Raw genomic sequence first — 115343 nt, forward strand, 5'->3', positions numbered from 1 at the left:
ACGGTTGCGGCGTAGATCTGTGACGCAGAGCGTCACCCACTGCATTCCCACGCTGGAGCGTGAGGAACGATAGTCGCCCGTAAGAACACCATCGTACCCATGCTCCGCGTGGGTATGCCGTTCTGGACGCTCTGCGTCCGGTCTTCTTTGTTGCAGCCGGGTATCAGGACTGAATCGCGGGTTTTTCCGATGCGGCCGGCGTAGAAGGCTTGGCCGCAGGTTTGGCGGCTGGCTTTCTTACCGCTGGTTTTTTCGCTGCGGCAGGCTTTTTGGCAGCCTCGACGGGCTTGGCCGTTACTTTCTTGACGGCTGGCTTGGCCGCTACACTCTTGTCCGCCACTTTGGCGACAGGTTTGGCAGCAGCGACCAACGGTTTTGCCGCGCTCTTCGCCGCTGCCGGTTTGGCCGCCACAGTGCGCGAGGCAGCCGGTTTGGCTTTCGCGCCCACCAATAGCTCGATCTGTCGGCTCAGCTGGTCGACCTTGCTGTGCAGCGCCTGCACCTCAGTGCGACTCGGCACACCCAAGCGTGAAATCGCGCCATTCAGACGCTTGTCGAAAGCCTCTTCCAGCTCGTTCCACTTGCCAACCGCAAGGTCTTTCACGTCGTCCACACGGGACTTGGCCGACTTGCTGGTGCTCTTGACGTCATCGAGCTGCTTCTGCGCTTCGGCCTTGGTCAGCTTCTCGGCTTTTTCGCCGTCCTTCACCAGGGTCTCGAAAAGCTTGCTGCCGTCATTGCTGATCTTGGAATACGCGCCCAAACCAGCCAGCCAGATCTGACGAGAGTACTTCTCAACCTCGCCCATCCAGGAGCTGCCATCTTTGTCGGTTTTTTTCTTGCCAGCCATCCTGTTCTCCTTATCGTCCAGACTTGGAACACCCGAGTCGTTTCGGCACGCAGCGTTCGAGCTTTTATCGGCCCGACACGCTCGAGCAATGCCGTCAGCTCATCGAGCCTGGCAAAGAGCGTGTCTACATCATGTTTAGACGGGATACCGACCCGGTTCAAGGCCTTTGCGACTCTAAGGTCGAAAGCACGCTCGATTCTGTCGATTTGCGCTCACAAAAGAGCGCATGGGCATACGGCGGCGAAGAAAAAAATGGGCTGCGTACAACGCTCAGGCAGCGAGCGCCTTGTCCAGAACGCGCTCGACTTCTGTCTTGATCGAACCGCTCATGGCCGACAGGATGAAGTTCAGCTCGATGTTGACGCGGATCAAAGCCTCTTCGACCTCGACCTCACCCTTGGCTCCCTTGCCCTCCAGTTTTACGGTATCGCCAGCCCATTCGTGAGCCAGTCCGTATCGGGTGGACAGCTTCTCGACCAGTTGCTCGGCCTTTTCGCGAGCCTTCTCAAGGCCCAGGGCGTGCGGGCGTTCAACGGTTATCTTGGCCATCGGAGGCTTCCTTGATCGTCATATGAAATGCGGCGCAACTATATACACCCGCCCGCATCCAAGAAAGCGTTGCAGGTGAGCCTTGTCAAGACAAAGCCGGCCTTGGCGATTAGAATGACCCGCACTCTATTCCGGTGAAGCGATATGAACGATCAGCGCAAAGGCAGCGATGCCGAACCTACGACTCACTTCGGTTACAAAAATGTACCGGAAAGCCAGAAGGCAGAAAAAGTCGCTGAGGTTTTCCATTCGGTAGCGGCCAAGTACGACCTGATGAACGACCTGCTGTCCGGCGGCATGCATCGCCTGTGGAAGCGTTTCGCAATCGAGCTGTCCGGCGTCCGCACCGGCAACCGCGTGCTGGATATTGCTGGCGGTACGGGCGACCTGACCCGCAAATTCTCCAACCTGGTCGGTCCGACCGGCCAGGTGGTACTGGCTGATATCAACGCCTCCATGCTCAAGGTCGGCCGTGACCGCCTGCTGGATCTGGGTGTGTCGGGCAACGTCGAGTTCGTCCAGGCAGACGCCGAAAAGCTGCCATTCCCGGACAACCATTTCGACTGCGTGACCATCGCGTTCGGCCTGCGCAACGTGACGCACAAGGAAGACGCCCTGCGTTCCATGCTGCGCGTGCTCAAGCCGGGTGGTCGTCTGCTGGTACTGGAGTTTTCCAAGCCGACCAACAAGCTGATGTCCAAGGCCTACGACGCCTACTCGTTCGCGTTCATGCCGTTGATGGGCAAGCTGGTCACCAATGACTCGGAAAGCTACCGTTATCTGGCCGAATCGATCCGCATGCACCCCAACCAGGAAACCCTCAAGTCGATGATGGTAGAAGCCGGTTTTGACCGCGTGACCTATCACAACATGACTGCCGGCGTCGTGGCCCTGCATCGCGGTATCAAACCCTGATGTTGCTCCGGGGGCTGCTCGCCAGCATCGAGCACGGCATCAATCGGGTGCTGCGCCTGGACAGCACCGCGCTGCCACGCATGGCGCGTCTGTCCGGACGTGTCATAGCGGTGGACTGTCGCGATCCGTCCCTGAAGCTGTTCATCCTGCCCAGCGACGAAGGCTTGCTGCTCGCCGCTGACTGGGCTGCCGAGGCTGACTGCACCCTGCGCGCGCCGGCTTCCAGCCTGGTGCGCCTGGCCTTGAGCAAAGACAAAACCGCTGTGTTGCACGGCCCGGATGTAGAACTCGACGGTGACAGCGGCGCGCTGCTGGAACTGGTCGGCATTCTTCAGGACCTGGAGCTGGACTGGGAACACGAACTGTCCAACTGGATCGGCCCGGTGGCCAGCCAGTTGTTCAGCAGCCACCTGCGCAACAGTGGGCGCTGGACGCGGGAAAGCTTCAACAGCCTCAGCCAGAACGTTGCCGACTACCTCAGCGAAGAATCGCGCACGCTGGTGGGCAAACACGAAGCCGAAGCACGATTCGCCGAACTCGACCAGATCAAGCTCGATCTGGAACGCCTTGAGGCGCGCTTTGCCCGCCTTGCCCACTCCCTCAATACCAGCGATAACGCATGAAGCTGCTTGCCGTCCGCCGTCTGTTTCGCATTCAACGTGTCGTTATCCGCTATCGCCTCGATGACCTGTTGTTCGCCCTGCCCCTGCCGTGGTGGATGCTCGCGCTGCGTTTCGTGCTGCCCTGGCGCTGGCTGCCACGGCGCAAATCCGAGCTGAGCCGGGGCGTACGCTTTCGTCTGGCGCTGCAAGATCTGGGGCCTATTTTCATCAAGTTCGGGCAATTGCTGTCCACCCGGCGCGACCTGTTGCCCGAGGACATCGCCGACGAACTGATGCTGCTGCAGGACCGCGTGCCGCCGTTCGATCAGCAACTGGCGATCAAGCTGATCGAAGAACAGCTCGGCGCGCGCATCTGTGACGTGTTCAGCCGCTTTGACGAGAAGCCTTTGGCATCCGCTTCGGTCGCTCAGGTGCATGCCGCCTGCCTGAAGACCGGCGAAGAAGTCGTGGTCAAGGTGGTACGCCCCGGCCTCAAGCCGATCATCGGCCAGGATCTGGCGTGGCTGTTCATTCTCGCCCGCACCGCCGAGCGCGTCTCCGCCGATGCCCGCCTGCTGCACCCGGTGCAGGTGGTGATGGATTATGAAAAGACCATCTACGACGAACTCGACCTGCTGCGTGAAGCGGCCAACGCCAGCCAGTTGCGACGCAATTTCGAAGGCTCCGACCTGCTTTACGTGCCACAAGTCTACTGGGACTGGTGCCGCCCGAAAGTACTGGTCATGGAGCGCATCTACGGGCTTCAGGTAACCGATCTGGCCGCGCTGGCCGATCAGCGCACCGACATGAAACTGCTCGCCGAGCGCGGTGTGGAGATTTTCTTCACGCAGATATTTCGCGACAGTTTCTTCCACGCCGACATGCACCCTGGCAACATTTTCGTCAGCACGGTCAACCCGTGGGCGCCGAAGTACATTGCCATCGACTGCGGTATCGTCGGCAGTCTGACCCCGGAAGATCAGGATTATCTGGCGCGTAACCTGTTTGCCTTTTTCAAACGAGATTATCGTCGCGTTGCGCAACTGCACATCGATTCGGGCTGGGTGCCGGCAGAGACCAAGCTCAATGAATTCGAAGCGGCCATCCGCACGGTCTGCGAGCCGATTTTCGAGAAGCCGCTCAAGGATATTTCCTTCGGCCAGGTGCTGATGCGTCTGTTCCAGACCGCGCGCCGCTTCAATATGGAAGTCCAGCCGCAACTGGTTCTGCTGCAAAAGACCCTGCTCAACATCGAAGGCTTGGGTCGTCAGTTGTACCCTGATCTGGACCTGTGGAGCACCGCGCAGCCTTATCTGGAGCGCTGGATGCGCGAACGGGTCAGCCCGAAGACCCTGCTGGGCAATCTGCAATCACAGGTCGAGCAACTGCCGCACATCGCGGGCATGACCCGTGACCTGCTGGAGCGCATGTCCCGCCCGCACGCCTCGGATCCGCCGCGCCCGTGGCACGATCGCAAGGACGAGCCGGTCCTGCGGCTGATCGGCGCGGCATTGCTGGTCGGCGGCGCGATACAGGGCTGGGTGATGAGCGAGGCCGCTACCCAGTTGCTGACGCTCACCGCGTGGCCGGCGGCGATCATGCTCATCGCCGGGCTGTATCTGATCGTTCGCCGATAGCCAGCAGCGGATGGCGCTGGCACACTGTTCAATCCGCCGGGCATGAACGCCGGCTGCCGGAGTAGATATGAAAGACTGGCTGGACGAGATTCACTGGAACAGCGACGGTCTGGTGCCTGCAATTGCTCAGGATCACAAGACCGGCCGGGTATTGATGATGGCATGGATGAACCGCGAGGCCCTGAGCCTGACGGCGTCCGAGAACCGTGCCATCTATTGGTCGCGTTCGCGTGGCAAACTCTGGCGCAAAGGTGAAGAATCGGGTCATGTGCAAAAGCTGCATGAACTGCGCCTGGACTGTGACGCCGACGTCATTATCCTGATGGTCGAGCAGATCGGTGGCATCGCTTGCCATACCGGCCGCGAAAGTTGCTTCTACCGAGTGTATGAAAATTCAGGCTGGAAGACCGTAGACCCGGTTCTGAAAGATCCTGATGCTATTTACCAGGCAGGCCATTGAACATGACTGATACGTTGTCCCGTCTGGCCGAAGTGCTGGAATCACGCAAGGACGCCGCTGCCGACAGCTCCTATGTCGCAAGCCTGTATCACAAGGGCCTGAACAAGATTCTGGAAAAGCTCGGCGAAGAGTCGATCGAGACCATCATCGCTGCCAAGGACGCTGCGGTCAGCGGTGATTGCAGTGACGTGATTTATGAAACCGCTGACCTGTGGTTCCACAGCATGGTGATGCTCGCCGCGCTGGGTCAGCACCCGCAGGCCGTGCTCGATGAACTGGACCGCCGATTCGGCTTGTCCGGCCACGCGGAAAAAGCCGCTCGCACGGTAGAGTAACGCTCTCCCCTTTCAAGCTTGAAATCTTTTACGAGGACTGTTTCATGGGTATTTTTGACTGGAAACACTGGATCGTCATCCTGATCGTCGTTGTACTGGTTTTCGGGACCAAGAAACTCAAGGGCCTGGGCAGCGACGTCGGCGAATCGATCAAGGGCTTTCGCAAGGCGATGAATGACGACGACAAGCCAGCCGAACAGCCTGCACCTCAACCCCAGCAGGCCCAGCCAGCGCCACAGGGCTCGCCGCTGAATCAGCCACACACTATTGACGCTCAGGCGCACAAAGTCGACGAGCCGATCCGCAAAGACCAGGTTTAAGCCCATGTTCGGTATCAGCTTCTCTGAACTGCTGCTCGTTGGCCTGGTTGCCTTGCTGGTACTGGGTCCCGAGCGCCTGCCGGGTGCTGCACGCACCGCAGGCTTATGGATCGGTCGGTTGAAGCGCAGCTTCAATGCGATCAAACAGGAAGTTGAACGTGAAATCGGGGCTGACGAGATTCGTCGGCAGTTGCACAACGAGCACATTCTTTCGCTGGAAGACGAAGCGCGCAAAATGTTCGCGCCCAATCAGCCGCCCGAGAACGGCTCCGAGCCGGTAAGCCCGTCGCCCGCACCGGCAGCAGCCGAAGCGGCAAGCCCCGCGCACGATGAAGCCGCACACCACGAAATCGGCCCGGCACAACCTGCGGCGCCGAAGACCGAGCTGTCGCTGGAGAAAACCGCGAAACCGGCTGACGCCGGCACACCGGTCCCGACGCCTCCCGCCCACGATTCGTCATTGCCACCGCGAGCACCATGAGCGCTGATATCCCGGAAAACGATCAGCAAATGCCGCTGATCTCGCACCTCACCGAGTTGCGTACACGTCTGTTGCGTTGTGTTGCGGCAGTGTTCCTGATTTTTGCCGGCCTGTTCTACTTCACGCAGAAGATCTACACACTGGTCTCGGCACCGCTGCGAGTCTATCTGCCTGAAGGCGCAACGATGATCGCCACCGATGTGGCCTCGCCGTTCATCACGCCGTTCAAGCTGACCATGATGGTCGCGCTGTTTCTGTCCATGCCGGTCATCCTGCATCAGATCTGGGGCTTTATCGCGCCAGGCCTGTACAAGCACGAGAAGCGCGTCGCGGTGCCCCTGCTGGTGTCGAGTATCATCCTGTTCTACGCAGGCATGGCGTTTGCCTACTTTCTGGTCTTCCCACTGATTTTCCACTTCTTCGCCAGCGTGACGCCGGAAGGCGTTTCGATGATGACCGACATCGCCAGTTACCTGGACTTCGTGATGACGTTGTTCTTCGCCTTTGGCGTGGCCTTCGAAATCCCGGTGGCCGTGGTGTTGCTGGTGTGGATCGGCATCGTCGACGTCAAATACCTGAAGAAGATCCGCCCTTACGTGATCATCGGCTGCTTCGTGGTCGGCATGATCCTGACGCCGCCGGACATCTTCTCGCAGACGCTGCTGGCGGTGCCAATGTGGCTGCTCTTCGAGCTGGGCGTACTGTGCAGCACGATGATCAAGAAGCGTGGCGAACATCCGGACGATGAGACCGAGGACGCTGACAAGCAGGACCAGCCGCCCGCGACCACACCGTGAACCTGCTGCTGCTTGAGGAAGCCGATTTCATTGCGGCTGACCGGGTGGTCCTGCGTGATCGCCGCCTGAAGCACATGCAGGAGGTGCACCGCGCAGAGGTCGGCGACACTGTGCGGGTGGGCCGCGTCAACGGCCTGCTGGGCAATGCCGAACTGCTGCGCCTTGAACCCCATGAGGCAGAGCTGCGTGTCGAACTGCAGAGTGCTCCGCCGGCAAAACTGCCGCTCACCCTGCTGCTGGCGTTGCCACGTCCCAAGATGTTACGCCGGGTGTTTCAGACCGTCGCGACCATGGGCGTGCCGAAAGTCATCCTGCTGAACAGCTACAGGGTGGAAAAAAGCTTCTGGCAGACGCCGTTTCTAGAGCCTGAAGCCATCCGCGAGCAACTGATTCTGGGCCTGGAACAGGCGCGCGATTCGGTGCTGCCTGAGATTGTGATCGAAAAGCGCTTCAAGCCTTTCGTTGAAGATCGCTTGCCGCAGATCGCGCTCGACACACTGGGCCTGGTTGGCCATCCCGGTGATTTCCCCGCCTGCCCTCGTGCGGTCACAGAGCAAGTCACGCTGGCCATCGGCCCTGAAGGGGGCTGGATACCCTACGAAATCGATCTGTTGCGTCAGTCGGGTTTGCAGCCCGTGCAATTGGGCGAACGTATCCTGCGCGTCGAAACCGCTGTAACGGCCCTTCTCGCCCGCTTGTTCTAAGCTGTCAGTGTCGACTCAATCGCTTCAGTTAACCGATAACTGGCCGATGCAATTGCATACTTAGAGCAAAAGACGTCAAGGAGTGATCATGTCTCGTGGGTTATCCAAAAGCCTCGCCAATGCGAGTGTCAGCCTGAAATTGGCGATCGGCTTTGGCCTGGTGCTGTTGATGACGCTGATGATTTCGGCCACCGGCTGGTTCAGCAATCAGGCTCTGATCGATCGAGGGGACCGTGTTACTGCGATTGCGCAGATCAATGAGCTGACCCTTCAGTTGCGCATCAACCGTATGAGCTACGAGGCGCTGTACAACGCAGAGACCGCAGCGAAGGTCAGAAGTACACTCGATCAGCTGGACGCCGCGCTGCAAAGCGCCAGGAACCTGCTGCGATCCCCCGAGAACCTGCAGTTGCTGGATGCCCAGATTCAGGCCACCCGCGACTATCGCCAGTCGTTTGAGGACATGAGCAAGGCGATCGAAACCCGCGAAGCGAGCCGCAGCCAGATGGGCGAAAACGCCGACAAAGCGGTGGATCAGGCCGACAGGATCGAAGCCGAACTGCTCAAGGAAGATAACATCCTGGCATTCAATGGTATCGTCGGCGTCAGCAAGCTGATTCAGCAGGCGCGTTTTCAGGTACGTGGTTACACCTACAGCGGCCGTCCCGATTTCGAAAAAGACGCCAATAAGGCCATCGATGACGCGGTGACCGGGATCAACACGCTGGCTGGCGACATTTCTTCCACTTATTCGCCCATGCTGCAACAGGCCATCGCCGGGCTCAATGGCTACCGCGCGGCTGTGGGCCGCTACCGCGATGCCCAGGCCGCCTCCAAGGCCGCACTGGATAAAATGACCACGTTGGGCGTCAGCATGCTCGACACCAGCAACGACCTGATCATCCGGCAGAACAAGAGCCGTGACGCAGACAGCGCCAAGTCGGTCACGATGATCGCTGCCGCTACGGCGTTGGCGCTGGTGCTGAGCATTCTCGCGGCGTGGGTCATCACTCGCCAGATCACCACCCCGTTGCAGGAGACCCTCGAAGTAGTGGAGCGGGTGGCCTCGGGCGACCTGAGTCGCAACCTCAAGGTTGATCGCAAGGACGAACTGGGCAAACTGCAGGCCACGATTCAACGTATGACGGTGAGCCTGCGTGAGCTGGTCGGCGGGATTCGCGATGGCGTCACCCAGATCGCCAGCGCGGCGGAAGAGCTGTCAGCGGTCACCGAGCAGACCAGCGCCGGAGTCAACAGCCAGAAGGTCGAAACCGATCAGGTCGCCACCGCCATGCATGAAATGACGGCAACGGTTCAGGAGGTTGCGCGCAACGCCGAGGAAGCCTCGGAAGCAGCAGTGGCGGCAGACCGTCAGGCCCGTGATGGCGAACGAGTGGTCAACGAGGCCATTGCGCAAATCGAACGTCTTGCCTCCGCGGTGGGCAACTCCAGCGAAGCGATGGGCGCGCTGAAACAGGAAAGCGACAAGATCGGCAGCGTGCTGGACGTCATCAAATCGGTCGCCGAACAGACCAACCTGCTGGCCTTGAACGCCGCTATCGAGGCAGCCCGCGCCGGTGAGGCCGGTCGGGGCTTTGCTGTGGTTGCCGATGAGGTGCGCAGTCTGGCGCAGCGCACGCAGAAATCCACCGAAGAGATCGAAGCACTGATTGCCGGCCTGCAAAGCGGCACACAGCAGGCCACAACGGTCATGGACAGCAGTCGCGAGCTGAGCACCAGCAGCGTGGAACTGACACGTCGGGCCGGAGGATCGCTGGAAAGCATCACCAAAACCGTCTCGGCGATCCAGGCGATGAATCAGCAGATCGCCGCCGCCGCCGAAGAACAGAGCGCCACCGCCGAAGAGATCAACCGCAGCATCATCAACGTCCGCGACGTGTCCGAGCAGACATCGGCGGCCAGTGAAGAAACCGCAGCTTCCAGCGTAGAACTCGCAAGACTGGGCAACCACCTTCAGGTGCTGGTGAGCCGCTTCACCGTCTGACCTGTCAGCACACAGCCCGCGCCCGCACTCGGCGCGGGCCATTTTCCCCAACTAAATGTGACAGCGTTCACCCCTCCTTCGTACTCGGAAATCTCCTACGACCTTCTCAGGTCACGCAATGAGTCACCACGCCGATGCGCTCACAACGCACGTCCCGACGGGTTCGGAACGTGCTTTTGTTCGCTCATTGCAGGAGATTCCAATGTTCCGACTGATCAATCAAGCGCTCGGCAACATGAACGTCAGATTCAAGCTGTCCCTGGGTTTCGGCCTGGTGCTGCTATTGACGCTGATCATCACACTGACCGGCTGGCATGGCCTGTACACCATGATCGACCGCTCGGAGTCGCTCTCGGACATCGCCCAGCTCAACGGTCTGACCAAAGACCTGCGCGCCGAGCGAATCACCGACCGCGTCGAAAAAACGCCGGAGAGCACCGCGCTGGTCACAGAAAAGCTCAATGAAATGAAAGCCCAACTCACCCTGCTGCACACACAGAGTGAGGAGGAGGCAACCATCAAGCTGCTAAACGGCCAGTTCGAGATGCTGAACAGGCTGGAAAAGACCTTCGCGGACGTTCGCACCAACCGACAAACCCGCAACCAGATACGCGCGCGCCTGGAGCAGACGTCCGAACAGGCCTTGCAGGCCATCGCGCAGGTTGAGGTAGAGGTACTCAAAAGCGTCAGCCAGGAACAGGACAGCAGCGAGCGGATGGAGGAGTTCACCAACATTTCCCAACTGAGGCAGCAGGTGCAGACCGCTCGTTATCAGGTGCAGGCGTATACCTTCACCACCCGCGACGCGGATGAGCACGCGGCCATTGCGGCCATCGACGAAGCGCTCAAGGAGATCGGGCAGATCGCTCAGGATCAGGGCAATGAAAGCCTTCAGGGCCTGACCCCGGCGACCGCCGCCTTGCAGAGTTATCGGGAACGGCTTGGCGAGTTCAAGCAGATACAGACCAAGGCCGAAGCGGATCAGGAAATTATGGAAGGTCTTGGCGAAACGCTGCTGGACTCCGTCGCGGCGCTGAACCGCCTGCAGACTGCCCAGCGTGACAGCGAGGCGGCCAACTCCAGCGCCATGCTGAGCAGTGTTGCAGGCCTGGCATTGCTGATCGGATTGCTTGCCGCCTGGATCATGACCCGGCAGATCACCGTGCCGTTGCAGCAGACTCTGGGGGCCGCAGCACGCATCGCCCAGGGCGACCTGAGTCGGGACATATCGGTCACACGCCGTGACGAAATGGGTCAGTTGCAACGCAGCATGCAGACCATGACCATCAGCCTGCGCGAACTGGTTGGCGGCATCAGCGAGGGCGTATCGCAGATCGCCAGCGCGGCCGAGCAATTGTCAGCAGTGACCAGGCAGACCTGCATCGGGGTCACCAGTCAGAAAGACGAAACCGATCAGGTGGCCACGGCCATGAATGAAATGGCCGCAACCGTGCAGGAAGTCGCGCGCAATGCGCAGGAAGCGTCGCAGGCGGCCGCTCAGGCGGATCAACAGGCGCGCAGTGGCGATGAAGTGGTCGGGCAGGCAATCAGTCAGATCGAGCAACTGGCTCTTGAGGTGCTGAACTCCACGCAGTCGATGAGCGCGCTCAAGCAGGAAAGCAACAAGATCGTTGGCGTTCTGGATGTGATCAAGTCTGTTTCACAGCAGACCAACCTGTTGGCCCTCAATGCGGCCATCGAGGCAGCCCGCGCGGGAGAGGCCGGGCGCGGCTTCGCGGTGGTTGCCGATGAAGTCCGTGGTCTGGCGCAACGCACGCAAAAGTCCACCGAGGAAATCGAAGAGCTGATCGCCGCCCTGCAAACCGGCACCCAACAAGTCGCAACCACCCTGGATAACAGCCGCACCCTGACCGACAACACGGTTGAGCTGAGCCGTCGCGCGGGTGGCGCACTGGAGCAGATCACCCGCACCGTGGCGACGATCCAGCACATGAACGAACAGATCGCTACCGCCAGCGAGGAACAGAGCGTAGTCGCCGAACAGATCAACCGTAACGTCATCAGCGTACGCGACATCTCCGAACAGACCGCTGCAGCCAGCGAGCAAACCGCAACCTCCAGCGTCGAACTCGCCAGACTGGGAACGCACCTGCAGACACTGGTGGGGCGATTCAGGGTGGGTTGAACCCATGCCATCACGCCAGTAGACGTCCGGACAACGCCATCGTGCCCGCAGGCATACCGGAGAACATCATCGTGCCCACGCTGGAGCGTGAGGAACGATCGTCGTCAGGAATAACACTATCGTACCCATGCTCCGCGTGGGTATGCCGGTCTGGACGCTCCACGTCCTCTTGCGACGCAGAGCGTCGTGAACTGCATTCCCACGCTGGAGCGTGAGGAACGATCGTCGGCAGGAATAACACTATCGTACCCATGCTCCGCGTGGGTATGCCGGTCTGGACGCTCCGCGTCCTCTTGCGACGCAGAGCGTCGTGAACTGCATTCCCACGCTGGAGCGTGAGGAACGATAGTCGGCAGGGATAACACCATCGTGCCCAGGCTCCAGCGTGGGCATGCCGGTCTGGACGCTCTGCGTCCTCTTGCGACGCAGAGCGTCGTGAACTGCATTCCCACGCTGGGGCGTGAGGAACGATCGGGGTTCTGGAGAACCCGTCTTGACCATGTCCTGTGCATGTATGTGCCACAAGGCCCAATAAAAAAGCCCCCGACGCGCTAGGCGTCAGGGGCTCTTTTCGTAGCCGGGCGGTTTTAGACCGGGACCGGCTCCGATGCTTTACCTACAGGCTGCAAAGGCAGCAAAGGCGCATGCGGATCGGCTTCGATGGAAGCTCTCCACGCGGCCAGCCACTCTTCGTGACCTTCGCTCCAGACGCGCTCGTGCAAGCGGCCAAGGGCGACCGGGTCGCTCAGCAGCATCAGACGTTCCTGATTGCCGAGTTTTGCCGGGCCGACCTTGAGTGCCTGATCAACACGTTCCATACGCACCACTTCAATCGGCTGAGCCTGACGGTGACGCGACGTCGCCAGGGCGCAAGCCAAAGCGTTCTGACGCGGGTCGACCACAGCCCGAATGAAGCCCTGCTTCAGCGCATGCCAGCGGTTCTCGTAGGTGTACTGATCCGTCGAGATCAGCTCTTGCGGCGGCTCGAACTCTTCAGGAATCAGGAAGAACTTCTCGTCACGCGCCTTGACGCCCAGATTGGTACGGCTGGAAATCACCGACACCGGAATCGACAGCATCAACGACACCACGATCGGCGCAAGCCACCACAGGAAGCTTGGGTTCAACCAGAACACCAGCAAGGCCCAGCACGCGCCCAACAGGGTTTGCGGACCGTGGCGCTTCACAGCCTCGATCCACGGCGTGGAGTCATCGTCGCGTTGCGGCGAGTTCCAGGTCGCGGCCCAGCCCAGGAAAGCGGCCAGTACGAAGCGGGTGTGGAACAGCATGCGCACCGGAGCCAACAGCACCGAGAAGAGCATTTCCAGCAGCATCGAAACAGTGACCTTGAACTTGCCACCAAAGCCTTTCGCGCCCTTGGCCCAGATCAGAATGACGCTGAGCAGTTTAGGCAGGAACAGCAGGACGATGGTCGTCGAGAACAACGCGACGGCTTTTTCCGGGTGCCATTGTGGCCACAGCGGATACAGCTGACGCGGTTCAAGGAAGTAGGTCGGCTCCATCAGCGTGTTCACCGCCAGCAGGGCCGTGGACAGTACGAGGAAGAAGAACCACAACGGTGCCGACAGATAAGACATCACACCGGTCAGGAACACCGCACGGTGAACCGGGTGCATGCCCTTGACCAGGAACAGCCTGAAGTTCATCAGGTTGCCGTGGCACCAGCGACGGTCACGCTTGAGTTCGTCCAGCAGGTTGGGCGGCAACTCTTCGTAACTGCCTGGAAGGTCGTAAGCAATCCACACGCCCCAGCCGGCACGGCGCATCAGCGCAGCTTCGACGAAGTCGTGGGAGAGGATCGCACCGGCGAACGCGCCCTTGCCGGGCAACGGCGCCAGGGCGCAGTGCTCGATGAAGGGTTTCATGCGGATGATCGCGTTGTGACCCCAATAGTGGGATTCACCCAACTGCCAGAAGTGCAGACCGGCGGTGAACAGCGGGCCATAGACCCGGGTAGCGAACTGCTGCATGCGTGCATACAGCGTGTCCATACCCGACGCACGTGGCGCGGTCTGGATAATACCGGCGTCCGGCGTGGCTTCCATCAGGCGAACCAGACTGGTCAGACACTCACCGCTCATGACGCTATCGGCGTCCAGCACGACCATGTAGCGGTATTCACCGCCCCAGCGACGGCAGAAGTCGTCGAGGTTGCCGCTTTTGCGTTTTACGCGGCGGCGACGGCGACGATAGAAGATCTTGCCGAAACCTTTGGTCTCGCGGCACACGTCCAGCCACGCCTGTTGCTCGGCAACGGCGATGTCGGTTTCGTTGGTGTCGCTGAGCACGAAGAAATCGAAACGATCCAGGTCACCCGTGGCAGCTACCGACTCGAACGTAGCGCGCAGACCGGCGAAAACCCGAGGCACGTCCTCGTTGCAGATCGGCATGACCAGCGCAGTACGTGCGCCCTTTTCGATCGGCTCGTTGCCAGCACTGGCACCCGAGATGCGATATTTGTCGCGACCGGTGAGCAGCTCAAGGAAACCCATCAGCGCGGTCCAGAAACCGGCCGATACCCAGCAGAACAAAATCCCGAACAGCAACAGGATACTGGTCTGCAAGGCATAAGGCATGACCTGCAAGGCGGTCTGCACGAAGGTCTGACGGGTGATTTCGTCGAGCGAAACCAGCGACCAGCCCTGATACGGCAGGATGCCCTTCATGTACCAGCCAGCCACGATCGTCTGGCCCAGCATGAGGATCAGCAGGATGTAGCGACGGATCGAACCGACGGTGCGCCAGCGCGCCTTCGGCAGATCCCGCGGCAGATCATCATGCGCGGGCTTGGGCGGGTTGGTCTTGCCGGTCAGGCGACGCCAGCCGCGCACCAGAATGTTGGTGCGCCATGGCTCTGGCACGACCTTGGTCCGGCGAATCGGCGGTGTCGCCTTGAGGCACAGGCGACCGCTGGCATCGACGCCGAGCATCTCAGCGTCCTCCAACTGATCTGCAGTGGTCAGCGTCAGACGGCGACCCACCGAAGCCTGAGCGGCCTCGGCAGGGTCAGTGACCGGCTGCGCGGAAAGTCGCTCATGCAATTCGGCGAAGGTCGTGCAGCTGGCAAGTTCTGCCCGCTGCTCGTCGCTCATCGGTAAATGCGCCAGGTACTCGTTCAGAGACATTGGCACCGGTAGAGAATTACTCATCGCTCGGCAACTGATAGCTCCAGGTCTCGGTCATGACTTGCAACGTCTTGGCCGGTTCCGGATGGGTGGGCGCTGCCTCGGTTTCAGGCTGCTGAATTTCTTTACCGTCTTTATCCTTGGCTACTTCAGCCTTGGATGCGTCGGCTTTGCTTGCGTCGGCCTTGGCGACTTCGCCTTTGCCTTTGGCTGCGTCAGCTTTTGCTGCGTCAGCCTTGCCAGCTTCAGACTTGGCAGTCTCAGGCTTGGCAGCTTCGGCCTTCGGCGCATCGGCCTTGGCGATTTCTACCTGGTCGTTGGCGGACTCCTTGGCGACTGCCGGCTTGGCAGCTTCCTTGGCGGCAGCCTTCTTCTCTTCGGCCTTGTCAGCCACGAGCAGCGCAGGCTCCTTGCCTGGCTCGGCAGGGATTTCACGCAACAGGTAGGCGCGCATTTCGGTCGGCTTGCTGGAGTCCTTGACCTTCACCCGCAGGGTCAGGCGGTAGCCTTTGGTGACCGGGTTGTAGCGCAGGTTGTTTTCCACCAGTTCGACGTTGTCGTCAGTGGTCACCTGGCTGCGAATGGTCTTGTCTTCCGGCAGTGCGGCGAGAACCGGGCCCACGAAGTCGACCAGGAAGGCAAGGCTGCCGTCCGGCTGACGGATCAGGTTGGACTGACGCACGTCACCGATGGAGCGTTGGGTCTGCTTGACCCAGCCCAGATCCGGCGAGTGGATCGAGTTTTCCTGCATGGTCCAGTGCAAACGGTAGTCGAACGCCATTTCCTGGCCAGGTTCTGCCAGAGTTTCAGGCTTCCAGTAGGCCACGATGTTGTCGTTGGTCTCGTCGGCAGTCGGGATTTCGACCAGCTCGACAGTCCCTTTACCCCAATCGCCCTTCGGCTCGATCCAGGCACTTGGGCGCTTGTCGTAGCGGTCATCCAGGTCTTCGTACTGGCTGAAGTCGCGGCCGCGTTGCAGCAGACCAAAACCACGCGGGTTCTCGACCGAGAAGCTGCTGATGGACAGATGTTTAGGGTTGTTCAGCGGACGCCACAGCCACTCACCGTTGGCCGCCTGGATCGACAGACCGCTGGAATCGTGCAGTTCACGACGGTAGTTAGGCACACGCGAAGGCTGGTTGGCGCCGAACAGGAACATACTGGTCAGCGGAGCAACGCCCAGCTTGTTGACCTTGTCACGCAGGAACATGCGCGACTTCACGTCAACCAGGGTGTTGGTACCCGGACGCAGGGTCAGCTGATAGGCGCCAGTGGCACGCGGCGAGTCGAGCAGTGCGAAGATCACCAGATGGTTGTCATCCGGGCCCGGCTTCTCGATCCAGAATTCCTTGAAGCGCGGAAATTCTTCACCGGACGGCGAGGCAGTGTCGATCGCCATGCCGCGCGCGGACAGGCCATAAACCTGACCCTTGCCGATCACGCGGAAGTAGCTCGCGCCCAGCATGGTCATGATTTCGTCCTGCTTGTCATCCTTGTTGATCGGATACAGGACACGGAAACCGGCATAACCCAGTTTCTCGGTGGATTTTGGGTCGATCTTCAGATCGCCGAAGTCAAAACGACTCGGGTCGTATTTGATCTCGTCGACGCTGGTCGCGGTCACTTCGTTGATCTTGACCGGCGTGTCGAAGTGCATGCCCTGGTGGTAGAAAGACACTTTGAACGGAGTCTTTTCGCCCGCCCATTCGGCCTTGTCATCACGGAAGCGGATCTTCTGATAATCGGCGAACTTCATGTCGCGCAGCTCGTTCGGCAGATTGCTCCTCGGAGCCTCGAACTTCTGCCCGGCCATTTCTTTGGCCTTCGCCGCTACATCATCAAGGTTGAACGCCCACAGCTGACCTGCACTGAACAGGCATACAAGGGCCGAGCTTGCCAGAAGTGCACTACGCAACCGCTTGACAGGTGTCTTTGGAGCATCACAGGGACTAACAATCACGAGCAACCCTCGCCGAAAAACAGATGAAAAAACCAACGGCCAGCTATCAATGCCGGGTTGGCGAGCATTGTTCCGACTCCGAATGGGCTTAATGATTCCCCAACCCGGTGTCAGAACCGCTTTTGTCATACCAAATGGACCAACAGTGTCGATCCCCGTAGCGCGCGATTATCCAGTAGCACGCGCCACAACGCATCAGGTATGACAAAGAAATTTATTCCCGCAAGACAGATGAATTCAGGGGGACAAAGTGAAATCGTAGCTTATGTATCAAACAAAAATGTCACGGGGCCATCATTTATCAGGTGCACCTGCATGTCTGCACCAAACTGGCCCGCCGCTACCGTGGGATGCGCGATTCTGGCCTGGCTCAACAGATAGTCGAACAACTCGGCACCCAGCGCTGGAGGCGCGGCTTTCGAGAAGCCCGCGCGCAACCCGCTTTTGGTGTCTGCAGCCAGCGTGAACTGGGAAACCAGCAACAAGCCGCCACTCACCTCGCGCAAAGACAGATTCATCTTGCCCTCGGCATCGCTGAACACTCGATAATTGAGCAACTTGTGCAGCAACTTATCGGCACTGGCGCGGGTGTCTTGAGGCTCTATTCCCACCAACACCAGTAGGCCCTGTTCAATCGCACCCACGACCTCGGTGCCGACTTCGACGCGCGCACTTCGCACGCGCTGCAACAAACCTTTCATAGATGCCTTTCCAGACTCAAAACCAATACCGGATCACTGTCACGCTTCTTCGGGCGGCAGGTCGAGCAGGTTGCGCGCAACCTCTGCAGCAGCCCGCACCAGTGCGTCGGCGATACCGGGTTCGGCTGCCGAGTGCCCGGCCTCGCGAATCACCTGCAGCTCGCTGCCAGGCCAGTTCTGGTGCAGCTCCCACGCATTGTCCAGCGGACAGATGACATCGTAACGACCGTGGACAATGATTGCCGGCAGGTGCGCGATCTTCGGCATGTCGCGAATCAGCTGGTTGTCTTCCAGAAAGGCGTTGTTCATGAAGTAGTGGCATTCGATGCGCGCAATGGACAACGCACGGTGCGGCTCGGCGAAGCGATCGACCACTTGCGGATTGGGCCGCAAGGTGGCGCAACGCCCCTCCCAGGTCGACCAGGCCTTGGCGGCATGCATCTGGGCAATCTGATCCGGCCCGGTGAGCCGCTTGTGGAAGGCAGCCAGAATGTTGTCACGCTCGTCCAGCGGAATCGGCGCGACATAATCCTGCCAATAATCCGGGAACAGACGGCTGGCACCTGCCTGATAGAACCAGTCGATTTCCTGCTGACGGGCAAGGAATACGCCACGCAGGATCAGCGCATGCACGCGGTCGGGATGGGTCTGTGCATACGCCAGGGCAAGGGTCGAGCCCCACGAACCGCCGAACAACACCCATTTGTCGATCCCGAGGTGCTCGCGGATCGCTTCAAGGTCTTCCACCAGTTTCCAGGTGGTGTTGTTTTCAAGGCTGGCATGCGGAGTGGAACGACCGCAGCCGCGCTGGTCGAACGTAACGATGCGGTACAGGTTGGGATCGAAATAGCAGCGACTGTGCGCATCGCATCCCGAACCCGGGCCGCCGTGGATGAACACCACCGGCAACCCTTCTGGCGAGCCACTTTCATCGACGTAAAGCACATGCGGTTGTTCCACGGCCAGATCGTGCCGGGCGTAGGGTTTGATCTGCGGGTACAAAGTCTGCATAAGTGCTCCATAAGTCCAATTTAGAGGCTTCTATTATTCTGCCGTGGGGCATCATAAACCCGAAACGAAGAATCAGCATGCTGCACGTCATCGATCAGGATGGAACGAACGATGCAAGCGTTTTGCCAATTTCAACGGTGCGCGAACCAGAGCCGTTGCGCTGGGTCGAAGCGAGAGCTGTGCCGTCAATTATTTCTCTTTTTTTCAGGAAATAATTGACGACACGCCTACAGTCTAAGAATCCCGTTTTCCATTCGTCAGACTACTTGAGGTTTTACCGATGTCTCAGGAACCACTTGTTCGTGACGCTGATGTGGCCGCTTTTCGCGCCGCTGTGCTCGCCAAACTCACCTACTCGGTGGGCAAGGACCCCGACCATGCGTTTGAGCATGACTGGTTTGAAGCTGTTGCCCTTGCCGCCCGCGACCACATGGTCGAACACTGGATGGACCACACGCGGCAGATCTATCGCAAGGTTCAGAAACGCGTTTACTACCTGTCTCTCGAATTCCTGATAGGCAGGCTGCTGTACGACAGCCTCAGTAACCTCGGCCTGCTCGAAGTCGCTCGCGAGGCGCTGACCGAACTGGGTGTGGACATCGAGCGCATCCGCCTGCTTGAACCGGATGCGGCACTGGGTAACGGCGGCCTGGGTCGTCTGGCGGCGTGCTTCATGGAAAGCATGTCGACCCTGGGTATCGCGGGTCATGGTTACGGCATTCGTTACGAGCACGGCCTGTTTCGTCAGGGCATCGTCGATGGCTGGCAGCAGGAACAAACCGAGAACTGGCTGGACTTCGGTAACCCATGGGAATTCGAACGCCCTGAGGTGGTTTACTCCATTGGCTTCGGCGGCAGCGTCGACACGGTCCCGACCGAAGCAGGCGACTCGCGTCAGGTATGGCGTCCGGGCGAGACCGTTCGGGCCATCGCCTATGACACCCCGGTGGTAGGCTGGCGTGGCAAGAGCGTCAACACGCTGCGCTTGTGGCGCGCCCGTGCAGTAGAAGACCTGCACCTGGAACGCTTCAACGCCGGCGATCACTTCGGCGCGGTTGCCGAAGTGGTGCGCGCCGAAAGCATTTCCCGCGTGCTTTACCCGAACGATGCAACCGAAGCGGGTCAGGAACTGCGTCTGCGTCAGGAATACTTTTTCGTCTCCGCGTCGCTGCAGGACTTGCTGCGCCGCCATCTGAACCAACACGCCACGCTGACGGATCTGTCCGAGCACGCGGCGATTCAGATGAACGACACGCACCCCTCGATCGCAGTGGCCGAGCTGATGCGTCAGTTGATCGACAACCACAACATCCCGTGGGACACCGCGTGGAAAATCACCGTCGGCACCCTCGGCTACACCAACCACACCCTGCTGCCTGAAGCGCTGGAAACCTGGTCGGTCGGTCTGATGGAGCGGATGCTGCCGCGCCACATGCAGATCATCTACCTGATCAACGCGCAGCACATTGACACACTGCGCGCCAAAGGCGTCGACGACGTCAACGTACTGCGTGCCGTATCGCTGATCGAAGAAGACAACGGTCGTCGGGTACGCATGGGCAACCTGGCGTTCCTCGGCTCGCACAGCGTCAACGGCGTTTCGGCGCTGCACACCCAGCTGATGCGCAAGACCGTGTTCGCCGAGCTGCACAAGATCTACCCGGAGCGGATCAACAACAAGACCAACGGCATCACCTTCCGCCGCTGGCTGTTCCAGGCCAACCCGAAGCTGACCGAGATGCTTGTCGAGTCACTCGGCGAGGATGTTCTGGACAACGCCGAGACGCGCCTCAAAGAGCTCGAGCCGTTCGCCGAGAAGTCGTCGTTCCGCAAGCAGATGGCCGATCAACGCCTGCACAGCAAGCGTGCGCTGGCCGCGATCATTCACGAGCGCCTGGGCATTGCCGTCAATCCTGCCGCGATGTTTGACGTTCAGGTCAAGCGGATTCACGAATACAAACGCCAGTTGCTGAACCTGTTCCACACGGTTGCTTTGTATCAGGCCATTCGCGCCGAGCCGGGTACCGACTGGGTGCCACGGGTGAAGATCTTCGCTGGCAAGGCGGCGGCCAGTTATCACTCGGCCAAGCTGATCATCAAGCTGACCAACGACATCGCGCGGACCGTGAACAACGATCCGACGGTGCGCGGTCTGCTGAAAGTGGTGTTCATGCCCAACTACAACGTCAGCCTGGCGGAGAGCATCATCCCGGCGGCCGACCTGTCCGAGCAGATTTCCACCGCAGGCCTGGAGGCGTCCGGCACCAGCAACATGAAGTTCGGCCTCAACGGCGCACTGACCATCGGTACGCTGGACGGTGCCAACGTGGAGATGAGCGAGCAGGTCGGGCTGGAGCACATGTTCATCTTCGGCATGTCCTCGCAACAGGTCGAAGCCCGCAAGCGTGCAGGTGAATTCAGCGCGCACGACGATGTGGCCGCCTCCGGACGCTTGAACGATGTCCTGCAGGCGATCCGTGGCGGTGTGTTCTCGCCGGATGATCCGAACCGTTATGTGGGGCTGATCGATCAGTTGCTGGCGTATGACCGCTTCCTGGTCTGCGCTGACTTCGACTCGTACTGGGCGGCCCAGGCCAAGGTCGAAGAGCGCTGGCACGACTCCAAGGAATGGTGGCGCTCGGCGGTCCTCAACACCGCACGCATGGGCTGGTTCTCCTCGGACCGGACCATCCGCGAGTACGCTGGAGACATTTGGAAGGCGCTGGACTGACGTCAGAGCCTGAAAAGACTCACAACCCCAGTGGGAGCGAGCCGGGCGACGCTTCGCTTGCTCGCGAAGAGGCCATTCAGGTCTCCGCAAAGAAGGCGCTCGAAACGACGCCTTCGTGAGCAAGCTCACTCCCACAAGCGCCACGAGGATCTGTCTCAGTCCTGCAGAGACTCTGGTGCCCCCGGCATAAAACATTACAAACGATGTCCGCCCGCCCCTATATACTGCGCTCGATGAACCTTCACACATCGAAAAGGATGTCGTCGCGTGCTTTGGATTTGTCTGGTGTTGGGCGGCGCTGCGCTGGGCTATTCGCTGAGTTATGACGAGTGGGCCGGTGCACTGATTGGTGCAGTCATGGGCTGGGCCGTGTGGGCCGGCATTCGCGTGCGCGTGCTTGGCAGGCAATCGGCTGATCAGCAGCAACAACTGCTCGCAAACCGCAAATCCCTCGACGCCCTTCAACAGCGCCTGAGCGCACTCGAACGTCAGTCCGCGCCTGGCGTACCGCCTGCGCAGGACCCTGCGCCGCTTCCACTCGATGCGATCATTGTCGAAGCACCCGGCGACGGCCCCGAGCTGATCTGGGACCTGCCGGACGAAGCGCCGCAGGTAACAACACCTGTCGAGCCCGCCCCGCCGATACACGAGCCAACCAACACAGCAAAAACCAACCCGCTGGACAGCGCGATCAACGCCGCAAAAGACTGGCTGTTGGGCGGGAATACAGTGCTGCGCGTGGGTGTCGTGGTGCTGTTCCTCGGCCTGGCGTTTTTGCTGCGCTATGCCACTGAGGGCATGGTCGTGCCGCTTGAAGCACGCTACGCCGCAGTCGCCGCCAGTGCGCTGGCCCTGCTCGGTCTGGGCTGGTGGCTGCGCAGGCGCAACGGTCCTTACGCCTTGATGCTGCAAGGCGCAGGCGTTGGGGTGCTGTACCTGACCGTGTTCGCCGCGATGAAACTGCACACCCTGCTGGACCCGACCCTGGGCTTCGCGCTGCTGGTCGCAATCACCAGCTTCTCAGCCATTCTGGCGCTGACGCAAAATTCGCTGGCACTCGCCTGCGCTGGCGCGCTCGGCGGCTTCGCGGCACCGTTGCTGGCCTCGACCGGGCAAGGTAGCCATATCTCGCTGTTCAGTTACTTTGCCCTACTCAATGCGGGCATCATCGCCATCGCATGGTTCAAGGCCTGGCGCACGCTCAACCTGATCGGCTTCTTCGGCACTTTCGGCATCGGCTTCGCCTGGGGCCTGCAGGCTTACACTCCGGCATTGTTCTGGAGCACCGAGCCCTTTCTGATGGTGTTCTTCCTGATGTATCTGGCCATCGGCCTGCTGTTTGCCCGCCGCAAACTGCTCGAACTGGACAGCGCGCCACCTGACCATACTCGCGAAGCCATGCTGCGCTGGGCTGCGCGTCAGGGCGATTACGTCGACGGCACGTTGTTGCTGGGCACGCCGATAGTCGGCTTCGGCCTGCAATATGCGCTCGTCGAGCATTTGGAATTCGGCGCTGCGTTCAGCGCGCTTGGGTTGGGCTTGATCTACATGGCGCTGGCACGCTGGCTGGCAGCACGTGCACCGGGCCAAACCGCCTTGCTGATGGAAACCTGCCTGGCGCTGGGCGTGGTGTTTGCCACGCTGGCGATCCCGTTGGGCCTGGGTTCTCAGTGGACGACGAGCGCGTGGGCTGTGGAAGGCGCGGCGATTTTCTGGCTGGGTTTGCGGCAGCAGCGCAAGCTGGCACAGGCTTTCGGCCTGCTGCTGCAACTGTGCGCCAGCGTGATGTTGATCAATGCGTCAGGCAGCGCCGACTCGGCTGACGACTACTGGACGCCGATGATCCTGGCCATCGGTGCGCTGGTCAGTGCCTGGAGTGCGTACCGCTTCAACACCCTGACCCTTATCGATCAAAAAGTCGCCAGAACCGTACTGACCGTATGGGGTGCGATCTGGTGGTCGGTTTCATTGATCAGCGTCGTGCAGTTGTACGTTCCCATTGGAGTGCAGACGTCTGTGCTGTTGATCGCCGCCGCGCTCAGCGTGGCAATCTGGACAGTGCTGTCCGTGCGCTTGCGCTGGCCAGACCTCGCCGCGCTGTGCAGCACGCTTACGCCCGTCAGCGCAGCATTACTGTCGGGCTCGCTGAGTGAGCATTACCACCCCGCCGCCCACTGGGGCTGGCTGGCCTGGATGGTGGTGTTCGCCGTGCACCTGCTGACTCTGCGCTATCTGGCAGACCGGCAGCCCATCCTCGCACGACGTGTCGCTCACACCGCGGGCTGCCTGCTGATCATCGTCGTGCTGGCCCTGGAACTGCGCTTCGGCCTGCTGCAACTGTCCGAACATTACAACGCCTGGCGCTGGCTGGGCTGGGCGATTCTGCCGAGCCTGTTCCTGCTGGCGATGAGCTCGGCGCGCCAATGGCCGTGGCCGGTAAAAGCCTGCCCCGAAGCCTATCACCTCGGTGCCGCTGCGCCGCTGGCGGTGTTGATGCTGGCGTGGTTCTGGCTGGCGAATACCTTGAGCGACGGCGCAGCGGAACCACTGCCGTATATCCCGCTGTTCAACCCGCTGGAAATCGGTTTGCTATTGTCACTGGCAGGGGTCTGCCTGTGGCTGCGCAAACAGGTCATGCGCCTTGGTAACGCTGCCTTGCTGGTGGCTGGCGCCTCGCTGTTCGCGCTGGTCACGGCAATGGTCATGCGCACGGCGCATCATTGGGCTGATGTGCCATGGAACACCGGGGCGCTGCTCGACTCGATGCGCGTCCAGGCCGGGTTGTCGATAGTCTGGACGCTGATGGCACTGGCCCTGATGATCGGCGGTCACATGCGCTCCAACCGCCAGCTGTGGCTGGGCGGCGCAGCGTTGATCGGGGTGGTGGTGGTCAAGCTGTTCTTCGTCGAGCTGAGCAATCGTGGCGGCATGGAGCGCATCGTCTCGTTCATCGGTGTTGGCATTTTGCTATTGGTGGTGGGATATTTCGCACCATTACCGCCGAAACACTCTGCGACAGAGGCCGGCGAAGAACCCGGCCCAGGCTCGACTGCCGCGCCGGACACGCTATGAGGAAACCGTTCTTGAGTCATCCTGCCATGAAGATCGCCGTGCTTGGCCTGGCCTTGTGCACGGCGATAACCGCCCTCGCTCAGGACAAACCGGCGGACTTTGCCAGCCAGACGCCGCTGAGCCTGAGCGGCGAAGGGCCGTGGTATCGCATCGAGTTGCCGCTGGCCGTCCAGTTGAATGCCCGGCAGACCGATCTGAGCGATGTACGTGTGTTCAATGCCGAGGGCCAGCCGCAGGCTTACTCGATCACGCCGCGCCAACCCGCCCCCGAACAGGAGCCGGTGCCGATTGAGGTCAACTGGTTCGCCCTGTACAGCACACAGGAATCAGCCGACGCCGCGCCGGTCATCCGTATCGAGCGCTCCAGCAACGGCAGCGTGATCGAGGTCCAGCCACAAAGCGATATCGAAGCGGGCGAAGAAGTGCTGCGCGGCTGGTTGCTGGACACCAGCGCAATCAAGGCTCCGCTGGAGCAGTTGGTTATCGACTGGAGCACCGAGCGGGAGGGCTTCCAGAACTTCAGCATTGAAGCCAGTGATGACCTGCAGCACTGGCGCAACTGGGGCGAGGGACAGGTTGCACGGCTGTCGTTTGCCGACGAAGTGGTCGAACAGCGCGAAGTCGGCCTGCCCGGCCAGAGCGCGCGCTATCTGCGCCTGCTGTGGCATTCCCCGCACAGTGCGCCGCTGCTGATCTCTGCGCACCTGCTGAGTGCCAGCAGCGACACTCCAGCCACGCCGCTGACCTGGTCGCCACCGGTCAAGGGCAGCGTCGAAAGCCCCAACGAGTATGTCTGGCAACTGCCCACCGGCTTGCCGATAGGCCGCGTCAGGATCGACATCACCCAGCCCAACAGCCTGGCACCGGCGACGCTCTACGGCCGGCTCGATGCCGGGCAGCCCTGGCAGCCAATCAGCAGCGGCCTGCTGTATCGGTTGTCACAGAACAACAGCGATGTCCTGCAGGACCAGTTGCAATTGTCCGGACGCATCGTTCGGCAGCTCAAGCTGGTGGTGGATGATCGCGGCGGCGGACTGGGCAGTGAAGCGCCGCAGTTGAGTGTGGCCGTGCCTGCCACGGAGGTTGTGTTCCTGGCGCGCGGTAACGGGCCCTTCACCCTGGCAATCGGCAACCCGAGCGTCAAGGCTGCCAACCTGTCGCTGGCCACGCTGATTCCCGACCTGAGCCCGGAGAAGCTCGCGACTCTCGGCACAGCAAGCCCGGCCACGGCTACCGTGGCCAACATGGCCGCTGCGCCGATCGCCGTGCAACAAACTACTGACTTCAAACGCCTGGGGCTTTGGGCCCTTCTGCTGCTTGGCGTGGTGTTCCTTGGCTGGATGGCATTCAGCACGCTGCGCGCTGCAAAACGCTAAAACGGGCGGCCTGTCAGGTGCGGTTCGCCTGACATCTGAACTGAAACAGTCTTAAGCCAGTCTCATAGCAGTATTACGTCGCCACTCGCGTTAAACTGCGCGGGTTTTCATACCCCCTATTTTCGGAGCTATCCATGTCCCGCGTTACACTAAGTCGTTACTTGATTGAGCAGACTCGCAGCAACAACACCCCTGCCGATCTGCGCTTCCTGATCGAAGTTGTGGCGCGCGCATGCAAGGAAATCAGCCACGCCGTCTCCAAGGGCGCGCTGGGTGGCGTACTGGGCAGCATGGGCACCGAAAACGTGCAGGGCGAAGTGCAGAAAAAGCTCGATGTGATCTCCAACGAGATTCTGCTCGAAGCCAACGAATGGGGCGGTCACCTGGCCGGCATGGCTTCCGAAGAAATGGACAACGCCTACCAGATCCCGGGCAAATACCCGAAGGGTGCCTACCTGCTGGTTTTCGACCCATTGGACGGCTCGTCGAACATCGACATCAACGCACCGGTCGGCACGATCTTCTCGGTACTGCGCTGCCCGAACGAATACCTGAGCCAGAACGAAGCGCTGAATGAAAAGGCCTTCCTGCAGCCAGGCACCGAACAGGTCGCCGCCGGTTACGCCATCTACGGTCCGCAAACCATGCTGGTCCTGACCCTGGGCGATGGCGTGAAAGGCTTCACCCTGGACCGTGAAATGGGCAGCTTCGTGCTGACTCACGAAGACATCACCATCCCGGAGTCCACTCAGGAGTTCGCGGTCAACATGTCCAACCAGCGTCACTGGGAAGCCCCGGTACAGCGCTACGTGAGCGAGCTGCTGGCCGGTGAAGACGGTCCGCTGAAAAAGAACTACAACATGCGCTGGGTCGCGGCGATGGTTGCCGACGTGCACCGTATCCTGACCCGTGGCGGCCTGTTCATGTACCCGCGCGACAGCCGCGAGCCTTCCAAGCCGGGCAAGCTGCGCCTGATGTACGAAGCCAACCCGATGTCCTTCCTGGTAGAACAGGCTGGCGGCGCGTCCACCGACGGCCATCAGCGCATTCTCGACATTCAGCCTGAAGGCCTGCACCAGCGCGTAGCGGTGTACTTGGGTTCCAAGGAAGAAGTCGAGCGTGCCACCGCGTATCACAAGGCGTAAGACGCCTTCTGCACCGGTAGTGATCGGGCCATGCTCGATCACTGCCGAGTGAGCCAATGCTCTGAAACACGAGCAGTCAGCCATTCGCTCAGCCCCGTCTGCGGGCCAACTATCTGATCCTCGGCACAAATCCTTGCGCCGTCCGGGAACCAGAGTCCCTTTTTCTCTTCTAAGCTTGCGGTACTGCGCCAGCGCCAGACTGCACCGGCTTGCACTGCGACGCGACCCCCTTCCGTTCAGGAGCTACATCCATGTCCTTGCGTTCTGTCGCGTTACTCTCGTTCTGCGTCCTGCTGGCTGCCTGCAGCAAGATCACTCAGGAAAACTATTCCAAACTGTCCGCTGGCATGCCCAAGGCTCAAGTCGAGTCCTTGCTGGGCAGCCCGACGGAATGTTCCGGTGCCTTGGGCATGTCGAGCTGCACCTGGGGCGACCAGAACACCTTTATCAGCGTGCAATACGCAGCGGACAAGGTGGTGCTGTTCTCGGGTCAGGGTCTGAAATAACCCATGATCAAGGTACTGGTACGTTTTGGAATTTGTGTCATGGCCAGCTTTTTGGCCATCGGTTTTGCCCACTCGGCTGACAACCTCGAGCCAAAGACTGTAGGTAACGTCGACCTCAAGCAGTATCAGGGTACCTGGTACGAGATCGCCCGCTTGCCGATGTTTTTCCAGCGCAAGTGCGCTCAGTCCGAGGCGCGTTACACGCTCAAGGACGACGGCAACATCGCAGTGACCAACCGCTGCCGCACGATTGAAGGCAAGTGGGAAGAAGCAACGGGTACGGCTTCGCCGCAGGTTGCGGGCAAGACCGACAAACTGTGGGTTGTGTTCGACAATTGGTTCTCGCGCCTGCTGCCCAGCGTCGCCAAGGGTGATTACTGGATTCTGGACGTCAGCGAAGGCTACCGTACCGCCGTGGTCGGCAACCCGGATCGCAAATACCTGTGGCTGCTGTCGCGTACACCGACCGTCTCCGCATCGGTCAGGGAAGACATGCTGAGCAAGGCCCGCCAGCAAGGCTACGACACCTCACGCCTGATCTGGCGCGAGGATGACTCGAAGATCGGCAAGGGCGAGAAGTAACCAGGCTGGAACAAGCGTCCGCAAGCACACTATCGTGCCCATGCTCCGCGTGGGCACGCCGTCTGGACACTCTGCGTCCTCTCTTGCATCAGCCGAGCAATTCCCTCAACACCTGCGCGAACTCGCGGTTGCTTTGTTGTTCTGCGGCGTGTCGTCCCTCACGTATGACCCATCGCCCGTTGACCGCCACGTCGCGGATCTGCCGGTCGCTGCCGGCGAACAGCCAGCGGTTGAGGATGGCGTCTTCCGAGGCCGTGGCGATGTACGGGTCATTGCCATCCAGCACCAGCCAGTCGGCGCGTTGACCCACTTGCAGCGTACCAATCTGCTGCCCCAATGCCTGCGCGCCACCGGCAAGTGCAGCGTCATATAGCGTGCGGCCAACCATGGGCTGATCGCTGCGATACAGCCGGTTGCGGCGCTGATCGCGCAGACGCTGGCCGTATTCCAGCCAGCGCAGTTCCTCGACCACACTGAGCGAGACGTGACTGTCCGAGCCGATCCCCCAGCGACCGCCCTGAGCAATGTAGTCCACCGCCGGAAAGATCCCGTCGCCGAGGTTGGCCTCGGTGGTCAGGCATAACCCGGCCACCGCGCCGCTTTGCGCCATCAGAGCCACTTCATCCGCCTCGGCATGGGTCGCATGGACCAGGCACCAGCGGTTATCCACAGGCACGTTTTCATACAACCATTGCAACGGGCGCCGACCGCTCCAGCTCAGGCAGTCATCGACTTCCTTCTGCTGCTCCGCGATATGAATATGCACCGGACACTGCCGGTCGCTGGCCGCCAGCACCTCACTGATCTGCTGCGGCGTCACTGCGCGCAGCGAGTGGAAGCAAAGACCGAGTTGCTGGGCAGGCTGAGCCGCCAGAACCGGACGCAGACGAGCCTGCACATCCAGATAGCTGTCGGTGCTGTGGATAAAACGCCGCTGGCCTTCGTTGGGTGCCTGCCCGCCAAAGCCGGAATGGCTGTACAGCACCGGCAGCAAGGTCAGGCCGATACCGACCGAACCGGCCGCCTGGCTGATCTGCAGCGCGAGCTCGGCAGGATCGGCATAGGGCTTGCCGTCACTGTCCTGATGCACGTAATGAAATTCGGCCACCGAGGTGTAGCCGCCCTTGAGCATCTCGATGTACAGCTGACGAGCGATAACGCCCAACTGCTGCGGGCTGATGCGCCCCACCAGGCGATACATGAGATCGCGCCAGGTCCAGAAACTGTCGTTGGGGTTGCCGGCCACTTCCGCAAGCCCGGCCATTGCACGCTGGAACGCGTGGGAGTGCAGGTTAGGCATGCCAGGCAGCAAAGGCCCGCTGACTTTCTCGGCGCCCTGCTGAGCGGCATCGGCCTCGACGCGGGTCAAAATACCGTCCTGACTGACCTCCAGACGCACATTGCTGGCCCAGCCGTCGGGGAGTAACGCGCGCTCGGCAAAGAAGGCTGACATTGACTTCACACCTCATCACTGTAATTTGTATATACATATACAGACGTTTCAGCGACCGGTAAACCGCCTGCACGCTTGCCGAGCAGCAGGTTAATGGTTAGCGTGAGCGCTTTGCAGCGTCTGAATGCGCTCGAAAACACCGTCTCGAACAACAAGGACTCCCACGTGTCGACTCCGCCCGCCGCTTCTTCCCTGGCAGCCCAGATGGGCGAAAGTCCCGCACCCTTGTACGCCCGCGTGAAACAGATGATCGCTCTGCAGATTCAGAACGGCACCTGGCCGCCGCATCACCGTGTGCCGTCGGAAAGCGAACTGGTGACGCAACTGGGCTTCAGCCGCATGACCATAAACCGGGCACTGCGCGAGCTGACCGCCGAGGGCCTGCTGGTGCGCATGCAGGGCGTCGGCACCTTTGTCGCCGAGCCCAAGAGCCAGTCGGCGCTGTTCGAAGTGCATAACATTGCCGACGAGATTGCCGCGCGCGGCCATCGCCACACGTGCAAGGTCATGGTCCTCAAGGAGGAAGCCGCTGGCTCCGAGCGCGCCCTGGCGCTGGACATGCGCGAAGGCCAGCGGGTTTTCCACTCGCTGATCGTGCATTACGAGAATGACATTCCGGTGCAGATCGAGGACCGCTTCGTGAACGCCCAGGTCGCTCCGGACTACCTCCGGCAGGACTTTACCCTGCAGACGCCTTACGCCTACCTCTCGCAGGTTGCGCCGCTCACCGAAGGCGAGCATGTGGTCGAGGCGATTCTCGCCGAAGCCGATGAATGCAGGCTGTTGCAGATTGAGGCGGGGGAGCCCTGCCTGCTGATTCGCCGTCGGACCTGGTCTGGTCGTCAGCCGGTTACCGCTGCGCGCCTGATCCACCCTGGCTCCCGTCATCGCCTGGAAGGACGCTTTACCAAATGAGCCAGACCCGCATTTTGCGCGCCGTCGACTACCCGCGCATGCCGTGGAAAAACGGCGGTGGCAGCACGGAAGAGATCGCTCGCGACGCCGGCCAGGATCTGGACGGTTTCGGTTGGCGGCTGTCGATTGCCGACATCGAAACCTCGGGCGGCTTTTCGGTGTTCGCCGGTTATCAACGCATCATCACCGTCCTGCAGGGCACGGGCATGACGCTGGACGTGGATGGTCTGAGCAGTCGTCCGCTGCTGCCATCGGACCCATTCGCATTCAGCGGTGACAGCCAGGTCAATTGCACCTTGCTGGACGGGCCGATTCGCGATTTCAACCTGATCTACGCCCCACACCGCTACACTGCACGTCTGCACTGGATAGACGTGCGTCACCCGCAACGCCTGTTCAGCTCTGCCAGCACCCTGGTGCTGTTCAGTATGGCCGAGCAAGTGGCGATCAGCGTCGACAGCCAGCCGTGGGAAATTCTTGGCAAACACGATTGCGCTCAGGTGGACAATGCTGGCGGTCTGCTCGAAGTCGAACTGCAATCGCCTCGCGCCAGCCGTTGCTGCCTGATTGAGCTCACTGCCACAGGCCAGTAACCGCATTCCTGGCATTACGATAAAAAAGTGCTTCGTTTCAAGGACAACCATGACTCAAGTTCCGAACCGGGAAACGCCCAGAGGCATTGCCGTCCTCGCACGCTTCCTCGCCTCCGAATCAGCTGGCGGCATCGTGTTGATGGCCGCTGCGCTGGCGGCATTGATCGTTGCCAACTCGCCTCTTTCTGCCGGCTATTTCTCGATCCTGCACAGCGTCTGGCTGGGCCTCTCGGTCGAGCTGTGGATCAACGACGGGCTGATGGCGATCTTCTTCCTGATGGTCGGCCTGGAGATCAAACGTGAAGTCCTCGCCGGTGGTCTGGCGACCTGGGGGCAACGAGCCCTGCCCGGCTTTGCAGCGGCAGGCGGCATGCTGGTGCCTGCGCTGATCTACATCGCGATCAATTGGGGCAATCCGCAGACCCTGAGCGGCTGGGCGATCCCGGCAGCCACCGACATCGCCTTTGCCCTCGGCGTGCTGTCGCTGCTCGGCAATCGGGTGCCGACCTCGCTGAAGGTGTTTCTGGCCGCGCTGGCGATCCTCGACGATCTGGGCGCCGTGACGATCATCGCCTTCTTCTACAGCTCCGGTCTGAACCTGCCGATGCTGGCCGCCGCCTTCGTGACGCTGGCGGTGCTGATCGTCATGAATCGTTTGAACGTGCGCCGTCTGCTGCCTTATCTGCTGCTCGGCGCGCTGCTGTGGTTCTTCGTCCTGCAATCGGGTGTGCATGCCACGCTGGCCGGTGTCGCCCTGGCGCTGTGCATCCCGATGGGCAAGCCCGAGGAAGAAGCCCGCTCGCCACTGCTGTTCCTCGAAGAAAAGATGCACTACTGGGTGGCCTTCGCCGTGGTGCCGATCTTTGGTTTTGCCAATGCGGGCGTGTCGCTGGCCGGCATTACCTTGGGCAACCTGGTCGATCCTGTGCCGCTGGGCGTTGCGCTGGGGCTGTTCGTGGGCAAGCAGATCGGCGTGTTTCTCGCCGCTGTGCTGGCCATACGCGCCGGGCTGGCGGTGTTGCCGGAGGGCAGCAACTGGGTGCAACTGTACGGCGTGGCGATTCTGTGCGGCATCGGTTTCACCATGAGCCTGTTCATCGGCAACTTGGCGTTCCCCGGCTCGCAACACCTGATCGACGAGGTGAAGGTCGGCGTACTGATCGGCTCGGGTCTGGCCGCAATTGCCGGAATTGTGCTGCTGCGCAGCCGTTTCAGTCGGGCCTGAAAAAATATTTTTAAATCACTGCATCCAGATGGGTTTCTCGCGGGTAGTACATTCAGCAGCCACTTCGAGTTGCTGAGCGCGGTTAAACTTTCTGGAGATTTCTGCATGAACGCAAAACGCTTGCTCTGCCTTGCTGGTACTACTCTGGCCTTCACTTGCCTGTCGTCTGTTGCCATGGCTCAGACCGACCTCCCCGAAAGCGTCCGTGTGCCGGCTGGCAACAAGGTCGGCATGCAAACCACCGGGGTTGGCGAGATCACCTACGAGTGCCGCGCCAAGGCCAACATGCCCAACGAAATGGAGTGGGCGTTCGTCGGTCCCAAAGCAGTGCTCAACGACAAGAGCGGCAAGCAGGTCGGCACCTACTACGGACCGCCTGCCACCTGGGAAGCCAAAGACGGCTCCAAGCTGACCGGCACCCAGGTGGCGGTGGCCCCTTCGAGCGCTGGCAACCTGCCGTACCAGCTGGTCAAGGCCAACCCGGCTGAAGGCAAAGGCGCCATGACTGGCGTGACCTACATTCAGCGTGTGGCCCTGAAAGGCGGCGTTGCCCCGGCCAAAGCCTGCGCAGAGAGCAACAAGGGTGCGAAGGAAGTGGTCAAGTATCAGGCCGACTACCTGTTCTGGACTGCAAGCTGATAGCCATCATTCACCGGGTGACTGCGCAGCCAGTGGTCTATGCTGCTGCGCGGGAGCCTCGTGATGTCAACGAGGCAGTAGTCTTCCATTGATGGCGGATCATCTTGTCTTCGCACGAATCTCTCTTTGATTACGAAGCGACGTTGCAGGCCTGCGCTCGCGGTGAAAAGCAGGCCTTGCAGCGTCTCTATCAACAGGAAAGCGCCCGGTTGCTCGGCGTCGCTCAGCGCTTGGTGCGTGACCGCGCGCTGGCCGAAGACATCGTGCATGACGCGTTCCTGAAAATCTGGTCCCACGCGGCCAGCTTCGATGCCTCGCGTGGTTCGGCACGTGGCTGGATCTTCAGCGTGACCCGCCACCTGGCGCTCAACACATTGCGCAATACGGCTCGCGAAGTGCGTGTCGAGGACGACGGCAGTGAAGATCATCATGAACAGGCGACACTGGAAGGCTGGCAGGAAATCGGCGATGCCTTCGATTGGCAGGTCAATCCAGGACAGATCACGTCATGCCTGGAGCAGTTGGAGCCGGTAAGACGCAACTGTGTTTTTCACGCGTACGTGGACGGTTATTCGCATCAGGAAATCGCGCAGAAAATTGGCGCGCCATTGGGGACGGTCAAAGCCTGGATCAAGCGTAGCCTGACGGCTTTGCGGGAGTGCATGGGATGACCCGGCCTTTAGACGACAACATTCACGAGCTGGCGGGCGAGTATGTACTCGGCACGCTATCGGCGCAGAAACGGCTCGAGGTAGAGCGTCGCCTGTCGCGCGAGCCCGACCTGCAGGCCGCCGTCGATGCCTGGGAACAGCGTCTGCTGCCCCTGACCGAACTGGCCGAACCGGTGATGCCCTCGCCCGGCCTGTGGGATCGTATCGAACGTAACCTGCTGGACATGACCGCGCCTGCCAGCACGCCGCAAAGACCGCGCGTTCGCTGGTGGGACAACCTGTCGATCTGGCGTGGCCTGGCCGGAGCAGGCCTGGCTGCTTCACTGGTACTGGGCATGACGCTGCTGACCCGCGCACCGGCGCAACCGTCTTATCTGGTGGTCCTCGTAGGACCGCAGGACAAGGCTCCCGGCTGGGTCGTGCAGGCCAGTAACCCGCAGGAAATACAGCTTATCCCGCTGGGCGTGTTCGAGGTTCCGACCGACAAGGCGCTGGAGTTCTGGACCAAGGGTGACGACTGGCAAGGCCCGGTTTCGCTTGGGCTGGTCAAGCCGGGAGAGAGCCTGCATGTGCCGCTGGATAAACTGCCGCCGCTGCAACCCAACCAGTTGTTCGAGCTGACACTGGAGAAATCCACTGGCTCGCCAATCGGCAAACCCACCGGGCCGATTCAGTTCATCGGCCGGGCGGTGAAGGTGATCTGACGCGAAGGTCGCCTACTTGCGGCTGCAGTCGTCCTGTTGCAGCAGGTTGGCCTGGGTCAGGTTGCAGTCTGCCGGTACGCTGCGCGTCAGCCAGACATTGCCGCCGATGGTCGAACCCTTGCCGATGGTGATGCGACCCAGAATGGTCGCACCCGCATAGATCACCACGTCGTCTTCAACGATTGGATGCCGTGCGTGGCCTTTCTGCAACTGACCGTCCTCGTCCGACGGGAAGCGCTTGGCGCCCAGGGTCACGGCCTGATAGATCCGCACCCGCTCGCCGATGATCGCGGTTTCGCCAATCACCACGCCTGTTCCGTGATCGATAAAGAAGCTCGGGCCGATCTGCGCACCCGGATGAATATCGATACCGGTCGCCGAATGGGCGATTTCCGAGCTGATACGCGCCAGCAACGGCAAGCCGGCGCGATACAGATAATGCGCCAGCCGATGGTGGATCACCGCCAGAATGCCGGGATAGCACAGCAGCACTTCATCGACACTGCGCGCCGCAGGGTCGCCGTGATAGGCGGCCAGCACGTCGGTGTCCAGCAACAGACGAATACCCGGCAGGGCCATGGCGAAACCCTGGATCAGCTCGAGTGCTCGCGCATCGATGCCCTTCAGGTCACCGCCCTGCTGATGGGCCACGTAGCGCAATTCAAGCCGGGCCTGAGCCAGCAGTGCGTTGAGCGCCACATCCAGCGTATGGCCGACATAGAAGTCCTCGCTTTCCTCACGCAGGTCCACCGGGCCCAGACGCATCGGGAACAGTGCGCCGCTCAAGGCTTCAAGAATCTCGCCCATGGCCGCACGCGAAGGCAGCTCACGCCCACCGTGTTCACCGCTCACTCGCCTGTTGCGAGCCCGCCAGTCTTCACGCGCGCTGCGCAACTGGCTGACGATGCGCTGCAACTGCCAGTGGCTGGAGCGGCCGTCGGCGGACGCTTCTGGAATATCGCTCACGCTTGACTCTCCTTGATGTGAAGGGTGGCGACCGACAGTACGGGCCGCTGCTGTTGCCACTCTACGGCAAACATTCAGACGAAAAAAACAACAATTTCTGTCGGAATACACGAAGAGAGCCGTGCGCACAGATAAGTTGCCGTGCGAGAAACGTCTGCCTATAGTCCGCTGACTCTTTACACGGCTTATCGACCACCATGATCAAAAATCAGCTTGCCCGCTTCAATCGCCTGGACCTGATCAGCGCGCCAACGGCTCTGGAAAAGCTCGAGCGCCTGTCGGTCTGGGCAGATCGTAATATCTACATCAAGCGGGATGACACCACGACGCTGGCCCTGGGCGGCAACAAGGTGCGCAAACTCGAGTACCTGGCCGCCGATGCGCTGGCCCAGGGTGCCGACACACTGATCACCGCCGGGGCCATCCAGTCCAACCATGTCCGCCAGACCGCAGCGCTGGCCGCGCGCCTGGGCCTGGGCTGTGTGGCGCTGCTGGAAAACCCCATCGGCACCGAAGACCCCAGTTACCTGAAAAACGGCAACCGCCTGCTGCTGGAGCTGTTCGATGCCAAGGTCGAGCTGGTGGAAAACCTCGACAACGCCGACGAGCAACTGCACGCCCTGGCGGCACGCCTGCGTTCCAGCGGCAAAAAGCCTTATCTGGTGCCCATCGGTGGCTCGAGCCCGGTGGGGGCGCTGGGTTATGTGCGCGCGGGGCTGGAACTGGCCGAGCAGATCAAGCAAACCGGCATCGAGTTTGCTGCCGTCGTTCTGGCCTCCGGCAGTGCCGGCACGCACAGCGGTCTGGCGCTGGCTCTGGCTCACGAGCTGCCGCAATTGCCGGTCATCGGCGTGACCGTGTCGCGCAGTGAAGAAGCACAGTTGCCCAAGGTTCAGGGCCTGGCCGAGCGCACCGCAGAGTTGCTCGGCGCTCCGTTGCCCGAACACTTCAAGGTCGAACTGTGGGATGAGTATTTCGCGCCACGGTATGGCGAACCGAATGCCGGCACGCTGTCAGCCATCAAGCTGGTGGCCAGCCACGAAGGGCTGTTGCTCGACCCGGTCTACACCGGCAAGGCCATGTCCGGTCTGCTCGATGGTATCGGTCGTCAACGCTTTAACGACGGCCCACTGATCTTTCTGCACACCGGCGGTGCGCCAGCGCTGTTTGCCTATCCGGATGCGTTCGACCAGTGACGTTTCAGCCAACGGGTCCTTTATGCTTTTGTGGAGGGAAAATATCTTTTTTTGTTATTTTTCCTCATAAGCTGATGGCTATATAGTCGCGCCCGGCAGACCACAACGCTTAACCTTACACCTGACGTAACTGCCTGAAAAAAAGCTGAATAATCAGCACGAAGTTGCTTGAGTCGGGTCAGAAAATGGCCAGACACTTCCACACCAACAAGGGGCTTGCATGAACATTTCCGCTATTCGTCGTACGTTTCTTTTCTCGGCAATGGGCTTGATGCTCAATGCCGGTATCGCCGGGCAAGCCATGGCTGGCGAGCAACTGCAGAAAATCAAGGACAGCGGTACGCTCAATGTAGGCCTGGAAGGCACTTACCCACCGTTCAGCTTCGTCGATGAGAGCGGCAAGCTCACCGGCTTCGAAGTCGAGTTTTCCGAAGCGCTGGCCAAGGAACTGGGCGTGAAGGCCAAGATCCAGCCGTCGAAATGGGATGGTATCCTGGCCGCTCTGGACTCCAAGCGTCTGGACGTGGTGATCAACCAGGTGACCATCTCCGACGAGCGCAAGAAGAAGTATGACTTCTCCGAGCCCTACACCGTGTCCGGCATTCAAGCGCTAGTTCTGAAGACGAACCAAGACAAGATCAAGACAGCCACAGACCTGACCGGCAAGAAGGTCGGTGTGGGCCTGGGCACCAACTACGAGGAATGGCTCAAGGCGAACGTTCCGGGCGCGATCGTCAAAACCTATGACGATGACCCGAGCAAGATCCAGGACCTGAGTGTAGGTCGTATCGATGCGATCCTCGTTGACCGTCTGGCCGCCCTGGAAATGGCTGCCAAAACGAAAAACAAACTCGTCCCTGCAGGCGACGCCTTCTCCCGCCAGGAATCGGGCATTGCCCTGCGCAAAGGCGAGCCTGAATTGCTGGCGGCCATCGACAAGGCCATCGACAAGCTGCGTGCCGACGGTACGCTGAAGAAATTGTCGGAAAAGTACTTCAACGCTGACGTCACCAAATGATTGAAGAGAGCCTTCAGCTCGCGCTGGACTCCGCGCCCTTCCTCCTCAAGGGCGCGTACTACACCGTCTTCCTCAGTATTGGCGGGATGTTTTTCGGTTTGCTGCTGGGCTTCGGCCTGGCCTTGATGCGCCTCTCGCGCATCAAACCGGTGAACTGGATAGCACGCATCTACGTGTCGTTCTTTCGCGGCACGCCCTTGCTGGTGCAGCTGTTCGTGATTTATTACGGCCTGCCGGAGCTGGGTATCCAGCTCGAACCGCTGAGCGCTGCGCTGATCGGTTTTTCCCTGAACATGGCCGCTTACGCCTGCGAAATCCTGCGCGCGGCCATCAGTTCGGTGGAGCGCGGCCAGTGGGAAGCCGCGGCCAGTATCGGCATGACCCGCTGGCAGACCATGCGTCGGGCGATCCTCCCGCAGGCCGCACGCACCGCATTGCCGCCACTGGGCAACAGCTTCATCTCGCTGGTCAAGGACACGGCGCTGGCAGCCACCATCCAGGTGCCGGAGCTGTTCCGTCAGGCGCAGTTGATCACCGCACGCACCTTCGAAATTTTCACCATGTACCTGGCCGCTGCACTGATCTACTGGATCCTTGCCACGGCGCTCTCGCACCTGCAAAACAAGCTGGAAGCCAGGGTCAACCGGCACGATCTGGAGACCTGACACATGATAGTGGTTGAAAAACTCACCAAGGCATTCAAGGGCAATGAGGTGCTCAAGGGCATTGATCTGCGTATCGAAGCCGGGGAAGTGGTGGCCATCATCGGGCCCAGCGGCTCGGGCAAGACCACCCTGCTGCGCTGCCTGAATCTGCTGGAAACGCCTGACAGCGGCAGGATCAAGGTCGGTGACATCGAGATTGATGGCACCCGCTCCATGAACCAGCAACAGGGGTTGATCCGCCAGTTGCGTCAGCAGGTCGGGTTCGTGTTTCAGAACTTCAATCTGTTTCCGCATCGCACCGCACTGGAAAATGTCATCGAAGGTCCGGTGGTGGTCAAGAAGGTGGCCCGCGAAGCCGCCGAGGCGCTGGGCAGAAAGCTGCTCGCCAAGGTCGGCCTGAGCGGCAAGGAAGACGCTTACCCGCGACGCCTTTCCGGCGGGCAGCAACAGCGCGTGGCGATTGCACGGGCGCTGGCGATGGAGCCGCAAGTGATCCTGTTCGACGAGCCGACCTCGGCTCTGGACCCTGAGCTGGTCGGCGAGGTGCTGACCACCATCCGCGCGCTGGCTGAAGAGAACCGCACCATGGTCATCGTCACTCACGAGATGAGCTTTGCCCGGGACGTCGCCAACCGGGTGATCTTCATCGACAAGGGAGTGATCGTGGAGCAAGGCGAAGCCAAGGCGCTGTTCGCCAACCCGAAAGAAGAACGCACCAGGCAGTTTCTCGAGCGTACCCGCTCCTGATCAGGACGATCAGCATCTGCAAAAAGCAGCGTCCATCCAGCGGCGCTGCTTTTTTCTTACATTTCCGGAAGGATTAATCGTTCAATATCCTTGCTGAATTCCCGCGTAATTTCCCGAAAAATCATCGAAATAATAAAATTAGCCCACGTACTTCCTGCTCCTTGATTCGTAGCCGGGCGCGCCACTGCGCGTCCGTGTTGCCAGACTTTCCCTTCCGGACACTCTGCTGTCGGTTACGGCCTGTTGCCATTGATACTTTGTGGTAGGACGGTTGTTTAGTGAGGAGTCAACGGTTCCAAACACACAGCGTAGGAAGTATCCGGATTTCAAGTAAACAGTCCTTAAATGCACTTCGCACATTGACAAGTTCCTGCAAAGCCCATTAGCTCACCTACTTCACGCCTTTCAGTGGGGCAGCAAAGTTTCAAGCACGCCTTTAATACCGTTTGTAATGTTTGCCATAACTTGGATATTTAAGGTAATTATCCCCCTGCCTGAAACGCACACTTCATTACTTGAACATGACAACTTATGACGATTCTTTACTTGAACTATTGATTATCTGGAGTACCCCGACATGCGTCAAAACACTTGCAACGCCAGCCCCCTGGGCTTGCCTATCCCTTCTGTTCCGCTGGCCAGCCGACATGGCATAGGCGTGAGGAACGCCTCTCAACTCGTTGTTCATGTTGAACCCTATGGCAGCATGGAAGAGGGCGATCTGATCGAACTGTTCTGGGACGGCTGTTACGTCGCGTCAACAATTTTGAAGGCATCCGACGTCGGCAAGCCTGTCGTCCTACGTGTGCCGGAAAGCTTTCTGCAGAATGGCAAGGCGAGAACCTACTACCGGGTCATGAAGATAGGCGGAGTGCCTGTGACCTCGCCCTGCCGCAAGCTATGGGTCAAGCTGAACGCACCGGGAGGGCGGCTGGTCAGCGCCAACACGGAAGAAAACCAGGGGCTGGCGCCACTCTATGTTGCGCCATCGGTCATACGCCACGGACTCTCGCGCAGGCACCTGGAAGGCGGCTTGCCGATGACCATCGAGCCTTATCTGAACATGGCTGTTCACGACGAGATCACCGTGCGCTGGGGTGATCTGCGCATGGACCTGCCGCCGCTCACTGCCGACGATATCGGTGAGCCGGTCGACCTGGTCGTACCGCCTGAGTTGATACGCGAAGGCGGAGACGAACAGCGGCTGGAAGTGAGTTACTGTGTTATCGACCGGGTGGGCAACAACTCGCTCTGGGCGCCACCCCGAATAATAAGGATCCAACCGCTGGGGCATTGAATGCCTGACGACGGCAAGTCGGATAAACCGCATCACTCGACGATACTGTTCAATGGACAACACCGCACGGACCATTCTAAAAACGAAGCGTTATTTATTCACGCTCATTACCTGTATTAAACATTGGCCACGCGTGTAAGAAAGTTCAACGTCGCTCCGGCATACGCCATGTTTCATCCGTACTTGGCTCTGCGCAGACGTCTAACATCGTGCGTTACGCGAGGTGAGGATATGAAGCGGCATTGGCGACTGACAATAACTGTCTATGCTTATTCCAAAAAGCACGTTTTAAAAACTTTTATACACGCTTAGGGTATATGCACCGGACCACCGGACATCGTGATGTTTTCCAGCCGCACCTGATGCGGCCTACTGCTACGAGGTTCCGATGGTCCCTTTCACAACTACCCCTGTGGATAAACCCAGGGTCGTATCGATTGACGGTGAGCGACGCGAGTCTGATCCGGCGACGGTAGCGACCCAACGCGTCGAGGCTTCACAAGAGCCTGACGCTGCTCCCCGCCTGCTGAAGGCCACCGTGTTGCAAAACGACGCGCAAGCCATTGCAGCAGCCCATGAACTGGCCGCAGCCGCACAGATCAATGCTGCCAATCGTGACAGACAACGTGCCTTGCCATGGGCTGAAATCGAACAGTTCACCCGCAGCGGACTGGGCAGTATTTCCATCCCGCGCGCATACGGCGGCCCGCAAGTATCGTTCGTCACGGTGGCTGAAGTCTTCCGGATCATTTCTGCTGCCGACCCGGCACTGGGACAAATTCCGCAAAACCAGTTCGGCATTCTGCACCTGCTGCAGGGCAGCGCCACCGAGCAACAGAAGAAAACACTGTTCCAGAGCGTGCTGGACGGTTGGCGCATCGGCAACGCCGGGCCCGAGCGCGGCACCAAAAACACACTGGAACTCAAGGCACGGATCACCGCCAATGGCGACCGCCTGGCCATCACCGGACAGAAGTTCTACTCCACCGGCGCGTTGTTCGCGCATTGGGTTGCCGTCAAGGCGCTGGATGACCAGGGGCGGCAGATCATGGCCTTCGTCCAGCGTGGCACACCGGGCCTGCGCATCGTTGATGACTGGTCGGGCTTTGGCCAGCGCACCACCGCCAGCGGCACGGTGCTGCTCGACAATGTTCCGGTGGACGCCGGGCTGGTGGTCGATAACTGGCGCCTGTCCCTGACGCCGAACATTCAGGGTGCCGTTTCGCAACTGATCCAGGCCGCCATCGATGCGGGCATAGCGCGCGGGGCCATCGACGATGCGATAGCTTTTGTACGCGAGAAATCCCGTCCGTGGATCGACGCCAACGTCGAGCGCGCCAGCGATGACCTCTATGTGATCGCCGACATCGGCAAGCTGAAACTCGAACTGCACGCCGCAGAAGCGCTGCTGCGCAAGGCGGGCCAGGAACTCGACGAAATCAGCGCTGCGCCTATCGATGAGCAATCGGCAGCCCGCGCCTCCATTGCAGTGGCGCGGGCCAAAGTCCTGACCACCGAGATCTCGCTGCTGGCCAGCGAGAAGCTGTTCGAACTGGCCGGTAGCCGCGCGACCCTGGCCGAGTTCAATCTCGACCGCCACTGGCGCAACGCGCGCGTCCACACCCTGCATGACCCGGTGCGCTGGAAATACCACGCGGTCGGCACGTGGCATTTGAACGGCACCCTGCCTGCTCGCCATTCCTGGATCTGAACCAGACCACTGGAGAACACCCTTCATGAGTTTCAACCCAAAAGCGCGCGCTAACGCAGCGCTGATCACCAGTGACGCTCAGGCCCTGCACACAGCCCGCGAACTGGCCCTGCAATTGAAAACCGACAGCGCGCAACGCGATCGCGAACGCCGTTTGCCGCATGCCGAACTGGACCTGTTCAGCCAGTCCGGTCTGTGGGGCATCAGTGTGCCGCAAGCCTTCGGCGGCGCGGGTGTTTCCAATGTCACGCTGGCCAAGGTGATCCAGCTGATTTCCGAAGCCGATGGCTCGCTGGGCCAGATTCCGCAAAACCACTTTTACGCCCTGGAAGTGCTGCGCGTGAACGGCAGTCCGGAACAACAGGCGCGCTTGTACGCCGAGGCACTGGCGGGCGTACGCTTCGGCAATGCGCTGGCCGAACTGGGGACCAGAACCGCACATGACCGCACCACTCGCCTGAGCCGCGACGGGGACGGTTATCGCATCAACGGCCGCAAGTTCTACGCCACCGGCGCGCTGTACGCGCAACGCATTCCCACCTCGGTGATTGACGACGAGGGTGTGCAGCAACTGGTGTTCGTGCCGCATGACAGCGAGGGGCTCAGCGTCATCGACGACTGGAGCGGTTTCGGGCAGCGCACCACGGGCAGCGGCTCGGTGGTGTTCGACAATGTGTATGTCAGCGCCCGCGATGTGGTGCCGTTCCAGAGCGCCTTCCAGCGCCCCACCACGGTCGGGCCACTGGCGCAGATTCTCCATGCGGCGATCGACACCGGCATTGCCCGCGCAGCCTTCGAGGACGCCCTGACGTTCGTGCGGACGCGTACCCGGCCATGGATCGATTCGGGTATTGAAAAGGCCGTGGATGACCCGCTGACGCTGCACAGCTTCGGCAAGCTGGGTATTCGCCTGCACGCCGCCGAAGCACTGCTCGAGCGCGCCGGAGAGTTTCTCGATGTCGCTCAGGCCGACAGCAATGCCGAAACCGTCGCCGCGGCCTCGATAGCCGTGGCCGAAGCGCGCGCCATCAGCACGGAGATTTCCCTGGCCGCCGGCAGCACGCTGTTCGAACTGGCGGGCAGTCAATCCACGCTGGCGGAACACGGCCTGGATCGCCACTGGCGCAACGCGCGCGTTCATACGCTGCACGACCCGGTACGCTGGAAGTTTCACGCCATCGGCAATTACTACCTCAACGACACTAATCCTCCCCTGCGGGGGACGATCTGATGGCGCGTAAAAAGATCCTCCTCAACGCGTTCAACATGAACTGCATCGGCCATATCAACCATGGCCTGTGGACCCATCCACGGGACACCTCGACGCAATTCAACAGCCTGGAGTACTGGACTGACCTGGCGAAACTGCTCGAACGCGGGTTGTTCGACGGCCTGTTCATCGCCGACATCGTGGGCGTGTATGACGTGTATCAGAACTCGGTGGACGTTACCCTCAAGGAGGCGATCCAGTTGCCGGTCAACGACCCACTGCTGCTGGTCTCGGCGATGGCAGGGGTCACGAAACACCTGGGCTTCGGCCTGACCGCCAACCTGACCTACGACGCGCCCTATCTGTTCGCCAGGCGCATGTCGACGCTGGATCACCTGAGCCGTGGCCGGGTGGGCTGGAACATTGTCACCGGCTACCTCGACAGCGCGGCGCGGGCCATGGGCCTCAGCGAGCAGAACGAGCATGACCGCCGTTATGATCAGGCCGACGAGTACCTGGAGGTGCTGTACAAGCTCTGGGAAGGCAGTTGGGAAGACGATGCCGTGATCAATGATCGCGAGCAGCGCGTCTACGCCCAGCCGGGCAAGGTGCATAAGGTCCGGCACCAGGGCGAGTTCTATCAGGTCGAGGGTTATCACCTCTGCGAACCGTCGCCGCAACGCACGCCGGTGCTGTTTCAGGCCGGCAGTTCGGAGCGCGGCCTGCAGTTTGCGGGACAGAACGCCGAATGCGTTTTCATCAGCGGGCAGAACAAGGCAGCGACCCGCGAGCAGGTCGACAAGGTGCGCGCCAGTGCCGTGCAGGCCGGGCGCAACCCGGACGACATCAAAGTGTTCATGGGCCTGAACGTGATCGTCGCGGCCACCGAAGCACTGGCTAGGGAGAAGCACGCCGAATACCGCCGCCATGCCAGCGCCGAAGCCGGCGTGGCGCACTTCGCCGCGTCCACGGGCATCGATTTTTCTGAGTACGAACTCGACGAACCCATTCAGTACGTGAAAAACAACGCCATTCAATCGGCGACCAGGAACCTGAAAAACAACGACTGGACGCGCCAGAAACTGCTCGACCAGCACGCCTTGGGCGGCCGTTACATCACTTTGATCGGCTCGCCCGAACAGGTCGCCGACGAACTGGAGTCATGGATCGACGAAACCGGCCTGGACGGCTTCAACCTGACCCGCATCGTCACCCCGGAAAGTTACGAGGACTTCATTGACCTGGTGGTCCCGGAGCTGCAACGCCGCGGCTCATACAAGACCGCTTACGAAGAAGGCAGCCTGCGCAAAAAACTGTTTCCGGAAGGCACCGACCGTTTACCGCCACGGCATGGGGGGGCGACACACCGACCTATTTGATGACGACATGCGCCCCCATGCTGAAGCGCTTGGCGTTGTACACAGATTTTGTGGGAGCGAGCTTGCTCGCGAAAGCGATTGGCCAGACGCCCTGCTTTCTGTGGCTGCACTGGCCTATTCGCGAGCAAGCTCGCTCCCACAGGACCGATGCGCTGCGGGGGATACACACCGGCGTAATTGATGACGACATGCGCACCTACGCTGAAGCACTTGGCGTTGTACGCAGATTTGGTGGGAGCGAGCTTGCTCGCGAAAGCGATTGCCCAGACGCCCTGTTTTCTGCGGCTGCACTGGCCTATTCGCGAGCAAGCTCGCTCCCACAGGGCCGATGCGCTGCGGGGATACACACCGGCGTAATTGATGACGACATGCGCACCTACGCCGAAGCACTTGGCGTTGTACACAGTTTTTGTGGGAGCGAGCTTGCTCGCGAAAGCGATTGCCCAGACGCCCTGTTTTCTGCGGCTGCACTGGCCTATTCGCGAGCAAGCTCGCTCCCACGGGGCCGATGCGCTACGGGGATGCACACCGGCGTAGTTGATGACGACATGCGCCCCATGCTGAAGCGCCTGGCGTTGTACACAGATTTTGTGGGAGCGAGCTTGCTCGCGAAAGCGATTGGCCAGACGCCCTGTTTTCTGCGGCTGCACTGGCCTATTCGGGAGCAAGCTCGCTCCCACAGGACCGATGCGCTGCGGGGGGATGCACACCAGCGTAATTGGTGACGACATGCGCACCCACGCTGAAGCGCTTGGCGTTGTACACAGATTTTGTGGGAGCGAGCTTGCTTGCGAAAGCGATTGGCCAGACGCCCTGCTCTCTGTGGCTGCACTGGCCTATTCGCGAGCAAGCTCGCTCCCACAGGATCGATAAGCGCAAGACGTGGGAACGAGACTTAGGTATTTTTAAAAGGACCACATCATGAGCAAAACCCTCGCTGCACTGGCCCTCGGCCTGTTGACCCTGACCGCTTACGCTGACGATAAACCCCTGAAAGTCGGGACCACGGCAGCCTTCGCGATACCGCTGGAAGCCGCTGTCGAAGAGGCTGGCAAGCAGGGCCTGAAGGTCGAGCTGGTCGAGTTCACCGACTGGATCGCGCCCAACGTCAGCCTCGCTGCCGGCGATATCGACGTGAATTACTTTCAGCACATCCCGTTCCTGACCAATGCCAACGAAGCCGCTGGCTTCGGTTTGGTGCCTTACGCACCGGGGATCATCAACAACGTAGGTCTGTACTCGAAAAAGTACAAAAGCTTCGATGAGCTGCCGACCGGCGCCACCGTGGCCATCGCCAATGACCCGATCAACAGCGGACGCGGCCTGCAACTGCTGGCCAAGGCCGGGCTGATCACGCTCAAGGAAGGTGTTGGTTACAAGGCCACCGAAGAAGACATCACGGCCAACCCGAAAAAACTCAAGCTCATACAGGTCGAAGCCGTGCAACTGGTGCGAGCCTACGACGATGCCGATCTGGTGCAGGGCTACCCCGCCTACATCCGTCTGGCCAAGACCTTTCCCGCTGACTCGGCGATCCTGTTCGACGGCCTGGACCACCCGGAATACGTGATTCAGTTCGTGATCAAACCTGATCACAAGGATGACCCGCGGCTGGCGAAATTCGTCGACATTTACCAACACTCACCGGTCGTCCGCGCTTCGCTGGACAAGGTCAACGGCAAGCTTTATCAGGCCGGGTGGAAAGAATGACTGCGACCGCGCAACACCAATGGCCACTCGACACTGCGGGCGCAGGTCAACGGGCGCAACATGCCGAGCTGCACCCGGAGCTGAATCGCGCGCATGTGCGCTTCATCAACCTGGGCAAGACCTATCACGGCAAGCAAGGCACGGTGGAGGCGCTGGGCAATATCGATCTGGCCGTCCAGCGCGGCGAGATCTTCGGCATTATCGGCCGCAGCGGCGCAGGCAAATCCTCGTTGATCCGCACCATCAATCGCCTGGAACAACCGAGCAGCGGTCGCGTATTGGTCGATCAGGTGGACATCGGCGAGTTCGACGAAGACAAGCTGGTGGAGCTACGCCGACGCATCGGCATGATCTTCCAGCACTTCAACCTGATGTCGGCCAAGACCGTCTGGCAGAACGTCGAACTGCCGCTGAAGGTCGCCGGTGTGCCCAAGGAGCAACGCGCGCGCAAGGTCGCGCAGTTGCTGGAACTGGTGGGTTTACAGGACAAGCATAAGGCGTACCCCGCGCAACTGTCCGGCGGGCAGAAACAGCGTGTCGGCATCGCCCGCGCGCTGGTACACGACCCGGCGATTCTGTTGTGCGACGAAGCCACTTCGGCGCTGGACCCGGAAACCACCCAGTCGATCCTCGGCCTGCTGCGCGAGATCAACCAGCGCCTGGGCCTGACCGTCGTGCTGATCACCCATGAAATGGCGGTTATCCGTGATATCTGCCACCGCGTGGTGGTGCTGGAACAGGGGCGAGTCGTCGAGCAGGGGCCGGTATGGCAGGTGTTTGGCGACCCGCAGCACGACGTCAGCAAAACCTTGCTGGCTCCGCTGCAAACCGGGCTGCCGAAAGAGTGGGCAGAGCGCCTGAGCGATCAGCCGCAACGATCCGATGCGGCCCTGCTGCTGGACGTGCATTTCACCGGTGTCAGTGACGAAGGGCCGGATCTGGCCGCGCTGTTTGCCGCGCTGGGCGGCAAGGTGCAATTGCTGCAGGGCGGCGTCGAGCGGATTCAGGAACGGCCCATCGGGCATCTCATTCTGTCGGTTGCCGGCTCGCCACACAGCCGGGAAGAACTGCTGGCGCGCGCCCGCACACTGGCGCCACGCGCGGAGGTATTGGGTTATGTGGGTTGATCGCTTGCTGCAAGGCACCCTCGACACGTTTCTGATGGTCGGTGTGTCGTCATTGATCGCACTGCTGCTGGGCATTCCGCTGGCAGTGATTCTGGTCACCAGTTCCAAAGGCGGCATCTACGAAGCACCGGGGATCAACCGGGTGCTGGGTGGCTTCGTGAACCTGTTTCGTTCGATTCCGTTTCTGATCCTGATGGTCGCGCTGATTCCGTTCACGCGGATGATCGTCGGCACCACCTATGGCGTATGGGCAGCCGTCGTGCCGCTGACCATTGCCGCCACGCCATTCTTTGCGCGGGTCGCTGAAGTGAGCCTGCGGGAGGTCGATCATGGTCTGGTTGAGGCCGCGCAAGCGATGGGCTGTCGGCGCTGGCATATCATCTGGCATGTGCTGCTGCCGGAGGCGCGTCCCGGTATCGTCGGCGGCTTTACGATCACGCTGGTGACCATGATCAACTCATCGGCCATGGCCGGTGCCATCGGCGCAGGCGGGCTGGGCGATATTGCCTATCGCTATGGCTATCAGCGCTTCGACACGCAGGTGATGTTGACAGTGATTGTCTTGCTGGTAGCGGTCGTCGCGCTGGTGCAGCTGGGCGGGGACCGGCTGGCACGCAGCTTCGACAGGCGCTGAGCAGCCGCAACGCAGCGAGGGTATATTGGCGGTCTTCCTTTACCGGACCGCCCTTGATGAAACTCGATCCACAGACCCTTGCGCAGATCACCTCCGCGACCCTCGACAATTACAACCGCGTGGCCGACGACTTTCGCGAAGGCACCCGCGACCACGACGTCAGCCAGAACATCGACGCCCTGCTGCGGCATATCGAAGGATCGGCACCCTGGCAGATTCTCGATTTCGGCTGCGGGCCGGGCCGCGACCTGAAAACGTTTACCGCGATGGGCCATGTGGCGGTCGGGCTCGACGGGTCCGAACGTTTCGCCGAGATGGCCCGTGCCGAGACCGGATGCGAAGTGCTGCAACAAAACTTCCTCGAACTCGACCTGCCGCACGGCCGCTTCGATGGCGTTTTCGCCAACGCGGTGCTGTTTCACATCCCCAAACAGGAGCTGCCGCGCGTCCTGCGTCAGTTGCATGACGCGCTCAAGCCGGGCGGCGTGCTGTTCAGCTCCAACCCGCGTGGTGAGAATCAGGAAGGCTGGAACGGCGAGCGTTACGGCGCTTATCACGACCTGGAATCATGGCGCACATTGCTGACCGAAGCCGGCTTTATCGAACTGGAGCATTACTACCGCCCCGCCGGATTGCCGAGAGAGCAGCAGCCGTGGCTGGCGAGTGTCTGGCGGCGTCAGTGATGTCCGGCGCTGTGCAGTCCGCGTGCTGTTACTTCTGACAGTATCGGCAAATACTCACGCGCCTTAGGATGGACTCCCATCCGCCTACGCAGGCGGCTGGCAATGGAATCCATTTGAACCGATCAAAGGAACTGATCATGGCGACCGAATTCGTGAAAAACGGCAACTTCAGCGACGATCTCAAGTACTGGGCAGCACCGGAGGGCTTTGATCCTGACTTCAAGCCGTGGCCCGCAGGGGATGGGCAGAGCATCAAACTGGATGCGACTGGAGTGACCGTAAGCCAATTTATCAATGCGCTGCCTGACTCTACCCTGCATATCGAGTTCGATGTGCACAGCGCAGACCTGAAATTAGACGAGGCGCTCTTTGTTATAGCCGTGGGAGGTTACAACAAAGAGGGCGCGCTGAATCTGACACCGGTCATTGGCCTCGCCACTGAAGAGTGGGAACATTTTTCAGGCGACATTACGTTCGGAGAAGCGCTTGAAAAATGCTTCGTGAATCTGTCGGCGCCTTCGAACACGTTCCGCTTCTCGCTCTCAAACTCAAGGCTGGCTTCACCGTACGGCCCGGTACGGTTCGCCAACCTCAGCCTGTCCACGATCGACGTCAAAGACGCAGACGAGACCGACTGATTGCCGGGTCGGCAGCCCTGCCCCGCGTCACAGGCGGCAGGGCACGCCGACCTCAATGCGCTGGCTGCGCGTGCTCGCCGTCATCCTTGTCAGCCGCTTCGCCACGCTGTTCGTCGGTCGGTTCCTTGATGCGATACCAGGCCACGTACAACGCTGGCAGGAACAGCAAGGTCAGCAGCGTGGCGATGATGATGCCGCCGATCATGGCGTAGGCCATCGGCCCCCAGAACACCTCACGGGCGATTGGAATCATGCCCAGGCTGGCCGCTGCCGCCGTCAACAGGATCGGACGACGGCGATGCTCGGTGGCTTCGACCACAGCGTCCCAAGGCAGATACCCACTGCGCTCATAGGCATCGATCTGGGTCACCAGAATCACCGAGTTGCGGATGATGATGCCGATCAGCGCCAGCACCCCGAGAATCGCCACGAACCCCAGTGGCGTCCCCGTCGGGATCAGCGCCAGCACCACACCGATTAGCCCCAGAGGCGCGACACTGGCCACCAGAAACATCTTCTGAATGCTGTGCAACTGAATCATCAGGAACGTCGCCATGAGGAACAGCATCAGCGGCGCAACGCTGGCAATCGGCCCCTGCGCCTTGCTGCTTTCTTCGACCGTACCGCCGGTTGCAACCTTGTAGCCGACCGGCAGACCTGCGGCAAACTTGTCGATTTCCGGTTGCAGCTGCTTGACCAGATCAGTCGGCTGAATTGCATCGCGGACCGCGCCTTTCACCGTGATGGTCGGCTTGCGATCGCGGCGCCAGACCAATGGCTGCTCCAGCTCGTAACCGACCGTGGCGAACGCCAGCAGCGGGATCGACGTGCCGGCCGGCGTCACGATCTGCAGGTTCTGCAGGGTTTCCGGTGTGCCGCGCTCGGCATCTTCAGCACGCCCGATCACGTTGATCAGGTAGATATCATCGCGCACCTGGGTCACGGTAGAACCACTGACCACGCTGTTCATCAGCTTGGCGACATCTTCCGACGACAGACCCAACTGCCGGGCCTTGTCCTGGTTGATGTCGATGCGCAGGACCTTGCCCGGCTCGTTCCAGTCGTAGATCACTTCGCCCACATGCGGGTTGTGATCGAGCAGCGTAGCCAGTTCGATAGCGTGCTGGCGTACCTTGTCGATGTTCTCGCCGCTGACGCGATACTGCAACGGACGACCCACCGGCGGGCCCATTTCCAGCGCCTGCACATAGGACCCGATGCCGACGAAGTCATCACGCAGGCGTTTTTGCAGACGGGCAGTCAACGCGCCACGCTCCTCCAGGCCTTTACTGACAATCACCAGCTGGGCGTAGAACGGATTTTCCAGCTGCTGATCGAGCGGCAGGTAGAAACGCAACGCGCCCTGGCCGATGTAGGTGCTCCAGCGCTCGATGTCCGGATCGTCCTTGAGGCTCGCTTCAAAACGATCCACCACCTTGCGCGTCTCGTTGATCGAGGCGTTCTGCGGCAGGTTCAGGTCGACCAGTATTTCCGGGCGGTCCGAAGACGGGAAGAACTGGTTCTGCACGAACTGCATGGAGAACAGCGACGCGGCGAACAACCCTACCGTGATGGCAATCGCCAGCCAGCGATGACGCATGGCCCAGAGCATGCTGCCGTTGAATGCCCGGCCTATGCGGCCCGGCTCTTCGGATTTGGGCTTGATGTTGGCGCTCAGAATGTGCACGCCGATCACCGGCGCAAACAGCACGGCAACCACCCACGACACCAGCATCGCTACGGCAATCACGGCAAACAGCGTGAATGTGTACTCCCCCGCCGAGCTGTTGTTCAGTCCGATCGGCACAAAGCCAGCCACAGTCACCAGCGTACCGGTGAGCATCGGGAACGCTGTCGAGGTGTAGGCGTACGTCGCGGCCTGCTCCTTGGATTCGCCCATTTCCAGCCGTGTGACCATCATTTCCACGGTAATCATGGCGTCATCCACCAGCAGGCCGAGGGCGATGATCAGCGCGCCGAGGGAAATCCGTTGCATGGTGATGCCGCTGTATTCCATGAACACGAACACCATCGCCAGTACCAGCGGAATCGAACACGCAACCACCAGCCCTGCGCGAAACCCAAGACTGACGAAGCTGACCAACAGCACGATAATTACCGCCTCGAACAACGCGCTGGTGAAGCCGCCCACAGCCTTGTTCACCACCTCGGCCTGATCCGAGACCTTGTGCACACCAATGCCGACTGGCAGCTCCGCTGTGGTAGCGTCCATACGTTCGTGCAGCGCCTTGCCGAAGGACTGGATGTTGCCGCCCTTCTGCATCGCGATGGCCAGGCCGATCGCCGGTTTGCCATCGAAGCGGAACAGCGGCTTGGGCGGATCGGTGTAGCCGCGGGTGATGTCAGCAATGTCGCTCAGACGGTAAAAACGGTCATTGATGCGCAGATTGACCGCAGCCAGATCCTTCTCGGACGCGAACTGCCCGGAGGTGCGTACCGAGATCCGCTCCGGCCCGGCTTCGATAACACCGGCAGGCGTCACCGCGTTCTGCGATTGCAGGCTTTGCACCACCTGGCTCTGGTCGATGCCCAATGCTGCGAGTTTGCGTGTCGAGAAGTTCAGGTACACCACTTCGTCCTGCTGACCGATCATCTCGACCTTGCCCAGGCCGGGCACGTCGCGGATGTCGGCGCGAACCTTCTCGACGTAGTCCCGCAACTGACGCATCGAGAAACCGTCTGCAGTAAACGCATAGATCGAGCCGTATACATCGCCGAACTCGTCGTTGAACGACGGGCCTTGCAGCCCCTGCGGGAACTGGCCACGGATGTCATCGACCTTCTTGCGCACCTGATACCAGATTTCCGGTATCGCCTTGGCACTGGTGGTGTCACGCAGGTACACGAAGACTGTGGACTCGCCCGGTCGTGTGTAGCTCTTCACGTAGTCCAGCGAGTCCAGTTCTTCGAGCTTCTTCTCGATGCGGTCGGTGACCTGCTCGAGGGTCTCGTCCACCGTCGCGCCAGGCCAGCGGGTCTGGATAATCATGGTCTTGATGGTGAAGGACGGGTCTTCCTCGCGCCCAAGCTTCATGTAGGAAAACACGCCCATCAACAGCGCGACGAACATCAGGTACCAGACGAACGACTGATGCTTGATGGCCCACTCGGATAAATTGAAATTCCCTTTCATCGCGGGCTTTCCTCATCGACTTTGACTTTCTGGCCCGGCTTGAGGCTGTTGACGCCCGCGCTCACCACTTTTTCACCCGCTTTGACGCCATCGGTCAGCACGAAAGAGTCGCTGTCACGGCTGGCAATAGTGACGGCTCTGGGGTTGACCGTCTGGCTCTGCGGATCGACGATCCAGATCTGGCGTTTGCCATCGACTTCCTGCAGGGCATTGATCGGCAGGCGCATGCGCGGTGTGATGGTCGAACTGAGCGTCACGCTGATGGCCGTGCCCAGGCGGAACGCCGCTGGCGTTTGCGCCAGCGACAGACGCGCACGACGAGTACGCGTCGTGCGGTCGGCCTGGGGTTCGATTTCACGAAGGGTGGCGGTGGTGTTCACTTCCGGATTCAGCTGACTGGCGACGGTGAATACCACGTCGGACGGCAATTGGTCGGCCAGTGTATCGGGCAGGTCGATCACCGCTTCCTTGATGTCCGGCCGCGCCAGGGTCACGACCTCCTGACCGGCTGTCACCACCTGCCCGGCTTCGACTTTCCATTCGGTGACCACTGCGTCGTGATCACTGCGCAGCTCGCTGTAACTCAATTGGTCGCGGGCCTGTTGAGCCGCGGCCTTGGCCTGTTCCTGCGACGAGCTGGCGGTCTTCAGATCGGTCAGGGCGATGTCCAGTTGCGCCTGGGCACCGACACCGCGATCGAACAGTTCCTGCTGGCGGCGAGCATTGGCCTGGGCGTTGATGTACTGCGCCTGAACATTGGCCAGATCGCCCTGCCGGGCACGCACTGTATTCTGTTGATCGGTCGGATCGAGGGTTGCGAGCAAATCGCCTTTCCTGACTTCAGCGCCGACGTCGACGTCGCGCCGGGCGATGCGCCCCGCGACCCGAAAGCCCAGCACACTTTGATAACGCGCCTGGATATTGCCGGCAAAGCGCCCGAAATCCTGGACGGACTCAGGTCGGGCTTCGACGAAGACGACAGGACGCACCGGTTCAGGAGGTGTTTCATCCTTGCCACAACCGCTCAATAGTAAGCCGCTCAACAAAAGGCTGCCCAGCGCTACGCATGACAGACGCTTCATGGCTGCACCTGTGCGTTCTGCTGCTTGGGCTGTTCGGCAATGTCGACCTGCATGTCCGGGTGTAACAACTGTCCGCCTGCCACCACGACTTTCTCTCCACTCTTGAGCCCGTCGCCGATGATGACTTTGGCGGTCAGGTAACGGGTGACGGTGACCTTGCGCAGATTGACCTTGCCCTGCTCGTCCACCACCCACACGGCAGGCTTGCCCAACTGCTCGCCGAGGTCCTTGGTCAGCGCCGCCCATGGCAACTCGACACTGGCATTGGCCGGTGCGCTCAGTGCCACGCTGACCACCGAGCCGAGGTCCATGCCTTCAGGCAGCGGGTCCAGCGCGATCTTGACCTGCAAGGTGCCGGTTTGCGCCGACACCGCCGGGGTCACTTCACGCACTTTGCCGCTGACCTTGATAGTCGGGTTATCGAGCAACGTGACCTGTACGGCCTGATCGGTGGGCGGCTTGACGAACAGGGACTCGTAGACGTTGAACACCGCATCGCGATCACCGTCGCGCGCCAGATCGAAAATCGGCATGGTGGCCTGCACCACTTGCCCGACTTCAGCCTGACGCGCGGTGATCACACCCGGTGCGTCAGCGACCAGAGCGGTGTAACCCAGTTGTTCACGGGCATTGGCCAATTGCGCCTGCGCCGCCTTCAACGAACTTTCACTGCCGCGCAAGGCGGCCTGTGCAGAGTCATACTCGCTGCGGCTGGTATAGCCCTTGGGCAACAATTTTTGTTGTCGGACGAAAGCAGCGCTGGCCTGATTCACGCGGGCCTGCTCGGCGGCCACAGCAGCAGCGGCCGAGTCGACATTGACCTGCAGATCCTTGGGGTCGAGCCGCGCCAGCACCTGCCGGGCAGTGACCCGGTCGCCCACATCGACATTACGCTGAATGATCTTGCCATTGACTCGGAATGAAAGCCGGGTCTGTACCCGCGCCTGAACATCACCGGTCAGGGCGACACTGGCGGCGAAGTCGGCACTTTTTACCGTCTGCACATAAACCCTGGGCAGTTCGGGCGCCGCCGGTTTTTCCTCGCCACAACCGGCCAGCGCCGCCAATGCAGCAGCCAGACCGAACGTAACCAGTCTTGAAATACGAACGGGCATGCAGACTCCTTGTGCAACTGCCGGATGCGGGCGTGATCAGGGCGAGAGAATAGCGTGAGTATGCGACTGTGCGCGAGAGGGAGGGTTCATTAACTGGGCAGAAAGTGGGTAGACAAGAAAGACCTTCAAATGACTGATTGGCCTAAAGGAACTCAGCGCATATGTTGAGTTTTGCCGGTTCGAATTTCGGCGGGAACGTTGCCTTGAGCGTCACTGCCGAAATTAAACGTAGCTTATCGATTAAGCCAACGATTCAGTACCCTGGCGAATGTTAGTCGGCAGCTATTCAGTAATCGTTGGCATCTTGTGGACACGAAATAAAGCCTTTTTAAAATTAAGCTCTGTTATATTTTTGGATGTATGGTCAACTCTTCTGCGAACAGACGACCTTGCCGGTGCAAGGTTTGATGATAGTTTTGCTCGTGGCAATGTAAAGGGTGCGCCCTGCAACCCAGCAGCGGTTTCCCAAGGTGATTGAAGTGTAAATTTTATCGAGTTTCTGATTGGCAAACCAGGGGCCCGGCTAGCAAGCTCGATCCTCTCCAGGTCAGGGATTGAACGCCCCACTCCAGCAGCCTTCTTTACAATTGAACTCAGAGCAAAACCAACGCCCGCAACAGCTAACACACTGCCCACGCCCATAAGCACCCCACTGAGCGTTGGATTCGATTCTTTTACGTGAGTAGACACATAAATTGACCCACCTCCAGTGAGCAATAACCCAGCCGCCAAAACCCACTTAAGAAAGACGAAAAATGCCCGGTCGGGTCTATGTATTTGATCGGATTGTTTAGCCCATACGCATACGCATTCAACCCACCCTCACCAAAGGGGCTAAAACTGTCCGGGCTGTTAAAGCGCATCAGCACCGGGCTGTAGGCGCGATAGCCATTGCCGAGCAGGTAATGGCCGGTTACCGGGTCAGGCTGCTCGCCGTTGAAACCGGGTAGTTCTGCAATAGCCTGCTCGGCTTGACGATGCCCGAACGGCGTGTAGGCGATATCAGCCTGCCTCCCGTCTTCGCTCGCGTGCAGAACGCTGTTGCGCAGGTCGCCGGCGGTCAGCGTCGTCACGACTTCTTCGCCCTCGCGACTCTGCTGCGCCAGTAACTGGCCGCCTGCGCGGACACAGGTTCGTTGCCTGTCGCCCTGCAACTCGGTCATCAGTTTCTCGCCGTTGTAGAACCGGTTGGAGATGGCCTGAGCCAGCGGGTTCAATGTGGAGACACGGTCCAGAGGGTCGTAGGTGTACTTGCAGAGGGTAGCCATTATCTTTCCCTGATGATGGAGTAAGAGTTCAGGTGAATCAGGCTGGAGAATTCATGTACAGATAAACGTATCAGTACATCATGCGACTCAATTCGTCTGCCGGATCACCCCAAGGGCGTGTTCCTCGAATGGCGCTAGCGGTATCAGCGAACTCACTTTTTAAACTTGAACGCCTATCATTGAGCAGTTTTATATCTGCCCCTGCATCCTCCCAACGCTTGATGCGCGGGTTGAATGTCCTAACGGCTAGCACTGGAATCACCATGCCTATTGCAGTCGCGAGCAAAACATCCTTGGCAGGGCCGTCAGGGTCGACCGCGTTGATTACACGGCTTACGGTAAACACGGTGCTCGCTGCGATCTGACCGAGTGCCGAGGAAGCTGTCAGTTTCGTTGATAGCGGAGCATTGCCCTTGGCGACAGCCTTTATCGCAGGAACAGCCGCTTTTACACCCAAGTAAGCACCGAACAAACCGAGCCCTATCCACACAAATGAAAGTATCTGACTCTCATCTATCTTATGCCCGGTCGGATCAGACCGATTAACCGGATCACCCGCGCAGTACGCATAGGCATTCATACCACCCTTGCCAAACGGACTCAGGCTGTCAGGACTGTTGAAACGCATCAAAACGGGATTGTAGGCGCGATAACCATTGCCCAGCAGATAATGACCGGTCAATGGGTCGGGTCGCTCACCGTTGAAGCCTGGCAGTTGGTTCAACGCTTGCCCATGCCCATAGGGGGTGTAAGCGATAGGGTCAGACAAGCTGGCCGATACGGTGTGGAGCACGCTGTGCTGTTGGTCCGAGCCGATCAACAGCGTGGCGAGCGCTGACTGCGTGGCCAGCAACTGACGACCGTGATGCAGGAAACGAAGGTGTTCTGCGCCCTGAATCTCGCTGACCAAGGTGTCGGACTGATAGTACGAGCGGGCAATGGTCCCTGCCGCAGGCGTGCGAGCCGCGAGCCGGTCAAGCGCGTCGTAGCGGTAACGGCACAGAGTAGTTTGCTGGCGCATGGCGAGTAACCGGAGTGGTCTTGATTAGCGAGACAGGCCTCTTCAAGCACACAATGCATTGCAGGGACCGCAGCGGCTACTCGTAGAACTGCTAGGTTGCATCAGGGATGTCAGGGGTTCTGGACGCATTCCAGCGAGCGCTCCAGCTCGGCCTTGGCCATATTGATCAGATGCCTGCTGCTAAACAAACAAGGGTGGCGACTTTGACGCGGGTTAGCAGACCGGTAGAGAACACAGACCCGGCGCACTCGAAAGTGCCCCACGCAAAGCCGCCATAAAACGGTAATTGCGCTGCGTGTCTCTGGACAGGCTGCTAAACCCGATCGCTGAAAAACCAGCGACCGACGCAGCCTAGTGTGCGGATTTGGCAGGCGCAAGGGCCCGGGATTTTCTAGGAAAGGTCATACGCAGGAAAGAGAAAAGACTGAAAGAAAGGTCCTGCAGGACAGGTTTTTCGTGAGCGGAAGTAACCTGATTTGTTCAGAAGAGGACGCAGAGCGTCCAGAACGGCATTCCCACGCTGGAGCGTGAGGAACGATAGGCGCCCGGGAGATCTTCTATCGTTCCTCACGCTCCGCGTGGGAATGCCCTTCATGACGCTCCGCGTCATCTTCAAAACGCGTCGATCAACTGCCCTCGGTGCCGTGCGCTTCTTCGAAGAAGTAGTCCTTCCAGCTCGCCGCCTTGTTTTTCAACACGCCCAGCTCATGCAGTTTCTCGGCGTAGATAAAGGTGCGCTGCGGCGTGACGGTGAAGTCGATTTCCGGGTCGGCGACGATTTTCTCTACCAGTGGCAACGGCAGCTTCGATTGCTCGACGCGGATGTAGGTCTGCGCGGCAGCAGGCTTGTCGGCTTTGATGATCTTCTCGGCTTCGGCCAGCGCGTCGTAGAACGCCTTGTAGGTCTTGGGGTTTTCGTCGTGGAATTTCTCGGTGGTGTAGAGCACGTTGAACGTCGCCTGGCCGCCCAGCACGTCATAGGAACTGAGCACCTTATGCACGTTGGGGTTCTCCAGTTCCTGGTACTGGAACGGCGGGCTGGAGAAGTGCGAGTTGATTTCCGAACCACCGGCAATCAGCGCGGAGGTCGCGTCCGGGTGCGCGAGGCTGACCGAGATGTTGTCGAATTTCTTGTAGTTGTCGTTACCGAACAGCTTGGCGGTTTCGATCTGCAATGTGCGCGACTGGAAGCCCACGCCCGCAGCCGGTACGGCGATGCGGTCCTTTTCGGTGAAGTCCTTGAGGGTCTTGACGCTGGGGTTGTTGGTCAGCAGGTAATTGGGCATCGAACCCAGCGAGGCAATCGCCTTGACGTTCTGCTTGCCCTTGGTGCGGTCCCAGACGGTCAGCATCGGCGGCACGCCTGCCGACACCACGTCAAGCGCGCCGGCCAGCAGCGCTTCGTTCATCGCCGTGGCACCGGAGATGCTGTTCCAGTCGACCTTGATATCCAGACCCTGCTCCTTGCCGTGTTTCTCGATCAGCTTCTGATCGCGCACCACGTCGAGGATCAGGTAGCCGATGCCGAATTGCTGAGCGATGCTGATCTTGCCTTCAGCCTGAGCGCCGCCACTGAGCAGCGCGCCAAACAAGCCAAGCGTCGCCGCCAGCACAGTCAGTGCCGGGCGTTGAAATGCAGTGTTCATGTGGTTCCCACCCTGATTATTCAAAAAAAGACGGCGTTTCAACGCTGCATGCCCCAGCGCTTGACGGTCAGGCGCTCTATGTTGGCGAACAGCAGGTTCTCGACCAGCAGGCCGATGAGGATCACCGCTGCCAGACCGGCAAAGACCTTGTCGGTATACAGCTCGTTACGGTTCTGGAAGATGTACCAGCCCAGACCGCCCTTGCCGGAGGACGCGCCAAACACCAGCTCGGCGGCGATCAGCGTGCGCCAGGCAAAGGCCCAGCCGATTTTCAGACCGGCGAGAATCGATGGCAGCGCAGCAGGAATCAGGATGTGCCAGACAAAGCGCAGGCCTTTGAGACCATAGTTGCGCCCGGCCATGCGCTGGGTTTCCGAGACACCGAGAAAGCCCGCATAAGTATTGAGCGCCAGCGCCCACAGCACCGAATGCACCAGCACGAAGATCAGGCTGTTCTGGCCCAGCCCGAACCACAGCAGCGCCAGCGGCAACAGGGCAATGGCCGGCAGCGGATTGAACATCGCAGTCAGCGTGCCGAGCAGGTCGCGGCCCAGTTGGGTGGACACTGCCAGGGTGGTCAGGGCGAACGCCAGCACGATGCCGATCAGGTAGCCCTGAATCAGTACGGTCAGGGAAATCCACACCTTGCCTGGAAGCTCGCCAGAGATCAGCCCGTCATAAAAGGCGGCCGCCGTTTGCAGAAAGCTCGGCAACAGCAGGTCGTTGTTCTGCAGACGTGCAGCCAGTTCCCAGATCACCGCCAGGGCGATCATGATGACGCATTTGCGCACCCAGCCCAGTTGCCAGATGCGCTGTGCCAGGGGCAGGTCGCGGGCCAGGTCTTCCTGAGTGAAAGGCTCCAGCGTGATTTCATATTCTTCGCGAGCGGGAGGTGCGAGGCTCATGATTCGGGTTTCCCGGTAATCGTGTAGAGAGGACGCGGAGCGTCCTGAAAGGCATTACCACGCGGAGCGTGGGAACGATCAAGGCAGTCGCCTAGTAAGCAATCCGGATGTCCTGAAAATTCAGATCCTGCTCCACCGGCCCGGCCTCGCCCTCATCGAACAACAAACGATGAATACGCTGCGCGGTCTGCTGAAAGCCAACGCCGCCCAGGCTTTTCAGGTCGTATTGATGGCTGTTGATTTCCGCTCGTACGCGGCCCGGATGCGGTGACAGCAGCAGGATGCGGTTACCGACCACCAGCGCTTCTTCGATGGAGTGCGTGACGAACAGCAACGTAAAGCGCACCTCTTCCCACAGCTCAAGCAGCTCTTCCTGCATCTTGCGTCGGGTCAGTGCATCGAGCGCGGCAAACGGCTCATCCATCAGCAGGATTTTCGGCTGCATGGCCAAGGCCCGGGCAATCGCCACGCGGGCTTTCATGCCACCGGACAAGGTGTGCGGGTAGGCATCGGCAAACGCACTGAGGCCGACCTTTTCCAGGTAGTAACGTGCACGCTCCAGCGCTTCGGGACGCTTCAGGGTGCGCGATGCCAGCAGCGGAAACATGACGTTCTCGATCACGGTTTTCCACGGCGGCAACTGGTCGAATTCCTGAAACACCACGATGCGGTCCGGGCCAGGTTCGGTGACCTGATGACCCGCCAGACGAATCTCGCCCTCGCTGGGCCGGATGAACCCGGCTACGGCTTTGAGCAATGTGGACTTGCCGCAACCGGATGGGCCGAGCAGCACGAAACGATCGGCCGGATCGACTTCGAAACTGACCTGATGCGTTGCCCGTACCACACGTTCTGGTGTGCGGTATTCGAGGCTGACGCCGCGAACTTGCAGCAAGGCTTCAGCAGTAGGCTGTTCAGCCGGTTGCGGTTGGGTGCTGGTGCTGGCCGTGTGGCCTTGCGCGACAGCATTCATGAACGGCTCTCCTGGATCAAAATGGCGCGGTGCCTTGAATGGTCGTGCGATGCAGTTTGCGACGCAGGTGCGCCGGGCAGCCGGCAGCCAGATGGATCAGGGAACGGTTGTCCCAGAACACCATGTCGTCGGCCTGCCACTGGTGCCGATAGATGTGCTCGGGCTTCACGCTATGGGCGTAAATCTCGTTGAGAATCTGACGGCTCTCGTCTTCCGGCAGACCGAGGATGCGCGTCGTGAAACCCTCGCTGACGAACAGCGCCTTGCGCCCGTTTTCAGGGTGGGTGCGAACGATCGGGTGGCTGACTTCCACCACCTGAGCCAGTTGCTCGGCGGTCAGGGTCGGACGCCAGTTGGCGGCGTTATGGCCCTCGGCGTAGCGTGCGGTGTAACTGTGCACCGCCGAGCGCCCTGCGACTGCATCGCGCAGGTGTTGCGGCAACGTTTCCCACGCCAGGTGCATGTCTGCAAACAGCGTATCGCCGCCTTCACTTGGCAGCTCCTGGGCGTAAAGCATCGAGCCCAGGCTCGGCAGCTCTTTGTAAGACAGGTCCGAATGCCAGTACTTGCCGGCATCGCCCAGGCCCACAGGCTTATCGTTCTCGACAATGTTGGAGACGATCAGGATTTCCGGATGGTTGGCCAACAGAAACTGCTTGAGCACATGGATCTGCAGCACCCCAAAACGCCGGCTGAAATCGATCTGCTGTTGCGGCGTGATCTGCTGATCGCGAAACACCACGACATGGTGATCCAGATGTGCCTGATGCACACGAGCGAAGTCGGCATCGTTCAACGGCCTGGACAGATCCAGCCCAACGATTTCAGCGCCCACCTTTTCGGTGAATGGACGCACTTCGAAGGATTGCGAAGCAGGTTGAGCGGACGATGAAGCGAGGGAGGCTGCTGGCATGAGAACTCCGACTCCAGGGCTGTGTGACTGAAAGACGAAACTCTATAGGTATAAGAAAGATAATTTAAATACCGTTAAGGAATATCCATAGTGCTGATTTTTTCACTGCCTCGCTGTGTAGCGTCAGCCAGCATAAATGTGTCACGACAGATACATCCAAGTGTAAGACCGCCTTGCTAGGGTCGGCGCCTCATCCGAATCGAGTGAAGCGCCCGCTATGCGATCCAATAAACCGGTTGCCCATGTAATGGTGTCGTCATTGATACTTTCGCTGCTTGCCGTCTCGGTTCAGGCAGCGAGCCGTGCCAATGACAATCGTATAAACGGTGTCGACCTGCTCTCCGGGTTCAACACCCTGTGGACGACCGGTGCGACCTGGGACACCGGCACGCCGACTGCCCTCGGTCAGAGCCTGCTGCGACGCAACCTGCAGATCGTGGTCGACCGCGCCAACTCGCGCACGCTGGCGCAGGAAACCGCCGCCTACTTCGATGACCGCCGCGACCAGAGCTACAGCGCCATCAGCGGCCTGGGCTCGCTGAGCGATGCTTACAAAGCCGGCGCGGGCGCGTTCACGACGATCACGCAATTCGACGACAGCAACAAAACCGTCAGGTACGACGACAAGGGCAATGGCGCAGGCAGTTCATCTTCGGCGCTGGGCAAGGTGGTCGACCTGGTCGGTGCCGTGCGCAACGATGCCTCCACGACTCCGGCCAAGTCCCACTATCTGTATCCACGGCCATGGCGGCAGAGCCTCGACGGACAGAGCCTGGCATTCGTCGTCGCGCCGTCCCTGCGCCCGGCCGAAAGCACCACGCCGGCCAGTGACTCGGGCTTCCCCAGCGGGCACACCAACGCTGCCTACCTGTCAGCCTACGCCTTGGCCTACGCGATCCCCGAGCGGTTCAGCGAGTTGATGCTGCGTGCTTCGGAAATCGGCGACAACCGCATCGAAGCGGGCATGCACTCGCCCTTCGACGTGATGGGCGGGCGAATCACCGCGACCTATTTCGCCATCGACAACCTGTCCAATTCCGCCAACACGCAATTGCGCGCCGATGCTCGCGCGCAGGCCCTGGCCTACTTCACCGCTCAGTGCGGCGGCGACGTCAACAATTGCATGACGGCCATCGACCCGGCCACCGATCGCACTTCCCAGCATGCGCAGGACAAGGCGCTGTATACCGCGCGCATGACCTACGGCTTCGACCCGGTCGGTCCGACCAATCTCGCGCCGGTCGTGCCGACCAACGCTGAAGTGCTGCTGGAAACACGTTTCCCGTACCTGGACGCCAGCCAGCGCCGCGAGATTCTGGCGACCACTGAGCTGTCGTCGGGCTACGCAGTGATCGATCAGTCAGGTGGCTACGGTCGCTTGAACCTGTATGCCGCAGGCGATGGTTACGGCGCGTTCAATTCCAACGTCACCGTCAACATGAACGCCAGCCTGGGCGGCTATAACGCCATCGACGCCTGGCGCAACGACATCAGCGGCAGCGGTGCGCTGATCAAGAACGGTACGGGCAACCTGATCCTGACCGGCAACAACACCTACTCGGGCGGCACGCTGATCAACGGCGGCACCCTGACCGGTCATGCCCAGGCCTTCGGCAGCGGCACGATCACCGACAACGCAACGCTGGTGGTCGATCAGTCCACCAACGACACCCTCGCCAACACCCTGACCGGCAACGGCGCGTTGATCAAACGCGGCGTCGGTTCACTGAACCTGACCGGCAACAGCAGCCTGTCCGGCGCGACCACCGTGCAGGCCGGTCGCCTGGCAGTGAATGGCAACCTCGGCAACTCCATCGTCAGCGTGCAGCAAGGCGCGACGCTGGGTGGCAACGGCACCGTTGGCGGCATCAACGTCGCTCAGGGCGGCGTGGTCGCACCGGGTAATTCGGTCGGGCAGCTGAACGTCAATGGTGACGTCAACCTGGCTCAGGGTTCGGTTTATCAAGTGGAATCGGACGCCAATGGCAATGCCGACCGCATCGTCGCCAGCGGCCGCGCGACGATCAATAACAGCACGCTGTCGCTGGTCGAAGGCGGTAACTGGCTGGCCGCCAGCCGTTACTCGATCATTTCCGCAGCCGGTGGCGTGAGCGGTGCATTTGCCGCCGTGCAAACCAACTTCGCGTTCCTTACCCCGACGCTGAACTACACCGCGACCGACGTAGGGCTGACGCTGGATCGCAACGCACAAACCTTCGCCAGCCTGGCGACCACGCGCAACGCCAAGGCGGTCGCGCAGGGTCTGGACAGCGCGGGCGCAGGCAACGCGCTATGGCGTCAGGTGGTGCAGGACGACGCCTCGACGGCGCAGGCCACGTTCAGCGCGCTGTCCAACGAGCTGCACGCATCGACTCAATCTGCGCTGATCGAAGACAGCCGGCTGGTGCGCAATGCCATGAACGATCGCATGCAACAAGCGCAGTCCGCGCAGTCATTCGGCAGCACAACACAAACCCTGGCCGGTGATGCCTCGCGTGGCGTGGTGTGGACCCAGGCCATCGGCGCGACCGGCCAGACCGACAGCAGCCGCGACGCCTCGGGCCTGGAAACCCGCACCAGCGGCCTGTTGTTCGGCGCCGACGTACCGCTCGACGACACCTGGCGTGTGGGTGCATTGGCAGGCTTCAGCAACAGCAGCTTCGACCTGCGCCACGCGTCTGGCTCGACCGACAGCGACAACTATCATCTGGGTGTCTACGGCGGCGCGAAATGGGGCCAACTGGGCCTGCGCCTCGGCGCGGTACGCACCTGGCATGAGCTGACCGCCAAGCGTACGCTGGACCTGCCGGGCTCGTCCGAGCACTTCAAGGAAGACTACAAGGCAGCGACCAATCAGGTCTTCGGCGAGCTGGGCTACTCCATCGAAATGGGCAATGCGCTGCTTGAACCCTTCGCCAACCTCGCCCATGTGCGCCTCGACACCGACGCCTTCGACGAGAACAGCAACGCCATCAGCCTGCAGAACAAATCCCAGGACAACCACATCACCTTCAGTACCCTGGGCCTGCGTGCAGCGACCCGCCTGAACGCTGGCAGCGTCGTGATCAAACCCAACGCCACACTGGGCTGGCGTCGCGCCTACGGTGACGTCACCCCGGAAAGCCGCTCAGCCTTCAGCGGCGGCAGCACCTTCGAACTCTCCGGCGCACCGATCGCCCGCAGCGCCGCCGTGCTCGGCGCAGGCGTCGACCTGGGGTTGAGCGATACGCTGAGCGTGGGCCTGAGTTACGACGGTCAGGTGAGTAACGATGCTTCGGATCAGTCGCTGAATGCTCGGGTGACGTTGGCGTTTTAAGGCTGAAGCGGCGGCTGCTCTCTGTAGGGGCGGAGAGTAGCCTGCCAAAGTTATCAGGGGGTCTGAGCGCTCTTGCGTTGACCCTCAATTCCATCCAGCTCTAACCCTCTCGTTTTCATTTCCCGACCTCCCGATCAGCCTCAGCAATCGAGGTCGGGAATGGGCTGCGTGCCTTTGCAAACCACCACAGGGCACCCGTCCCGATAACGCTCGTCAGCATGGCCAAACTCAGGATGACCTGGCGAATGCCCAAAGGCGCTGCGAGCAGGGCCACCAGCAAACCCGCCAGAGGCTGCGACAGGTTGTTGAGCAACGTGATCACGCCCACCGTCTTGCCGAAGTCCTGAGGCGGTATCACCCGCTGCCGGAGGGTGCGCATGTAGACGTTGAACATCTTGTCGAAGCCGACGATCAACAGAAACCCCAGCGCATAGCCAATCAGGTTCGGGCTCAGGGCGCTGATAAATGCCCCGATCGCGATCATTAAATACCCGACACCGCCCAGCACCCGCAAAGGCAGCACCACACGGGCCAGGAAGAACAGGATCACGATAGTGGTCACTGCCCCCGCCGCCTGCAGCCCTGCATAGTTATCCTTGCCTGCGCTGTACTCGCCGATGACCATGGCTGCCGAGGTCGCCAGAGTGACGCCGACAATCAGGTTGACCCCTACTGCCAGCGTGATGATCTTTTTCAACTCTGCCAGGCAACGGATATGCCCGAACGCAATCCGCAAGGGCTGCAGCCAGATGTCTTGATGCTGCTCGAACACTTCCAGCTTAAAACGGCCAAGACGTTGCCAAGCCAACATGCAGAGGTCTGCCAGCATGAATAGTCCGGCGGTCAACAGTACGACCCAGTACCAGGCCCACACCTCAAGTATCAGTGCCGCGACCAAGGGCCCGAGAACCAGCCCTGACTGGTCGGCGATCTGGGAATAGGACAACGTTTTGGTGTAGCTGTAGTGCTGAAAGATATGCGGCATGAGCACTTCGCGCGCCATGATGCCTTGCGTGGTCAGCACCCCGCACAATGCCGAGAGAACCACGAGCCATCCAATGCCACCAAAGAGTGCGTAGAACACCATCGCCAGCACGCAGAGCAATGCCCGGTAGACCTGGCTGATGTGCAGAATTCTGATAGGCGAATACTTGTCGCACAACGCGCCGCACAACGGAAACGCGAGAAACCTCGGTAACGATTCGACGAAAAACGCCAGCCCCGCCCATGAAGCGCTGTTGGTGGTCTGGAACACCACCAGCGGCACAATAAACAACAGGATCTGATCCGCCAGCCTGGACAGGAAAAGCGAGATGAAGAAAGCGAGGTAATCCTTGCGCATGAAGAACTCCGTTCAGTACTGGCAGCGCGTGCGTCAGTTATCATCGCTCAGGTCATAATCGGCTTGATACATCGATGCTGATGCGCTCTCTCCTGTCAGCTTGTGGAGAAATACCGATGAACTCATCGCCAAGGTATTCGGCCGTTCTGGCCACTCTGTTGATGGTCCTGCTCGCAGCTTGCAGCGCAGTGCCAGGCACTTCCATGAAAACTGTCGCCGTTGCCCAGTCAGACCCGGGCGAAGGCGGTGTTCCCGCATTTTACACATGGCCGGATAAAGTGCCGTCGACACCGGGCCAACTGCTGCGCTCGGAGCCGCTGACGGCCACGCAGAGCCTTGAGAGTGCCGGACAGAATGTCCGCATCCTGTACACCTCGACAGACGGGCTCAACAACCAGCCAGTCGCAGTGTCAGGAGCCTTGTTCATGCCCAAGGGTGAGCCGCCAAAGGGCGGATGGCCGCTGATGGCGTGGGCGCATGGCACGGTTGGTAGCGCGGACATCTGTGCGCCTTCCTTTGCCGGGCGCAGTGATCGCGACACGCGCTATCTGAATGAATGGCTCGGGCGTGGCTATGCGATTGTGGCTACTGATTACCAGGGTTCGGGCACGCCGGGGCTGCACCCGTTCGGGCTGAGCAGTCCGCTGGCGTATGGTGTGCTCGACAGCGTTCGTGCGGTTCAGAAGGCGGACTTCAATCTGTCTTCGCGGGTGGTTGTGTTCGGGCAGTCGCAAGGTGGCCGTGCCGCTTTCGCAACGGCCGTCTACCAGAAGACTTATGCGCCCGAATTGAACATTGTCGGAGTGGTTGCGACCGGGACGCCGTATCCGATGGCTCAATCGCATGAGAAACATGCCGGACCGGACACCTTCCGCGATCAGGTCACGCCATCGCTGGCCTATAACCTGTTGCGACTGAGTACTGCCGCGCTGATCGACCCGTCGCTGCATCCTGCCGATTACCTGAGCGACCGCGCAAAGCCCGCGTTCGAAACCAGTCAGCGTGAATGCCTGCAAGCCATCGAGCGCAAGGTGGTCGCGGATGGACTGACATTCAACAACAGCTTCAAACGCTCACCCGATAAGGCACTTGATCAGGTCAATCGCCAATCGGACTACCCGACGTTAAAGTCGGACATTCCGGTTTTTATCGGTACGGGAGGCAAGGATGTCATTTCACCTGTTCGCAGCCAGATCGCGCTGGTGAAAGACGCGTGCAAGGTCGGCGACCGCATCGAGTGGCATTACTACCCGCAGCTGGATCACTCGGGAGCGGTGAATGGCTCTCTGCCGGACTCGACGCGCTTTGTCGAGAAAGCGTTTTCGGGGGAGTTTATGGCGGGGAATTGTGGGGCGACGCAGAGCGTCGCACGACAGTGAGATGATCGTTCCTCACGCTCCAGCGCAGGAATGCCTTGCGTGACGCTCCGCGTCACAGGTCTGCGCCGCGCCATATGCTCAAAAGAGGACGCAAAGCGTCCAGAACGGCATGCGACGCGGAGCGTCGCACGATAGTTAGATTACGCACGACACTCAGAGGGTCAGAACGCAGGCAGTACCGCGCCGTCGTACTTCTTGTTGATGAAGTCTTTGACTTCCTGGCTGGTCAACGCTTTCGACAGCTTTTCGATGGCGTCGGTGTGAGCGTTGTCTTCGCGGGTGACGAGGAAGTTCACGTACGGCGAATCGGCACCTTCGATGATCAGCGCGTCTTTCTTCGGATTGAGCTTGGCTTCCAGCGCGTAGTTGGTGTTGATCAAGGCAAGGTCAACCTGCTTCAACGCACGTGGCAGTACAGCCGATTCCAGTTCGCGGAACTTGAAATTCTTCGGGTTGGTTGCGATGTCTTTCGGCGTGGACAGGGCGTTGGTCGGATCCTTCAGGGTGATGAGGCCACCTTTTTGCAACAGCAGCAGTGCGCGGCCTGCGTTGCTGCCTTCGTTTGGAATGGCGATGGTTGCGCCTTCAGGCAAATCAGCCAGCGTCTTGTACTTGCTGGAGTAGCCGCCGAACGGTTCGACGTGTACGCCCACGCCAGTCACCAGATTGGTGCCTTTGCCCTTATTGAAGCCATCCAGATAAGGCTTGGTTTGAAAATAGTTGGCATCCAGGCGTTTTTCGCTCAATTGAACGTTTGGCTGCACGTAGTCAGTGAAGACCTTGATTTCCAGGTCCACGCCTTCTTTGGCCAGGGTCGGCTTGATCAGCTCAAGGATTTCCGCGTGCGGTACTGGCGTCGCGCCGACGACCAGCTTTTCACCTGCGTGAGCCAGGCCAATGGAGAACACAGCCGCCAGAGCGGTCAGCAAAAACGTCTTTTTCATGCAATGTCCTTAACGAAAATCCGAGAGCGTCATCCAGAAATGACACCTTATTATTCAATGGTTTGTCACAGCTATCCGAACCCTGCGACATCACGCTGACATTACCGGTGTTTTATATTCCGATAAAATACTTTTTAATCGAGTGCTTATGCTTTTTTGCATCAGCATCTACTCTACCTCATCAGGACCGTGCTGGGGCGCGCTCAAGCAGGACGCCGCGCCAGCTCTGAGGTGACTGTTTCAAGCAATTGCCTGAGCGCGGACAGCTGCCTGCGATCACCACCATCGAGCAATAGCTGCGTCTGGCGCTCGATCAGCGTGAACGGATCGGCGATGTCCGGCAGATTGATATCTTCAGCCCGAATTTCATCACCGCTGCTGACCAGCAAGGCAAAGTGAATGACGTTCTCCAGTTCACGGGTATTACCGGGCCAGCTGTGAGCCTCCAGCGTGCGCTGCGCATCCTCGCTGATCAATTGCACCGGCAGATTCAGACGCTGGCTGTAGATCCCGACAAAATATTCGGCCAGCGGCAGGATGTTGCCCGGCTGCTCGCGCAACGCCGGCAGTTCAAGACGCCCCTCGCTCAGGTAGTGATAAAGCCGCTCGTGGAATTTGCCGGCAGCCACGGCCTGCGCCAGATCGATACTGGTGGCTGCGACCAGACGCACATCGACCGGGCTCGGCTGCTGCGCACCCACTCGCGTGACTTCGTGATTCTCAAGCGCCGCGAGCAGCTTGACCTGAATCGGCAACGGCAGGTCGCCGATTTCATCCAGATACAAGGTGCCACCGTTGGCCGAGCCAAACCAGCCTGCGCGGCTGCTGACCGTCCCACTGTGGGCTCCGGCGGCGTAGCCGAACAATTCGGCGTCGGCATAGGTCGGGCTGATCGCACCGCAGTTCACCGAAACGAATAAACCCGAGCGATCACTGCCGCGATGAATATGCCGGGCCAGCAACTCCTTGCCGGTCCCGGACTCGCCACGGATCAGTACCGGTAGAGAACGGGGAGCCAGTTGCTCCATTTCTTCACGCAATCGGCGCGAGCGTGGGTCGATGAACACCAGCGCCTTGGCGCGAATGCTCAGTGGGCTTTTTTCCGCATCGGGAAAGGTCAGCAGCGGCTGACCGAAGTTTTCGTGAAGGCTCATGACACACTCCCGCCTGAGCCCTTGCGATGGCTCAAGCGTTTAAAAAGACGGGACCCGGTGAGTCCGATAAACAGGCTGCCCGGTCATGCGCGACGACGCGCGTGTTGCTCCAGGCGGTTTTGCAGCCGGTACAGGTAGGCGAACCCCTGCTCCCAGCGCTGATGACCGGACTTGACGTTGATATGCCCGGCCTGACTCAGAAACCCGACTTCCGCGCCCCAGTGACGGGCCATTTCCATGGCGCGCTGGGAGCTGACCGCAGGGTCGTTGTCAGAGCTGACAATCTGCGTCGGAAACGGCAACAGATCAGCAGGGATCGGCGCGAAATTACGCAACGCAGGCGGGCAATTCGGACGCTCGACGTCCGCCGGTGCCACCAGTAGCGCGCCCTGCACCTGACGCAAGGTTTCCAGCGGCGCGAGTTGAGCCCAATGCGCGACGGTGACGCAACCCAGGCTATGAGCGATCAGGATCACGGGGGTGTCGTGCGCGGCAATCGTGCGCTGCAACTCGCCGACCCAGTCTTCACGACGAGGCTTGAGCCAGTCGGCCTGTTCCACGCGTGTGCTGTTGGGCAGGCTGTTCTGCCAGTGGGTCTGCCAATGATCATCAGGAGACCCCTGCCAGCCTGGCACGATCAGATACCGGATCGACTCGTTATGCATGGATTCGCCTCCTGCATGTATGCGTTCATGAGACGAGTATAGGGATGGAAGTTATATTCGCTAAGGAATAAGAAGCTATTTGTTAATTCCCAAAACGAATATCAGCCAATAGACAAAAAAAGAGGCCACTCCCTGCCTTCGAGGAACGGCCTCTAATAAAAATCACTTTCAGGGCAAAGACTATCCGTACTTCGTTACAGGATTACGACGGCCTCAGGTTGCAGGCACAGTACGCGGGCCCTGCTCGCCCGCAGGCAGCGGTACCGGCTCGTCGTACTGCGGGACTTCACGGGCAACGTTCCACACCACGATCGCAGCGACGATGTCGAAGATTGCCAGCACCACGAACAGCGGGCTGTAGCCGATTTTGGTGACCAGCACGCCGAACACCATGGTGAACGCCGCCGCCCCGAAAAAGCCGAACATTCCGCCCATCCCGGTCGCTGTGGCCACCTCGTTCTTGCCGAATGAATCCGAGGTGATCGAATACAGCGCGCCCGACAGGGTCTGGTGGGCAAAACCGCCGATGCACAGCAAGGCAATGGCGGTGTAGGGGCTTTCGACCAGCCCGATGCACGCCGGCCCGATCATGCAGGAGCAGCCGAACAGCATGACCATCTTGCGCGAGGTGAACAGCGACACCTTGCAGTACTTGTGGAACAGCGGGCTGAGGTAGCCGCCCAGTACGCAGCCAATGTCAGCCGCCAGAAACGGCAGCCAGGCGAACATCGCGACTTCCTTGATGTTCATGTGGCGCTCGGTCATCAGGTACAGCGGGATCCACGCATTGAAGGTCTGCCAGGCAGGCTCGGAGAGGATTCGCGCCGAAGCAATCGCGTAGAAATTACGGTTTTTGAACAGTCGCTTCCAACTGCCTTTCCGGGCAGGTGCATCCTTCAGACGCGCTTCCTGGCCGCTGAGGATGTAGTCGCGTTCGGCATCGCCCAGACGCTTCTGATCGCGCGGATGCTTGTACAACAGCAGCCACAGGCCGCTCCACACAATGCCCAGACCGCCAACAATCAGGAACGCCAGCTCCCAGCCACTCTGCAGAATGGCCCAGACCACCAGCGGGGGTGCAAGCAATGCGCCGAACGACGAGCCAATGTTGAACCAGCCGATGGCGACCGAGCGCTCTTTGGCTGGAAACCATTCGGTGGTCGCCTTGACGCCTGCCGGCAGCCCCGCGGCTTCGGTCAGGCCGAGCATGCCGCGGAAGATCGCCAGACTCTGCCAGCCGGTTGCGAATGCGGCGGCAGCGCAGGCGGCAGACCAGGCGATGGCGAAAATCGCAAAGCCCATCTTGGTGCCGATCGCGTCGATGATGTAGCCCGCAACGGGCTGCATGATGGCATAGCACAATTGCCAGGCGACCACGATGTGCGCGTACTGCTCGGTGGAGATGCTCAGCTCGCTCATGAGCGTCGGTGCTGCGACAGACAGCGTATTGCGTGCCAGGTAGTTGACGACCAGGCCGGCCGTGACCAGCCCCACCATCCACCACCGAATGCCTTTTATCTTCATCTCTTCACCCTGTTTATTTTTAGATTGGCGATGAGCGTCCCGCGGCCAAGGCCGTGAGGCGGCTGGTTTTATGTAACTTCAGGTTACGGTTTCTTCAGAAGACTTTTAGGCGCTTTCTGCCGACGATCATGCGTAAAAACGGATTTTTCGCACGAGGAGCATGCCTTTATGGCCTGAGAATTCAGACTGATCATGAGGTTGTTACTCTTTGAATTATTTTTGTGGTTGTAATTTTATTCGAGTCTTATGTTGTCGTACAACATGGAGAACTTATAGTCATTTGCCATTCCAGTGTCAAATGACAGAAACGCTCTGACCTTCATCAGCATGGGCTGGCGACGTGTTGAGAAGGGAGGGAGCGTTTTCGCGTTATACGACGACTGCGCAATTGGCGACTGCTGATAGCTCGTTTGGGCCTATGGGGCACTGCTCAGCGATTAGAGCGCGAACTATTTTCTGTGTGACGGCAAGAAACGCGTCCTGGCACTTGCACAACTGTCACAAATGCTCTCATTCTTGGTGACGGCGTCAGGCAATGGAGTTGCCCGGTGGTGCCTTGTCGGCACCGGCCTGCTGCCGAAGTCACCTTATGCCAGGAAGAGGCGTCCGCATGCCTGAGCCAAGCAGTCTCGCCAGCTGGACCCCCGCTCTGCGCAAGCAGCTCATTGCCTTGGGTATGGACAGCGATGCGTTGTGCCGAAGCGCGGGTATTGACCTGAACAGGCTGAGTGAACCCGATGCGCAATTCTCGCCGGATGTCACCGCCGCGCTCTGGCAACGCGCAGTGCAAGCCAGCCTTGACCCGGCCCTGGGTTTGCGTGTTTCACGCTTTGTCAGCCCGACGGCGTTTCATGCGCTGGGCTACACGCTTGTCGCCAGCGGCTCGTTGCGCGAGGTTTTCGAGCGCATCGTACGTTACCGCTCGATGGCCGAGGACTCTCTGGAGCTGGATTTCAGAACAGTCGGCGAGCGTTATGAATTCCGCTTCGGTACGCCGCCATCCTGTCAGTCACCGGTTCATGAGCTGCTGGATGCATTTGCCGCCATTTACGTACGCACCTGCCGCAATCGGTTAGGCCGGGGCTATGCGCCACTCGCCGTGCACCTGCAACGTCCGGCACCCGAGGATCCGCAGCCCTGGCACGACCTGTTTCGTTCACCGGTCACGTTTGCGGCGCAGGAGAACCTGCTGGAGTTTGGCGGTGATCAATTCGACAGCCATCTGGATGACGGGCCGGTACAGCTGAACGGCCAGGAATCCCAAGGAGATCCGTTACCGTCACTGATCTGGGAACAGCGCGTACGCTCGGCCATCGAAACCCTGCTGCCGGACGGCGAGCCCACCGCCCAAAGCATCGCCGAAGCCCTGCACCTGAGCACGCGCAGCCTGAAGCGCCATCTGGCCGACGAGGGCTGCTGCTATGACCTGCTGCTCAATCAATGCCGCCAGAACCTGGCGCTGCTGCACATGAACGATCAGCAAAGCTCGCTGAGCGAAATCGCCTACCTGCTGGGCTTTTCCGACACCGACTGCCTGAGCCGCGCCTTCAAACGCTGGACCGGGCTGACACCGGAACAGTACCGCAGCGGGGTGGTGCGTTGAGCATTGTCAGGGACACACCATCGTGCCCATGCTGCGCGTCCACTCTTGATCAAGCGTCGCAGCGCACATCCATGACGCAGAGCGTCACGACAGGCATTCCCACGCTGGAGCGTGAGGAACGATAGGTGTCTGGGGGATCGCGAGCGTAACGTGCCCGGAAGAACACCATCGTACCCATGCTCCGCGCAGGTATGTATTGGCTTCTAGTGTGCTTCGATCCGCGCCAGCTCGGGCAGGTCTCCCGACAACCCCAGCGCTTCGCGCACGAACAGCGATTTGGCTTCGGGCATGCGGTTGACCATTTTCAGGCCGGTATTGCGCAACCAGCGCAAGGGCAGCGGGTCGGCCTGGAACAGGCGTTCGAAGCCTTCCATCGCGGCCATCAGCGCGAGGTTGTGCGGCATGCGGCGGCGCTCGTAACGGCCCAGCACACGCAGGTCAGACCAGCGCTCGCCACGCTTTGCAGCATGGGTCAGTACTTCCGCCAGCACTGCGGCGTCGAGGAAACCGAGGTTCACGCCCTGCCCGGCCAGCGGGTGAATGGTGTGTGCCGCATCGCCAATCAACGCCAATCCGCTGGCAACGTAACGCTTGGCGTGACGCTGACGCAGCGGCACGCACAGGCGGCTATCGGCAGACAGCACCTGGCCCAGTCGCCCTTCGAATGCCTGCTCCAGCTCGCGGCAGAACAGGTCATCCTCCAGCACCATCAGGCGCTCGGCTTCGGCAGGTGTGACTGACCAGACGATGGAGCACCAATGCTCGCCCTCGCGTTCCAGCGGCAGAAAGGCCAGCGGCCCGTCATCGGTGAAACGCTGCCAGGCGGTTTTTCTGTGGGGATCGGCGGTACGCACACTGGTGACGATGGCGTGATGCAGGTAATCCCATTCACGCGTCGGCGTTTCGGTCAGGCGGCGCACAGCGGAATTCGCACCGTCGGCGGCCACCACCAGCGGTGCGCGCAGCTGACGACCATCGGCCAAGGTCAGCAGCCAGTCATCGCCGGAGTGACGCATCTGTTCAAGCCGCGCATTGGCCAGCAGACCGATGTCGCTGGCATGCAGGCGGTCGAGCAGCGCGTCCTGCACCACACGATTTTCGATGATGTGGCCCAGCACGTCGGCATGCACGCTGGAGGCCGAGAAGTGAATCTGCCCGGTGCCGCTGCCGTCCCAGACGTGCATATGCGCATACGGGCTGATGCGCCGGGCTGCGATGCCTTCCCACACACCCAGACGCTGAAGGATTCGCTGGCTGGCCGCCGACAGGGCGCTGACCCGCGGCTCGAAGCCCGACTGTTGATCAAATGGCTCGACGCTCAGCGGCCCACCGTCGACCACCAGCACATCAAGGCCGCTGCCCTGCAATGCCAAGGCAAGGGCACTGCCGACCATTCCGGCTCCGACAATCAGCACATCTGCGCGCGTTTCCATGGTCAAACCGTTCTCGCTTGCGGCCGAAGCCCTGTGTTTAAAGTGTGTGATTCACACATCGGATCGAGTCCCCAACCCCATGGCCTGACGGGCAAACCAGCGCTTGGCGGCGGGCAGCAGGTCGAGGCCGAGCAACCCGACGTTACGCCCGGTGGCAACCGCCGACCGGGAGCTGCCGAACAGGCGTGTCACCTTGTCGGAGAAGCCCACGGTCAATTGCTGATCCTGACGCTGACGCTCACGGTAGAGCTGCAGAGTCGACAACTCACCGGGCGGCGCGGCGCTGTCCAGCAGCGTCCCGGCCAGTGCATCGGCGTCACGCAAGGACAGATTGAACCCCTGCCCGGCGACCGGATGCAGGCTGTGCGCCGCATTACCCAGAATCACCAGATGCGAACGCACCTGCTCTTCGGCCTCGATCAGCGCCAGGGGGTAGACATGCCGTGCACCGACCTGACGCAGCGTGCCCAGGCGATAGCCAAACACGCCCTGCAGCTCTTCCAGAAAACTGCGGTCGTCCAGCTCGGCCAGGCGCTGGGTATCGTTGCCCGGACGCGTCCAGACCAGCGCACAGCGGTTTTCCGGCAATGGCAGCAGCGCCATCGGCCCGTCCTCGGTGAAACGTTCGAACGCCTGCCCGCAGTGAGCTTCGCTCGGCGTGATATTGGCAATCAGCGCATGCTGATCGTAGGGCCGTTGCCGCACCCCGATACCCAGCTGCTCGCGCAGGCTGGAACGGCCGCCGTCGGCCAGCACCGCCAGGTCACAGTCCAGCTCGCTGTCGTCACTCAGGCTCAGGCGATAACCGTCGGCCAATGGCTGCATGTGTTTGACCTCGGCCGGCACACGCCAACTGACCACATCACGATCCAGCCCGGCCCACAGAGCCTGACCGAGCCAGGCGTTTTCGACTACGTAGCCGAGCGCCGGAACGCCCTCTTCAATCGCGGACAGGCGAGTGGCGCCGAAGCGACCACGGTCCGACACCTGGATTTGCAGGATCGGCTCGGCGCGTCGGGAAATCTGCTGCCAGAGGCCAAGCCGTTCATAGATGCGTCGCGAGCCGAACGACAGTGCCGAAGAACGCGCATCGTAACTGGGCTGCCAAGCCTCACCCGGCGCGAAGGGTTCGATGAGCACGATTTTCCAGCCGCGCGCCTTGGCACCGGCCTGCAGCGACAACGCAAGGCTTGCACCGACCAGCCCGCCGCCGACGATGGCGATATTGAAGCGGCTCATGCGACCTGTTCCTGTGCAGCCGCCATCAGCGCCTCAATCTCGGCGACGGTCTTGGGCACGCCGCCGGACAGAATTTCACACCCCTGCCTGGTCACAACCACGTCATCCTCGATTCGCACACCAATACCTCGCCATTTCTTCGCGACTTCCAGGTTGTCGGGGGATATGTAAATCCCGGGTTCAACGGTCAGCGTCATGCCGACCTCCAGTACGCGCCACTCGCCGCCGACCTTGTATTCGCCTACGTCGTGCACATCCATGCCCAGCCAGTGCCCGGCACGGTGCATGTAAAACATTTTGTAGGCCTCGCTTTCGATCAGCTCGCCAACGTCGCCGCGCAGCAGGCCCAGTTCGACCAGCCCGGCGGTAATGACCTTGACCGTCGCCTCGTGTGCCTGGTTCCAGTGCTTGTCGGGGCCGATGGCCTCGAAGGCCGCATGCTGGGCCTTGAGCACCAGCTCGTAAATGGCTTTCTGCTCGGGGGAAAACCTGCCGTTCACCGGAAAGGTACGGGTGATGTCGCTGGCATAGCAGTCGATTTCGCAGCCGGCGTCGATCAACACCAGATCACCGTCCCTGAGCACCGCGTCGTTCTGCTGATAATGCAGGATGCAACCGTTGCGCCCCGAGGCAACGATCGAGCCGTAGGCAGGCATCTTCGAACCGCCCTTGCGAAACTCGTAGTCCAGTTCGGCTTCCAGGCTGAACTCGTGCAGCCCGGCGCGGCAGGCCTGCATCGCACGCACGTGAGCCCGCGCCGAAATATCTGCCGCGCAACGCATGACTTTGATTTCCGCAGCGGACTTGTACAGGCGCATGTCGTGCAGCAGATGGTCCAGCGCCACGAACTCCTTGGGCGGCTCGGCACCGAGGTGCGCTTTGGAGCGAATCACGTTGATCCAGTCCATCAGGTGCCGGTCGAATTCGGGATTGCTGCCCATCGCCGAATACACCCGATCCCGGCCTTCGATCAGGCCGGGCAGGATTTCATCGATGTCATTGATGGGAAACGCATCGTCTGCACCGTACTCACGGATCGCGCCTTCCTGACCTGCGCGCAGACCTTCCCACAGCTCGCGCTCGGGATTGCGCTCGCGGCAGAACAAGACGTACTCGCCGTATTCACGACCGGGGATCAGCACCACCACCGCTTCCGGCTCGGGAAAGCCGCTCAGGTACTGAAAGTCACTGTCCTGCCGGTAGACGTGCTCGACGTCACGATTGCGGATGGCAACCGCAGCGGCCGGCAGAATGGCAATGCTGTCCGGCTCCATCTGAGCCATCAGAGCCTTGCGGCGGCGGGCGTATTCGGACTTAGGGATCTGAATCATGGGCAGCAGCGTCCTGATGGAGTCCACCGGCTCGCGCTATGGCACGCGCAGGCCGGTGTCGCAGTGATCGGCTATCAGTGCAGTGAAGGCTTGGGTTGCGGCGCGGACGGCTCGTTGAATTCAGTGAACAGCAGCAGCGGCGCTACGCGCATGTACTCCATGACTTCCATGTAGTCGGTTTCGCCGTCTTCGGACTCTTCCAGCGCGTCCTGAACCTGCGCAATCGCCGCCAGATCCTCAAGAACGGCCTTGGCCTCTGTACCCAGCGGCTTGTCACCGATGTTCAGACCGAAGCCTGTCAAAAATCCCTGACACCATTGGCCCAGCGCGGCAGCGCGCTCGGTCAGTGGTTCGTCGTCGCCCGGCAGCAACAGCACAACGGTCATGTCGTCGCCGGTGAGCTCGCCCTTGACCATCTCTTGCAGACCGATGAGCGCCTGACGGATATTGTCTTGCGGCTCGGTTTCCAACAGTTGCGACGCGTCGGCGAACCAGCCTTCATTGTCGAAACCGGCAGCTGCGCAACTGCGCCCCAGCAACAGGCCATGCAGCTCGGCAGGAGATACCTGGTGACCGCCACTGTTGAGCAGAGTGGCGAACGCTTTGTACGGAGAATTCTGAATGGGCATGGGTAGCTAGTCGCCAAACGGCGCAATGTCTAGAATGAAGGCCTTGTATCCTAGACTATCCGCGCGACAAGATCACCCGGACGGTGGTTCGAGCTTGAGCACAAGCATCGCTCCCCCTGCCATTCATCAGAAAGTATTCAGTGGAAAACAATGGAAGACACCGACCTGCAAGCGCTGATGAAACGTGTGGAGCTGCTCCTGAAGTATGCCGAGCAACTTAAAGGGCAAAACGCACTCTTATTAGCTCAGGAAAAGACCTGGCGCGAGGAACGTGCCCAACTGATTGAAAAAAACGAAATCGCCCGGCAGAAGGTCGAGTCAATGATTTCGCGCCTTAAAGCCCTGGAGCAAGACTCATGAGCAATGGCAACAGCGTTACCGTTCAGATCCTGGACAAGGAATATTCGATCATCTGCCCTCAGGAAGAGCGCACCAACCTGGTCAGCGCCGCCCGCTACCTGGATGGCAAGATGCGTGAAATCCGCAGCAGCGGTAAAGTCATCGGCGCCGATCGCATCGCCGTGATGGCCGCTCTCAACATCACTCACGATCTGCTGCACAAGGAACATCTGCCTGACGTACAGACCAGCGGTTCAACCCGCGAACAGGTCCGCGATCTGCTCGACAAGGTCGATCTGGTGCTGGCGACAGACACGCCCGGCACACCGGATTCAACTCGGGGCTGATTATTGCGGGGCATTTCTGTATACTCGCGCTGCTCCCTGGAGTGCTTGCCAGTCGGTCATGTCCCTGAGCCGATACGCACAACCACGGGGGTTGCACGTTGGGGTTGGTGTGCATGTCCGCTCGACGGAAAGCCTTAAAACCTCCTGCAATCTCCACCTTGAACTTTCGGGTTCAAGGGCTAAACCGACAGCGGTTCGTCGGGGAGTCCATATTCGGTCAGTTGCCAGCCCCGTTGTCTGGCAACGACGACCCCGCTCAAGCTTCAACCTCCTTTCCGGATCAGCCTGCATGACCTCCTGCTCATGATCAGCGCCCAGTCACTTACACGTCCGCAATTGCGCCGCCAGCTACGCAAGGCACGCAAAGCCTTGAGCCGCAGCCAGCAACGCGAAGCCGCACGGGATATTTACCGTCAACTGGCGCAGCACCCACTGTTTCGACGTGCCCGACATGTTTCGCTGTACCTGCCGATGGATGGCGAGATCGACCCGCGGCTGTTGCTGCGCGAAGCCCAGCGCCGCGGCAAGGCAACCTATCTGCCGGTGCTCAACGCATGGCCGCGCACCCGCATGGTTTTTCAGCGCGTGCGTCCCGGCGAGACATTCATCCCCAACCGTTTCCGCATCCCCGAGCCGCGCATTGACCGGGCAAAACAGCGCACTATATGTGCGCTCGACCTGATTCTGATGCCGTTGGTAGGTTTCGATGACGAAGGCGGTCGCCTGGGCATGGGCGGAGGTTTCTACGACCGCAGCCTGGCGTACCTGGCGCGTAGAAAGACCTGGCGCAAACCGGTGTTACTGGGACTGGCTCACGAGTGTCAGAAAGTCGATCGACTGGCGCAGGCCAGTTGGGATGTACCGCTGCAAGGCACGGTATCGGATAAAGGCTGGTATGTGACGCAGACACTCTGATCGTTCAGCCAACAGGGCAATCAACGATCAGAGTACAAGCAGGGCTCAATGCCTGCCGGGGACTTTTTGCTGCTGCTGAGTGATCTCGACTGGAGCGTCATCCTTGGTGGACCACAAGCTCTGTGCATAACCGGTTGTCACGACACCCAAGCCAAACAAAATAACCAGAATCCAGAGTAAATCAGGCTTGCGTTTCATTGACTGCCCTCCTTAGGCAAATCAATACGATGTCAGCATCGGTTTTTGTATAGGCCGTGCAGCAGCGTGGAACTTTAAAGGGCGGCATTTTGCGGTAACGTGAACCAGTACGCAAATAGTGGCGCGAACCGATTGTCGGTTTGTCATCAAGCCATTCGAAATACCGTGAACTTTTTGTCTGTGGAGTGAGCACAATGGCCTATTGGCTGATGAAGTCCGAGCCTGATGAATTCTCGATCAGCGACCTGCAACGACTGGGCAACGCTCGCTGGGACGGGGTGCGCAACTATCAGGCGCGTAATTTTCTGAGAGCCATGACCGAGGGCGACGCGTTCTTTTTCTACCACTCCAGTTGCCCGGAGCCGGGAATCGCCGGCATCGCTAAAATCGCCAGGTCAGCCTATCCGGACCCCACCGCACTGGACCCCGAGAGCCACTATCACGACGCCAAGGCCACGGAGGAAAAGAATCCGTGGAGTGCCATCGACGTCGAGTTCGTGGAGAACTTCAAGCGCGTGCTGGGGCTGGGCTATCTCAAGCAACAAAGCCAGCTGGAGCAACTGCCTCTGGTACAGAAAGGCAGCCGGCTCTCGGTGATGCCGGTCACCGCCGAGCAATGGGCGGCGATACTGGCACTGCGCTGACGGACGTTATTGAACGATGAAGTTATTGAACAGCAGGTCTTCGACAATCGGCTTGCCTTCTTCATCGTTCATGACGCGCTGAACCTGCTTGAGTGCCTCCTGACGAATGTTTTCCTTCGCTTCGGCGCTGCTCATGGAATCAACGGTCTGCTGAGTGAACAGCGAAACCAGTTGATTGCGGATCAGTGCATCATTGCGCTTCACGGCGGCCTCGGCGTCGGCACCGGTCACACGCAAGGAAATGTCAGCCTTGTAGACACGCAGCTTGGGGCCGCCATCGAGCGCGTAGTTACCCACGAACGGAGGCGTCAGCGAGACATAAGCCGCCTTGGGCGCACCACCTTCTTCCTTGGCTTCCTCTTGCGCCATGACAGGCAATGACAAGGCCAGCAACATCAGAATCCACGCTTTCACAGTTCACTCCTTAATACGGTTTGCCACGTAGCTTACAGCTTATGTGTGCTTATCAGGCAGGGCCATGCTTGTTGACCCGGGAACCCGCTTAACTGACTTTATCGGCCATTACCGGAAAAGGAATAGCCCGATGAAAGCCCTGTTATGCAAAGCCTTCGGTCCTGCCAGCACACTGGTGCTCGAAGACGTCCCCGGCCCCGCGATCAAAAAGAACGAAATTCTGCTTGAAGTGCGCGCCGCCGGGGTCAACTTTCCCGACACCTTGATCATCGAGGGCAAATACCAGTTCAAGCCCCCCTTCCCGTTCTCACCGGGTGGTGAGGCCGCAGGCGTGATAGCCGCCGTCGGGGAAAACGTCAGCCACCTGAAACCCGGAGACCGTGCCATGGCGCTCACCGGCTGGGGCAGCTTTGCCGAACAGGTCGCCGTTCCCCACTACAACGTACTGCCGATTCCGCAGGGCATGGACTTCACCACGGCGGCCGCATTCAGCATGACCTACGGCACCTCCATGCACGCGCTCAAACAACGCGCCAACCTGCAAGCGGGAGAAACCCTGCTGGTGCTCGGCGCATCCGGCGGCGTCGGCCTGGCCGCCGTGGAAATTGGCAAAGCCCTCGGCGCCCGCGTCATCGCCGCCGCCAGCAGCGCAGAAAAACTCGAAGTCGCCAGAAACGCAGGCGCGGACGAACTGATCAACTACAGCGAAACCAGCCTCAAGGACGAAATCAAACGTCTCACCAATGGCAACGGCGCCGACGTGATCTACGACCCGGTCGGCGGCGACCTCTTCGACCAGGCCATCCGCAGCATCGCCTGGAACGGGCGCCTGCTGGTCGTCGGCTTCGCCAGCGGCCGCATTCCGGAACTGCCCGTCAACCTGACCCTGCTCAAGGGCGCCTCGGTGGTCGGCGTGTTCTGGGGCTCGTTTGCGCAGCGACAACCGCAGGACAATGCGGCGAACTTCAAGCAGCTGTTTGCGTGGTTTGAAGAAGGGAAATTGAAGCCACTGGTGTCGACGATTTATCCGCTGGAAAGGGCTGGGGAGGCGATTGATTTGTTGGGTGGGCGCAGGGCTGTGGGGAAGGTGGTGGTTTTGGTTAACTGATACTTTGAGCCTGCCCTAATAAGCAATCCGTTAGAGTCAAGTTGAGAACCGTCAAGAAAAATATATATCTACACCACCTCAGCATTCTCGAAGAAATACTGTATCGCCATACACCAACAAGGACTTAATGTATGGCAGATCAAAACCCCGATGAAGAAAAACATCTCTATGTAGTACCTAACATGGGAGGAAACAAAAGCGTAAACACCAGTAATACTGGAGCTGGCAGTAACACAGGTGGCGGTATTGAAATAAATGTCAGCCCTCAGCATACCGCCCCCTCCGATACTAACCACGGATCCAGAACACGCCAAGGTGGCAATTGGTCGTTCGGCTTCAACAGTGGGACTGGTGTTGGCTTCAACGGAGGACTCAGCGGCGGCTTTGGTGGCTCAAGTAGTAAAAGAGCCAAAAAACGAGCCCGCGCCCGCGCTCAAGCCAGGGCAGAAGCTCAGGCTTCGGCACAGCGGCAAGCGGCAGAACACGCGGCTCATCTCGCAAGACTAGAAGCTGAGGCGCATGCTCGGGCAATGGCGGAAGCCGCCGAGCGAGAGCGCGTTGAAGCGCAGGTGCGCGCACAGGCCGAAAAAGATCAGGCACATCGACAGGCTCTTGAAACGCTGACAGCGTCCTATCCCTCGTTACAATCTGGATTGGCACAAAACTACTTACTGGCTTCTGCATCGCTGCCGAATGATCTTCAAAAAGAAATAGCGTCAGGTCATGATCTAAATGCTGATCCCCCACGCGACGAGCAGGCTCTTGAGCTTATACTTCAGAAAAAAACCAGGGTTAACTATTTACTTGCAATCAAACAACCGTTACTGGACGAGCGTCGCGCTCAGGCTCTGAGTCTCACCGGTCAAGAACTTGACCATGCTACACAAAAAGACCACCTGAACTATCTGGTGTACTACAGCCAGGGTGATCCGCCACGTGTGCAGCAGGCCCATGAAGCGTGGGTAAACGCTTTATCTCAAACCTACGAAGCAAAGCTTCTTGCCGAGTCGGTCACGCTGCTCAATGAACAATCAGCAGCGCTTTCCATGCGCCATGCTGAACTGTCGCTGGCCAATAAACCGGCGAGTCAGGAAGCACGACAGGCCGCTGGCATCGACAAGTTGTGGTCAGTTATTGCCCCCGCGTCAACCACCACCGCAGCACCAGGCATCAGAACCGTTGCGACCAACATCGCGAAGGATCAACTCATCAGGATTGCGACCAGAACATTGGGCAGCAATCTGGTTACGTTGCTGGCGATGTATCCACAACCGTTGGGCGACGCAGAACTGCCGCCCGCCGTTATCGCCACACCTCTGTCGCAGCTCAACCTGCCGCCGCATATCGATCTGCACTACCTTGCCAGCGTCAAGGGCACGCTGGATGTCCCTCATCGACTGACATCCGATGAAGCTGGCACAAGCGGCGCTGCACGCTGGGTAGCTACGGACGGTGTGAAAGTTGGTACCAAGGTTCGCGTAAGAACTTTCACCTATAACGCACAGAACAATTCCTACGAGTTTATCCGTGACGGGGAATCGACACCGGCACTGATATGGACGCCAATAGCACGACCGGCGGACAGCTCGACAAGCTCACCCGCAGGACCACCCGCTTTGCCGGTAGATCCAGGCAACGTGGTGACACCTTTTGTACCCGAGCTTGAAGCTTATCCGGCGATTGATCGAGATGATCCTGATGATTACATTCTCATATCGCCGATTGATTCAGGGCTGCCGAATAGCTACCTGCTGTTCAAGGACCCGAGGTCGATTCCGGGGGTTGCGAGTGGGTATGGTGAGCCGGTGACGGCTAGCTGGCTGAGGGGACCGACGGCAAGTCAGCCGACACCCATTCCTTCGAGCATCGCGGAAAAGCTGAGAGGACGACCATTCGCAAGTTTTGACAAGCTGAGGGAAGCGATCTGGTTAGAGGTATCAAAAGACCCGGAGTTGAGCCGACATCTTGGGGAATTAAGCCGTATTGAGGTATCAGATAAACGTGCACCTCTTGTCAGGGCAGCAGATAGGGTAGGTAAACGTGTGAAATATGAAATCCATCACAAACACTGGATTAGCGAAGGCGGAGCAGTTTACGACTTGGACAATTTGGTAATCATGACGCCGAAAGACTATATTCAAGCTCACAGGAAAAACCAATGAAACTCAAATCTCAATTGAGCGACTATACCGAAGCTGAGTTCATGGAAATCCTGAACGAACTTTTTAACGGCGTAAGCGCAACCAAAGAAAATGCTGAAGAATACGTCATTAGCCTTATCGATCACGTTGCAGAAGTGACTGAACATCCAGAAAAATCAGATTTATTGTGTTATCCACCCGAAGGCCGGGAGGATAGCGCCGCAGGGGTTATGAAAGAAATCAAAGAATGGCGAGCTAAAAATGGCAAGCCTGGATTCAAAAGTTAAGTACTCCACAAACTAATAGTTCAAACACTATAAAAAGGAAATCATCCATGGAAGAACTACATCATCACCTACGGCAATTACCTGGTTTTCTGCAAGCCGAGATTGCGGCTTACGTCGGCGACTGGAGCGGGATGAATTATATCGAAATAACCGACAAACACATACAGGCCGTCAACCATCTGATAAATAGTAAACGAGCGCCCCTGCAGCCGATCAATATCGAGTATGCCCATACACTTTGGGGTGACCAGCGCTCAACCAAAGAAGATATGGAAATGAGCGCACACCTACGAACTCTTCCTGGTGACGGCCGTATGGATTTAATTGCCGAAGCCAGATTCTTCATGGAAAGTATCCTGTTCCTAGAGAATTTCAAACGCAGCATCGAAGACTTACTTACTCGGCTATTGGAACTTGGTCGCCAACACGCAGAGCGCATGGCCCAAGAAGCCGCACAACGCCAAGCCGAAGAAGAAGCGCGCGCGCGAGCCGAGGCGGAAGAGGCGGCTCGCCGACTCGCGGAAGAACATGCTGCGCAGCAGCGAGCCATAGAGGCAGCGTTCCAGCTTGCACAGCGTCAGGTCGAAGAAGCCGAGCACGCATTGGCCCTACGCAACGCCGAGGAAGCTCGCGCTAAAGAGGCCGAATCCAACCGAGCGATAGAGATGACGTTCGGGCCTGAGGCGTCGCGAGAAATCGATAATGCGATCAAGGTGCTGAGGGGCACTATCGAAATCGCGATCACCGACTTCTCGAATACGATCAGCGCTCACGGGGCGTTCGATATGAGTCAGCTTGAAGCGATTCAAAATATGAGCGCGACTCACTAACCGCTCACCAACAGTGCGGGGACCAAGGCAATAATGCTTTGGTCCCCGCATTTCGCTAACGCGCCCTCCCTTACAACGCCTTCCTCACATTCTCCGGCAAATAATCAACATACCTGCGCATCGGATTTTTTTGGCATTGAGCGACAATACCCGGCGTCGCTTCCAGCAGCTCAAGAACCAGGGCCTGACGCTCGTCCAGAGTGAGAAACTGCTCTACGACCGGACTGCTCGACAGGTACAGTTCTGTGCGCATCAGCGCATCCGGCTTGACGTCCTTGCGCCATTTGCGTCCCTCGAACATTTCCGTATTCAGCTGCCAGCACAACACCTGCTTCAGCTCGACATTGGCTGTCAGCGGCGGGTTGACATGTGGCCGCCCTGTGAAATTGAACGTGACCGTAACTGCTTCGCCCTCGGGGTGAGAGGCCGGCGGCTGCCAAGGTTCGAAGACCCACTGTTCGACAGCACTTCGGGTCAGGCTGATGAGCCTCGGATCGGGCGCCCCCAGCACTTCCAGGAAGCGCACGCGTCCATCGGCCTGAATGAAAACCCTGATGCTGACACTGCGTTTTACGGAGGAACGAAGCATTGATGTCGGATAGCCCGGCTCAGGCATATGCAACGGCACCGGATACGACGGCAACGCCTGTGCTCCCCACGCCCAAAGCAACCCTGTAATCATCATGCAACCCAGCACGCGGCTCATTCGCCGCCCTCCGCTTGCTCGGCCAACCCGACCATCAACGCCTTGATCGGCGCTGGCAGATAGTCGCCATACAGACGATCGGGATTGCTTCGGCAATTGCTGACCATCATCGGTATCGCGGCGCCCAGTTGCTCAAGCAAGACCTGGCGTTGCGGCTCGCTACGCAGGTGGGCAACATGGCTGCCGAACAGTGCCTGCCCGGTGTGCCAGAACACGTCGACCCTGCTCAGCGGTTCCTTGGGATAGTACTGGCGGGCGGATTTCACTTCGTCGTTCAGGTAGCCGCAGCGGATGTTGCCCAGGCCCACGGTCACTTCGGTATTGAAGCGCCGATAGCCGTGGGAATCAAAAATGACGGGCACGGTGATCGTGGTCATGGGCGGTGCGCCGACTGTTCCGACCCAGGGTTTATAGCGCCATTGGCGGAGTGCCTGCTCCACTGCTGCGGCGAGCTGCGGATGCCCGCTCTCGATCGCCCTAGCTTCACGAACCTGCCCGTCGGATTTGATCCACAGCTGGGCGCGGACCTTGCCTGCGTAGCGGGTCTTGACCAGCTCAGGCGGAAAAACCGGTGTCGGCGTGTATATCGGCACCAGAAATGGCTCTGCAGCGCCTGCGTGAGGGGCCAGTGATGCGGCAATCATGAACGCGGTCATTCTCATTGTTGTAGGGGCTCATCGTCGTGGTGCACCTCCAGGGCGCAGTGATGACGATGGTAAGAACCTGCCGACATATCAGTCAGCACACGACTTCCGGTACGCCTGTAGGACCCATCCCAAATACTTGAAACACCTTTAAACATTTGCGCAATGTTCGTAAAAGAACAGCCGATCGCCTGCATTTCCTACAAGGAATCAGCCCGAAGGCACTGCTTTTTTCTGTAATGAAAATGTAATATTCGCATTCGCAAAAACAACAATAATCAGGAGCTTCTCCATGTTTGGGTTTTTCCGCCCTGCCAGGCATCAGGCACCCCTTCCCGAAGAAAAGGTAGACAGTACCTATCGCCGTCTGCGCTGGCAGATCTTCGCAGGCATCTTTATCGGTTACGCGGGTTACTACCTGCTGCGCAAGAATTTCTCGCTGGCGATGCCGTATCTGATCGACGAAGGCTATACGCGTGGCCAGCTGGGCGTGGCGATGTCTGCCATTGCAATTGCCTACGGCTTGTCGAAATTCCTCATGGGCATCGTTTCGGATCGCTCCAACCCGCGTTACTTCCTGCCGTTCGGCCTGCTGGTCTCTGCGGGGATCATGTTCATCTTCGGCTTCGCGCCGTGGGCGACGTCCAGTGTCACGATCATGTTCGTGCTGCTGTTCATCAATGGCTGGGCACAGGGCATGGGCTGGCCGCCGAGCGGGCGGACGATGGTCCACTGGTGGTCGCAGAAAGAGCGCGGCGGTGTGGTGTCGGTGTGGAACGTGGCGCACAACGTCGGCGGCGGTTTGATCGGCCCACTGTTCCTGCTCGGCATGGGCTGGACCAACGACTGGCATGCGGCGTTTTACGTGCCGGCGGCGGTTGCATTGCTGGTCGCGGTGTTCGCCTTCGCGACCATGCGTGACACACCGCAATCGGTCGGCCTGCCGCCTATCGAGCACTACAAGAACGATTATCCGGAAGGCTACGATGCCAGCCACGAAGAAGAATTCAGCGCCAGGGAAATCTTCATCAAGTACGTGCTGCGCAACAAATTCCTGTGGTACATCGCCATGGCCAACGTGTTCGTTTACCTGCTGCGCTACGGCGTGCTGGACTGGGCACCGACCTATCTGAAAGAAGCCAAGCACTTCACGGTCGACAAGACCTCATGGGCCTATTTCCTCTACGAGTGGGCGGGCATTCCGGGCACGCTGCTGTGCGGCTGGATGTCGGACAAGATCTTCAAGGGCAATCGCGGCCTGACCGGCATGGTGTTCATGCTTCTGGTGACCATCGCCACGCTGGTGTACTGGCTGAACCCTGAAGGCAATCCGACCGTCGACATGATCGCCCTGGTGTCCATCGGCTTCCTGATCTACGGCCCGGTGATGCTGATCGGCCTGCAGGCGCTGGAACTGGCGCCGAAGAAGGCAGCAGGCACGGCGGCAGGTTTTACCGGGCTGTTCGGCTATCTGGGCGGGTCGGTCGCGGCCAGCGCGGCAATGGGCTACACGGTTGACCACTTCGGCTGGGATGGCGGCTTCGTGCTGTTGATCGGCGCGTGCATTCTGGCGATGGTGTTCCTTGCGCCGACGCTGCGGCACAAGCAGGTCGCCAGCACGTCCCGCGACATCAAAGGCTGATCAGGCAGTCTCTGACTTGCAGCGCTTGAGCCGCGCCTCCAGATTCAGGTCTGGCATGGCGTGGCTACGCAGGGCCTTGGCGGTCTGCTCCACGTACTCGCGGGTGGTTCCATAGCGTCCTCTGGCGCTGGCGAGCACCTGGCTCAGCACGCTGTCCGGCAGGTTGCCTGCGTAGCTGGGCAGATGCCGCTCGAGCACGAAGCCCAGCGCCTGCACCTTCCGGCCATCTTCAAGGCGGCAATTGAGCCAGTGCGGGCGATACGAGGGGTACGGCATCTCGCGCTCCCACAAGGCCAGCAGCGATTTTTCCAGGCATTCATCCGGCAGACGATAGGCAAAGCCGGTGCATGAACCGCCACGATCCAGACCAAATACCAGCCCCGGTACTTCAGGCGTGCCACGGTGTTCGTGCGACCAGAGGTAAAGCCCGCGGTGGTAACCGTGCACTCGGGCGCGCTGGCTCTCCACGGCGGTGCACTCGGGACGCCAGATCAGTGAGCCGTAAGCGAACAGCCAGACCGGGCCGCCCTTGTGACGACGCATGGTGGCGTTCATGGATGCGAGCAACTGCTCGCGGGTAAGCTGTGGGCCCATATCGATAACGGGCGGGTACGTCAGGCCAAGGCCGTCATGCACTGCAACGGCCAACTCGTTGATTGGGTTCTCCATTTGCCTCCCTGACAGTCTGACTGTCAGTTTTTACCGAGCCCCGCCGACTCGCTCGTGGTTGAGCGGCATCAGGGTGTCGTGGTTCGGTTGTTGCCACAGGCCAAGGGCCTGCCGTTACTAAAGTTTGCCTGGCGACGAACAGGCGTCGCCATCGGTTGTAATCAGTTAAAGCAATTTACACTCCACTCATGCAGCCGTCAGTCCGGCATTACGGACGCGGTGCGTAGGCGAATACGTCTGCGCGCATCTGATGGGCATCCATTCCGGCGTCGACCAGAGCGTCCAGCGTTCCGTAGATCATCGCTGGAGAGCCGCTGGCGTAGACGTGGACGGCCGACAGGTCCTTGATGTCCTCGCAAACCGCCTCGTGCAGCAGACCGCAACGCCCCTCCCAGCCGCACAGGTCGCTGACAACCTTGTGCAGGAACAGGTTCGGCAGTTTCGCCCACTCATCCCAATGGCTGACCTGGTAGAAATCTTCGGGACGACGCACGCCCCAGTAAAGGTGCACGGGATGACTGAAGCCTGTGGAGCGACAGTGTTCCAACAAACTGTTCATTTGCGCCATGCCCGTACCGGCCGCGATCAGCACCAGCGGCCCGTCCGGCAGCTCTGCAAGGTGGGTGTCGCCAAAGGGCAGCTCGACCCGTGCCATGCGGTTGCGTTGCAGCTGCTCGATCAGACTGCGCGCACTGTCTTCACGAGCCAGCACGTGCAGCTCCAGGTCGCGACCGCTGTGCGGCGCCGATGCGATGGAAAACGCCGACTTCTCGCCGTTCTCGCGCTCGATCATCAGGTACTGCCCGGCGTGATAACGCGGTGGCTTGCCGGCCGGCGCGCGCAGGCCGACCCGCCAGACATCACCACCCACCTCGACACATTCGCTCAACTGGCAGGCAAAGCTGCGCACCGGCAGTTCACCCTTGGCCAGCACGCCATCCCACAGCACCACACACTCAGTCAGCGGCTCGGCCACACAGGTGTGAATTTCGCCGTGATCGAGCGTCTGCCCCGACTGCATCACACGGCCCTCGACCAGCAGAGCCGAGCAGACATGGCAGTTGCCATTGCGACAACTCTGCGGGCACTCGTAACCCAGACGCTGTGCAGCATCGAGTATCCGCTCGCCCGGCAGGGTTTCCAGCACCGCACCTGATGGCTGCAAGGTTACGCGCATCAATCTATTCCCAACTGAGTCCAGATTTCATCCACCCGGCGTGTGGTGGCTTCGTCCTTGACGATCGCCCTGCCCCACTCGCGACTGGTCTCACCTGGCCATTTGTTCGTGGCATCCAACCCCATTTTCGATCCCAGGCCGGACACCGGCGAGGCGAAATCGAGGTAATCGATGGGCGTGTTATCGATCATGACCGTGTCGCGCTTGGGGTCCATGCGCGTGGTGATGGCCCAGATCACGTCATTCCAGTCCCGTGCATTGATATCGTCGTCGGTGACGATCACGAACTTGGTGTACATGAACTGGCGCAAGAACGACCAGACGCCCAGCATCACGCGCTTGGCATGGCCGGGATACTGCTTCTTGATGGTCACCACCGCCATGCGGTACGAGCAACCCTCGGGCGGCAGGTAGAAATCGACGATTTCCGGGAACTGCTTTTGCAGAATCGGCACGAACACTTCGTTCAGCGCGACACCCAGAATCGCCGGCTCATCAGGCGGACGACCGGTGTAGGTACTGTGGTAAATCGGCTTGATGCGGTGCGTGATGCGCTCGACGGTCAGCACCGGAAAGCTGTCGACTTCGTTGTAATAGCCGGTGTGGTCGCCGTAAGGCCCTTCGTCGGCCATCTCGCCCGGATGAATCACGCCTTCGAGAACGATCTCGGCGCTGGCCGGGACTTGCAGATTGCTGCCACGGCACTTGATCAGCTCGGTGCGCGAGCCACGCAGTAGCCCGGCAAAGGCATATTCGGACAGGCTGTCCGGTACCGGCGTCACGGCCCCGAGAATGGTTGCCGGGTCCGCGCCCAGTGCGACGGCGACCGGATAAGGCTCGCCAGGATGCTTGACGCACCAGTCGCGGAAGTCCAGCGCACCACCGCGATGGCTGAGCCAGCGCATGATGATCTTGTTGCGACCGATGACCTGCTGGCGATAGATGCCGAGGTTCTGGCGCTCCTTGTTCGGGCCTTTGGTGACCGTCAGGCCCCAGGTGATCAGCGGCGCGACATCACCCGGCCAGCAGGTCTGCACGGGCAGCATGCCGAGGTCGACGTCATCGCCTTCGATGACGACCTCCTGGCACGGTGCATCCTTGACGACCTTTGGTGCCATGGCGATGACCTTGCGGAAGATCGGCAGCTTGGACCAGGCGTCCTTCAAACCCTTGGGTGGCTCAGGCTCTTTGAGAAACGCCAGCAGCTTGCCGATTTCACGCAGCTCACTGACCGCTTCGGCGCCCATGCCCATGGCTACGCGCTCCGGCGTGCCGAACAGGTTGCCCAGCACCGGGATATCAAAACCAACCGGTTTTTCGAACAGCAGGGCCGGGCCCTTGGCACGCAAGGTACGGTCACAGATTTCAGTCATTTCCAGCACAGGCGAGATCGGCATCTGGATGCGTTTCAACTCTCCGCGCTGCTCAAGCTGCTGCACGAAATCCCTAAGATCTTTGAATTTCATTAACCCGGCCATTTATCCAATAGACGCACATCGTACCTGCTCCAGCCCTTCAAGGCAGCTAATCGGCGGCATGCAGGCAAAAAAAATGGTGCCCCGAAGGGCACCATTTTTTGTTTCAGCCTGCCCGTTACTTGCGTTTCATGGACAGGAAGAACTCGTCGTTGGTCTTGGTCTGCTTGAGCTTGTCGATCAGGAACTCGATAGCCGCGACTTCGTCCATCGGGTGCAGCAGCTTGCGCAGAATCCACATGCGCTGCAGCTCGTCATCAGCGGTCAACAGCTCTTCACGGCGTGTGCCGGAGCGGTTGATGTTGATGGCCGGGAACACGCGCTTCTCTGCGATCTTACGATCCAGAGGCAGCTCCATGTTGCCAGTACCCTTGAACTCTTCGTAGATCACTTCATCCATCTTCGAACCGGTTTCAACCAGTGCGGTGGCGATGATGGTCAACGAGCCGCCTTCTTCGATGTTACGCGCAGCACCGAAGAAACGCTTTGGCTTCTCGAGTGCATGAGCGTCGACACCACCGGTCAATACCTTGCCGGAGCTCGGGATGACGGTGTTGTAGGCACGAGCCAGACGGGTGATGGAGTCGAGCAGGATAACGACGTCTTTCTTGTGCTCGACCAGGCGCTTGGCCTTCTCGATCACCATTTCGGCAACCTGTACGTGACGGGTTGGCGGTTCGTCGAATGTCGAGGCAACCACTTCGCCGCGCACGGTGCGCTGCATCTCGGTCACTTCTTCCGGGCGCTCGTCGATCAGCAGAACGATCAGATGCACTTCCGGGTTGTTACGCGTGATGTTCGACGCGATGTTCTGCAGCATGATGGTCTTGCCCGCCTTCGGCGGAGCAACGATCAGACCACGCTGGCCTTTACCGATCGGTGCGCACAGATCGATCACACGACCGGTCAGGTCTTCGGTGGAGCCGTTACCGGCTTCCATCTTCATGCGGATCGTCGGGAACAACGGCGTCAGGTTTTCGAACAGAATCTTGTTCTTGGCGTTTTCCGGACGGTCGTAGTTGATCGTGTCGACCTTGAGCAGAGCGAAATAACGCTCGCCTTCCTTGGGTGGACGGATCTTGCCAACGATGGTGTCGCCGGTACGCAGGTTGAAGCGGCGGATCTGGCTGGGGGAGACATAGATGTCATCCGGGCCGGCCAGGTAGGAAGCGTCTGCAGAGCGCAGGAAACCGAAGCCGTCCTGGAGAATCTCCAGCACGCCATCACCGGATATTTCCTCGCCACTTTTGGCGTGCCGTTTGAGCAGGGAGAAAATGACGTCCTGCTTGCGCGAACGGGCCATATTCTCAATGCCAGCCTGTTCGGCCATTTCGAGCAATTCGGTAATCGGCTTTTGCTTGAGTTCAGTCAGGTTCATATGGGGAATGACGTAATCATGTATGGAGGGGGAAATTAAGCTTTTGGCTTAATGAGGCCGCGCCGCAGAGAAGGCGACAGGATCGCGTACTAAATCGAAAGGAGAGCGTCGGCGACGGCTAGCAGGGGGCAACGGAGAAGCCGTTGCGGGGCCGAATGTACCACCTGATTTTCCAGGCGTCTAGTACGACACCCGAAAAAAACCCCGCGATTTGCGGGGCTTTGAAACGCCTCAGATGTTGGCGTCGAGGAACGCAGCCAGCTGCGACTTCGACAGGGCGCCGACTTTGGTCGCTTCAACATTGCCGTTCTTGAACAGCATCAGCGTAGGGATACCGCGAACACCATGCTTGGCAGGAGTGTCCTGGTTTTCATCGATGTTCAACTTGGCAACAGTCAGCTTGCCTTCGTAGGTGCTGGCGATTTCGTCCAGAACCGGGGCAATCATTTTGCAAGGGCCACACCATTCAGCCCAATAGTCAACAAGCACAGGACCCTGAGCCTTGAGTACTTCGGCTTCAAAGGTGGCGTCGGTGACGTGTTTGATAAGGTCGCTACTCATGGAAGTCTCCGAGTTCATAGGCTAAAAACGACGCTCATCATAGCGGGCCTCAGGTGATTCAGGAAGCGAAGGTTCATTGAGTCTGACTATGATGAGCCATGACTGCAGTTATGGCCGGCGTTCAGTTGGCGGGCGAAACGAACACGATACCGGTGCGCAGTGCCGCGCCACGAATATGGTCCTGCATGGCCTTTTGCGCAGGCCCTGACGCATGTCGGGCCAGCGCGCGAAGGATCTTGCGGTGCTCCTGCCAGGTTTCCATGACCCTAGCCGCCCGGATGAACGGCATCTTCTGGCTTTCCAGAAAGATGTCGGCCCCGGCAGTCACGATCCCGAGCATCGCCTGATTGCCGCTGGCGACCAGAATGTGCCGATGAAACTCGAAGTCGAGCCGCGCCGCAGCCTCGAAGTCACCGGCACGCAGCTCCAGGCGCATGGCTTCGACGTTGTCCTCCAGCACATCCCGCTCGTCGGCGGTCAGGGTCACCGCTGCCATTCCCGCAGCAAAACCTTCCAGTGCATAGCGCAACTGAAAGGTGTCGGCCGGGGAAACCTGAGCTTCATAAGGCCAGGAAAAACCACCTGTGCGCTGTTCTGGTTCAGAAATCGACTGCACGAAGACGCCTTTGCCGGGCTGGACACTGACCACTCCGAGTGCGCTGAGCGATGACAAGGCTTCACGCAGGGACGCCCGACTGACCCCCAGCAAAACCGCCAGATCGCGTTGCGACGGCAGGCTCTCGCCGGGCTTGTACCCTTGCTCGGCGATCAATTTGCGAATGGCCCGGAGGGCTGATTCGGGTACTGCGAGTGAAGTGTGCGGCATCACTGTTCAGGCCAGTCAGTCCAGTAAAAATCCCTTTTATCGCCATCTCGAACATTCGGCAAGCGACGCCCAGCACTGGGGCAGCAAGGCTTTAAAGCGCGCCAAAGCAGGGCGAGGCCTCCTCCAACTGGTCAGACCAGTAAGACCATAAATGCGCTGCAAACCTTGATTCATGGCAGGTAATGACCGAATGGCATGCGCTGTGCACTGGAGACAGGCCAACACCTTTCGTTTCGCCCGGAGACTTCATATGACCAAGCGTTACAGCGCCCTGCTTACTGCACTGTTTGCCAGTCTGATGCTGAGCCAGACACCCGCCCACGCCAACGGCCTGGACGACGTTGTAGCGCGCGGCACCCTCAAGGTGGCCGTTCCGCAGGACTTCCCGCCATTCGGCTCGGTCGGCCCCGACATGAAACCGCGCGGCCTGGACATCGACACCGCACAACTGCTGGCCGACAAGCTGAAGGTCAAGCTGGAACTGACCCCGGTCAACAGCACCAACCGCATTCCGTTCCTGACCACCGGCAAGGTCGACCTGGTGATCTCCAGCCTGGGCAAGAACCCGGACCGCGAAAAAGTCATCGACTTCTCACGCGCCTATGCACCGTTCTACCTGGCGGTATTCGGTCCACCTGATTCGCCGGTCAAGGACATCGCGGACCTGAAAGGCAAGACCATCAGCGTCACCCGTGGTGCTATCGAAGACATCGAGCTGTCGAAAGTGGCTCCGGAAGGCGCGGTCATCAAGCGCTTCGAAGACAACAACTCCACCATCGCAGCCTATCTGGCCGGTCAGACCGACCTGATTGCCAGCGGCAACGTGGTGATGGTCGCGATCAGCGAGCGCAATCCCAAGCGCATCCCGGCACTGAAAGTGAAACTCAAGGACTCGCCCGTGTATGTCGGCGTGAACAAGGGTCAGCCGGAACTGTTGGGCAAGGTCGATGAGATTCTGAATGCCGCCAAGGCTGACGGCTCGCTGGAAAATGCTTCCCAGAAATGGCTGAAGCAACCGCTGCCTGCCGATCTCTGATCACTGCTTTCCGGTAACAGGATTCACCAATGGCTTATCACTTCGACTTTACACCGGTCCTGCAGAGCATCGATCTGCTGTTGCGCGGGGCTTTGTTCACGCTGGAACTGACGGCCATTGGCACCCTGCTGGGCGTCAGTCTCGGTATTGTCGGTGCCGTCGTGAGGGCCTGGAAGATTCAGCCTTTTGCGACGATCTTTGCCATCTATGTCGAGCTGATCCGCAACACACCGTTTCTGGTCCAGCTGTTCTTCATTTTCTTCGGTCTGCCGTCGCTGGGCGTGCAGATCACGGAATGGCAGGCAGCGGTGCTGGCGATGGTCATCAACCTGGGTGCCTACTCGACCGAAATCGTGCGGGCGGGTATCCAGGCGATTCCCAAGGGTCAGCTTGAAGCGTCGGCTGCGCTGGCAATGAACCGTTACGAAGCCTTTCGCCACGTAGTGCTGGTTCCGGCGCTGGGCAAGGTCTGGCCGGCACTGAGCAGCCAGATCATCATCGTCATGCTGGGCTCGTCGGTCTGCTCGCAGATTGCCACTGAAGAACTGAGCTTCTTTGCCAACTTCATTCAGTCACGCAACTTCCGCTCGTTCGAAACCTACATTGTGACCACGCTGATCTACCTGGCCATGGCGCTGCTGATCCGGCAACTGCTGGCCTGGATCGGGCGTCGCTACATCTCGAGGAACAGCTGATGGATTTCACCCTCTGGGACATCGTGCGCAATCTGCTGATCGGCCTGCAATGGACCGTGGCCTTGTCGCTGGTGGCCTTCATCGGCGGCGGGCTGATCGGCTTGCTGATCATGGGCATGCGCACCTCGGAAAAATCCGGCCCGCGCGTGACCGCGAAACTCTATATAGAACTGTTTCAGGGCACGCCGCTGTTGATGCAGTTGTTTCTGGTGTTCTTCGGCGTCGCCATGATGGGCATGAACATTTCGCCCTGGGCTGCGGCGGCACTGGCCTTGACGCTGTTTACCAGCGCCTACCTTGCGGAAATCTGGCGTGGCTGCGTCGAATCGATTTCCAAGGGCCAGTGGGAAGCATCCGCGAGTCTGGCGCTGACCCCATTCGAGCAGATGCGTTACGTGATTCTGCCGCAGGCGTTGCGCATCGCGGTCGCGCCGACGGTCGGCTTTTCCGTGCAGGTGGTCAAAGGCACTGCAGTGACGTCGATCATCGGTTTCACCGAACTGACCAAGACCGGCAGCATGCTGGCCAACGCTACGTTCGAACCTTTCATGGTCTATGGCTTCGTTGCTCTGGGCTACTTCATCCTGTGCTACCCCTTGTCGCTGTGCGCGCGCCATCTGGAAAGGAGACTGCATGCCTCTGCTTAGAATTTCCGCCCTGCATAAATACTATGGCGATCATCACGTACTCAAAGGCATCGATCTGTCGGTCGAAGAAGGCCAGGTCGTGGCGATCATCGGTCGCAGCGGCTCGGGCAAAAGCACCCTGTTGCGCACGCTCAACGGTCTGGAGTCGATCAACGATGGTGTGATCGAGGTCGATGGCGAATACCTGGACGCCGCGCGCGCCGACCTGCGCACGCTGCGCCAGAAGGTCGGCATGGTGTTCCAGCAGTTCAACCTGTTCCCGCACCTGAGCGTGGGTGAGAACGTCATGCTTGCGCCGCAGGTCGTGCAGAAAGTACCGAAGGCCGAGGCCGCCAAACTGGCGAGGAAGATGCTCGAACGCGTCGGGCTGGGCGAGAAGTTCGACGCCTTCCCGGATCGCCTGTCCGGTGGTCAACAGCAACGCGTAGCGATTGCCCGCGCGCTGGCGATGTCGCCAAAGGTATTGCTGTGCGACGAAATCACCTCGGCACTGGACCCGGAGCTGGTCAACGAAGTGCTCAGCGTGGTGCGCCAGTTGGCAGCCGATGGCATGACCCTGATCATGGTCACCCACGAAATGCGCTTCGCGCGTGAAGTGGGTGACAAGCTGGTGTTCATGCACCAGGGCAAGGTGCACGAAGTGGGCGATCCGAAAGAACTCTTCGCCAACCCGAAAACCCCGGAACTGGCGAACTTCATCGGCACAGTGGAGCACGCCTGAGGCTGAACGCAGAGCGTCCGGAACAGCATGCGCACACGGAGCATCGATAGTGGTCTTGCGCGCACCTATCGTTCCTCACGCTCCGCGTGGGAATGCAGTTCGTGACGCTCTGCGTCACAGCTACATGCTGTATCGGGCTGGACAGAAATCTTGGTGGGAGTGAGCTTGCTCACGAAGACTTTGGTCCAAACGCCATATTTTCAGGGGCTGCACCGGCCTCTTCGCGAGCAAGCTCGCTCCCACGAAAACGTGTGTGTAACGCTGAGCGCGGAGCATGTTGCGGGCACTCATCGTTCCTCACGCTCCGCGTGGGAATGCATTTCGTGACGCTCCGCGTCACAGCTGCATGCTGTATAGGGCTGGACAGAAATCTTGGTGGGAGTGAGCTTGCTCACAAAGGCGTTGGTCCAAACACCATATCTCCGGGGGCTGCACCGGCCTCTTCGCGAGCAAGCTCGCTCCCACGAAGACTGTGTATTACGCTGAGCCCGGCGCATAGACACGATGGCGTCTTAGGGATACCTCTCGTTCTGCACGCTTTAGCGTGGCAATGCATTTTGGTGAAGCTCTGCGTCACATGGCATTGATAGCCATACGCCACGCGCGCGAGTAATACCGGGTATTTCCGGTGCCTGAACAGCTTCGCGTTGGCGGCAAGCATGGATCGTGGCACGATGGTCCGGTTATCGAACCGGATTTCCTGACCATGCCGCACTCAACACCCAAGAATTTTTCACTGATCGCCGCTATCGACCTGGGCTCCAACAGCTTTCATATGGTTGTGGCAAAAGCCAATCAGGGCGAGATTCGCATTCTTGAGCGCCTGGGCGAGAAGGTGCAGTTGGCCGCTGGCATCGACGAAGAGCGCCAGCTGACCGAAGAATCCATGCAACGCGGTCTCGACTGCCTGAAACGTTTCGCCCAGTTGATCAACGGGCTGCCGCTCGGTGCGGTACGCATCGTGGGTACCAATGCCCTGCGCGAGGCGCGTAACCGCAACGACTTCATTCACCGCGCCGAAGAAATCCTCGGCCACCCGGTGGAAGTGATTTCCGGCCGCGAGGAAGCGCGCCTCATTTATCTGGGCGTCTCCCACACGCTGGCCGATACCCCGGGCAAACGTCTGGTCGCCGACATCGGCGGCGGCAGTACCGAATTCATCATCGGCCAGCGCTTCGAGCCGCTGCTGCGTGAAAGCCTGCAGATGGGCTGCGTGAGTTTTACCCAGCGCTACTTCCGCGACGGCAAGGTGACACCGGCCCGTTATGCTCAGGCCTACACCGCTGCCCGTCTGGAAATCATGAGCATCGAACACGCACTGCATCGCCTCAAGTGGGATGAAGCGATTGGTTCGTCAGGCACCATTCGTGCTATCGGCCTGGCGCTCAAGGCCAATGGTTACGGCGCTGGCGAGGTCAACGCCGAAGGGCTGGCCTGGCTCAAGCGCAAGCTGTTCAAGCTGGGTGATGTGGAAAAGATCGACTTCGACGGCATCAAGCCCGACCGTCGCGCCATTTTCCCCGCAGGCCTGGCGATTCTCGAAGCCATCTTCGACGCCCTCGAACTCAAGCGCATGGATCACTGCGAAGGTGCCCTGCGTGAAGGCGTGCTGTATGACCTGATGGGCCGCCATCATCATGAAGACGTCCGTGAGCGTACGCTCAGCTCGCTGATGGAGCGTTATCACGTCGATCTGGAACAGGCGGCACGCGTCGAAGCCAAGGCGCTGCACGCACTGGAGCAAGTCGCCGAGAGCTGGGAATTACAGCACGAGAGCTACGCCGAACTGCTGAGCTGGGCGGCCAAGGTGCACGAAATCGGCCTGGACATCGCCCACTATCACTACCACAAGCACGGCGCGTACCTGATCGAGCACTCCGACCTGGCCGGTTTCTCACGCGAAGACCAGCAAATGCTCGCACTGCTGGTGCGCGGTCATCGCCGTAATATTCCCAAGGACAAGTTCGCCGATTTCGGCGACGAAGGCATCAAGCTGATTCGCTTGTGCGTGCTGTTGCGCTTTGCGATTCTGTTTCACCACATTCGCGGCACCCAAGAGATGCCACGTGTGGTGTTGCGTGCCGACGGCCCGAATCTGGACGCCGAATTCCCGAAAGGCTGGCTGGACAACAACCAGCTGACTCAGGCCGACTTCGCCCTGGAAGCGGAGTGGCTGACCCGAGTCGGCATCGTCTTCAGCGTACGCTGAGGACCGGGTTGCTCAGGCGCTCCAAAAGGGTCGCCTGGGCGCTTCGCGGGTTCTGATTACCGGTCGGCGTGCTGCGCACGTAACGCCCGTCCGGCTGCAACAGCCAGCTGTGGGTGTTGTCGGTCAGATAGCTTTCCAGTTCCTTTTTCACACGCAGAATCAGCTTCTTGCCTTCCACCGGGAAGCAGGTCTCGACGCGCTTGTCGAGGTTGCGCTCCATCCAGTCGGCACTCGACAGGAACATCTGCTCGTCGCCGCCGTTAAGGAAGTAGAACACTCGCGTGTGTTCCAGGAAGCGGCCGATGATCGAGCGCACATGGATATTGTGCGAAACCCCGGCGATGCCCGGACGCAGACAGCACATGCCGCGCACCACCAGATCGATGCGTACTCCGGACTGGCTGGCCTTGTACAACGCCCGGATGATCTTCGGATCGGTCAGCGAGTTGAACTTGGCGATGATGTGCGCAGGCTTGCCGTCGAGCGCAAATTGCGTCTCGCGGGCGATCATGTCGAGCATGCCTTTCTTGAGCGTGAACGGCGCATGCAGCAGCTTCTTCATGCGCAGCGTCTTGCCCATGCCGATCAACTGGCTGAACAGTTTGCCGACGTCTTCGCACAACGCGTCATCGGAGGTCAGCAAGCTGTAGTCGGTATACAGACGCGCGTTACCGGCGTGGTAGTTGCCGGTCCCGAGATGCGCATAACGCACGATCTCGCCCGCTTCGCGACGCAGAATCAACATCATCTTGGCGTGGGTCTTGAAGCCGACCACGCCGTAGATCACCACTGCACCGGCGGCCTGCAGACGGCTGGCCAGTTGCAGGTTGGACTCTTCGTCGAAACGCGCACGCAGCTCGATCACCGCAGTGACTTCCTTACCGTTACGCGCGGCATCGACCAGCGCATCGACGATTTCCGAGTTAGCGCCGCTGCGATACAGCGTCTGGCGTACCGCAAGCACGTGCGGGTCTTTTGCCGCCTGGCGCAGCAGGTCGACCACTGGCGTGAAGGACTCGAAAGGGTGCAGCAACAGGATGTCCTGTTTGCTGACCACGCTGAAAACGTTTTCGCTGTTCTGCAGCAGCTTGGGAATGGCTGGCGTGAACGGCGGGTATTGCAATTCGGGGTGGCTGTCCAGGCCGGTGATGCTGAACAGACGTGTCAGGTTGACCGGACCATTCACCTGATACAGCTCGGACTCGTTCAGGTTGAACTGCTTGAGCAGGTAGTCCGACAGGTGTTTCGGGCAGGTATCCGCCACTTCCAGACGTACCGCATCACCATAGCGACGCGAGAACAACTCGCCACGCAGTGCGCGCGCCAGGTCTTCCACATCTTCGGAGTCCAGCGCCAGGTCGGCGTTTCGGGTCAGGCGGAACTGGTAGCAGCCCTTGACCTTCATACCCTGAAACAGATCGTCAGCGTGGGCGTGGATCATCGACGACAGGAACACGAAGTTGTCGCCAGGCCCGCAGACATCTTCCGGCACTTTGATCACACGCGGCAGCAGACGCGGCGCGGGAATGATCGCAAGACCGGAGTCGCGCCCGAAGGCATCGATACCTTCAAGCTCGACGATGAAGTTCAGGCTCTTGTTGACCAGCAACGGGAACGGGTGCGTCGGATCGAGACCGATCGGGGTGATGATCGGCGCGATCTCGTCGCGGAAATAGCGTCGTACCCAGGCCTTGAGCTTGGCCGTCCAGTGACGGCGGCGAATGAAGCGGACCTGATGTTTCTCCAGTTCCGGCAGCAGAATGTCGTTGAGGATCGCGTACTGACGATCCACGTGACCGTGTACCAGTTCGCTGATCCTGGCCAGCGCCTGATGCGGCTGCAGACCATCGGCGCCCGCCTGTTCGCGGGCAAAGGTGATCTGTTTCTTCAGGCCCGCAACACGAATCTCGAAGAACTCATCGAGGTTGCTGGAGAAGATCAGCAGAAACTTCAGCCGCTCCAGCAATGGGTAGGACTCATCGAGCGCCTGTTCCAGAACCCGGATATTGAACTGCAGTTGCGACAGTTCACGGTGGATATACAGGCTGCTGTCGTCCAGGTTCGGGGCGACGATAGCGGGCACCGCAGCGGCGGGTGCCTCGATGGCCGGGATTACTTCGATGTCAGGTTCGACCACGGGCGTTGCCTCCGGGACATCGACTTGAACAGCGGCTTCGATGAGTGCTTCGGTATTCATGAATGTTCCTGTGAGGCTATTGCCCCTTCAACAGTTGAGCGGCGCGGACAGCAAAGTAGGTAAGGATGCCGTCGGCACCGGCGCGTTTGAAGGCAGTGAGGGATTCGAGAATCACCCCTTCACTCAGCCAACCGTTCTGGATTGCGGCCATGTGCATCGCGTATTCACCGCTGACCTGATAAACAAAGGTCGGCACTTTGAACTCATCCTTGACCCTGTACAGAATGTCCAGATAAGGCATGCCAGGCTTGACCATGACCATGTCGGCGCCTTCGGCAAGGTCGGCTGCCACTTCGTGCAGGGCCTCGCTGCTGTTGGCCGGGTCCATCTGATAAGAGGCCTTGTTGGCCTTGCCCAGATTCAGCGAAGAACCCACCGCGTCACGGAACGGACCGTAGTAGGCACTGGCGTACTTGGCCGAATAGGCCATGATCCTGACATTCACATGCCCGGCCAGCTCCAGAGACTCGCGGATGGCCTGAATGCGACCGTCCATCATGTCCGACGGCGCGACCACCTGAGCACCGGCATCGGCGTGCGACAGCGCCTGCTTCACCAGCGCGTCGACGGTGATGTCGTTCTGAACATAGCCCTCTTCGTCGAGGATGCCGTCCTGACCATGGGTGGTGAACGGGTCCAGCGCCACATCAGTGATGACGCCCAGCTCCGGGAAACGGTCACGCAGGGCGCGGGTCGCGCGCTGGGCGATGCCGTCCGGGTTCCAGGCTTCGGCACCGTCGAGGGATTTCTTTTCCGGCGGTGTCACCGGGAACAGCGCCAGCGCAGGGATACCCAACGCGACCCAGTGTTCGGCTTCCTTGAGCAACAGATCCACACTCAAGCGCTCGACGCCGGGCATCGAGGCGATGGATTCACGACGGTTTTCACCATCGAGGACAAATACGGGAAGAATCAGATCGTCGACAGTGACAACGTTTTCACGCACCAGCCTACGGGAAAAGTCGTCGCGGCGATTACGGCGCAGACGAGTGAGAGGAAACAGGCGGTTGGCGGGGGTAAAGCTCACGGCGAGACTCCTGAGCCCGCTTACGCGGGCAAGCGCGACAGTTATAAGCCGCCATTATGACCAATGTGTGACAGTCATGGTTCGACCTGCGACTGCACGTCGCGGTCACGGCCTTCAAGGGGATACGACCATTGTGGTTGCAAGAATCTTTAACGTCGAGACACATATGGACACTTTCATGATTGCCTTGGGCGCGTTAGGCTGCGCGTTCATTTCGCCAGCATCCAGACAATGCTCCAGAATTTCTTGAACGAATTCGGCTACTTTGCCCTGTTCCTCGGCACCTTTTTTGAAGGCGAGACCATTCTGGTTCTTGCCGGATTCCTGGCGTTTCGCGGATACATGGACCTCAACATCGTCATCCTCGTGGCCTTTTGTGGCAGTTATGCGGGTGACCAGTTGTGGTATTTCATGGGGCGCAAGCACGGCCGCAAGCTCCTGGCGCGCAAGCCTCGCTGGCAACTCATGGGCGACAAGGCCCTGCGGCTGGTCCGCAAACACCCGGATATCTGGGTATTGAGCTTCCGCTTCGTGTACGGGCTGCGAACGGTCATGCCCGTGGCCATCGGCCTGTCAGGTTATCCACCCGGGCGTTATCTTCTGCTGAACGGTATCGGCGCAGCTGTCTGGGCTGCGGCGCTGGGTTCGGCTGCTTACCACTTCGGCGCGGTTCTCGAAGGCTTGCTGGGCAACGTCAAGAAATATGAACTCTGGGTGCTGGGCGCGCTGGTACTGCTGGGGCTGGCCCTGTGGATACGCAGACGCATCAAGAACGCCCGCATCGCCCGTGAAGAGCGTGCAGAAAAGAGCCGCTTCTGCGCATCGGCAGCGGCCTCCGACCTGGAAACGCCGGTCACCGTGCCCGTCGATCTGACGAAAAAGTCCGACGAATAAACTCCCCCGTACCTCTCCCGAGCGCAGGCTGACAGGCCTCGCTCGGCGACAGCGCACAGACGCTGCAGACCTCGCGACCACCACCCTCCCCATGCACCTTGTGCGCAGCCAGCAATCCCTCAACTGAACACTCGGCCCGCAAAGCGATCAACTGAACAGACAAATTAAAAGAAGCCTTAGGTTGCTCAAGCACAAGGAGCCGAAATCGATGCAGAAAAAAGTGGCTGTAATCCTCTCCGGCTGTGGCGTCTACGACGGTGCCGAGATTCACGAAAGCGTTCTTACCCTGTTGCGCCTGGATCAGCGCGGTGCGCAGGTTCAGTGCTTCGCGCCTGACATCACTCAGCATCACGTCATCAATCACCTGAGCGGTGAGGAAATGCCCGAGTCGCGCAATGTACTGGTCGAGTCTGCGCGCATTGCACGGGGCGAAGTGAAAGACATCCGCGAGGCGAATGCCGAAGACTTTGACGCCCTGATCATCCCGGGCGGTTTCGGCTCGGCAAAGAATCTTTCCGACCTTGCCCTGCAAGGCCATGCCTGCCAGGTCGAAGCCGGGTTGCTGGAGCTCGCCGAGGCGTTTGCCGAAGCCGGCAAACCGGTCGGGCTGATCTGCATCACCCCGGCACTTGCGGCCAAGATCTATGGTCCCGGCGTGACCTGCACCATCGGTAACGACCCTGAAACCGCCGCGGCCATCACCAAAATGGGTGGCAGTCATTCAGAATGCGCCGTCGATGACATCGTCGAGGACGAAGCGCGAAAACTGGTCAGCACGCCTGCCTATATGGTCGCCAAAAGCATCAGCGAGGCGGCCTCGGGCATCAATAAGCTGGTTGACCGTGTGCTGGAGCTGACTCACGAGGGCGATGCCTGACCGTCGCCCTGTCTGCAAAATACCGCCCGTCAGGCGAGCGGTGTTTTGCAGGCCGACCTTAGTGATCCATCCGGGCTTTATGCTGTACTGTACGCATGAACAGTATACGAGTAATGCCAGATGTCCAGCCTCTATCCGGTTCGTGGCCGAGGTACTGCCAGCAATCCGCATAACCGTTTCGCACCCAGTCAATCAGTGGCTGAAGACGATGGCTGGTATCAGGAAGTGCCACTCACGCAAGGCACCCAGGTCACCAGCGAAACAGCCAAAAGCATAATCACCCGCAACAGCTCGCCGGATATCCCCTTTGACAGGTCGATCAACCCTTACCGGGGCTGCGAGCACGGCTGCATCTATTGTTTCGCCAGACCCAGCCATGCCTATTGGGACATGTCTCCCGGCCTGGACTTCGAGACCAAGCTGATCGCCAAGACCAACGCGGCGGCGTTGCTCGAGCAACAGCTCTCCAAACCCGGCTACCGCTGCGCGCCCATCACCCTCGGGGCCAACACCGACCCCTACCAGCCGATCGAACGGGAGTACCGCATCACCCGGGCGACGCTTGAGGTGTTGCTGCGCTATCGGCATCCGGTCAGCATCATTACCAAAGGTTCGCTGATCCTGCGCGACCTGGATCTGCTGGCAGAAATGGCCAGGCTGCGGCTGGTGTCGGTCTTCATCAGCCTGACGACGCTGGATGACGAGCTCAAATGCATCCTCGAACCCAGGGCAGCGGCGCCCAAGGCTCGCCTGCGGGCCATTCGGGTATTGCGTCAGGCAGGTGTCCCGGTCGGCGTGCTGTGTGCGCCGATGATCCCGATGATCAATGACAGCGAGCTGGAGGCGCTACTGAGCGAAGCGAAGGCTGCGGGCGCCCTGAGCGCCAGCTACGTCATGCTGCGCCTGCCGCTGGAAGTCGCGCCGCTGTTCGACGAGTGGTTGAAGACACATTACCCGCAACGCGCCGATCATGTGATGAGTCTGATTCGTCAAAGTCGCGGCGGAGCCGTGTACGACAGCACATTTGGGTCTCGAATGCGTGGCGAAGGACCGTTTGCCGACCTGCTGGCTCAACGCTATGCCTTGGCAATCAAACGACTCGGATTGAACAAACGTGGTGGATTTGCACTCGATTGCGATGCGTTTTGTCCGCCGGGAGGACAAATGTCGCTGCTGTGATGAACTTGGTACTATCGTGCAAACCCGCGTCCCAGAGCCATCGCATTCAGTTTCGTTTAAGCTTCGGCGATTAGTCTGTTACTCGGAGTGTCATCAGCGATAGCGCTCAAGGGATTTGTTCGTGATGCCCTTCAGAGAGGGATCACATCCGGCTCTGGTCAAACAGGCATGAAGAATCCACATCAATTCGTCAGAGAGGATGAAGACATGACAGACATCGGTAAACAGCATTCGGCTACGTCGTCCAGCACATCAAGCCATTCAGACAGCGCCGACGTAGCGTTGAAACATATCGTCGATGGCTTTGTACATTTCCGTAACGAGGTCTTCCCCCAGCAGGAAGAGCTGTTCAAGAAGCTGGCGACTGCCCAATCGCCACGGGCCATGTTCATCACCTGCGCCGACTCGCGCATCGTGCCCGAATTGATCACCCAAAGTTCGCCTGGCGACCTGTTCGTCACGCGTAACGTCGGCAACGTCGTCCCGCCGTATGGCCAGATGAACGGCGGCGTGTCCACCGCTCTGGAATACGCAGTAGTTGCACTGGGCGTGCAGCACATCATCGTTTGCGGACACTCTGACTGCGGCGCCATGCGCGCAGTGCTCAACCCTGACAGCCTGGACAAGATGCCTACGGTAAAAGCCTGGTTGCGTCATGCCGAGGTTGCCCGCACGGTAGTCGAGCAGAACTGCAGCTGCAGCGGCGAACTGGAAACCATGCAGGTCCTGACTCAGGAAAACGTGATTTCCCAGTTGCAACACCTGCGCACCCACCCTTCGGTCGCAGCAAAAATGGCCAGCGGCCAATTGTTCATTCACGGCTGGGTCTACAGCATCGAAACCAGCGAAATCCTGGCTTATGACGCCGAGCTCGATCGTTTCATACCGCTCGACGGTTCGGGACCGACGCCGATGGCTTCACCGAAAGCACGCTTTTCAGCCGACTGATCACCAGTCCGACTGACGGCAAGCCCTTCTTTATCAGCTGATGGCGGCTGCGCAGGATGCGCGTCGCCCGTCTTGCCTCGTCTGAAGAATTCCGGAGAAGCGTCATGGGTATTACAGCATTGAAAACCGCTTTACCACGTGAGCTGCTCGCTTCCGTGGTCGTGTTCCTGGTCGCCCTGCCGCTGTGCATGGGGATCGCCATCGCATCCGGCATGCCTCCGGCCAAAGGTCTGATCACCGGCATCGTGGGCGGGCTGGTAGTCGGCTGGATAGCCGGTTCTCCGTTGCAGGTCAGCGGACCCGCAGCCGGTCTGGCAGTACTGGTTTTTGAAGTGGTACGCGAGCACGGCATGGCCATGCTGGGTCCTATTCTGGTACTCGCCGGGTTGCTTCAGCTGCTGGCAGGTCGATTCAAGCTTGGCTGCTGGTTCCGGGTCACGGCGCCTGCGGTGGTCTATGGCATGCTCGCCGGTATCGGCGTGTTGATCGTACTGTCACAGGCACACGTGATGTTCGACAGCGGTCCCAAACCTTCCGGGCTGGACAATCTGATCGCCTTCCCTTCCACACTGATCCAGGCCTTCGGACCAGGCACCGGCATGCAGGCCGGTATGCTCGGTCTGGGCACCATGCTGATCATGTGGGGCTGGGAAAAACTTCGTCCGCAGTCTTTGCGCTTCGTACCCGGCGCGCTGCTGGGCGTGGGTATCGCCACCGGCATCAGCCTGTTCATGGCCTTGCAGGTCAAGCGTGTCGAAGTGCCTGACAACCTGGCCGACGCCATCGACTGGCTTCGCCCGGCCGACCTGATGAACCTGGCCGACCCGGCCATTCTGGTTGCCGCTATCGTTGTGGCGTTCATTGCCAGTGCCGAAACGCTGCTTTCTGCCTCGGCAGTTGACCGCATGCACAGTGGCCAGCGTTCGGACTTCGACAAGGAACTCAGCGCTCAAGGCGTGGGCAATATGCTCTGCGGCGTGCTCGGTGCGTTGCCGATGACCGGCGTTATCGTGCGCAGCTCGGCCAATGTTCAGGCCGGTGCCACCACGCGCTTCTCGACGATCTTCCACGGTCTGTGGCTGCTGGCGTTCGTGTTGCTGCTGTCGAGCGTACTGCAGAGTATTCCGGTCGCGAGTCTGGCTGGTGTGCTGGTTTATACCGGTCTGAAGCTGGTCGATCTGAAGGCGTTTCGTGGTCTGGGTCGCTATGGCCGGATGCCGATGTTTACCTATGCGGCGACTGCCGTGGCGATCATCTTCACCGACCTGCTGACCGGTGTACTGGTCGGTTTTGGTCTGACCCTGGTGAAGCTGGCGTTCAAGGCTTCGCGCCTGAAGATCAATGTGGTCGAACTGGCGGGCGAGAAGGAATTCGAGCTGCGTCTGGTCGGTGCCGCAACGTTCCTCAAGGTGCCGGCGCTGACTCAGGCACTGGGCACTATTCCGCAGGGCAGCACGGTGCATGTGCCATTGGGCAATTTGTCCTACATCGACCACTCGTGTCTGGAACTGCTGGAAGAATGGGGTCGTTCCAATGCCGCTCATGGCACCCGGTTGCTTATCGAATCGCGTGGCTTGAAGCGTCGTCTTGAAGGGCGGATCTACACGACAACGGGGATCGGCTCGGGCGCCGCCTGACAGTCGCTACCCTGTTATCACAGCTCTGGGACATGTGAGCCGGATGGGTCTTCGCGTAGCAGCGGAGCGATATCCGGCTCCTTCCATTGCGGGCGAAGACAGTGATTCGGGCCTCTGAATCAGACCGCGGAGCGCTCCAGCTCCAGGCCGACGCCCAATTGCCGTGACAGGCTTGGCCAGCGCTGCCAGGCCGCACCCGTTTCAGGGCTGATCAGCTTCTCGCGGTAGGCCTCGACCGAGTCCAGCGCGAAACTCTCCTCATCAAGCAGCTCATCGACAGCATGGTGAACCGCTTCGTCCAGCTGGTTGGCAAATTGCTCGCCGATCAACTGGTGGGCAATCACGCTGGCAACCGTGGTATTTGACGGTATCAGCGGCTGACCGAAATGCTTGATGTACAGGTCATTCACTTCCTCGACCAGCCGATGCGCCAGATAAGCCTCGTCCAACAGGCTTTCCAGGCCTTCATGCCCATCCATGATGGAAGGCGGGGCCGCGAAAAAATGCTCGGCGATTTTCAACACCGGCTTTATCTGCCCTTCGATCCCGGCGTGCAGCGCGACCTCATGGGCAGCGTCCAGCAGATCGGGGACCAGATCGATATAGGCCGTGACGAAACGCGTCAGTACGTCTTTCGCGTCGACTTCCGGCAGGTGGATGGCGGGATGAAGATGTGGGAGCTTTTGTTCCAACTGTTGCAGCAAGTGGCCGGTCCGGGCCTCATGTTGATGGGCTAGTTGTATCTGCTCGCGCAATGCGGCGGTGTTCATGGCTGCTGGGACTCCTTGAGGCGTCAGACCCCATGGTTCGTTGATGGAGAGTCATACGTTAGCTTGCTTAACTAAATGCTTAAGACGGTTTTGCTATATGCAACTCACATTTAGATACATTTGCGCTATCAGGGCATATTTTGCTCAACTTTTGACCGAAAACGACTGCCTTCCCCCGGCGATGCGGGTGCGCTGCAGTTCGCGTTTTGAATAAGCAGGCTACTCTGAAGTCGCCCGCAGCTATTTCGACACGCTGTCAGACATAAAAAGTGAGCCACGCATGAGCCAGCCTCTTTTGTCCAAACAGCTCGTTCTGCGTTTGACGTGTTTAATAGTGATCATGTTGATGTGCGGATTGGCATTGCCGTCGCTTTACGGCGTGCTAACCGGACACAACGACAATGGCGTAGCGGGTCAGGACGCTTCACGCCAGATCGATGTGCTGTTCACTGCCGGCAATGCAGCGGGGATGACCTGGGCGTTCTACCCGCAGTCGCGCCAGATGCAGGTCCATCCCGGAGCGCTCAACGAGATGATCTTCATCGCGCAGAACCCGACCGACAGACCGATGAAAGCCCAGGCCGTACCGGGTATTTCGCCCGGAAAGGCCGCAGCGTGGTTTCACAAGACCGAATGCTTCTGCTTCACCCAACAGACATTACAGCCGGGCGAGCACATCGAGATGCCGGTACGCTTCATCGTCGACCGTGACATACCCGAGGATGTAAAACGTCTGACGCTGGCCTATACGCTGTTCGATGTCACCACGCCCTAGATCTAGGCTCGGTGCGCAATATAGGCCATCATCCCCGGCCGCATGCCGATCACTACCCGCGCCGACACCATGACCCGTACTCAGAAAACCGTTTTCATTGTTGCTGCCATTGTCGCCCTGCTTCTGGGCGTGATCCTCAGCCAGGTGCTGACTGGCCGCACCCCACAGGACCAGGCGGCGCTCAACGACGCCGGTATTGTGCTGCTCCCCAAAAGCCGCCAGTTACCGGCCCTGAGCATGACCGACCAGAACGGCGTGGCTGTAGCGCTTGATGGCTTGAAAGACCAATGGACGTTGATGTTCTTCGGCTACACCTTCTGCCCGGACATCTGCCCCACGACCCTGGCGCAGATCAAGCAGATCAGGACCGAGCTGCCCGAAGAGACAGTCAAGCGCATGCGGGTGGTACTGGTCAGCGTCGACCCGAACCGCGACACGCCGCAGCAGCTCAAGCAATACCTGGGCTACTTCGACCCGCAGTACATCGGCCTGACGGCGCCTGTCGCTGATATCCAGACACTGGCCAATGCCGTGAGCATTCCGTTCATTCCCGCAGACACCAGCAAAGCGAACTACTTCGTCGATCACAGCGGTAATCTGGCTTTGATCGGCCCGGATGGTACGCAGCGAGGCTTTATCCGCGCACCGCTGAACAATCAGAAGCTGGTGAAGCAATTGCCGGGGCTGCTGGAAAGAGATTAGGGCCTGTGAGATTCCTGCGGGAGTGACCGGGGCGGCGATCCGCATTGCTCACGAAGACTTGGTCCAAACGCTCTATTTTCTGGAGGCTTTACCGGCCTCTTCGCGAGCAAGCTCGCTCCCACGACGCGCCTGTATAACTATGAGCGCAGAGCGTGGGAGCGATAAGGTGTTCCCGACGCTCTGCGTCACAAGGGACGCAGAGCACTGGCGCGAGAACCGCAAGGTACAATCGGATCAGAACGCCGGAACCACAGCGCCTTTGTACTTCTCGGTCAGGAATGTTTTCACTTCCGGGCTCTGCAAGGCGGCCACCAGCTTCTTCATCGCGTCCGAGTCCTTGTTGTCCGGGCGGGCCACCAGAATGTTCGCGTAGGGCGAATCGGCACCTTCGATGATCAGCGCGTCCTTGGTCGGGTCGAGCTTGGCACTCAGGGCGTAGTTGGTGTTGATCAGCGCCAGATCGACCTGAGTCAGGACGCGGGGCAGCGTGGCCGCTTCCAGTTCACGGAATTTCAGGTCTTTCGGGTTATTCACGACATCCGAAGGCTTGGACAGGATATTGCCCGGCTCTTTCAGGGTGATCAGACCTGCCTTGGCCAGCAGCAGCAAGGCGCGGCCTTCGTTGGTGGCGTCATTGGGCAGGGCGACATTGGCGCCGTTGGGAAGCTCCGCCAGCGTCTTGAACTTGTCGGAGTAAGCGCCGAAAGGCTCGATGTGCACCTTGGCCACGGCCACCAGATCAGTGCCTTTGCCCTTATTGAACTCATCTAGATACGGCTGGTGCTGGAAGAAATTCGCGTCCATACGGTTCTGCGACACCTGCACGTTAGGCTGAATGTAGTCATTGAACACCTTGATGTTCAAATCCACGCCTTCTTTGGCCAGGGTCGGTTTGACGAACTCGAGGATCTCGGCGTGCGGCACGGCAGAGGCCGCGACGGTCAGGGTTTCGTTGGCTTGCGCGGACAAGGCGGTGACAGCGGCGAATATGGCCAATAGTTTCTTCATGCAACAACTCCTTCGGGCCCGCACAGGCGGGCCAATACCAACGGATTCGATCAACGATGTGTGAAATGCGCGACCAGTCTGTCGCCGATGGTCTGCAGAATCTGCACCAGCACCAGCAACAATACGACCGTCACGAACATCACATCGTTCTGGAAGCGTTGATAACCATAACGAATCGCCAGGTCGCCCAGCCCGCCAGCGCCCACCGCACCGGCCATGGCCGTGAACGACACCAGCGCAATGGCGGTCACCGTGATCGCCGCCAGAATGCCGGGGCGCGCCTCAGGCAGCAGCGCCTTGACGATGATCTGCCGGGTCGTCGCGCCCATGGCCTGCGTGGCTTCGATGATGCCGCGATCCACTTCGCGCAAGGCGGTCTCTACCAGGCGCGCAAAGAACGGCGTGGCACCGGCGATCAGCGGCGGCAACGTGCCGAGGATGCCCAGTGACGTACCGGTAATGATCTCGGTCAACGGCATCATCACGATCAGCAGGATGATGAACGGCAGCGCGCGCAGCATGTTGACGATCACCCCGACCGTCGCATACAGCTGCTTGTGCTCCAGCAACTGACGCGGCGAGGTGAGAAACATCAGCACGCCCAGCGGCAGGCCGAGCAGGATGGTGAAACCGAGCGATACACCGAGCATGATCAGCGTGTCGCCAGTGGCCACCCAGATCTCGTACCAGTCGACATTGGAAAACAGGTTCAGAAAAGCGTCCATCAGCGCAGCACCTCCATATGAACATCAGCGGCGGTGAAGCGCGCGAAGGCGGCGTCCATGTCGCCGCCGGTGATGGCCAGCGTCAACTGCCCGTAAGGGGTGTCCTTGATGCGGTCGATACGACCGGCGAGGATGCTGTAATCGACGCCGGTTTCCCGCGCCACCGTGCCGAGCAACGGCGCGTAGGTGGCCTCGCCCTGAAACGTCAGACGCACGATACGGCCCTGAACGTGAGCGAAATCATCGCGCTGTTCGTTTTCGTCGACCTGCTCGTCTTCCTGCACAAAGCGCCTGGTGGTCGGGTGTTGTGGATGCAGAAACACATCAGCGACCCTGCCGTGCTCGACAATCACCCCGGCGTCCATCACGGCCACCTGATCGCAGACGCGACGAATCACGTCCATCTCATGGGTGATGAGCACGATGGTCAGCTTCAGCTCACGATTGATCTCGGCCAGCAGTTGCAAGACCGACGCAGTGGTCTGCGGGTCCAGTGCGCTGGTGGCTTCATCGCACAGCAGGATTTTGGGTTTGGTAGCCAATGCGCGGGCGATGCCGACACGCTGCTTCTGGCCGCCCGACAGTTGTGCCGGGTACTTTTTGGCGTGATCGGACAATCCGACCCGCTCCAGCAACTCGGCCACACGCTGGTCGATCTGCTTGCGCGGCATATCGCCTGCCAGGGTCAGCGGCATGGCGACGTTGTCGGCCACGGTTTTGGACGCCAGCAGATTGAAGTGCTGGAAAATCATCCCGACCTGTTGGCGGAAACGGCGCAGGCCATTGGCGTCGAGCGCAGTGACGTCTTCGCCATCGACCACGATCTGTCCACCACTCGGGGTTTCCAGGCGGTTGATCAGACGCAGCAAGGTACTTTTGCCCGCGCCGGAGTGGCCGATGATGCCGAACACCTGGCCACTGTCGACGCGCAGGCTGGTGGGGTGCAGGGCCGGTATTTCCTTGCCTGCCACCCGATAGGTTTTGTGGACGTTATGAAACTCGATCACGGAGCGAACCTTGTGGGGGCGCGTTAAAAAATCAGCGCAGTGGATCAATTCCACTTGCTTCGTTACCTCGGCCAGATTGAGCCGGGCGCGCATTTTAGCCTGTCCTGCCCGCTGTGCTTAGCATTTATTTGCAGGCTGTCCTGCGCAATGGACATAACACGACCGTTGGTGATCGCAGGTCGAAAATAAAAGGAACGGCTGTTTTTTGCTCCGGTCACTTCTTGGATACCGTGATTTCCCGCTTACGCCAGGGAAGTCGTATTCAGCGAACCCAACTCAATGATTGGGGCGAGATAAGGAGTCTCTGATGGCTAGCAAGAACGCACCACCTGTAACCCAAACGCCCAAGAGCGAATTGGCAGGTACCGACACTCTGGACCGTGGCAATACCAACGAGAAGCTGGAAAGCCTTGAGCAGTTCCGCTCGGACGCGACCCAGCAGGCCCTGCGCACCAATCACGGTGTCAAGATTTCCGATAACCAGAACACACTGAAAGTCGGCAGCCGCGGCCCATCGCTGCTTGAAGACTTCATCATGCGTGAAAAGATCACGCACTTTGACCATGAGCGTATTCCGGAGCGTATCGTCCACGCCCGCGGTACTGCAGCACATGGCTATTTCCAGACTTACGAAGACCACGGCGCCCTGAGTAAAGCAGGCTTCCTGCGCGACCCGGGCAAAAAGACCCCTGTGTTCGTGCGGTTCTCCACCGTTCAGGGCCCACGCGGCTCGGGCGACACCGTGCGTGACGTGCGTGGCTTTGCCGTCAAGCTCTACACCGACGAAGGCAACTTCGACCTGGTGGGCAACAACATGCCGGTGTTCTTCATTCAGGACGCCATCAAGTTTCCTGACTTCGTGCACGCGGTGAAACCCGAACCGCATAACGAAATCCCGACGGGCGGCTCGGCTCACGACACCTTCTGGGACTTCGTCTCGCTGGTGCCGGAATCCGCGCACATGGTGCTGTGGACCATGTCCGACCGTGCGATCCCGAAAAGCCTGCGCACCATGCAGGGCTTTGGTATCCACACCTTCCGCTTCATCAACACCGAAGGTAAGTCGAGCTTCGTGAAGTTCCACTGGAAGCCCAAGTTCGGCGTGTGCTCGCTGGTCTGGGACGAAGCACAGAAGCTCGCCGGCAAGGACACCGATTTCCACCGCCGCGACCTGTGGGAGTCCATCGAGATGGGCGACTATCCGGAATGGGAACTGGGTGTACAGATCGTTGCCGAGGAGGACGAGCACAAGTTCGACTTCGACCTGCTCGATCCGACCAAGATCATCCCGGAAGAGCTGGTGCCGGTCACCCCGCTGGGCAAGATGGTCTTGAACCGTAACCCGGACAACTATTTCGCCGAAACCGAGCAGGTTGCCTTCTGCCCGGGCCATATCGTGCCGGGTATCGATTTCTCCAACGACCCGCTGCTGCAAGGTCGCCTGTTCTCCTACACCGACACGCAGATCAGCCGTCTGGGTGGGCCGAACTTCCACGAAATCCCGATCAACCGTCCGATTGCGCCGAACCACAACGGTCAGCGTGACGCACAGCATCGCACCACTATCGACAAGGGCCGCGCGTCCTACGAGCCGAACTCGATCGATGGCGGCTGGCCGAAAGAAACCCCTGCCGGCCCGGTAGATGGCGGCTTCGAGACCTACCCTGAGCGCGTTGAAGCGCACAAGGTGCGTGAGCGCAGCGAATCGTTCGGCGATCACTTCTCGCAGGCCACCCTGTTCTTCCAGAGCATGAGCCATCACGAGAAAGAGCACATCATCGCGGCCTACAGCTTCGAGTTGGGCAAGGTCGAGCGCGAGTACATCCGTGCCCGTCAGGTCAACGAGATTCTGGCCAACATCGATCTGGAGCTGGCCAAACGTGTAGCTGCCAACCTGGGCTTGCCAGCACCGACAGCCGGTACCGTACCTGCGCGTCAGACATCGGTAAAAGAGTCGCCGGCGCTGAGCCAGGTCAACCTGCTGTCTGGCGATATCGTTTCGCGCAAGGTTGCCATTCTTGTGGCTGACGGCGTCGACGGCAAAGCGGTCGAAGCCATGAAGGCTGCACTGACTGCCGAAGGCGCACACGCCAAGGTATTGGGCCCGACCTCCGCACCGGTCAAGACAGCTGACGGCAAG

At 59.8% G+C, this 115343-nt stretch carries 103 protein-coding genes, 1 other RNA gene and 3 pseudogenes (1 of these 107 running past the window's edge); 64 read left to right on the top strand and 43 right to left on the bottom strand.

Annotation, left to right across the window (positions count from 1 at the left end):
* Positions 1–163: 163 nt before the first annotated feature.
* The 3 genes and pseudogenes from BT119_RS06120 to BT119_RS06130 all read right to left on the bottom strand — a co-directional run bounded on the left by BT119_RS06120 (position 164) and on the right by BT119_RS06130 (position 1399).
* Positions 164–850 carry a phasin family protein gene (locus tag BT119_RS06120; protein WP_003365973.1) on the bottom strand — a complete coding sequence of 229 codons (687 nt, stop codon included), beginning with the start codon at positions 848–850 and terminating at the stop codon, positions 164–166.
* Positions 851–860: 10 nt separating this feature from the next.
* Positions 861–1059 (bottom strand): annotated as a pseudogene (locus tag BT119_RS06125) (phasin family protein); the annotation flags it as partial.
* Between the two features lie 61 nt (positions 1060–1120).
* Positions 1121–1399 carry a polyhydroxyalkanoic acid system family protein gene (locus BT119_RS06130; RefSeq protein WP_003316638.1) on the bottom strand — a complete coding sequence of 93 codons (279 nt, stop codon included), beginning with the start codon at positions 1397–1399 and terminating at the stop codon, positions 1121–1123.
* Between the two features lie 144 nt (positions 1400–1543).
* On the opposite strand from BT119_RS06130, the gene ubiE reads away from it, so the two are divergent.
* The 12 genes and pseudogenes from ubiE to BT119_RS27725 all read left to right on the top strand — a co-directional run bounded on the left by ubiE (position 1544) and on the right by BT119_RS27725 (position 11801).
* Positions 1544–2314 carry a bifunctional demethylmenaquinone methyltransferase/2-methoxy-6-polyprenyl-1,4-benzoquinol methylase UbiE gene (ubiE, locus tag BT119_RS06135; RefSeq protein ID WP_002551635.1) on the top strand — a complete coding sequence of 257 codons (771 nt, stop codon included), beginning with the start codon at positions 1544–1546 and terminating at the stop codon, positions 2312–2314.
* A complete protein-coding gene (locus tag BT119_RS06140; protein WP_003316636.1) occupies positions 2314–2937 on the top strand; it encodes a ubiquinone biosynthesis accessory factor UbiJ in 624 nt (207 codons plus the stop codon). The genes ubiE and BT119_RS06140 overlap by 1 nt, the downstream gene beginning before the upstream one ends.
* Positions 2934–4553 (top strand): ubiquinone biosynthesis regulatory protein kinase UbiB, encoded by a 1620-nt coding sequence (gene ubiB / locus BT119_RS06145; protein ID WP_003365970.1) that lies wholly within the window; start codon positions 2934–2936, stop codon positions 4551–4553. Before BT119_RS06140 ends, ubiB begins: the two co-directional genes overlap by 4 nt.
* A 67-nt stretch (positions 4554–4620) precedes the next feature.
* Positions 4621–5013 carry a phosphoribosyl-AMP cyclohydrolase gene (hisI, locus tag BT119_RS06150; RefSeq protein ID WP_003432368.1) on the top strand — a complete coding sequence of 131 codons (393 nt, stop codon included), beginning with the start codon at positions 4621–4623 and terminating at the stop codon, positions 5011–5013.
* Positions 5014–5015: 2 nt separating this feature from the next.
* Complete coding sequence (locus BT119_RS06155) at positions 5016–5348, top strand: phosphoribosyl-ATP diphosphatase (RefSeq protein WP_060708556.1); 333 nt, start codon at positions 5016–5018, stop codon at positions 5346–5348.
* A 44-nt stretch (positions 5349–5392) separates the two neighbouring features.
* Positions 5393–5668 carry a twin-arginine translocase TatA/TatE family subunit gene (locus tag BT119_RS06160; RefSeq protein WP_003316632.1) on the top strand — a complete coding sequence of 92 codons (276 nt, stop codon included), beginning with the start codon at positions 5393–5395 and terminating at the stop codon, positions 5666–5668.
* 4 nt (positions 5669–5672) lie between these two features.
* Positions 5673–6149, top strand: a complete 477-nt coding sequence (gene tatB, locus BT119_RS06165; RefSeq protein WP_058397801.1) for a Sec-independent protein translocase protein TatB — start codon at positions 5673–5675, stop codon at positions 6147–6149.
* A complete protein-coding gene (tatC, locus tag BT119_RS06170) occupies positions 6146–6946 on the top strand; it encodes a twin-arginine translocase subunit TatC (RefSeq protein ID WP_003365962.1) in 801 nt (266 codons plus the stop codon). The genes tatB and tatC overlap by 4 nt, the downstream gene beginning before the upstream one ends.
* Positions 6943–7650 (top strand): 16S rRNA (uracil(1498)-N(3))-methyltransferase, encoded by a 708-nt coding sequence (locus tag BT119_RS06175; protein ID WP_003432365.1) that lies wholly within the window; start codon positions 6943–6945, stop codon positions 7648–7650. The genes tatC and BT119_RS06175 overlap by 4 nt, the downstream gene beginning before the upstream one ends.
* A gap of 169 nt (positions 7651–7819) precedes the next feature.
* Complete coding sequence (locus BT119_RS06180; RefSeq protein WP_371857164.1) at positions 7820–9655, top strand: methyl-accepting chemotaxis protein; 1836 nt, start codon at positions 7820–7822, stop codon at positions 9653–9655.
* Between the two features lie 235 nt (positions 9656–9890).
* Positions 9891–10943: pseudogene (locus BT119_RS27720) on the top strand (methyl-accepting chemotaxis protein); the annotation flags it as partial.
* Between the two features lie 141 nt (positions 10944–11084).
* Positions 11085–11801: a methyl-accepting chemotaxis protein gene (locus tag BT119_RS27725; protein WP_371857165.1), complete on the top strand. Its 717-nt coding sequence runs from the start codon at positions 11085–11087 to the stop codon at positions 11799–11801.
* Between the two features lie 587 nt (positions 11802–12388).
* Here BT119_RS27725 and mdoH read toward each other — a convergent pair.
* From mdoH to pip, 4 genes are all read right to left on the bottom strand, one after another.
* The gene (gene mdoH, locus BT119_RS06190; protein WP_054081252.1) at positions 12389–14971 is read right to left on the bottom strand and encodes a glucans biosynthesis glucosyltransferase MdoH; all 2583 of its coding nucleotides are present in this window, start codon (positions 14969–14971) and stop codon (positions 12389–12391) included.
* The gene (locus BT119_RS06195) at positions 14964–16907 is read right to left on the bottom strand and encodes a glucan biosynthesis protein G (protein WP_003432358.1); all 1944 of its coding nucleotides are present in this window, start codon (positions 16905–16907) and stop codon (positions 14964–14966) included. The genes mdoH and BT119_RS06195 overlap by 8 nt, the downstream gene beginning before the upstream one ends.
* Positions 16908–17170: 263 nt before the next feature.
* Entirely contained in the window at positions 17171–17608 is a 438-nt protein-coding gene (gene dtd, locus BT119_RS06200) for a D-aminoacyl-tRNA deacylase (RefSeq protein ID WP_058397805.1), read from the bottom strand.
* A 39-nt stretch (positions 17609–17647) separates the two neighbouring features.
* On the bottom strand, positions 17648–18619 hold the full coding sequence (pip, locus tag BT119_RS06205; RefSeq protein WP_003365948.1) for a prolyl aminopeptidase: 972 nt from the start codon (positions 18617–18619) through the stop codon (positions 17648–17650).
* 77 nt (positions 18620–18696) lie between these two features.
* Between pip and BT119_RS27165 the strand changes: the two genes are divergently transcribed.
* The 7 genes from BT119_RS27165 (at position 18697) to BT119_RS06235 (ending at position 28031) form a co-directional block, all read left to right on the top strand.
* Positions 18697–18834 carry a hypothetical protein gene (locus tag BT119_RS27165; protein WP_154583503.1) on the top strand — a complete coding sequence of 46 codons (138 nt, stop codon included), beginning with the start codon at positions 18697–18699 and terminating at the stop codon, positions 18832–18834.
* Positions 18835–18899: 65 nt separating this feature from the next.
* Positions 18900–21350, top strand: a complete 2451-nt coding sequence (locus BT119_RS06210) for a glycogen/starch/alpha-glucan phosphorylase (protein ID WP_003365946.1) — start codon at positions 18900–18902, stop codon at positions 21348–21350.
* Positions 21351–21617: 267 nt separating this feature from the next.
* Positions 21618–24422: a DUF2339 domain-containing protein gene (locus BT119_RS06215; protein WP_072365098.1), complete on the top strand. Its 2805-nt coding sequence runs from the start codon at positions 21618–21620 to the stop codon at positions 24420–24422.
* 26 nt (positions 24423–24448) lie between these two features.
* Complete coding sequence (locus tag BT119_RS06220) at positions 24449–25798, top strand: DUF3999 domain-containing protein (RefSeq protein ID WP_054081250.1); 1350 nt, start codon at positions 24449–24451, stop codon at positions 25796–25798.
* Positions 25799–25932: 134 nt separating this feature from the next.
* Positions 25933–26943: a class 1 fructose-bisphosphatase gene (locus BT119_RS06225; RefSeq protein WP_003341445.1), complete on the top strand. Its 1011-nt coding sequence runs from the start codon at positions 25933–25935 to the stop codon at positions 26941–26943.
* 251 nt (positions 26944–27194) lie between these two features.
* Positions 27195–27449, top strand: a complete 255-nt coding sequence (bamE, locus tag BT119_RS06230) for an outer membrane protein assembly factor BamE domain-containing protein (RefSeq protein WP_003403102.1) — start codon at positions 27195–27197, stop codon at positions 27447–27449.
* Positions 27450–27452: 3 nt separating this feature from the next.
* Positions 27453–28031 (top strand): lipocalin family protein, encoded by a 579-nt coding sequence (locus BT119_RS06235; protein WP_003432336.1) that lies wholly within the window; start codon positions 27453–27455, stop codon positions 28029–28031.
* Positions 28032–28119: 88 nt separating this feature from the next.
* Here the strand turns inward: BT119_RS06235 and BT119_RS06240 are convergent, their stop codons facing one another.
* Positions 28120–29484 carry a formimidoylglutamate deiminase gene (locus tag BT119_RS06240; protein WP_003365936.1) on the bottom strand — a complete coding sequence of 455 codons (1365 nt, stop codon included), beginning with the start codon at positions 29482–29484 and terminating at the stop codon, positions 28120–28122.
* 204 nt (positions 29485–29688) lie between these two features.
* Here BT119_RS06240 and hutC point away from each other — a divergent pair, with 204 nt between their 5' ends.
* The 6 genes from hutC (at position 29689) to BT119_RS06270 (ending at position 34231) form a co-directional block, all read left to right on the top strand.
* Positions 29689–30399, top strand: coding sequence for a histidine utilization repressor (gene hutC / locus BT119_RS06245; protein WP_161420743.1), 711 nt, complete (start codon positions 29689–29691; stop codon positions 30397–30399).
* Entirely contained in the window at positions 30396–30992 is a 597-nt protein-coding gene (locus BT119_RS06250) for a HutD/Ves family protein (RefSeq protein ID WP_046718835.1), read from the top strand. Before hutC ends, BT119_RS06250 begins: the two co-directional genes overlap by 4 nt.
* Before the next feature lie 49 nt (positions 30993–31041).
* Positions 31042–32217, top strand: a complete 1176-nt coding sequence (nhaA, locus tag BT119_RS06255) for a Na+/H+ antiporter NhaA (RefSeq protein WP_072365103.1) — start codon at positions 31042–31044, stop codon at positions 32215–32217.
* Positions 32218–32322: 105 nt separating this feature from the next.
* Complete coding sequence (locus BT119_RS06260) at positions 32323–32856, top strand: DUF3455 domain-containing protein (protein ID WP_072365105.1); 534 nt, start codon at positions 32323–32325, stop codon at positions 32854–32856.
* Positions 32857–32960: 104 nt separating this feature from the next.
* Positions 32961–33527 (top strand): sigma-70 family RNA polymerase sigma factor, encoded by a 567-nt coding sequence (locus tag BT119_RS06265; RefSeq protein ID WP_072365108.1) that lies wholly within the window; start codon positions 32961–32963, stop codon positions 33525–33527.
* Positions 33524–34231 (top strand): anti-sigma factor, encoded by a 708-nt coding sequence (locus tag BT119_RS06270; RefSeq protein WP_003432333.1) that lies wholly within the window; start codon positions 33524–33526, stop codon positions 34229–34231. Before BT119_RS06265 ends, BT119_RS06270 begins: the two co-directional genes overlap by 4 nt.
* 12 nt (positions 34232–34243) lie before the next feature.
* Here the strand turns inward: BT119_RS06270 and epsC are convergent, their stop codons facing one another.
* Positions 34244–35197 carry a serine O-acetyltransferase EpsC gene (epsC, locus tag BT119_RS06275; RefSeq protein WP_072365110.1) on the bottom strand — a complete coding sequence of 318 codons (954 nt, stop codon included), beginning with the start codon at positions 35195–35197 and terminating at the stop codon, positions 34244–34246.
* A gap of 197 nt (positions 35198–35394) precedes the next feature.
* Here epsC and BT119_RS06280 point away from each other — a divergent pair, with 197 nt between their 5' ends.
* The 13 genes from BT119_RS06280 (at position 35395) to BT119_RS06345 (ending at position 49212) form a co-directional block, all read left to right on the top strand.
* Positions 35395–36393, top strand: coding sequence for a D-cysteine desulfhydrase (locus BT119_RS06280; protein ID WP_072365112.1), 999 nt, complete (start codon positions 35395–35397; stop codon positions 36391–36393).
* A gap of 220 nt (positions 36394–36613) precedes the next feature.
* The gene (tcyJ, locus tag BT119_RS06285; protein WP_065350837.1) at positions 36614–37411 is read left to right on the top strand and encodes a cystine ABC transporter substrate-binding protein; all 798 of its coding nucleotides are present in this window, start codon (positions 36614–36616) and stop codon (positions 37409–37411) included.
* Positions 37408–38076, top strand: coding sequence for a cystine ABC transporter permease (gene tcyL / locus BT119_RS06290; protein WP_003341471.1), 669 nt, complete (start codon positions 37408–37410; stop codon positions 38074–38076). Before tcyJ ends, tcyL begins: the two co-directional genes overlap by 4 nt.
* A gap of 3 nt (positions 38077–38079) precedes the next feature.
* Positions 38080–38823, top strand: a complete 744-nt coding sequence (tcyN, locus tag BT119_RS06295) for an L-cystine ABC transporter ATP-binding protein TcyN (protein ID WP_004409156.1) — start codon at positions 38080–38082, stop codon at positions 38821–38823.
* 577 nt (positions 38824–39400) lie between these two features.
* Complete coding sequence (locus BT119_RS06300) at positions 39401–40120, top strand: hypothetical protein (protein ID WP_024661618.1); 720 nt, start codon at positions 39401–39403, stop codon at positions 40118–40120.
* Positions 40121–40508: 388 nt separating this feature from the next.
* Positions 40509–41831, top strand: a complete 1323-nt coding sequence (locus tag BT119_RS06305; RefSeq protein WP_072365114.1) for an SfnB family sulfur acquisition oxidoreductase — start codon at positions 40509–40511, stop codon at positions 41829–41831.
* 25 nt (positions 41832–41856) lie between these two features.
* A complete protein-coding gene (locus BT119_RS06310) occupies positions 41857–43062 on the top strand; it encodes an SfnB family sulfur acquisition oxidoreductase (RefSeq protein ID WP_024661616.1) in 1206 nt (401 codons plus the stop codon).
* Positions 43062–44420, top strand: a complete 1359-nt coding sequence (locus BT119_RS06315; protein WP_003365913.1) for an LLM class flavin-dependent oxidoreductase — start codon at positions 43062–43064, stop codon at positions 44418–44420. The genes BT119_RS06310 and BT119_RS06315 overlap by 1 nt, the downstream gene beginning before the upstream one ends.
* A 921-nt stretch (positions 44421–45341) precedes the next feature.
* A complete protein-coding gene (locus tag BT119_RS06325) occupies positions 45342–46130 on the top strand; it encodes a MetQ/NlpA family ABC transporter substrate-binding protein (RefSeq protein WP_003432321.1) in 789 nt (262 codons plus the stop codon).
* Positions 46127–47257 (top strand): methionine ABC transporter ATP-binding protein, encoded by a 1131-nt coding sequence (locus BT119_RS06330; protein ID WP_072365118.1) that lies wholly within the window; start codon positions 46127–46129, stop codon positions 47255–47257. The genes BT119_RS06325 and BT119_RS06330 overlap by 4 nt, the downstream gene beginning before the upstream one ends.
* The gene (locus BT119_RS06335; RefSeq protein WP_044308745.1) at positions 47247–47891 is read left to right on the top strand and encodes a methionine ABC transporter permease; all 645 of its coding nucleotides are present in this window, start codon (positions 47247–47249) and stop codon (positions 47889–47891) included. The genes BT119_RS06330 and BT119_RS06335 overlap by 11 nt, the downstream gene beginning before the upstream one ends.
* Positions 47892–47947: 56 nt before the next feature.
* A complete protein-coding gene (locus tag BT119_RS06340; RefSeq protein ID WP_072365120.1) occupies positions 47948–48574 on the top strand; it encodes a class I SAM-dependent methyltransferase in 627 nt (208 codons plus the stop codon).
* A 137-nt stretch (positions 48575–48711) separates the two neighbouring features.
* A complete protein-coding gene (locus tag BT119_RS06345) occupies positions 48712–49212 on the top strand; it encodes a hypothetical protein (RefSeq protein WP_054081244.1) in 501 nt (166 codons plus the stop codon).
* A 52-nt stretch (positions 49213–49264) separates the two neighbouring features.
* Here the strand turns inward: BT119_RS06345 and BT119_RS06350 are convergent, their stop codons facing one another.
* The 9 genes and pseudogenes from BT119_RS06350 to BT119_RS06390 all read right to left on the bottom strand — a co-directional run bounded on the left by BT119_RS06350 (position 49265) and on the right by BT119_RS06390 (position 61289).
* Complete coding sequence (locus tag BT119_RS06350; protein WP_072365122.1) at positions 49265–52366, bottom strand: efflux RND transporter permease subunit; 3102 nt, start codon at positions 52364–52366, stop codon at positions 49265–49267.
* Positions 52363–53448: an efflux RND transporter periplasmic adaptor subunit gene (locus tag BT119_RS06355; protein WP_072365124.1), complete on the bottom strand. Its 1086-nt coding sequence runs from the start codon at positions 53446–53448 to the stop codon at positions 52363–52365. Before BT119_RS06355 ends, BT119_RS06350 begins: the two co-directional genes overlap by 4 nt.
* A complete protein-coding gene (locus tag BT119_RS06360) occupies positions 53445–54563 on the bottom strand; it encodes an efflux RND transporter periplasmic adaptor subunit (RefSeq protein ID WP_003432315.1) in 1119 nt (372 codons plus the stop codon). Before BT119_RS06360 ends, BT119_RS06355 begins: the two co-directional genes overlap by 4 nt.
* Positions 54564–54845: 282 nt before the next feature.
* Positions 54846–55831 (bottom strand): annotated as a pseudogene (locus BT119_RS06365) (RHS repeat-associated core domain-containing protein).
* Positions 55832–55901: 70 nt separating this feature from the next.
* Positions 55902–56852 (bottom strand): RHS repeat-associated core domain-containing protein, encoded by a 951-nt coding sequence (locus BT119_RS06370; protein ID WP_072365126.1) that lies wholly within the window; start codon positions 56850–56852, stop codon positions 55902–55904.
* Between the two features lie 626 nt (positions 56853–57478).
* Complete coding sequence (locus tag BT119_RS06375) at positions 57479–58498, bottom strand: ABC transporter substrate-binding protein (RefSeq protein WP_003432311.1); 1020 nt, start codon at positions 58496–58498, stop codon at positions 57479–57481.
* Positions 58499–58536: 38 nt separating this feature from the next.
* Positions 58537–59403 carry an ABC transporter permease gene (locus BT119_RS06380; protein ID WP_005744777.1) on the bottom strand — a complete coding sequence of 289 codons (867 nt, stop codon included), beginning with the start codon at positions 59401–59403 and terminating at the stop codon, positions 58537–58539.
* Positions 59404–59494: 91 nt separating this feature from the next.
* Entirely contained in the window at positions 59495–60376 is an 882-nt protein-coding gene (locus BT119_RS06385; protein ID WP_054081242.1) for an ABC transporter ATP-binding protein, read from the bottom strand.
* Positions 60377–60392: 16 nt separating this feature from the next.
* Entirely contained in the window at positions 60393–61289 is an 897-nt protein-coding gene (locus BT119_RS06390) for a TauD/TfdA dioxygenase family protein (RefSeq protein ID WP_003432305.1), read from the bottom strand.
* A 217-nt stretch (positions 61290–61506) separates the two neighbouring features.
* On the opposite strand from BT119_RS06390, the gene BT119_RS06395 reads away from it, so the two are divergent.
* Positions 61507–64605: an autotransporter domain-containing protein gene (locus tag BT119_RS06395; protein ID WP_139271354.1), complete on the top strand. Its 3099-nt coding sequence runs from the start codon at positions 61507–61509 to the stop codon at positions 64603–64605.
* Positions 64606–64720: 115 nt separating this feature from the next.
* Here the strand turns inward: BT119_RS06395 and BT119_RS06400 are convergent, their stop codons facing one another.
* Positions 64721–65947, bottom strand: coding sequence for an MFS transporter (locus tag BT119_RS06400; protein ID WP_058397814.1), 1227 nt, complete (start codon positions 65945–65947; stop codon positions 64721–64723).
* Between the two features lie 116 nt (positions 65948–66063).
* Here BT119_RS06400 and BT119_RS06405 point away from each other — a divergent pair, with 116 nt between their 5' ends.
* Complete coding sequence (locus BT119_RS06405) at positions 66064–67326, top strand: lipase family protein (RefSeq protein WP_072365128.1); 1263 nt, start codon at positions 66064–66066, stop codon at positions 67324–67326.
* Between the two features lie 161 nt (positions 67327–67487).
* Here the strand turns inward: BT119_RS06405 and BT119_RS06415 are convergent, their stop codons facing one another.
* From BT119_RS06415 to BT119_RS06430, 4 genes are all read right to left on the bottom strand, one after another.
* On the bottom strand, positions 67488–68270 hold the full coding sequence (locus tag BT119_RS06415; RefSeq protein ID WP_072365130.1) for a MetQ/NlpA family ABC transporter substrate-binding protein: 783 nt from the start codon (positions 68268–68270) through the stop codon (positions 67488–67490).
* Positions 68271–68473: 203 nt separating this feature from the next.
* Positions 68474–69424: a sigma 54-interacting transcriptional regulator gene (locus tag BT119_RS06420; RefSeq protein ID WP_072365132.1), complete on the bottom strand. Its 951-nt coding sequence runs from the start codon at positions 69422–69424 to the stop codon at positions 68474–68476.
* A gap of 83 nt (positions 69425–69507) precedes the next feature.
* Positions 69508–70089 (bottom strand): alpha/beta hydrolase, encoded by a 582-nt coding sequence (locus BT119_RS06425; protein WP_003365875.1) that lies wholly within the window; start codon positions 70087–70089, stop codon positions 69508–69510.
* 213 nt (positions 70090–70302) lie between these two features.
* Positions 70303–71586 carry an MFS transporter gene (locus BT119_RS06430; RefSeq protein WP_003365873.1) on the bottom strand — a complete coding sequence of 428 codons (1284 nt, stop codon included), beginning with the start codon at positions 71584–71586 and terminating at the stop codon, positions 70303–70305.
* 637 nt (positions 71587–72223) lie between these two features.
* Between BT119_RS06430 and BT119_RS06435 the strand changes: the two genes are divergently transcribed.
* Positions 72224–73216: an AraC family transcriptional regulator gene (locus tag BT119_RS06435; protein ID WP_072365136.1), complete on the top strand. Its 993-nt coding sequence runs from the start codon at positions 72224–72226 to the stop codon at positions 73214–73216.
* 203 nt (positions 73217–73419) lie between these two features.
* Here the strand turns inward: BT119_RS06435 and BT119_RS06445 are convergent, their stop codons facing one another.
* The 4 genes from BT119_RS06445 to BT119_RS06460 all read right to left on the bottom strand — a co-directional run bounded on the left by BT119_RS06445 (position 73420) and on the right by BT119_RS06460 (position 77848).
* A complete protein-coding gene (locus BT119_RS06445; RefSeq protein WP_003432291.1) occupies positions 73420–74649 on the bottom strand; it encodes a 2-octaprenyl-3-methyl-6-methoxy-1,4-benzoquinol hydroxylase in 1230 nt (409 codons plus the stop codon).
* Positions 74650–74700: 51 nt separating this feature from the next.
* Positions 74701–75888 carry a 2-octaprenyl-6-methoxyphenyl hydroxylase gene (gene ubiH / locus BT119_RS06450; protein WP_003365867.1) on the bottom strand — a complete coding sequence of 396 codons (1188 nt, stop codon included), beginning with the start codon at positions 75886–75888 and terminating at the stop codon, positions 74701–74703.
* Positions 75885–77219, bottom strand: a complete 1335-nt coding sequence (pepP, locus tag BT119_RS06455) for a Xaa-Pro aminopeptidase (protein ID WP_003432287.1) — start codon at positions 77217–77219, stop codon at positions 75885–75887. The genes ubiH and pepP overlap by 4 nt, the downstream gene beginning before the upstream one ends.
* 74 nt (positions 77220–77293) lie before the next feature.
* Positions 77294–77848 carry a YecA/YgfB family protein gene (locus BT119_RS06460; RefSeq protein WP_003432285.1) on the bottom strand — a complete coding sequence of 185 codons (555 nt, stop codon included), beginning with the start codon at positions 77846–77848 and terminating at the stop codon, positions 77294–77296.
* A gap of 150 nt (positions 77849–77998) precedes the next feature.
* Here BT119_RS06460 and BT119_RS06465 point away from each other — a divergent pair, with 150 nt between their 5' ends.
* From BT119_RS06465 to BT119_RS06480, 4 genes are all read left to right on the top strand, one after another.
* Entirely contained in the window at positions 77999–78208 is a 210-nt protein-coding gene (locus BT119_RS06465; protein ID WP_002551573.1) for a TIGR02449 family protein, read from the top strand.
* Positions 78205–78534, top strand: coding sequence for a cell division protein ZapA (locus BT119_RS06470; RefSeq protein ID WP_003317331.1), 330 nt, complete (start codon positions 78205–78207; stop codon positions 78532–78534). Before BT119_RS06465 ends, BT119_RS06470 begins: the two co-directional genes overlap by 4 nt.
* Before the next feature lie 30 nt (positions 78535–78564).
* Positions 78565–78743: non-coding RNA, 6S RNA (ssrS, locus tag BT119_RS06475), on the top strand.
* A gap of 94 nt (positions 78744–78837) precedes the next feature.
* Positions 78838–79449 (top strand): 5-formyltetrahydrofolate cyclo-ligase, encoded by a 612-nt coding sequence (locus BT119_RS06480; RefSeq protein ID WP_072365138.1) that lies wholly within the window; start codon positions 78838–78840, stop codon positions 79447–79449.
* A 45-nt stretch (positions 79450–79494) separates the two neighbouring features.
* On the opposite strand, the gene BT119_RS06485 is transcribed toward BT119_RS06480, so the two are convergent.
* Positions 79495–79647, bottom strand: a complete 153-nt coding sequence (locus tag BT119_RS06485; RefSeq protein ID WP_003317333.1) for a hypothetical protein — start codon at positions 79645–79647, stop codon at positions 79495–79497.
* A gap of 194 nt (positions 79648–79841) precedes the next feature.
* Between BT119_RS06485 and BT119_RS06490 the strand changes: the two genes are divergently transcribed.
* On the top strand, positions 79842–80291 hold the full coding sequence (locus tag BT119_RS06490) for an EVE domain-containing protein (protein WP_003365859.1): 450 nt from the start codon (positions 79842–79844) through the stop codon (positions 80289–80291).
* A 6-nt stretch (positions 80292–80297) separates the two neighbouring features.
* On the opposite strand, the gene BT119_RS06495 is transcribed toward BT119_RS06490, so the two are convergent.
* Positions 80298–80705 (bottom strand): flagellar basal body-associated protein FliL, encoded by a 408-nt coding sequence (locus BT119_RS06495; protein WP_003365857.1) that lies wholly within the window; start codon positions 80703–80705, stop codon positions 80298–80300.
* A 130-nt stretch (positions 80706–80835) separates the two neighbouring features.
* Here BT119_RS06495 and BT119_RS06500 point away from each other — a divergent pair, with 130 nt between their 5' ends.
* From BT119_RS06500 to BT119_RS06520, 4 genes are all read left to right on the top strand, one after another.
* Positions 80836–81813, top strand: coding sequence for an NADPH:quinone oxidoreductase family protein (locus tag BT119_RS06500; RefSeq protein WP_072365140.1), 978 nt, complete (start codon positions 80836–80838; stop codon positions 81811–81813).
* 530 nt (positions 81814–82343) lie between these two features.
* Positions 82344–83975, top strand: coding sequence for an S-type pyocin domain-containing protein (locus BT119_RS06510; RefSeq protein ID WP_072365141.1), 1632 nt, complete (start codon positions 82344–82346; stop codon positions 83973–83975).
* A complete protein-coding gene (locus BT119_RS06515; RefSeq protein WP_072365143.1) occupies positions 83972–84241 on the top strand; it encodes a bacteriocin immunity protein in 270 nt (89 codons plus the stop codon). Before BT119_RS06510 ends, BT119_RS06515 begins: the two co-directional genes overlap by 4 nt.
* Positions 84242–84288: 47 nt before the next feature.
* Positions 84289–85071 (top strand): hypothetical protein, encoded by a 783-nt coding sequence (locus BT119_RS06520; RefSeq protein ID WP_060708539.1) that lies wholly within the window; start codon positions 84289–84291, stop codon positions 85069–85071.
* A gap of 70 nt (positions 85072–85141) precedes the next feature.
* Here BT119_RS06520 and BT119_RS06525 read toward each other — a convergent pair whose 3' ends face one another.
* Both BT119_RS06525 and BT119_RS06530 read right to left on the bottom strand, forming a co-directional pair.
* The gene (locus BT119_RS06525; RefSeq protein ID WP_072365145.1) at positions 85142–85777 is read right to left on the bottom strand and encodes an energy transducer TonB; all 636 of its coding nucleotides are present in this window, start codon (positions 85775–85777) and stop codon (positions 85142–85144) included.
* On the bottom strand, positions 85774–86439 hold the full coding sequence (locus BT119_RS06530) for an energy transducer TonB (protein WP_371857163.1): 666 nt from the start codon (positions 86437–86439) through the stop codon (positions 85774–85776). The genes BT119_RS06525 and BT119_RS06530 overlap by 4 nt, the downstream gene beginning before the upstream one ends.
* A gap of 274 nt (positions 86440–86713) precedes the next feature.
* On the opposite strand from BT119_RS06530, the gene glpT reads away from it, so the two are divergent.
* Complete coding sequence (gene glpT, locus BT119_RS06535) at positions 86714–88063, top strand: glycerol-3-phosphate transporter (protein ID WP_054081231.1); 1350 nt, start codon at positions 86714–86716, stop codon at positions 88061–88063.
* On the opposite strand, the gene BT119_RS06540 is transcribed toward glpT, so the two are convergent.
* From BT119_RS06540 to BT119_RS06565, 6 genes are all read right to left on the bottom strand, one after another.
* Positions 88064–88732 carry a gamma-glutamylcyclotransferase gene (locus BT119_RS06540; protein ID WP_003365840.1) on the bottom strand — a complete coding sequence of 223 codons (669 nt, stop codon included), beginning with the start codon at positions 88730–88732 and terminating at the stop codon, positions 88064–88066.
* Positions 88733–88940: 208 nt separating this feature from the next.
* Positions 88941–89909 carry a CDP-6-deoxy-delta-3,4-glucoseen reductase gene (locus BT119_RS06545; RefSeq protein WP_003432257.1) on the bottom strand — a complete coding sequence of 323 codons (969 nt, stop codon included), beginning with the start codon at positions 89907–89909 and terminating at the stop codon, positions 88941–88943.
* Complete coding sequence (gene ubiD / locus BT119_RS06550) at positions 89909–91375, bottom strand: 4-hydroxy-3-polyprenylbenzoate decarboxylase (RefSeq protein WP_003317344.1); 1467 nt, start codon at positions 91373–91375, stop codon at positions 89909–89911. Before ubiD ends, BT119_RS06545 begins: the two co-directional genes overlap by 1 nt.
* 127 nt (positions 91376–91502) lie before the next feature.
* On the bottom strand, positions 91503–92762 hold the full coding sequence (gene rho, locus BT119_RS06555; RefSeq protein ID WP_002551560.1) for a transcription termination factor Rho: 1260 nt from the start codon (positions 92760–92762) through the stop codon (positions 91503–91505).
* Positions 92763–92993: 231 nt separating this feature from the next.
* Complete coding sequence (gene trxA / locus BT119_RS06560) at positions 92994–93323, bottom strand: thioredoxin TrxA (protein ID WP_003365837.1); 330 nt, start codon at positions 93321–93323, stop codon at positions 92994–92996.
* 121 nt (positions 93324–93444) lie between these two features.
* The gene (locus BT119_RS06565) at positions 93445–94149 is read right to left on the bottom strand and encodes a FadR/GntR family transcriptional regulator (RefSeq protein WP_003365835.1); all 705 of its coding nucleotides are present in this window, start codon (positions 94147–94149) and stop codon (positions 93445–93447) included.
* 250 nt (positions 94150–94399) lie between these two features.
* Here BT119_RS06565 and BT119_RS06570 point away from each other — a divergent pair, with 250 nt between their 5' ends.
* From BT119_RS06570 to ppx, 5 genes are all read left to right on the top strand, one after another.
* The gene (locus BT119_RS06570) at positions 94400–95185 is read left to right on the top strand and encodes a transporter substrate-binding domain-containing protein (RefSeq protein WP_003432256.1); all 786 of its coding nucleotides are present in this window, start codon (positions 94400–94402) and stop codon (positions 95183–95185) included.
* A gap of 29 nt (positions 95186–95214) precedes the next feature.
* Complete coding sequence (locus tag BT119_RS06575; RefSeq protein WP_003365831.1) at positions 95215–95880, top strand: amino acid ABC transporter permease; 666 nt, start codon at positions 95215–95217, stop codon at positions 95878–95880.
* On the top strand, positions 95877–96527 hold the full coding sequence (locus BT119_RS06580) for an amino acid ABC transporter permease (RefSeq protein WP_175550559.1): 651 nt from the start codon (positions 95877–95879) through the stop codon (positions 96525–96527). Before BT119_RS06575 ends, BT119_RS06580 begins: the two co-directional genes overlap by 4 nt.
* Positions 96514–97248: an amino acid ABC transporter ATP-binding protein gene (locus BT119_RS06585; protein WP_003432251.1), complete on the top strand. Its 735-nt coding sequence runs from the start codon at positions 96514–96516 to the stop codon at positions 97246–97248. Before BT119_RS06580 ends, BT119_RS06585 begins: the two co-directional genes overlap by 14 nt.
* A gap of 706 nt (positions 97249–97954) precedes the next feature.
* Positions 97955–99457, top strand: coding sequence for an exopolyphosphatase (gene ppx / locus BT119_RS06590; RefSeq protein WP_003367359.1), 1503 nt, complete (start codon positions 97955–97957; stop codon positions 99455–99457).
* Here ppx and ppk1 read toward each other — a convergent pair.
* The gene (gene ppk1, locus BT119_RS06595) at positions 99444–101654 is read right to left on the bottom strand and encodes a polyphosphate kinase 1 (RefSeq protein ID WP_003432250.1); all 2211 of its coding nucleotides are present in this window, start codon (positions 101652–101654) and stop codon (positions 99444–99446) included. The genes ppx and ppk1 overlap by 14 nt on opposite strands.
* A gap of 16 nt (positions 101655–101670) precedes the next feature.
* Positions 101671–102681: a porphobilinogen synthase gene (gene hemB, locus BT119_RS06600; protein WP_003432248.1), complete on the bottom strand. Its 1011-nt coding sequence runs from the start codon at positions 102679–102681 to the stop codon at positions 101671–101673.
* A gap of 231 nt (positions 102682–102912) precedes the next feature.
* Here hemB and BT119_RS06605 point away from each other — a divergent pair, with 231 nt between their 5' ends.
* From BT119_RS06605 to BT119_RS06625, 5 genes are all read left to right on the top strand, one after another.
* The gene (locus BT119_RS06605) at positions 102913–103575 is read left to right on the top strand and encodes a DedA family protein (protein WP_003367362.1); all 663 of its coding nucleotides are present in this window, start codon (positions 102913–102915) and stop codon (positions 103573–103575) included.
* 208 nt (positions 103576–103783) lie between these two features.
* Positions 103784–104452, top strand: coding sequence for an isoprenoid biosynthesis glyoxalase ElbB (elbB, locus tag BT119_RS06610; protein ID WP_003432245.1), 669 nt, complete (start codon positions 103784–103786; stop codon positions 104450–104452).
* A gap of 120 nt (positions 104453–104572) precedes the next feature.
* Positions 104573–105631, top strand: coding sequence for a PA0069 family radical SAM protein (locus BT119_RS06615; protein WP_003432244.1), 1059 nt, complete (start codon positions 104573–104575; stop codon positions 105629–105631).
* 207 nt (positions 105632–105838) lie between these two features.
* Positions 105839–106579, top strand: coding sequence for a carbonic anhydrase (locus BT119_RS06620; RefSeq protein WP_003432243.1), 741 nt, complete (start codon positions 105839–105841; stop codon positions 106577–106579).
* Positions 106580–106683: 104 nt separating this feature from the next.
* A complete protein-coding gene (locus BT119_RS06625) occupies positions 106684–108216 on the top strand; it encodes a SulP family inorganic anion transporter (RefSeq protein ID WP_072365149.1) in 1533 nt (510 codons plus the stop codon).
* Positions 108217–108335: 119 nt separating this feature from the next.
* Here BT119_RS06625 and BT119_RS06630 read toward each other — a convergent pair whose 3' ends face one another.
* Positions 108336–108986, bottom strand: coding sequence for a hypothetical protein (locus BT119_RS06630; protein WP_003367366.1), 651 nt, complete (start codon positions 108984–108986; stop codon positions 108336–108338).
* A 280-nt stretch (positions 108987–109266) separates the two neighbouring features.
* Between BT119_RS06630 and BT119_RS06635 the strand changes: the two genes are divergently transcribed.
* A complete protein-coding gene (locus BT119_RS06635; protein WP_003367368.1) occupies positions 109267–109761 on the top strand; it encodes a cytochrome c oxidase assembly protein in 495 nt (164 codons plus the stop codon).
* Positions 109762–109830: 69 nt separating this feature from the next.
* Positions 109831–110463 (top strand): SCO family protein, encoded by a 633-nt coding sequence (locus BT119_RS06640; RefSeq protein WP_072365361.1) that lies wholly within the window; start codon positions 109831–109833, stop codon positions 110461–110463.
* A 234-nt stretch (positions 110464–110697) separates the two neighbouring features.
* Here the strand turns inward: BT119_RS06640 and BT119_RS06645 are convergent, their stop codons facing one another.
* From BT119_RS06645 to BT119_RS06655, 3 genes are read right to left on the bottom strand one after another with little or no spacing between them, the layout of a single operon-like run.
* The gene (locus BT119_RS06645; RefSeq protein WP_003432230.1) at positions 110698–111471 is read right to left on the bottom strand and encodes a MetQ/NlpA family ABC transporter substrate-binding protein; all 774 of its coding nucleotides are present in this window, start codon (positions 111469–111471) and stop codon (positions 110698–110700) included.
* A gap of 50 nt (positions 111472–111521) precedes the next feature.
* The gene (locus tag BT119_RS06650; protein ID WP_003317371.1) at positions 111522–112196 is read right to left on the bottom strand and encodes a methionine ABC transporter permease; all 675 of its coding nucleotides are present in this window, start codon (positions 112194–112196) and stop codon (positions 111522–111524) included.
* Positions 112196–113203 carry a methionine ABC transporter ATP-binding protein gene (locus BT119_RS06655; protein WP_003317372.1) on the bottom strand — a complete coding sequence of 336 codons (1008 nt, stop codon included), beginning with the start codon at positions 113201–113203 and terminating at the stop codon, positions 112196–112198. The genes BT119_RS06650 and BT119_RS06655 overlap by 1 nt, the downstream gene beginning before the upstream one ends.
* 307 nt (positions 113204–113510) lie before the next feature.
* On the opposite strand from BT119_RS06655, the gene katE reads away from it, so the two are divergent.
* Positions 113511–115343, top strand: partial view of a catalase HPII gene (gene katE / locus BT119_RS06660; protein WP_072365151.1) — the 5' portion only. 318 nt of this gene lie beyond the right edge of the window; 1833 of the gene's 2151 nt are visible here — the first part of the coding sequence; the start codon lies at positions 113511–113513; its stop codon lies beyond the right edge, outside the window.

This window comes from Pseudomonas sp. NFACC10-1 (assembly GCF_900119195.1).
Taxonomy (GTDB): Bacteria; Pseudomonadota; Gammaproteobacteria; order Pseudomonadales; family Pseudomonadaceae; genus Aquipseudomonas; species Aquipseudomonas cerasi.

Coding starts and splice junctions, on each gene's coding strand:
- BT119_RS06480 (WP_072365138.1), top strand. CDS start 78,838: ATGATCAGCGCCCAGTCACTTACACGTCCGCAATTGCGCCGCCAGCTA.
- BT119_RS06565 (WP_003365835.1), bottom strand. CDS start 94,149: ATGCCGCACACTTCACTCGCAGTACCCGAATCAGCCCTCCGGGCCATT.
- BT119_RS06605 (WP_003367362.1), top strand. CDS start 102,913: ATGCTCCAGAATTTCTTGAACGAATTCGGCTACTTTGCCCTGTTCCTC.
- BT119_RS06500 (WP_072365140.1), top strand. CDS start 80,836: ATGAAAGCCCTGTTATGCAAAGCCTTCGGTCCTGCCAGCACACTGGTG.
- BT119_RS06270 (WP_003432333.1), top strand. CDS start 33,524: ATGACCCGGCCTTTAGACGACAACATTCACGAGCTGGCGGGCGAGTAT.
- BT119_RS06425 (WP_003365875.1), bottom strand. CDS start 70,089: ATGCATAACGAGTCGATCCGGTATCTGATCGTGCCAGGCTGGCAGGGG.
- BT119_RS06620 (WP_003432243.1), top strand. CDS start 105,839: ATGACAGACATCGGTAAACAGCATTCGGCTACGTCGTCCAGCACATCA.
- BT119_RS06405 (WP_072365128.1), top strand. CDS start 66,064: ATGAACTCATCGCCAAGGTATTCGGCCGTTCTGGCCACTCTGTTGATG.
- BT119_RS06235 (WP_003432336.1), top strand. CDS start 27,453: ATGATCAAGGTACTGGTACGTTTTGGAATTTGTGTCATGGCCAGCTTT.
- BT119_RS06515 (WP_072365143.1), top strand. CDS start 83,972: ATGAAACTCAAATCTCAATTGAGCGACTATACCGAAGCTGAGTTCATG.
- BT119_RS06465 (WP_002551573.1), top strand. CDS start 77,999: ATGGAAGACACCGACCTGCAAGCGCTGATGAAACGTGTGGAGCTGCTC.
- pip (WP_003365948.1), bottom strand. CDS start 18,619: ATGCAGACTTTGTACCCGCAGATCAAACCCTACGCCCGGCACGATCTG.
- BT119_RS06510 (WP_072365141.1), top strand. CDS start 82,344: ATGGCGGAAGCCGCCGAGCGAGAGCGCGTTGAAGCGCAGGTGCGCGCA.
- BT119_RS06210 (WP_003365946.1), top strand. CDS start 18,900: ATGTCTCAGGAACCACTTGTTCGTGACGCTGATGTGGCCGCTTTTCGC.
- bamE (WP_003403102.1), top strand. CDS start 27,195: ATGTCCTTGCGTTCTGTCGCGTTACTCTCGTTCTGCGTCCTGCTGGCT.
- ubiB (WP_003365970.1), top strand. CDS start 2,934: ATGAAGCTGCTTGCCGTCCGCCGTCTGTTTCGCATTCAACGTGTCGTT.
- BT119_RS06240 (WP_003365936.1), bottom strand. CDS start 29,484: ATGTCAGCCTTCTTTGCCGAGCGCGCGTTACTCCCCGACGGCTGGGCC.
- BT119_RS06635 (WP_003367368.1), top strand. CDS start 109,267: ATGAGCCAGCCTCTTTTGTCCAAACAGCTCGTTCTGCGTTTGACGTGT.
- BT119_RS06345 (WP_054081244.1), top strand. CDS start 48,712: ATGGCGACCGAATTCGTGAAAAACGGCAACTTCAGCGACGATCTCAAG.
- BT119_RS06120 (WP_003365973.1), bottom strand. CDS start 850: ATGGCTGGCAAGAAAAAAACCGACAAAGATGGCAGCTCCTGGATGGGC.
- BT119_RS06490 (WP_003365859.1), top strand. CDS start 79,842: ATGGCCTATTGGCTGATGAAGTCCGAGCCTGATGAATTCTCGATCAGC.
- BT119_RS06520 (WP_060708539.1), top strand. CDS start 84,289: ATGGAAGAACTACATCATCACCTACGGCAATTACCTGGTTTTCTGCAA.
- dtd (WP_058397805.1), bottom strand. CDS start 17,608: ATGAAAGGTTTGTTGCAGCGCGTGCGAAGTGCGCGCGTCGAAGTCGGC.
- ubiE (WP_002551635.1), top strand. CDS start 1,544: ATGAACGATCAGCGCAAAGGCAGCGATGCCGAACCTACGACTCACTTC.
- BT119_RS06545 (WP_003432257.1), bottom strand. CDS start 89,909: ATGCGCGTAACCTTGCAGCCATCAGGTGCGGTGCTGGAAACCCTGCCG.
- ubiH (WP_003365867.1), bottom strand. CDS start 75,888: ATGAGCCGCTTCAATATCGCCATCGTCGGCGGCGGGCTGGTCGGTGCA.
- BT119_RS06585 (WP_003432251.1), top strand. CDS start 96,514: ATGCCTCTGCTTAGAATTTCCGCCCTGCATAAATACTATGGCGATCAT.
- BT119_RS06445 (WP_003432291.1), bottom strand. CDS start 74,649: ATGGAAACGCGCGCAGATGTGCTGATTGTCGGAGCCGGAATGGTCGGC.
- BT119_RS06180 (WP_371857164.1), top strand. CDS start 7,820: ATGACGCTGATGATTTCGGCCACCGGCTGGTTCAGCAATCAGGCTCTG.
- BT119_RS06540 (WP_003365840.1), bottom strand. CDS start 88,732: ATGGAGAACCCAATCAACGAGTTGGCCGTTGCAGTGCATGACGGCCTT.
- elbB (WP_003432245.1), top strand. CDS start 103,784: ATGCAGAAAAAAGTGGCTGTAATCCTCTCCGGCTGTGGCGTCTACGAC.
- BT119_RS06530 (WP_371857163.1), bottom strand. CDS start 86,439: ATGAGAATGACCGCGTTCATGATTGCCGCATCACTGGCCCCTCACGCA.
- BT119_RS06645 (WP_003432230.1), bottom strand. CDS start 111,471: ATGAAGAAACTATTGGCCATATTCGCCGCTGTCACCGCCTTGTCCGCG.
- BT119_RS06250 (WP_046718835.1), top strand. CDS start 30,396: ATGAGCCAGACCCGCATTTTGCGCGCCGTCGACTACCCGCGCATGCCG.
- BT119_RS06335 (WP_044308745.1), top strand. CDS start 47,247: ATGTGGGTTGATCGCTTGCTGCAAGGCACCCTCGACACGTTTCTGATG.
- tcyJ (WP_065350837.1), top strand. CDS start 36,614: ATGAACATTTCCGCTATTCGTCGTACGTTTCTTTTCTCGGCAATGGGC.
- rho (WP_002551560.1), bottom strand. CDS start 92,762: ATGAACCTGACTGAACTCAAGCAAAAGCCGATTACCGAATTGCTCGAA.
- BT119_RS06225 (WP_003341445.1), top strand. CDS start 25,933: ATGTCCCGCGTTACACTAAGTCGTTACTTGATTGAGCAGACTCGCAGC.
- BT119_RS06350 (WP_072365122.1), bottom strand. CDS start 52,366: ATGAAAGGGAATTTCAATTTATCCGAGTGGGCCATCAAGCATCAGTCG.
- tatC (WP_003365962.1), top strand. CDS start 6,146: ATGAGCGCTGATATCCCGGAAAACGATCAGCAAATGCCGCTGATCTCG.
- BT119_RS06415 (WP_072365130.1), bottom strand. CDS start 68,270: ATGAAAAAGACGTTTTTGCTGACCGCTCTGGCGGCTGTGTTCTCCATT.
- hutC (WP_161420743.1), top strand. CDS start 29,689: ATGGGCGAAAGTCCCGCACCCTTGTACGCCCGCGTGAAACAGATGATC.
- BT119_RS06470 (WP_003317331.1), top strand. CDS start 78,205: ATGAGCAATGGCAACAGCGTTACCGTTCAGATCCTGGACAAGGAATAT.
- BT119_RS06395 (WP_139271354.1), top strand. CDS start 61,507: ATGCGATCCAATAAACCGGTTGCCCATGTAATGGTGTCGTCATTGATA.
- BT119_RS06280 (WP_072365112.1), top strand. CDS start 35,395: ATGATCAAAAATCAGCTTGCCCGCTTCAATCGCCTGGACCTGATCAGC.
- BT119_RS06420 (WP_072365132.1), bottom strand. CDS start 69,424: ATGAGCCTTCACGAAAACTTCGGTCAGCCGCTGCTGACCTTTCCCGAT.
- ubiD (WP_003317344.1), bottom strand. CDS start 91,375: ATGAAATTCAAAGATCTTAGGGATTTCGTGCAGCAGCTTGAGCAGCGC.
- mdoH (WP_054081252.1), bottom strand. CDS start 14,971: ATGAGTAATTCTCTACCGGTGCCAATGTCTCTGAACGAGTACCTGGCG.
- hisI (WP_003432368.1), top strand. CDS start 4,621: ATGAAAGACTGGCTGGACGAGATTCACTGGAACAGCGACGGTCTGGTG.
- BT119_RS06640 (WP_072365361.1), top strand. CDS start 109,831: ATGACCCGTACTCAGAAAACCGTTTTCATTGTTGCTGCCATTGTCGCC.
- BT119_RS06625 (WP_072365149.1), top strand. CDS start 106,684: ATGGGTATTACAGCATTGAAAACCGCTTTACCACGTGAGCTGCTCGCT.
- BT119_RS06310 (WP_024661616.1), top strand. CDS start 41,857: ATGAGTTTCAACCCAAAAGCGCGCGCTAACGCAGCGCTGATCACCAGT.
- BT119_RS06485 (WP_003317333.1), bottom strand. CDS start 79,647: ATGAAACGCAAGCCTGATTTACTCTGGATTCTGGTTATTTTGTTTGGC.
- glpT (WP_054081231.1), top strand. CDS start 86,714: ATGTTTGGGTTTTTCCGCCCTGCCAGGCATCAGGCACCCCTTCCCGAA.
- BT119_RS06140 (WP_003316636.1), top strand. CDS start 2,314: ATGTTGCTCCGGGGGCTGCTCGCCAGCATCGAGCACGGCATCAATCGG.
- BT119_RS06390 (WP_003432305.1), bottom strand. CDS start 61,289: ATGCCAGCAGCCTCCCTCGCTTCATCGTCCGCTCAACCTGCTTCGCAA.
- pepP (WP_003432287.1), bottom strand. CDS start 77,219: ATGATTCAGATCCCTAAGTCCGAATACGCCCGCCGCCGCAAGGCTCTG.
- BT119_RS06575 (WP_003365831.1), top strand. CDS start 95,215: ATGGCTTATCACTTCGACTTTACACCGGTCCTGCAGAGCATCGATCTG.
- BT119_RS06650 (WP_003317371.1), bottom strand. CDS start 112,196: ATGGACGCTTTTCTGAACCTGTTTTCCAATGTCGACTGGTACGAGATC.
- tcyL (WP_003341471.1), top strand. CDS start 37,408: ATGATTGAAGAGAGCCTTCAGCTCGCGCTGGACTCCGCGCCCTTCCTC.
- BT119_RS27165 (WP_154583503.1), top strand. CDS start 18,697: ATGCTGCACGTCATCGATCAGGATGGAACGAACGATGCAAGCGTTTTG.
- BT119_RS06220 (WP_054081250.1), top strand. CDS start 24,449: ATGAAGATCGCCGTGCTTGGCCTGGCCTTGTGCACGGCGATAACCGCC.
- BT119_RS06130 (WP_003316638.1), bottom strand. CDS start 1,399: ATGGCCAAGATAACCGTTGAACGCCCGCACGCCCTGGGCCTTGAGAAG.
- trxA (WP_003365837.1), bottom strand. CDS start 93,323: ATGAGTAGCGACCTTATCAAACACGTCACCGACGCCACCTTTGAAGCC.
- BT119_RS06370 (WP_072365126.1), bottom strand. CDS start 56,852: ATGCGCCAGCAAACTACTCTGTGCCGTTACCGCTACGACGCGCTTGAC.
- BT119_RS06615 (WP_003432244.1), top strand. CDS start 104,573: ATGTCCAGCCTCTATCCGGTTCGTGGCCGAGGTACTGCCAGCAATCCG.
- BT119_RS06340 (WP_072365120.1), top strand. CDS start 47,948: ATGAAACTCGATCCACAGACCCTTGCGCAGATCACCTCCGCGACCCTC.
- BT119_RS06435 (WP_072365136.1), top strand. CDS start 72,224: ATGCCTGAGCCAAGCAGTCTCGCCAGCTGGACCCCCGCTCTGCGCAAG.
- ppx (WP_003367359.1), top strand. CDS start 97,955: ATGCCGCACTCAACACCCAAGAATTTTTCACTGATCGCCGCTATCGAC.
- BT119_RS06630 (WP_003367366.1), bottom strand. CDS start 108,986: ATGAACACCGCCGCATTGCGCGAGCAGATACAACTAGCCCATCAACAT.
- nhaA (WP_072365103.1), top strand. CDS start 31,042: ATGACTCAAGTTCCGAACCGGGAAACGCCCAGAGGCATTGCCGTCCTC.
- BT119_RS06325 (WP_003432321.1), top strand. CDS start 45,342: ATGAGCAAAACCCTCGCTGCACTGGCCCTCGGCCTGTTGACCCTGACC.
- BT119_RS06305 (WP_072365114.1), top strand. CDS start 40,509: ATGGTCCCTTTCACAACTACCCCTGTGGATAAACCCAGGGTCGTATCG.
- BT119_RS06570 (WP_003432256.1), top strand. CDS start 94,400: ATGACCAAGCGTTACAGCGCCCTGCTTACTGCACTGTTTGCCAGTCTG.
- tcyN (WP_004409156.1), top strand. CDS start 38,080: ATGATAGTGGTTGAAAAACTCACCAAGGCATTCAAGGGCAATGAGGTG.
- BT119_RS06260 (WP_072365105.1), top strand. CDS start 32,323: ATGAACGCAAAACGCTTGCTCTGCCTTGCTGGTACTACTCTGGCCTTC.
- BT119_RS06460 (WP_003432285.1), bottom strand. CDS start 77,848: ATGCCCATTCAGAATTCTCCGTACAAAGCGTTCGCCACTCTGCTCAAC.
- BT119_RS06330 (WP_072365118.1), top strand. CDS start 46,127: ATGACTGCGACCGCGCAACACCAATGGCCACTCGACACTGCGGGCGCA.
- BT119_RS06375 (WP_003432311.1), bottom strand. CDS start 58,498: ATGAACACTGCATTTCAACGCCCGGCACTGACTGTGCTGGCGGCGACG.
- BT119_RS06525 (WP_072365145.1), bottom strand. CDS start 85,777: ATGAGCCGCGTGCTGGGTTGCATGATGATTACAGGGTTGCTTTGGGCG.
- BT119_RS27725 (WP_371857165.1), top strand. CDS start 11,085: ATGAATGAAATGGCCGCAACCGTGCAGGAAGTCGCGCGCAATGCGCAG.
- BT119_RS06430 (WP_003365873.1), bottom strand. CDS start 71,586: ATGGTGGGGCTGGTCACGGCCGGCCTGGTCGTCAACTACCTGGCACGC.
- BT119_RS06315 (WP_003365913.1), top strand. CDS start 43,062: ATGGCGCGTAAAAAGATCCTCCTCAACGCGTTCAACATGAACTGCATC.
- BT119_RS06355 (WP_072365124.1), bottom strand. CDS start 53,448: ATGAAGCGTCTGTCATGCGTAGCGCTGGGCAGCCTTTTGTTGAGCGGC.
- BT119_RS06380 (WP_005744777.1), bottom strand. CDS start 59,403: ATGAGCCTCGCACCTCCCGCTCGCGAAGAATATGAAATCACGCTGGAG.
- BT119_RS06400 (WP_058397814.1), bottom strand. CDS start 65,947: ATGCGCAAGGATTACCTCGCTTTCTTCATCTCGCTTTTCCTGTCCAGG.
- BT119_RS06160 (WP_003316632.1), top strand. CDS start 5,393: ATGGGTATTTTTGACTGGAAACACTGGATCGTCATCCTGATCGTCGTT.
- tatB (WP_058397801.1), top strand. CDS start 5,673: ATGTTCGGTATCAGCTTCTCTGAACTGCTGCTCGTTGGCCTGGTTGCC.
- BT119_RS06300 (WP_024661618.1), top strand. CDS start 39,401: ATGCGTCAAAACACTTGCAACGCCAGCCCCCTGGGCTTGCCTATCCCT.
- ppk1 (WP_003432250.1), bottom strand. CDS start 101,654: ATGAATACCGAAGCACTCATCGAAGCCGCTGTTCAAGTCGATGTCCCG.
- BT119_RS06155 (WP_060708556.1), top strand. CDS start 5,016: ATGACTGATACGTTGTCCCGTCTGGCCGAAGTGCTGGAATCACGCAAG.
- BT119_RS06385 (WP_054081242.1), bottom strand. CDS start 60,376: ATGAATGCTGTCGCGCAAGGCCACACGGCCAGCACCAGCACCCAACCG.
- BT119_RS06360 (WP_003432315.1), bottom strand. CDS start 54,563: ATGCCCGTTCGTATTTCAAGACTGGTTACGTTCGGTCTGGCTGCTGCA.